The 112,209-nt window shown below is 66.5% G+C and carries 109 protein-coding genes and 2 pseudogenes (2 of these 111 cut by a window edge); 76 read left to right on the top strand and 35 right to left on the bottom strand.

From position 1 onward, the window contains the following. From ACV22Z_RS02005 to ACV22Z_RS01945, 13 genes are all read left to right on the top strand, one after another. A protein-coding gene (locus ACV22Z_RS02005; RefSeq protein ID WP_448074643.1) for an alpha/beta hydrolase crosses the window boundary here: on the top strand, positions 1-804 show its 3' portion. 156 nt of this gene lie to the left of the window's left edge; only the last 804 of its 960 coding nucleotides appear in the window; the start codon falls outside the window, past its left edge; the stop codon is at positions 802-804. A 10-nt stretch (positions 805-814) separates the two neighbouring features. Continuing rightward, positions 815-949, top strand: a complete 135-nt coding sequence (locus tag ACV22Z_RS02000; protein ID WP_448074642.1) for a hypothetical protein — start codon at positions 815-817, stop codon at positions 947-949. A gap of 87 nt (positions 950-1,036) precedes the next feature. After that, positions 1,037-1,825 (top strand): response regulator transcription factor, encoded by a 789-nt coding sequence (locus tag ACV22Z_RS01995; protein ID WP_448074641.1) that lies wholly within the window; start codon positions 1,037-1,039, stop codon positions 1,823-1,825. 142 nt (positions 1,826-1,967) lie between these two features. Then, complete coding sequence (locus ACV22Z_RS01990; protein WP_448074640.1) at positions 1,968-3,470, top strand: aldehyde dehydrogenase family protein; 1,503 nt, start codon at positions 1,968-1,970, stop codon at positions 3,468-3,470. Positions 3,471-3,509: 39 nt separating this feature from the next. After that, on the top strand, positions 3,510-4,850 hold the full coding sequence (locus tag ACV22Z_RS01985) for an aminotransferase class III-fold pyridoxal phosphate-dependent enzyme (protein ID WP_448074639.1): 1,341 nt from the start codon (positions 3,510-3,512) through the stop codon (positions 4,848-4,850). 159 nt (positions 4,851-5,009) lie between these two features. Further along, positions 5,010-6,512 carry an APC family permease gene (locus ACV22Z_RS01980; RefSeq protein ID WP_448074638.1) on the top strand — a complete coding sequence of 501 codons (1,503 nt, stop codon included), beginning with the start codon at positions 5,010-5,012 and terminating at the stop codon, positions 6,510-6,512. Continuing rightward, positions 6,509-7,099, top strand: coding sequence for a DUF3156 family protein (locus tag ACV22Z_RS01975; protein WP_448074637.1), 591 nt, complete (start codon positions 6,509-6,511; stop codon positions 7,097-7,099). Before ACV22Z_RS01980 ends, ACV22Z_RS01975 begins: the two co-directional genes overlap by 4 nt. Positions 7,100-7,202: 103 nt before the next feature. Beyond that, positions 7,203-8,156, top strand: a complete 954-nt coding sequence (locus ACV22Z_RS01970) for a helix-turn-helix domain-containing protein (RefSeq protein ID WP_448074636.1) — start codon at positions 7,203-7,205, stop codon at positions 8,154-8,156. After that, the gene (locus ACV22Z_RS01965; RefSeq protein ID WP_448074635.1) at positions 8,153-8,434 is read left to right on the top strand and encodes a hypothetical protein; all 282 of its coding nucleotides are present in this window, start codon (positions 8,153-8,155) and stop codon (positions 8,432-8,434) included. The genes ACV22Z_RS01970 and ACV22Z_RS01965 overlap by 4 nt, the downstream gene beginning before the upstream one ends. Before the next feature lie 93 nt (positions 8,435-8,527). After that, positions 8,528-9,736 carry a porin gene (locus tag ACV22Z_RS01960; RefSeq protein WP_448074634.1) on the top strand — a complete coding sequence of 403 codons (1,209 nt, stop codon included), beginning with the start codon at positions 8,528-8,530 and terminating at the stop codon, positions 9,734-9,736. 184 nt (positions 9,737-9,920) lie between these two features. Beyond that, complete coding sequence (locus ACV22Z_RS01955) at positions 9,921-11,159, top strand: ABC transporter substrate-binding protein (RefSeq protein WP_448074633.1); 1,239 nt, start codon at positions 9,921-9,923, stop codon at positions 11,157-11,159. A gap of 34 nt (positions 11,160-11,193) precedes the next feature. After that, on the top strand, positions 11,194-12,063 hold the full coding sequence (locus tag ACV22Z_RS01950; protein WP_448075142.1) for a carbohydrate ABC transporter permease: 870 nt from the start codon (positions 11,194-11,196) through the stop codon (positions 12,061-12,063). Beyond that, entirely contained in the window at positions 12,033-12,950 is a 918-nt protein-coding gene (locus tag ACV22Z_RS01945; protein WP_448074632.1) for a carbohydrate ABC transporter permease, read from the top strand. The genes ACV22Z_RS01950 and ACV22Z_RS01945 overlap by 31 nt, the downstream gene beginning before the upstream one ends. Positions 12,951-13,077: 127 nt before the next feature. On the opposite strand, the gene ACV22Z_RS01940 is transcribed toward ACV22Z_RS01945, so the two are convergent. Next, entirely contained in the window at positions 13,078-14,115 is a 1,038-nt protein-coding gene (locus ACV22Z_RS01940) for a LacI family DNA-binding transcriptional regulator (RefSeq protein WP_448074631.1), read from the bottom strand. A gap of 6 nt (positions 14,116-14,121) precedes the next feature. On the opposite strand from ACV22Z_RS01940, the gene ACV22Z_RS01935 reads away from it, so the two are divergent. The 3 genes from ACV22Z_RS01935 to ACV22Z_RS01925 all read left to right on the top strand — a co-directional run bounded on the left by ACV22Z_RS01935 (position 14,122) and on the right by ACV22Z_RS01925 (position 16,764). Then, the gene (locus ACV22Z_RS01935) at positions 14,122-15,000 is read left to right on the top strand and encodes a phosphatidylinositol-specific phospholipase C (protein ID WP_448074630.1); all 879 of its coding nucleotides are present in this window, start codon (positions 14,122-14,124) and stop codon (positions 14,998-15,000) included. Positions 15,001-15,045: 45 nt separating this feature from the next. After that, entirely contained in the window at positions 15,046-15,756 is a 711-nt protein-coding gene (locus ACV22Z_RS01930) for a 2,4'-dihydroxyacetophenone dioxygenase family protein (RefSeq protein ID WP_448074629.1), read from the top strand. A gap of 93 nt (positions 15,757-15,849) precedes the next feature. Next, positions 15,850-16,764 (top strand): 3-hydroxyacyl-CoA dehydrogenase, encoded by a 915-nt coding sequence (locus tag ACV22Z_RS01925; RefSeq protein ID WP_448074628.1) that lies wholly within the window; start codon positions 15,850-15,852, stop codon positions 16,762-16,764. A 19-nt stretch (positions 16,765-16,783) separates the two neighbouring features. Here the strand turns inward: ACV22Z_RS01925 and ACV22Z_RS01920 are convergent, their stop codons facing one another. The 3 genes from ACV22Z_RS01920 to ACV22Z_RS01910 all read right to left on the bottom strand — a co-directional run bounded on the left by ACV22Z_RS01920 (position 16,784) and on the right by ACV22Z_RS01910 (position 20,154). Further along, on the bottom strand, positions 16,784-17,809 hold the full coding sequence (locus tag ACV22Z_RS01920; RefSeq protein WP_448074627.1) for an AraC family transcriptional regulator: 1,026 nt from the start codon (positions 17,807-17,809) through the stop codon (positions 16,784-16,786). A gap of 129 nt (positions 17,810-17,938) precedes the next feature. Then, a complete protein-coding gene (locus ACV22Z_RS01915; RefSeq protein ID WP_448075141.1) occupies positions 17,939-19,033 on the bottom strand; it encodes a porin in 1,095 nt (364 codons plus the stop codon). A 371-nt stretch (positions 19,034-19,404) separates the two neighbouring features. Beyond that, positions 19,405-20,154, bottom strand: a complete 750-nt coding sequence (locus ACV22Z_RS01910) for an NUDIX hydrolase (protein WP_448074626.1) — start codon at positions 20,152-20,154, stop codon at positions 19,405-19,407. 91 nt (positions 20,155-20,245) lie between these two features. Here ACV22Z_RS01910 and ACV22Z_RS01905 point away from each other — a divergent pair, with 91 nt between their 5' ends. After that, positions 20,246-21,274 carry an SPFH domain-containing protein gene (locus ACV22Z_RS01905; protein WP_448074625.1) on the top strand — a complete coding sequence of 343 codons (1,029 nt, stop codon included), beginning with the start codon at positions 20,246-20,248 and terminating at the stop codon, positions 21,272-21,274. Further along, complete coding sequence (locus ACV22Z_RS01900; RefSeq protein ID WP_448074624.1) at positions 21,271-22,203, top strand: sugar kinase; 933 nt, start codon at positions 21,271-21,273, stop codon at positions 22,201-22,203. The genes ACV22Z_RS01905 and ACV22Z_RS01900 overlap by 4 nt, the downstream gene beginning before the upstream one ends. Before the next feature lie 58 nt (positions 22,204-22,261). Here the strand turns inward: ACV22Z_RS01900 and ACV22Z_RS01895 are convergent, their stop codons facing one another. Together ACV22Z_RS01895 and ACV22Z_RS01890 are read right to left on the bottom strand one after the other, a co-directional pair. Then, on the bottom strand, positions 22,262-24,187 hold the full coding sequence (locus ACV22Z_RS01895) for a potassium transporter Kup (RefSeq protein ID WP_448074623.1): 1,926 nt from the start codon (positions 24,185-24,187) through the stop codon (positions 22,262-22,264). Between the two features lie 242 nt (positions 24,188-24,429). Next, on the bottom strand, positions 24,430-25,227 hold the full coding sequence (locus tag ACV22Z_RS01890) for a DNA-binding transcriptional regulator (protein WP_448074622.1): 798 nt from the start codon (positions 25,225-25,227) through the stop codon (positions 24,430-24,432). A gap of 263 nt (positions 25,228-25,490) precedes the next feature. On the opposite strand from ACV22Z_RS01890, the gene ACV22Z_RS01885 reads away from it, so the two are divergent. From ACV22Z_RS01885 to ACV22Z_RS01855, 7 genes are all read left to right on the top strand, one after another. After that, positions 25,491-27,332, top strand: a complete 1,842-nt coding sequence (locus ACV22Z_RS01885; RefSeq protein WP_448074621.1) for a bifunctional 3-(3-hydroxy-phenyl)propionate/3-hydroxycinnamic acid hydroxylase — start codon at positions 25,491-25,493, stop codon at positions 27,330-27,332. A gap of 1 nt (position 27,333) precedes the next feature. Next, complete coding sequence (locus ACV22Z_RS01880; RefSeq protein ID WP_448074620.1) at positions 27,334-28,314, top strand: 3-carboxyethylcatechol 2,3-dioxygenase; 981 nt, start codon at positions 27,334-27,336, stop codon at positions 28,312-28,314. A gap of 4 nt (positions 28,315-28,318) precedes the next feature. After that, positions 28,319-29,098, top strand: a complete 780-nt coding sequence (locus ACV22Z_RS01875; protein WP_448074619.1) for a 2-keto-4-pentenoate hydratase — start codon at positions 28,319-28,321, stop codon at positions 29,096-29,098. An 8-nt stretch (positions 29,099-29,106) separates the two neighbouring features. Beyond that, on the top strand, positions 29,107-30,054 hold the full coding sequence (locus tag ACV22Z_RS01870; RefSeq protein WP_448074618.1) for an acetaldehyde dehydrogenase (acetylating): 948 nt from the start codon (positions 29,107-29,109) through the stop codon (positions 30,052-30,054). Positions 30,055-30,066: 12 nt separating this feature from the next. Continuing rightward, positions 30,067-31,080 (top strand): 4-hydroxy-2-oxovalerate aldolase, encoded by a 1,014-nt coding sequence (dmpG, locus tag ACV22Z_RS01865; protein WP_448074617.1) that lies wholly within the window; start codon positions 30,067-30,069, stop codon positions 31,078-31,080. A gap of 108 nt (positions 31,081-31,188) precedes the next feature. Beyond that, positions 31,189-32,418, top strand: coding sequence for a 3-(3-hydroxy-phenyl)propionate transporter MhpT (mhpT, locus tag ACV22Z_RS01860; protein ID WP_448074616.1), 1,230 nt, complete (start codon positions 31,189-31,191; stop codon positions 32,416-32,418). Positions 32,419-32,523: 105 nt separating this feature from the next. Next, positions 32,524-33,393, top strand: coding sequence for an alpha/beta fold hydrolase (locus ACV22Z_RS01855; protein WP_448074615.1), 870 nt, complete (start codon positions 32,524-32,526; stop codon positions 33,391-33,393). A gap of 102 nt (positions 33,394-33,495) precedes the next feature. Here the strand turns inward: ACV22Z_RS01855 and hcaR are convergent, their stop codons facing one another. Continuing rightward, positions 33,496-34,389: a DNA-binding transcriptional regulator HcaR gene (hcaR, locus tag ACV22Z_RS01850; protein WP_448074614.1), complete on the bottom strand. Its 894-nt coding sequence runs from the start codon at positions 34,387-34,389 to the stop codon at positions 33,496-33,498. A 124-nt stretch (positions 34,390-34,513) separates the two neighbouring features. On the opposite strand from hcaR, the gene hcaE reads away from it, so the two are divergent. The 5 genes from hcaE to hcaD are packed head-to-tail and all read left to right on the top strand — an operon-like array spanning position 34,514 to position 38,800. Beyond that, positions 34,514-35,869, top strand: a complete 1,356-nt coding sequence (gene hcaE / locus ACV22Z_RS01845; protein WP_448074613.1) for a 3-phenylpropionate/cinnamic acid dioxygenase subunit alpha — start codon at positions 34,514-34,516, stop codon at positions 35,867-35,869. Continuing rightward, positions 35,866-36,408: a 3-phenylpropionate/cinnamic acid dioxygenase subunit beta gene (hcaF, locus tag ACV22Z_RS01840; protein WP_448074612.1), complete on the top strand. Its 543-nt coding sequence runs from the start codon at positions 35,866-35,868 to the stop codon at positions 36,406-36,408. The genes hcaE and hcaF overlap by 4 nt, the downstream gene beginning before the upstream one ends. A gap of 2 nt (positions 36,409-36,410) precedes the next feature. Further along, on the top strand, positions 36,411-36,731 hold the full coding sequence (hcaC, locus tag ACV22Z_RS01835) for a 3-phenylpropionate/cinnamic acid dioxygenase ferredoxin subunit (protein WP_448074611.1): 321 nt from the start codon (positions 36,411-36,413) through the stop codon (positions 36,729-36,731). Beyond that, complete coding sequence (hcaB, locus tag ACV22Z_RS01830) at positions 36,728-37,540, top strand: 3-phenylpropionate-dihydrodiol/cinnamic acid-dihydrodiol dehydrogenase (protein ID WP_448074610.1); 813 nt, start codon at positions 36,728-36,730, stop codon at positions 37,538-37,540. The genes hcaC and hcaB overlap by 4 nt, the downstream gene beginning before the upstream one ends. Positions 37,541-37,579: 39 nt before the next feature. After that, positions 37,580-38,800 carry a 3-phenylpropionate/cinnamic acid dioxygenase ferredoxin--NAD(+) reductase subunit gene (gene hcaD, locus ACV22Z_RS01825; protein WP_448074609.1) on the top strand — a complete coding sequence of 407 codons (1,221 nt, stop codon included), beginning with the start codon at positions 37,580-37,582 and terminating at the stop codon, positions 38,798-38,800. 10 nt (positions 38,801-38,810) lie between these two features. Here hcaD and ACV22Z_RS01820 read toward each other — a convergent pair whose 3' ends face one another. Beyond that, a complete protein-coding gene (locus ACV22Z_RS01820) occupies positions 38,811-39,422 on the bottom strand; it encodes a LysE family translocator (RefSeq protein WP_448074608.1) in 612 nt (203 codons plus the stop codon). 265 nt (positions 39,423-39,687) lie between these two features. Between ACV22Z_RS01820 and ACV22Z_RS01815 the strand changes: the two genes are divergently transcribed. Next, a complete protein-coding gene (locus ACV22Z_RS01815; RefSeq protein WP_448074607.1) occupies positions 39,688-40,215 on the top strand; it encodes a GNAT family N-acetyltransferase in 528 nt (175 codons plus the stop codon). Positions 40,216-40,233: 18 nt separating this feature from the next. On the opposite strand, the gene ACV22Z_RS01810 is transcribed toward ACV22Z_RS01815, so the two are convergent. Both ACV22Z_RS01810 and ACV22Z_RS01805 read right to left on the bottom strand, forming a co-directional pair. Next, positions 40,234-41,295: an alkene reductase gene (locus ACV22Z_RS01810; protein WP_448074606.1), complete on the bottom strand. Its 1,062-nt coding sequence runs from the start codon at positions 41,293-41,295 to the stop codon at positions 40,234-40,236. A gap of 56 nt (positions 41,296-41,351) precedes the next feature. Next, positions 41,352-41,660 (bottom strand): ArsR/SmtB family transcription factor, encoded by a 309-nt coding sequence (locus ACV22Z_RS01805; protein WP_448074605.1) that lies wholly within the window; start codon positions 41,658-41,660, stop codon positions 41,352-41,354. A 538-nt stretch (positions 41,661-42,198) separates the two neighbouring features. On the opposite strand from ACV22Z_RS01805, the gene ACV22Z_RS01800 reads away from it, so the two are divergent. The 18 genes from ACV22Z_RS01800 (at position 42,199) to ACV22Z_RS01715 (ending at position 64,743) form a co-directional block, all read left to right on the top strand. After that, on the top strand, positions 42,199-43,683 hold the full coding sequence (locus ACV22Z_RS01800) for a flavin monoamine oxidase family protein (protein WP_448074604.1): 1,485 nt from the start codon (positions 42,199-42,201) through the stop codon (positions 43,681-43,683). A 10-nt stretch (positions 43,684-43,693) separates the two neighbouring features. Then, complete coding sequence (locus ACV22Z_RS01795) at positions 43,694-44,350, top strand: c-type cytochrome (protein ID WP_448074603.1); 657 nt, start codon at positions 43,694-43,696, stop codon at positions 44,348-44,350. A 34-nt stretch (positions 44,351-44,384) separates the two neighbouring features. After that, a complete protein-coding gene (locus ACV22Z_RS01790) occupies positions 44,385-45,017 on the top strand; it encodes a hypothetical protein (protein WP_448074602.1) in 633 nt (210 codons plus the stop codon). 139 nt (positions 45,018-45,156) lie between these two features. Beyond that, positions 45,157-45,789 (top strand): TetR/AcrR family transcriptional regulator, encoded by a 633-nt coding sequence (locus ACV22Z_RS01785; protein ID WP_448074601.1) that lies wholly within the window; start codon positions 45,157-45,159, stop codon positions 45,787-45,789. 309 nt (positions 45,790-46,098) lie between these two features. After that, a complete protein-coding gene (locus tag ACV22Z_RS01780) occupies positions 46,099-46,932 on the top strand; it encodes a phytanoyl-CoA dioxygenase family protein (RefSeq protein ID WP_448074600.1) in 834 nt (277 codons plus the stop codon). 17 nt (positions 46,933-46,949) lie between these two features. Beyond that, complete coding sequence (locus ACV22Z_RS01775; protein WP_448074599.1) at positions 46,950-47,363, top strand: RidA family protein; 414 nt, start codon at positions 46,950-46,952, stop codon at positions 47,361-47,363. A gap of 379 nt (positions 47,364-47,742) precedes the next feature. After that, positions 47,743-49,107, top strand: coding sequence for a DUF1329 domain-containing protein (locus tag ACV22Z_RS01770; protein ID WP_448074598.1), 1,365 nt, complete (start codon positions 47,743-47,745; stop codon positions 49,105-49,107). A gap of 76 nt (positions 49,108-49,183) precedes the next feature. After that, a complete protein-coding gene (locus ACV22Z_RS01765) occupies positions 49,184-51,025 on the top strand; it encodes a DUF1302 domain-containing protein (RefSeq protein WP_448074597.1) in 1,842 nt (613 codons plus the stop codon). 62 nt (positions 51,026-51,087) lie between these two features. Continuing rightward, positions 51,088-53,448, top strand: coding sequence for an efflux RND transporter permease subunit (locus ACV22Z_RS01760; RefSeq protein WP_448074596.1), 2,361 nt, complete (start codon positions 51,088-51,090; stop codon positions 53,446-53,448). 31 nt (positions 53,449-53,479) lie between these two features. Next, complete coding sequence (locus tag ACV22Z_RS01755; RefSeq protein ID WP_448074595.1) at positions 53,480-54,445, top strand: WD40/YVTN/BNR-like repeat-containing protein; 966 nt, start codon at positions 53,480-53,482, stop codon at positions 54,443-54,445. An 87-nt stretch (positions 54,446-54,532) separates the two neighbouring features. Then, entirely contained in the window at positions 54,533-56,011 is a 1,479-nt protein-coding gene (locus ACV22Z_RS01750) for a flavin monoamine oxidase family protein (RefSeq protein ID WP_448074594.1), read from the top strand. After that, positions 56,012-56,689: a c-type cytochrome gene (locus ACV22Z_RS01745; protein WP_448074593.1), complete on the top strand. Its 678-nt coding sequence runs from the start codon at positions 56,012-56,014 to the stop codon at positions 56,687-56,689. A gap of 278 nt (positions 56,690-56,967) precedes the next feature. After that, positions 56,968-58,098 (top strand): saccharopine dehydrogenase family protein, encoded by a 1,131-nt coding sequence (locus ACV22Z_RS01740; RefSeq protein WP_448074592.1) that lies wholly within the window; start codon positions 56,968-56,970, stop codon positions 58,096-58,098. A 42-nt stretch (positions 58,099-58,140) separates the two neighbouring features. Beyond that, the gene (locus ACV22Z_RS01735) at positions 58,141-59,694 is read left to right on the top strand and encodes a class I adenylate-forming enzyme family protein (RefSeq protein ID WP_448074591.1); all 1,554 of its coding nucleotides are present in this window, start codon (positions 58,141-58,143) and stop codon (positions 59,692-59,694) included. 33 nt (positions 59,695-59,727) lie between these two features. After that, positions 59,728-60,969: a thiolase family protein gene (locus tag ACV22Z_RS01730; RefSeq protein WP_448074590.1), complete on the top strand. Its 1,242-nt coding sequence runs from the start codon at positions 59,728-59,730 to the stop codon at positions 60,967-60,969. Positions 60,970-61,038: 69 nt separating this feature from the next. Continuing rightward, the gene (locus ACV22Z_RS01725; RefSeq protein ID WP_448074589.1) at positions 61,039-62,382 is read left to right on the top strand and encodes an NAD(P)/FAD-dependent oxidoreductase; all 1,344 of its coding nucleotides are present in this window, start codon (positions 61,039-61,041) and stop codon (positions 62,380-62,382) included. Positions 62,383-62,609: 227 nt separating this feature from the next. Beyond that, on the top strand, positions 62,610-63,284 hold the full coding sequence (locus tag ACV22Z_RS01720; protein WP_448074588.1) for a TetR/AcrR family transcriptional regulator: 675 nt from the start codon (positions 62,610-62,612) through the stop codon (positions 63,282-63,284). Between the two features lie 169 nt (positions 63,285-63,453). Continuing rightward, on the top strand, positions 63,454-64,743 hold the full coding sequence (locus ACV22Z_RS01715) for an acyl-CoA dehydrogenase family protein (RefSeq protein ID WP_448074587.1): 1,290 nt from the start codon (positions 63,454-63,456) through the stop codon (positions 64,741-64,743). A 261-nt stretch (positions 64,744-65,004) separates the two neighbouring features. Here the strand turns inward: ACV22Z_RS01715 and ACV22Z_RS01710 are convergent, their stop codons facing one another. Further along, positions 65,005-65,286: a DUF4148 domain-containing protein gene (locus tag ACV22Z_RS01710; RefSeq protein ID WP_448074586.1), complete on the bottom strand. Its 282-nt coding sequence runs from the start codon at positions 65,284-65,286 to the stop codon at positions 65,005-65,007. A gap of 59 nt (positions 65,287-65,345) precedes the next feature. Further along, positions 65,346-65,690, bottom strand: coding sequence for a DUF4148 domain-containing protein (locus tag ACV22Z_RS01705; RefSeq protein WP_448074585.1), 345 nt, complete (start codon positions 65,688-65,690; stop codon positions 65,346-65,348). A gap of 203 nt (positions 65,691-65,893) precedes the next feature. On the opposite strand from ACV22Z_RS01705, the gene ACV22Z_RS01700 reads away from it, so the two are divergent. Next, positions 65,894-66,430 (top strand): sigma-70 family RNA polymerase sigma factor, encoded by a 537-nt coding sequence (locus ACV22Z_RS01700; protein WP_448074584.1) that lies wholly within the window; start codon positions 65,894-65,896, stop codon positions 66,428-66,430. After that, positions 66,430-67,215, top strand: coding sequence for an anti-sigma factor family protein (locus tag ACV22Z_RS01695; protein WP_448074583.1), 786 nt, complete (start codon positions 66,430-66,432; stop codon positions 67,213-67,215). Before ACV22Z_RS01700 ends, ACV22Z_RS01695 begins: the two co-directional genes overlap by 1 nt. Before the next feature lie 141 nt (positions 67,216-67,356). Here the strand turns inward: ACV22Z_RS01695 and ACV22Z_RS01690 are convergent, their stop codons facing one another. From ACV22Z_RS01690 to ACV22Z_RS01675, 4 genes are all read right to left on the bottom strand, one after another. After that, positions 67,357-67,698: a cupredoxin domain-containing protein gene (locus tag ACV22Z_RS01690; protein ID WP_448074582.1), complete on the bottom strand. Its 342-nt coding sequence runs from the start codon at positions 67,696-67,698 to the stop codon at positions 67,357-67,359. Between the two features lie 16 nt (positions 67,699-67,714). Beyond that, a complete protein-coding gene (locus tag ACV22Z_RS01685) occupies positions 67,715-68,659 on the bottom strand; it encodes a metallophosphoesterase family protein (protein WP_448074581.1) in 945 nt (314 codons plus the stop codon). Positions 68,660-68,887: 228 nt separating this feature from the next. Next, positions 68,888-69,277 (bottom strand): DUF3331 domain-containing protein, encoded by a 390-nt coding sequence (locus ACV22Z_RS01680; RefSeq protein ID WP_448074580.1) that lies wholly within the window; start codon positions 69,275-69,277, stop codon positions 68,888-68,890. Between the two features lie 46 nt (positions 69,278-69,323). Next, the gene (locus ACV22Z_RS01675; RefSeq protein ID WP_448074579.1) at positions 69,324-70,616 is read right to left on the bottom strand and encodes an NAD(P)/FAD-dependent oxidoreductase; all 1,293 of its coding nucleotides are present in this window, start codon (positions 70,614-70,616) and stop codon (positions 69,324-69,326) included. 153 nt (positions 70,617-70,769) lie between these two features. Here ACV22Z_RS01675 and ACV22Z_RS01670 point away from each other — a divergent pair, with 153 nt between their 5' ends. Both ACV22Z_RS01670 and ACV22Z_RS01665 read left to right on the top strand, forming a co-directional pair. After that, positions 70,770-71,423 (top strand): TetR/AcrR family transcriptional regulator, encoded by a 654-nt coding sequence (locus tag ACV22Z_RS01670; protein ID WP_448074578.1) that lies wholly within the window; start codon positions 70,770-70,772, stop codon positions 71,421-71,423. A 169-nt stretch (positions 71,424-71,592) separates the two neighbouring features. Further along, a pseudogene (locus ACV22Z_RS01665) lies at positions 71,593-71,853 on the top strand (TolC family protein); the annotation flags it as partial. 146 nt (positions 71,854-71,999) lie between these two features. Here ACV22Z_RS01665 and surE read toward each other — a convergent pair. Beyond that, positions 72,000-72,779, bottom strand: a complete 780-nt coding sequence (gene surE, locus ACV22Z_RS01660; RefSeq protein WP_448074577.1) for a 5'/3'-nucleotidase SurE — start codon at positions 72,777-72,779, stop codon at positions 72,000-72,002. 109 nt (positions 72,780-72,888) lie between these two features. Between surE and ACV22Z_RS01655 the strand changes: the two genes are divergently transcribed. Further along, positions 72,889-73,326: a MarR family transcriptional regulator gene (locus ACV22Z_RS01655; protein ID WP_448074576.1), complete on the top strand. Its 438-nt coding sequence runs from the start codon at positions 72,889-72,891 to the stop codon at positions 73,324-73,326. Between the two features lie 96 nt (positions 73,327-73,422). Here the strand turns inward: ACV22Z_RS01655 and ACV22Z_RS01650 are convergent, their stop codons facing one another. Next, the gene (locus tag ACV22Z_RS01650; RefSeq protein ID WP_448074575.1) at positions 73,423-74,340 is read right to left on the bottom strand and encodes a LysR family transcriptional regulator; all 918 of its coding nucleotides are present in this window, start codon (positions 74,338-74,340) and stop codon (positions 73,423-73,425) included. A 361-nt stretch (positions 74,341-74,701) separates the two neighbouring features. Between ACV22Z_RS01650 and ACV22Z_RS01645 the strand changes: the two genes are divergently transcribed. Continuing rightward, positions 74,702-76,024 carry a citrate-proton symporter gene (locus ACV22Z_RS01645; protein ID WP_448074574.1) on the top strand — a complete coding sequence of 441 codons (1,323 nt, stop codon included), beginning with the start codon at positions 74,702-74,704 and terminating at the stop codon, positions 76,022-76,024. 363 nt (positions 76,025-76,387) lie between these two features. On the opposite strand, the gene ACV22Z_RS01640 is transcribed toward ACV22Z_RS01645, so the two are convergent. From ACV22Z_RS01640 to ACV22Z_RS01630, 3 genes are all read right to left on the bottom strand, one after another. Next, on the bottom strand, positions 76,388-78,013 hold the full coding sequence (locus tag ACV22Z_RS01640) for an amidohydrolase (protein WP_448074573.1): 1,626 nt from the start codon (positions 78,011-78,013) through the stop codon (positions 76,388-76,390). A gap of 548 nt (positions 78,014-78,561) precedes the next feature. Further along, positions 78,562-79,383, bottom strand: coding sequence for a helix-turn-helix transcriptional regulator (locus ACV22Z_RS01635; RefSeq protein WP_448074572.1), 822 nt, complete (start codon positions 79,381-79,383; stop codon positions 78,562-78,564). 337 nt (positions 79,384-79,720) lie between these two features. Next, positions 79,721-80,095 (bottom strand): hypothetical protein, encoded by a 375-nt coding sequence (locus ACV22Z_RS01630; protein ID WP_448074571.1) that lies wholly within the window; start codon positions 80,093-80,095, stop codon positions 79,721-79,723. Between the two features lie 608 nt (positions 80,096-80,703). Between ACV22Z_RS01630 and ACV22Z_RS01625 the strand changes: the two genes are divergently transcribed. After that, the gene (locus tag ACV22Z_RS01625) at positions 80,704-81,825 is read left to right on the top strand and encodes a porin (RefSeq protein WP_448074570.1); all 1,122 of its coding nucleotides are present in this window, start codon (positions 80,704-80,706) and stop codon (positions 81,823-81,825) included. 207 nt (positions 81,826-82,032) lie between these two features. Here ACV22Z_RS01625 and ACV22Z_RS01620 read toward each other — a convergent pair whose 3' ends face one another. Beyond that, positions 82,033-82,431, bottom strand: coding sequence for a GreA/GreB family elongation factor (locus tag ACV22Z_RS01620; RefSeq protein ID WP_448074569.1), 399 nt, complete (start codon positions 82,429-82,431; stop codon positions 82,033-82,035). A gap of 523 nt (positions 82,432-82,954) precedes the next feature. Here ACV22Z_RS01620 and ACV22Z_RS01615 point away from each other — a divergent pair. Further along, a complete protein-coding gene (locus tag ACV22Z_RS01615) occupies positions 82,955-83,284 on the top strand; it encodes a DUF4148 domain-containing protein (RefSeq protein WP_448074568.1) in 330 nt (109 codons plus the stop codon). A 149-nt stretch (positions 83,285-83,433) separates the two neighbouring features. On the opposite strand, the gene ACV22Z_RS01610 is transcribed toward ACV22Z_RS01615, so the two are convergent. Beyond that, positions 83,434-83,895 carry a CBS domain-containing protein gene (locus ACV22Z_RS01610; RefSeq protein ID WP_448074567.1) on the bottom strand — a complete coding sequence of 154 codons (462 nt, stop codon included), beginning with the start codon at positions 83,893-83,895 and terminating at the stop codon, positions 83,434-83,436. Positions 83,896-84,071: 176 nt separating this feature from the next. On the opposite strand from ACV22Z_RS01610, the gene ribA reads away from it, so the two are divergent. The 5 genes from ribA to ACV22Z_RS01585 all read left to right on the top strand — a co-directional run bounded on the left by ribA (position 84,072) and on the right by ACV22Z_RS01585 (position 87,525). Next, positions 84,072-84,722, top strand: a complete 651-nt coding sequence (gene ribA, locus ACV22Z_RS01605; protein WP_448074566.1) for a GTP cyclohydrolase II — start codon at positions 84,072-84,074, stop codon at positions 84,720-84,722. Between the two features lie 509 nt (positions 84,723-85,231). After that, the gene (locus tag ACV22Z_RS01600) at positions 85,232-85,552 is read left to right on the top strand and encodes a hypothetical protein (RefSeq protein WP_448075174.1); all 321 of its coding nucleotides are present in this window, start codon (positions 85,232-85,234) and stop codon (positions 85,550-85,552) included. Further along, complete coding sequence (locus ACV22Z_RS01595; protein ID WP_448074565.1) at positions 85,464-85,739, top strand: Wadjet anti-phage system protein JetD domain-containing protein; 276 nt, start codon at positions 85,464-85,466, stop codon at positions 85,737-85,739. Before ACV22Z_RS01600 ends, ACV22Z_RS01595 begins: the two co-directional genes overlap by 89 nt. Positions 85,740-86,135: 396 nt before the next feature. Beyond that, positions 86,136-86,840 carry a hypothetical protein gene (locus ACV22Z_RS01590; RefSeq protein WP_448074564.1) on the top strand — a complete coding sequence of 235 codons (705 nt, stop codon included), beginning with the start codon at positions 86,136-86,138 and terminating at the stop codon, positions 86,838-86,840. Beyond that, positions 86,794-87,525, top strand: coding sequence for a Fic/DOC family protein (locus tag ACV22Z_RS01585; protein ID WP_448074563.1), 732 nt, complete (start codon positions 86,794-86,796; stop codon positions 87,523-87,525). Before ACV22Z_RS01590 ends, ACV22Z_RS01585 begins: the two co-directional genes overlap by 47 nt. 510 nt (positions 87,526-88,035) lie before the next feature. On the opposite strand, the gene ACV22Z_RS01580 is transcribed toward ACV22Z_RS01585, so the two are convergent. Together ACV22Z_RS01580 and shc are read right to left on the bottom strand one after the other, a co-directional pair. Continuing rightward, entirely contained in the window at positions 88,036-88,299 is a 264-nt protein-coding gene (locus tag ACV22Z_RS01580; protein WP_448075140.1) for a hypothetical protein, read from the bottom strand. Positions 88,300-88,309: 10 nt separating this feature from the next. Beyond that, the gene (gene shc, locus ACV22Z_RS01575; protein ID WP_448075139.1) at positions 88,310-90,358 is read right to left on the bottom strand and encodes a squalene--hopene cyclase; all 2,049 of its coding nucleotides are present in this window, start codon (positions 90,356-90,358) and stop codon (positions 88,310-88,312) included. Between the two features lie 53 nt (positions 90,359-90,411). Here shc and ACV22Z_RS01570 point away from each other — a divergent pair, with 53 nt between their 5' ends. Further along, on the top strand, positions 90,412-91,134 hold the full coding sequence (locus tag ACV22Z_RS01570) for a TetR/AcrR family transcriptional regulator (RefSeq protein WP_448074562.1): 723 nt from the start codon (positions 90,412-90,414) through the stop codon (positions 91,132-91,134). Between the two features lie 236 nt (positions 91,135-91,370). On the opposite strand, the gene ACV22Z_RS01565 is transcribed toward ACV22Z_RS01570, so the two are convergent. From ACV22Z_RS01565 to ACV22Z_RS01555, 3 genes are all read right to left on the bottom strand, one after another. Then, positions 91,371-92,165: a hypothetical protein gene (locus tag ACV22Z_RS01565; RefSeq protein WP_448074561.1), complete on the bottom strand. Its 795-nt coding sequence runs from the start codon at positions 92,163-92,165 to the stop codon at positions 91,371-91,373. Positions 92,166-92,209: 44 nt separating this feature from the next. Beyond that, positions 92,210-92,812, bottom strand: coding sequence for an acyl-homoserine-lactone synthase (locus tag ACV22Z_RS01560; protein WP_448074560.1), 603 nt, complete (start codon positions 92,810-92,812; stop codon positions 92,210-92,212). A gap of 210 nt (positions 92,813-93,022) precedes the next feature. Further along, a complete protein-coding gene (locus ACV22Z_RS01555) occupies positions 93,023-93,466 on the bottom strand; it encodes a DUF4902 domain-containing protein (RefSeq protein ID WP_448074559.1) in 444 nt (147 codons plus the stop codon). A 72-nt stretch (positions 93,467-93,538) separates the two neighbouring features. Here ACV22Z_RS01555 and ACV22Z_RS01550 point away from each other — a divergent pair, with 72 nt between their 5' ends. Beyond that, the gene (locus ACV22Z_RS01550) at positions 93,539-94,258 is read left to right on the top strand and encodes an autoinducer binding domain-containing protein (protein ID WP_448074558.1); all 720 of its coding nucleotides are present in this window, start codon (positions 93,539-93,541) and stop codon (positions 94,256-94,258) included. 52 nt (positions 94,259-94,310) lie between these two features. Here ACV22Z_RS01550 and ACV22Z_RS01545 read toward each other — a convergent pair whose 3' ends face one another. The 5 genes from ACV22Z_RS01545 to ACV22Z_RS01525 all read right to left on the bottom strand — a co-directional run bounded on the left by ACV22Z_RS01545 (position 94,311) and on the right by ACV22Z_RS01525 (position 100,471). Beyond that, positions 94,311-95,018, bottom strand: a complete 708-nt coding sequence (locus tag ACV22Z_RS01545) for an MgtC/SapB family protein (protein WP_448074557.1) — start codon at positions 95,016-95,018, stop codon at positions 94,311-94,313. 328 nt (positions 95,019-95,346) lie between these two features. After that, entirely contained in the window at positions 95,347-96,900 is a 1,554-nt protein-coding gene (locus ACV22Z_RS01540; RefSeq protein WP_448074556.1) for a TolC family protein, read from the bottom strand. Beyond that, a complete protein-coding gene (locus ACV22Z_RS01535) occupies positions 96,887-99,151 on the bottom strand; it encodes an FUSC family protein (protein ID WP_448074555.1) in 2,265 nt (754 codons plus the stop codon). The genes ACV22Z_RS01540 and ACV22Z_RS01535 overlap by 14 nt, the downstream gene beginning before the upstream one ends. Continuing rightward, positions 99,132-100,181 carry a multidrug transporter subunit MdtN gene (gene mdtN / locus ACV22Z_RS01530; RefSeq protein ID WP_448074554.1) on the bottom strand — a complete coding sequence of 350 codons (1,050 nt, stop codon included), beginning with the start codon at positions 100,179-100,181 and terminating at the stop codon, positions 99,132-99,134. The genes ACV22Z_RS01535 and mdtN overlap by 20 nt, the downstream gene beginning before the upstream one ends. Next, complete coding sequence (locus ACV22Z_RS01525; protein WP_448074553.1) at positions 100,178-100,471, bottom strand: hypothetical protein; 294 nt, start codon at positions 100,469-100,471, stop codon at positions 100,178-100,180. Before ACV22Z_RS01525 ends, mdtN begins: the two co-directional genes overlap by 4 nt. A 469-nt stretch (positions 100,472-100,940) precedes the next feature. On the opposite strand from ACV22Z_RS01525, the gene ACV22Z_RS01520 reads away from it, so the two are divergent. Further along, positions 100,941-102,089 carry a metallophosphoesterase gene (locus ACV22Z_RS01520; RefSeq protein ID WP_448074552.1) on the top strand — a complete coding sequence of 383 codons (1,149 nt, stop codon included), beginning with the start codon at positions 100,941-100,943 and terminating at the stop codon, positions 102,087-102,089. 55 nt (positions 102,090-102,144) lie between these two features. Here ACV22Z_RS01520 and ACV22Z_RS01515 read toward each other — a convergent pair. Further along, positions 102,145-102,288, bottom strand: a pseudogene (locus tag ACV22Z_RS01515) (malonic semialdehyde reductase); the annotation flags it as partial. 255 nt (positions 102,289-102,543) lie between these two features. Between ACV22Z_RS01515 and ACV22Z_RS01510 the strand changes: the two are divergent. The 3 genes from ACV22Z_RS01510 (at position 102,544) to ACV22Z_RS01500 (ending at position 104,978) form a co-directional block, all read left to right on the top strand. After that, complete coding sequence (locus tag ACV22Z_RS01510) at positions 102,544-103,134, top strand: alpha-ketoglutarate-dependent dioxygenase AlkB family protein (RefSeq protein WP_448075138.1); 591 nt, start codon at positions 102,544-102,546, stop codon at positions 103,132-103,134. A gap of 333 nt (positions 103,135-103,467) precedes the next feature. Next, positions 103,468-103,674: a hypothetical protein gene (locus tag ACV22Z_RS01505; protein WP_448074551.1), complete on the top strand. Its 207-nt coding sequence runs from the start codon at positions 103,468-103,470 to the stop codon at positions 103,672-103,674. Between the two features lie 350 nt (positions 103,675-104,024). Next, positions 104,025-104,978, top strand: a complete 954-nt coding sequence (locus ACV22Z_RS01500) for an IclR family transcriptional regulator (protein ID WP_448074550.1) — start codon at positions 104,025-104,027, stop codon at positions 104,976-104,978. Between the two features lie 196 nt (positions 104,979-105,174). Here ACV22Z_RS01500 and ACV22Z_RS01495 read toward each other — a convergent pair whose 3' ends face one another. Next, positions 105,175-106,254 (bottom strand): porin, encoded by a 1,080-nt coding sequence (locus ACV22Z_RS01495; RefSeq protein WP_448074549.1) that lies wholly within the window; start codon positions 106,252-106,254, stop codon positions 105,175-105,177. Positions 106,255-106,696: 442 nt separating this feature from the next. On the opposite strand from ACV22Z_RS01495, the gene ACV22Z_RS01490 reads away from it, so the two are divergent. The 8 genes in view from ACV22Z_RS01490 to ACV22Z_RS01455 are tightly spaced (at most 44 nt apart) and all read left to right on the top strand, a layout consistent with a single transcriptional unit that may run on beyond the window. Continuing rightward, positions 106,697-107,014, top strand: coding sequence for a non-heme iron oxygenase ferredoxin subunit (locus tag ACV22Z_RS01490; RefSeq protein ID WP_448074548.1), 318 nt, complete (start codon positions 106,697-106,699; stop codon positions 107,012-107,014). Position 107,015: 1 nt separating this feature from the next. Beyond that, positions 107,016-107,327, top strand: a complete 312-nt coding sequence (locus ACV22Z_RS01485; protein WP_448074547.1) for a recombinase-like helix-turn-helix domain-containing protein — start codon at positions 107,016-107,018, stop codon at positions 107,325-107,327. Between the two features lie 44 nt (positions 107,328-107,371). Next, entirely contained in the window at positions 107,372-108,445 is a 1,074-nt protein-coding gene (locus ACV22Z_RS01480) for an aromatic ring-hydroxylating dioxygenase subunit alpha (RefSeq protein ID WP_448074546.1), read from the top strand. After that, entirely contained in the window at positions 108,438-109,205 is a 768-nt protein-coding gene (locus ACV22Z_RS01475) for an SDR family oxidoreductase (RefSeq protein ID WP_448074545.1), read from the top strand. The genes ACV22Z_RS01480 and ACV22Z_RS01475 overlap by 8 nt, the downstream gene beginning before the upstream one ends. 23 nt (positions 109,206-109,228) lie before the next feature. Further along, the gene (locus ACV22Z_RS01470; RefSeq protein ID WP_448074544.1) at positions 109,229-109,756 is read left to right on the top strand and encodes a cupin domain-containing protein; all 528 of its coding nucleotides are present in this window, start codon (positions 109,229-109,231) and stop codon (positions 109,754-109,756) included. A gap of 18 nt (positions 109,757-109,774) precedes the next feature. Then, complete coding sequence (locus tag ACV22Z_RS01465; RefSeq protein ID WP_448074543.1) at positions 109,775-110,671, top strand: alpha/beta fold hydrolase; 897 nt, start codon at positions 109,775-109,777, stop codon at positions 110,669-110,671. After that, on the top strand, positions 110,668-111,522 hold the full coding sequence (locus ACV22Z_RS01460) for an IclR family transcriptional regulator (RefSeq protein ID WP_448074542.1): 855 nt from the start codon (positions 110,668-110,670) through the stop codon (positions 111,520-111,522). Before ACV22Z_RS01465 ends, ACV22Z_RS01460 begins: the two co-directional genes overlap by 4 nt. Next, positions 111,519-112,209 carry the 5' portion of an SDR family oxidoreductase gene (locus ACV22Z_RS01455; protein ID WP_448074541.1) on the top strand. The gene runs 107 nt beyond the window's last position, so only the first 691 of its 798 coding nucleotides appear in the window; it begins with the start codon at positions 111,519-111,521; its stop codon lies off the right edge, out of view. Before ACV22Z_RS01460 ends, ACV22Z_RS01455 begins: the two co-directional genes overlap by 4 nt.

Below are 112,209 nucleotides of genomic sequence, written 5' to 3'. Positions count from 1 at the left end.
ATCGCGCAGGGGTACGCGGTATACCTGTTCGACTATCGCAATTTCGGCGACAGCGACGGAACGCCCCGGCACTGGGTCAGCCCGCGCCGGCACCTCGCAGATTGGGCCGCGGCCGTCGCGCATGTGCGCACGCTGTCCGGCATCGATCCGGAACGCATCGTGCTGTGGGGTACGTCGTTTTCCGGCGGGCACGTGATCGAAACGGCCGCGAACGATCGCCGGATTCATGCGGTGATCGCCCAGGTGCCGCATGTAAGCGGCATCGCCAGCACGCGACAGATGCCGATGCACGTGCTGCCGCGATTGGCGCTGGCGGCGCTGCTCGACCACGGCGGCAGGCTGTTCGGCTATCCGTACTATCGGCCGATCGTCGGGCGTCCCGGCGACGTCGCGGCGCTGACGAGCGCCGAATGCCGGGAAGGCTACGCCCGATTGCTTCCGGCGGGAGCCAACTGGGAAAACAAGGTGCTTGCCCGGGTTTTCCTGGAAGTGCCGTTCTACAGCCCGATTCGCTCGGCCCGTCGCGTGACGGCGCCGACGCTGATCGTCGCCGGCCGGCGCGACACGGTCACGCCCGCGTCGGCGGCCTGGCGTGCGGCGATGCGCATCCCGCAATGCGAATTTCATCTGCTGGATGGCAACCACTTCGAGCTTCATCTCGAAGACGAGGCGGTCTGTCTGCAGAATATCGCGCTGCAGCTCGACTTCCTGAACAGGCACGTCTGCCTCGACCGGCCTGTCCTGACAACGGGCGCCCGGCAGGGCCGGCAAGTGCGGCCCGTGGACGCCCTTGCATCCGAGTGAACGGTTTCTGATGCAAATCGATCGCGTTCCGCTGAATCCCGTGATGCTGGAAGATGCCGGGCACCATCCGCTGGAGCAGGCGGGGCCCGGCCGGATGATTCAGCCGGTGTACGCGTTCTGCGTCGATGCGGCGCGGGAGGCGTGACGCCGACGCGTTGCCGATTCGTGCTCACGCGCTGCCCGCCGCCGCCTGTAGTCTGCCCCGACATCCGATGCGTCCGCCCGCCTGCCGATGCCCATCACGCCGACCTCATCCGTTCCTTCCGACGCCGACGCCGCCGCCGTTGCCGCAGCCGACTGGCAGCACGCGTTGCGTGCGTGCGCGGACGCGTTCGACGCGTTCGCCAGCCCGTCCGCGATCGTGTTCTACCGGCTTGACGACAGCGGCGAACCGGCCGATTTCGAGCTGTTCGGGATGCCGGAATCGATGCACCGCACCTACGTTGCCCGCTACCGGATGCTCGATCCGCTGCATCCGTCCCGCTGCGCGACGGGCGCCGGCGCGGTCGTCACGCTCGCGTCGCAACTGCCCGACGAGCGTCGCGATGCATCCGCGTACTGGACCCGCTTCCTGCGTCGTCACGATGTTGCCGATGTCGTCGAAATCTGGCTGCGCGATGCGGGGCGGACGGTTGGCGCGTTCTCGCTGCTGCGCTTTGGCGCGGCCGGCCAAGGCGCGACCGGCGAACGAACGGTGGGGCGGCGTGGAGATGCGAGTCACGCGGCCAGCCGGTTCATGCCGGGGGAAATCGATGCACTCGTGCGCCTGCAGCCCGTCGCGGAAGCTGCATTGAGTCCGCTGCTGCGCGCCCGGCGCGGGATACACCGGATCGGCTGCGAGGAACGCCTGACCTATCGCGAGGAGCAGATCGCGCGCCTCGTGCGCGACGGCCGCTCGAACAAGGAGATCGCGCGCGATCTCGCGCTCGGCCCGCCGACCGTCAAGACCCACCTGATGCGCATGTACCGCAAGCTCAGCGTGTCGAACCGGACCGAGCTGGTTGGGGCGCTGTTCCTGTAATTGAGCGGACAAGCGCACACATCCGCGTCTACCCGCCACGCGCTGCCAATTTGCGCTAACCGCGCGCCAACCCCGCTCGATACAGTGATGCGACGCCCGCGTGCGTCGCACGCGGCCCAGCCACGACACTCTCGAGACGCCCATGACCTCAACGAATTTCGTCGCCGTCAGCGACACCGTGCGCAGTTTTGTCGCGCGCGATTTCGGCCTTTTCATCGACGGCGCGATGCAGCCCGCGCACTCGGCCGCGCGGCTCGACGTGCACGACCCGGCGACGGGCGAGCGGCTCGCGTCGGTTGCGGATGCCGACGAACACGACGTCGAGCGCGCCGTTGCAAGCGCGAAGCGCGCCTTCGATACGCGCGTGTGGAGCGGCCTGCGCCCGGCGGACCGCGAACGCATCCTGCTGAAGCTCGCCGACCTGATCGAGCGCGACGCCGAAACCCTCGCGCAGCTCGAAACGCTGAACCAGGGCAAGTCGATCCACATCGCGCGCGCGATCGAGGTCGGCGCGAGCGTCGAATACGTGCGCTACATGGCCGGCTGGGCGACCAAGATCACCGGCCAGACGCTCGACGTGTCGATCCCGTTCCCGCCCGGCGCGCGCTATACGGCCTATACGCGCAAGGAGCCGGTCGGCGTCGTCGCCGCGATCGTGCCGTGGAATTTCCCGCTGATGATCGCCGTGTGGAAGCTCGTGCCCGCGCTCGCGGCGGGCTGCACGATCGTGCTGAAGCCGTCGCCGGAGACGCCGCTCACCGCGCTGCGTCTCGCCGAACTGGCGCGGGAAGCGGGCGTGCCGCCGGGCGTGTTCAACGTCGTCACCGGCGGCCGCACGTGCGGCGCGGCGCTCGCGAGCCATCCGTCGATCGCGAAGATCTCGTTCACGGGCTCGACCGCGACCGGCAAGCTGGTCGGCGCGGCGGCCGTGCAGAACATGACGCGCTTCTCGCTCGAGCTCGGCGGCAAGAACCCGATCGTGATGCTCGACGACGTCGACGTGTCGCAAGCGCTCGAAGGCGTCGCGGCCGGTGCGTTTTTCAACCAGGGGCAGGTGTGCGCGGCCGCGTCGCGGATCTACGTGCACCGCAGCAAGTTCGCGCAGCTCGCGGACGGTCTCGCGGGCGTCGCGCAGTCGATGAAGCTCGGCGCGGGGCTCGACACGACCGCGCAGATCAACCCGCTGGTGTCCGCGCACCATCGCGACAAGGTGGTCGCGCACATCGAGCAGGCACGCCGCGACGGCCTCACGTTCCTCGCCGGCGGCACGCCGGCCGACGATCTGCCCGGCTATTTCGTGAAGCCGGCGGTGATCGCCGATCCGCGCCCCGACAGCGCGATCGTGCGCGACGAGGTGTTCGGCCCCGTGGTGGTCGTGCTGCCGTTCGACGACGCGGCGGACGCCGTGCGCCTTGCGAACGCGTCGCCGTATGGCCTCGCCGCGAGCATCTGGAGCAACGACCTGAAGCGCGTGATGAACCTCGTGCCGCAAATCGAGGCCGGCACCGTGTGGGTGAACTGCCATATCCCGCTCGACCCGTCGATGCCGTTCGGCGGCTACAAGCAGTCGGGCATCGGCCGCGAGTTCGGCCAGTACGCAATCGAAGGCTTTACCGAAACCAAATCCGTCTGCATCGCGCACTGACGCGCGGCGCGGCATACCTGTCCGAAACTGGAGACTGCAATGAGCTACAACGAAGCGAAGTTCTGGCACCCGATGCTGCACCCGAACGAAATGAAGCGGCGCAAGCCGATCCGCATCGTCCGCGGCGACGGCTGCTACGTGTTCGACGAAACCGGCCGGCAGCTCGTCGACGGCGTCGCGGGCCTGTGGAACGTGAACGTCGGGCACAACCGCAAGGAAGTGAAGGACGCGATCGTGCGCCAGCTCGACGAGCTCGAATACTTCCAGCTGTTCGACGGGATCTCGCATCCGCGCGCGGAAGAGCTGTCGAAGATGCTGATCGACATGCTCGAACCGGAAGGGATGCGCCGCGTGCTGTACAGCTCGGGCGGCTCCGACTCGATCGAGACCGCGCTGAAGATCGCGCGCCAGTACTGGAAGGTGCGCGGCCAGGCCGACCGCACGAAGTTCATCTCGCTGAAGCAGGGCTATCACGGCACGCATTTCGGCGGCGCGTCGGTGAACGGCAACACGGTGTTCCGCCGCAACTACGAGCCGAACCTGCCGGGCTGCTTCCACGTCGAGACGCCGTGGCTGTACCGCAACCCGTTCACGCAGGACCCCGAAGAACTCGGCCGCATCTGCGCGGAGCTGCTCGAGCGCGAGATCCTGTTCCAGAGCCCCGACACGGTCGCCGCGTTCATCGCGGAGCCGATCCAGGGTGCGGGCGGCGTGATCGTCCCGCCGGCCAATTACTGGCCGCTCGTGCGCGAGGTGTGCGACCGCTACGGCGTGCTGCTGATCGCCGACGAAGTCGTGACGGGCTTCGGCCGTAGCGGCAGCCTGTTCGGCAGCCGCGGCTGGGGCGTGCGTCCGGACATCATGTGCCTCGCGAAGGGCATCTCGTCCGGCTACGTGCCGCTCGGTGCGACGGCCGTCAATGCGCGGATCGAGGACGCGTTCGCGGCGAACGCCGATTTCGGCGGCGCGATCATGCACGGCTACACGTACGCGGGCCACCCGGTCGCGTGCGCGGCCGCGATCGCGAGCCTCGACATCGTGCTGAAAGAGGATCTGCCGGCGAACGCGGCGAAGCAGGGCGCGTACCTGCTGGAAGCGCTCAAGCCGTTCGCCGGGCGGTTCGCGGCGGTCGGCGAGGTGCGCGGCAAGGGGCTGATGCTCGCGCTCGACCTCGTCGCGGACAAGCAGACGCGCGAGCCGATCGATCCGCTGTCCGGCTACGCGAACGCTGTCGCCGAAGTCGCGCGCGAGCACGGCGTGCTGGTGCGCCCGGTCGGCACGAAGATCATCCTGTCGCCGCCGCTCGTGATCCAGCGCGAGCAGCTCGACCGGATCGTCGACGCGCTCGTGGCCGGCTTCGAGGCGGTGCCGTTCGCGTAAGCGCGACCGGCCCCGGGGCGGGCGGTGCGTGCGCCGCCCGCCGGTTTGCCGATTTGCGCTATGTCATGGTTTTTTTGCCTGCGTATTTTTTCGACATCGATTCGCATGGGAACGGAGCGAGCGCCAAAGCGCCGGCTCCGGTCGACAAAGGAGACAAGCATGTCGGGTACGTCAGGGTTTACCAGCGCAGCAGCAGAAACATCCGCCGGCGCGCCGGCCGAAGCGGGCGGCGGCACCGCGCTGAAAGCAGGCGCGGTCGGGTTCCCGACCGCATTGGCGAGCGCCGTCGGCCTCATCATGGCGAGCCCGGTGATCCTCACCGCGACGTCGGGCTTCGGAATGGGCGGCTGGGCGTTCGCGGTCGCGATGATCATCGCGTTCGTGATGATGCAGGCGCAAGCGACGACGTTCTCCGAGGCGGCTGCGATGCTGCCGACGGCGGGCTCGGTTTACGATTACCTGTCATGCGGGCTCGGCCGCTTCTGGGCGATCACCGGCACGATTTCCGCGTATTTTCTCGTCCACGTGTTCGCCGGCACGGCGGAGACGATCCTGAGCGGCATCATGGCGCTCGTCAACTTCGAATCGCTGAACGCCGCGTTCGAGAAGCACAACAGCTCGTGGCTCGTCGGCGTCGGCCTCGTGATCACGTTCGCGATCACCAACATCATCGGCATCAAGGTATTCAGCAAGCTCGAGATCGTGCTGACGGCCGGCATGTGGCTGTCGCTGATGATCTTCGGAATCCTCGGCATCGCGGCCGCGCCCGCCGTGCATCTCGACGGCTGGTTCGGCCGCTCGGAAGTCGGCACGACGGTGCCGGCCGTGCTGTCGCTCGTCGGGATGGCGATGTTCATGTTCGTCGGCTGCGAGTTCGTCACGCCGCTCGCGCCGGAAATGAAGGCGCCGGGCCGCACGATCCCGCGCGCGATGGCGATCGGCCTCGTCGGCGTCGCGATCTGCATGTTCCTGTACGGCGCGGCGATCCGCCGCCAGGTGCCGAACGTGCCGGTCAGCCCGGACGGCCTCACGCACCTGCTCGACACGCCCGGCGCGATTCCCGCGTTCGCGCTGCAGGTGCTCGGGCCGCTCGGCCGCATCTGGTTCGGCATCGCGTTCCTGTGCGCGGGCGCCGCGACGATCAACACGCTGATGGCCGGCCTGCCGCGCATCCTGTACGGGATGGCGATCGACGGCGCGCTGCCGCGTTGCTTCGCGTACCTGCATCCGCGCTTCAAGACGCCGGTGGTCGGCATCGTCGCGGCGGCGGTCGTGCCGATCTTCCACGCGTGGCTGATCAACGGCAACCTCGACAGCATCCTGCACCTCGTGCTTGCCGCGACCTGCGCATGGGGCACCGCGTACCTGCTCGTCACCGCGTCGGTCGTGATGCTGCGGATCCGCCGCCCGGACCTGCCGCGCCCGTACCGCTCGCCGTGGTTCCCGCTGCCGCAGATCGTGTCGAGCGTCGGCATCGTGCTCGCGATCTGGTACATCACGCCGCCCGGGATGAACCCGCGCGACATCTATGTGCCGTTCGGCGCGATGCTCGGGCTCACCGCGCTGTATGCGCTGTTCTGGACGATCGTGGTGCAGCGCCGGCATCCGTTCAAGCCGGTGCCGGTCGAGGAAGTGCTGCGCAACGAGCGCGTCGCGGGATGAAGGCCGCGCTCGCACGGCGGCGCGTCGCGCCGAACGCATCGGCGGACGCGCCGCCGCCCGGCTACCGGCCCGGTGCGATCGCGGCTCGCGTGCTGGCCGACCTGCACGCGGCGCGGGACGGCGAGAACGGGGCAGCGCGGCTTCCGAACGGCGTGCGGGTGAACATCGCCGAGCAAGTCGCGCGGCAGTTCCTGATGCACACGGTCAGCGTGCGGATCGCAGTGACTGCACCCGGACCGGCCATGCACGGCAGCGCGCGCGTGACGCAGACCGGCTGGCTGCGGCCGACCGGCGTGCGTGCAGTGCCGCAGCCGGGATGCGACGCCGATTTCGCGCGTACTGTCGCGGCGCTGGTTGCGGAACCGTCGCTGGCTGGCGCGCTGCGGCCGCTGCATCTCACCGAGTGTGTAATCGACGCGCATGGCAACGGATGGACGCTGACCGTCGTGCCGTACGGCGGCAGCGAGGTCGTGAACCGGATGCCGTCGTTTCGCCGCTATGTGCGGCTGACGGACGAGCAGGGCGCCGCGCTGTCGGCGGCGTGCCACGCGTTCGAAACCGCACTGCGACGATTATTGCGAGGGTAAGCTGTCGCGTTGCGTCCCGCCGCGTGCCGCCGGCGGACGCGCGCCGGGGCCTGTTCCCGCTGATGGCAGGCCCCGATGGATCAGGGTTTTACCGGAGACGCCGATGCTGTTCCAGTCACGCTCACACGAAGACGTGCACGACCACGGGCTTGCGATCGCCGGCTGGCATCAGGTCTACCGCCAGATGACGCCGGGTCCGTTCAAGGGCACGGTCACGCAGGTGCTGTACGACGATTTCCATTTCTTTCGCGAGACGACCAACCGGCGCGTCGCGCAGACGGGCCTCGCGCCCGCCGGGCGCACGTCGCTCGCGGTACCGCTGTCGATGCCGCTCGCGGGCACGTTCCAGGGGCAGCCGGTCGACGGCTATGCGCTGCTCGCGCTGCGCGCGGGCGAGGATTTCGAGTTCCATACGCCCGAAGGGATGGGGCTCGTCGGCATCAGCGCCGCGTCGGACATGATCGACGAGCTGTGCGAGGCCGAGTTCGGTGCGACCGGCGAAGGCGCGGCCGGCGTGCGCAAGTTGCGGCACGTGACGCGGCTGTCCGATGCGCAGGGCGTTGCGCTCGGCGCGCGGCTGTCGGCGCTGATCGACGACGCGCAGCGCAACCCCGGCTGCCTCGAATACGCGGCGACGCGCAAGATGTTCCGCGACGCGATGCTCGGCATGTTCCTCGATGCGCTCGACCAGGCGGCCGGCGCCGAGCGCCGCGACATCACGCATGCAACCTACAGCGACATCGTGCGCCGCTGCGAGAAACACCTGCGCGAGCGGCCCGAGGAACCCGTCACCGTGCTCGAGCTGTGCCGCGCGCTGCGCTGCAGCCGCCGCACGCTGCAGACGGGCTTCCAGCGCGTCGCCGACGTGACGCCCGTCGCGTACCTGCGCACGATCCGCCTGAACGCGGTGCGGCGCCTGCTGCGCACGACGTCCGCGCAGCAGCTCGGCGTCGGCGAGGCGGCCGCGAGCTGGGGCTTCACGCATCTCGGCTATTTCGCGCGCGAGTACCGCGACCTGTTCGGCGAGCTGCCGTCGCAGACGTTACGGCCCGCGTGACGCTTGTCGAGCAAGCCGAGCAAGCCAAGCAAGCCGAGCAAGCCGAGCAAGCCGAGCAAGCCGAGCAAGCCGAGCAAGCCGAGCAAGCCGAGCAAGCCGAGCAAGCCGAGCAAGCCGAGCAAGCCAAGCAAGCCAAGCAAGCCAAGCAAGCCAAGCAAGCCAAGCAAGCCAAGCAAGCCAAGCAAGCCAATCGCGGCGTGATCCGGCGCGTGACTGCACACGCCGCTCGCCACTCACCATTCATCTTTCGCCATTCACCGTTTGCCGATTTGAGATAGAGGTCCGGAATTTTCGCCGGATAGAGTCCCGTCACCCACATCATCAACAAAGTCGATTCGCACTGCGAATGGAATGACACAGAGGGACGGGACATGACGAACGGACGACGACTGGCCGCGGCGGCGGCAGCGGTTTCCTGCATGCACGCGCACGCGCAGACCCCAGGCAGCGTGACGCTCTACGGCACCGTGGACACCGGCATCATCTACTCGACGAACCAGCAGTTCACGCGCGCGGACGGCAGCGTCGGCGGCGGCCATGCATGGCAGATGGGCGGCGGCAACCTCGTGCCGTCGCGCTTCGGGTTCCAGGGCGCGGAGCCGCTCGGCGGCGGGCTCGACGCGGTGTTCACGCTCGAGCAGCAGTTCCTGTCCGCGAACGGGCAGGCGTTGCAGGGCGGCACGGCGTTCAGCCGGCAGGCGTGGGTCGGACTGCGCAAGGACACGATCGGCACGTTCGGCCTCGGCCGGCAATACGATTCGTACACCGACATGCTGGGCGCCTACGTGTCGAGCAACAACTGGGCGACGCCGTACGGTTCGCATCTCGGCGACGTCGACAACCTGAACGCCGCGTTCAACTTCAACAACGCGGTGAAGTTCACGAGCACCGACCTCAACGGGCTCACGTTCGGCGGCACGTTCAGCTTCGGCGGGCAGGCGGGCGACTTCTCCGCGAAGCGCGGCTATGCGCTCGCCGTGTCGTACAACCGCGCGCCGGTGTCGCTCGCGGTCGGCTACCTGAACCTGCGCCAGCCGCTCGACGCGGCGCTCGGCGGCCAGAGCGGCTACATCGGCGATTTCGCATGCAGCAACCCGGGCGCGATGTATTGCCTGCTGCAGGACGCGCGCTCGATGCGTGCGTTCGGCGCTGGCGGCTCGGTGACGTTCGGCGCGGCAACGGTCGCGCTGACCTACACGCACACGCGTCTCGACGACAGCACCTATTTCTCGACGAGCACGCAGCCGCGGCCGCAAGCGTTCACGTTCGACATCTGCGAGCTGAACGTAACGTACCAGTTCACGCCCGAGCTGCAGGGTGGCGTCGCGTACCTCTTCAACGCCGCGCATACCGACGGACGCGGCACGACGCGCTTCCACCAGGTAAACGTCGGCACGAACTACGCGCTATCGAAGCGCACCGCGCTGTATGCGGTCGCGATCGGCCAGCTTGCGAGCGGCACGGGGCTCGGCACCGACGCGAACGGCAACGCGGTCGACTACGCGCAGATTCCGATGCTTGCCAACAGCAACTCGAACCGGCAGCTGGCGGTGATGGCGGGGATTCGCGTGAATTTCTGATCGGTCGCGAAGGCGGCGGGCAGGTGACGGCGCGATTCCCGCCGCCACCTGCCACAAATCCTTAACGATCGGCGTGAACAATGGCGTTCGCTTCGGGCGGTCCGATTCGTTGAACCTGCCGCTCGCGTTGCACACGTGTGCAACGCATGGCCGCCCCGCCAACATGCCGATCGAGAGAGACCACATGACCCTGCTGAGCCGCCTGCGCGTGCTGTCCGCCGCCGTTGCGCTTTCCGTCTTCGCGTCGCATGCTGCCGCCGCGGACCTCGTCATTGCCGGCCGCGACGACATCTACGGCAAGGGGCTGGCCGACGCCGTCGCCGGCTTCACGAAGCTGCACCCGGGCACCGACATCGAACTGCTGAAGCTGCCGAACGCGAACCTCTACCAGAAGCTCAAGCTGTCGATGCGCGAGGGCACCGGCGCCTACGACCTCGTGATGATGGACGACACGTGGTCGCCGGAATTCATCGGCAACGGCTGGCTGAAGCCGCTGCCGGCGACGCTCGCCGACGCCGACCTGGTCGCGTCGACCGTCGCGCTCGGCCGTAACGCGGCGGGCGGGTTGTACGCGCTGCCGGTTGTCGGCAACGTCGAGATGTTCGCGTACCGGAAGGACCTGCTCGCGAAGTACAAGCTGCAGCCGCCGCGCAACTGGGACGACGTGCTGAAGATCGCGCAGACGGTCGGCGGCGCGGACCGGAGCGTGTCGGGCGTCGTGTTCCGCGGCACCAAGGGCAATCCGGTCGTCACGGGTTTCCTGCCGATCCTGTGGGCGTACGGCGGCGACGTGCTCGACCGCGCGGGCAACGTGACGATCGATTCGCGCGAGGCGCAGGCCGCGCTCAAGACCTTCCTCGCGCTGAAGGCATCGGCGCCGAAGGACGTCGACGTGTACGGCGCCGCGGAAGTGCGCGACACGCTGCAGCGCGGCAGCGCCGCCCAGGCGATCGAAGTATGGCCCGCGTGGATTCCGGCGCTCGACGATCCGAAGCAGTCGCGCGTCGCCGGCCAGATCGCGCTGCAGGCGCCGCCGGGACAGACCGCCGGCCCCGCGCCGATGCTCGGCATCTGGCAGATGGCGATTCCGAAGGACGCGCCGCACGCGAAGCTCGCGCAGGATTTTCTCGCTTACCTGACGTCGCGCGATACGCAGGCGCGCCTCGCCGCGCTCGGTATTCCGCCGACCCGCAAGAGCGTGTTCGAGGATGCGGCGCTGGTCCGTCAATACCGGTGGTATCCCGATCAGCTGAAGGCGCTCGAAGCGGGCCGCGCACGGCCGCGCGTGAAGGACTGGCAGCAGATCGAGAGCATTCTCGGCGATCAGCTGCAACTCGCGCTGACGGGGCAGGCCGCGCCCGATGCGGCGCTGCGCCAGGCGCAGCAGAAGATCGCGCAGGCGATGGCCGCGGCGGGCAAGTGACGGCGTGCGCCGCATGAGCGAAAGACTGCCGCGCATGAAGGCCTTCGGCCGCAGCCTGCCGTTCGTCGCGTTGCTCGGACCCGCGCTGCTGGTGCTCGCCGCGCTCGCGCTGTATCCGGTCGTGCAGGTGCTGATCGATTCGTTCTGCCACGTCGACTACGCGGCGGGGCGCCGCACGTTTGCCGGCCTCGCGAACTATCGCGCGGTGCTTGGCGACGACGCGTTCACGGCCGGCTTCGGCAACACGCTGCGCTTCACGATCGCGGCGTCGCTCGTCGAGGTGGCGCTCGGCTTCGGCCTCGCGCTGCTGTTCGTGCGCGCGTTCCCCGGGCGCCGCATCGCACTGCCGCTCGCGATCCTGCCGATGATGCTGTCGACGCTCGTGTGCTCGGCGATCTGGCGCAACTGGCTCAATTTCGACGGCTTCCTGAATGCGCTGCTCGCGGTGTTCGGCGTGGATGGCGTGCGCTGGCTGTCGGATCCGCACCTCGCGCTGTGGTCGCTGATGCTGGTCGACGTGTGGCAGTGGACACCGATGGCGTTCCTGATCGTGCTCGCCGGGCTGCAATCGATTCCGCACGAGCTGTACGAGGCCGCGCGCACCGACGGCGCGAGCGATTGGCAGTGCCTGCGCGATATCACGCTGCCGCTCGCCGCGCCGCAGATCGGGCTGGCGTTGCTGCTGCGCTCGATCGACACGTTCAAGCTATTCGACAAGGTCTATGCGCTGACGGGCGGCGGCCCCGGCAACGCGACGCAGACGCTGTCGACCTACATCTACGACACGGGGTTCCGCTTCTTCAACGTCGGGCCGGCGAGCGCCGCGTCGGTGCTGATGCTCGCGGCGTCCGCGCTGCTCGTCTCGGGGTACGTATGGCAAACGGTTCGCAAGCGGCGCGCGTAGCGCAGGGGGCGGCCCGTGCGCCGCAACGGCCAGCAGTCGGCCGCGTTGTGTTTTTGGGTGCGCTTTTGCATGCGATCGCGCGCGCGTTCCCGTGGGCGCTGCGGAGCGTCGCGCTCGCGCTGCTGTTGCTGCCGTGCCTGTGGATGGCGGGCGGGGCGTTCATGCCGACGCTCGAGCGGCTCGACCACCCGCTGCGGTTCTGGCCGGCCGCGCCGACCGTCGAGCATTTCGCGTCGGTGTGGGCGAGCGGCCTTGCCGGCCCGCTGCTGAACTCGCTGCTCGTCGGGTTCGGCACGACGCTCGTTGCGCTGTCGCTCGCGTTTCCGGCCGCATATGCGCTCGTCCGTCTGCGGTTTCCTGCGCGTCTCGACCTGCTGTTTCTCGTGCTGGTGCTCGCACTGAAGCTGATGCCGCCGATCACGATCGCGGTGCCGCTGTTCGCGCTCGCGAAACGGCTGCACCTGCTCGATTCGTCGGTCGGACTGATGCTCGCGTACCAGATCTACGCGTTGCCGATGGCGATCTGGATGCTGCTCGCGTTCGTGCGCGACGTGCCCGTCGAGTACGAGGAAGCCGCGTGCCTCGACGGCGCGGGGCTCGCGCGGCGGCTCGTGCAGATCGTGCTGCCGCTCTGTGCGCCGGGCCTGGTCGCGACCGCGATCTTCGTATTCATCGCCGCATGGAACGAGTTCCTGCTCGCGCTGCTGTTCGTGTCGACGCCGAGCCGTTTCACGCTGCCGCTCGCGATCGCCGGCTACGTGACCGAGAACGGCATCGACTGGGGCGACCTGATGAGCGCGGGGCTGATTGCGTCGCTGCCGACGCTGGCGGTTGCGGGGTATGTGCAGCGCTATCTGCTGCGCGGCTTCGCGGGCGGGTTGAAGTGATGCCGATGCCGGGCGGCGGTGCGTCGCGCGATACGGGACGCGGCGCGCCGCACGATGCGAGCGGCCACGCGCTCGTGCCCGTCATCGATCGCGCTGTCGCGCGCGCCGGTGCGGCATGGCCACGTCGCTACGCCGGAGGCCCGCCGCAACTGTGACGAACGACGCACGTGACCGGCACGACCCGCGTGCGCGATGCGCCGGCGAACGCCTGCATCCGTTCGGCGAGCATGTCGACGGCCGCGTTCGCGAGGCCTTGCGTGTCCTGCCGGAGCGTCGTCAGCGCATAGCCGTCGAAAGCGGCGGCGGGAATGTCGTCGAATCCGATCACGCGCAGATCTTCAGGCACGCGCAGCCCGAACTGCCGGCGCGCGGTGTCGATCACGCCCAGCGCAAGCAGGTCGGACGAGCAGAACATGCCGTCCGGAACAGCGTCGCCGGACAGCAGATGCCGTGCCGCTTCGACACCGCATGCGTATGTATCGGATGGCGTGTCGTGAATCTGTACGCTCGCAGCGCCGCCGGTATCGCCGTGTCGACGGATCGCTTCGGCGAACGCATCGGCACGCGCATTCGCGCTGTAGCTTGCATGGCGCGGCCCGACGAACGCGACCCGGCGCGCGCCCGCCTGCGCGAGCAGCCGCGCGGCATGCGCGGCGCCGTCCGCGTTGTCGCTGACGACGACATCCGCGCCCGGCAGGTTCGCCGCGCGGTTGATCATCACGACGGGAATCCGGTGCGCGAGGTATTGGCGCGCGACCGACAACGGCGGCGACGCGGACGTCATCACGAGGCCGGCCACCCGGTAGCTGAGCAGCCGCTCCAGCGACTGGTGGATCTGGCGCGGGTCTTCCGCGTTGGTCACGAGCGGCGTGAGCGTGTGATGCCCGAGCGCGGCCATCAGGTCCGACAGCAGCCGTGCACGGAACGGATTCTCGAATCCGGCGGTGACGACGCCGATCATGCTGCTGCGCTGCGTGATCATGTCGCGCGCGATCAGGTTGACCTGGTAGCCGAGCGCGCGCGCCGCGGCCATCACGCGCTCGCGCGTGGCGGGCGCGATGCTGGCGGTCGGCGAGAATGCCCGCGACACCGCCGAGCGCGACACGCCGGCCCGCGCCGCGACATCGGACGCGGTCACCCATGGTTTCTTCTCTTGGTTTGTCATCGACTCATGATCCTTCCACGCCACGATTCGCGCCTGCCGCTCGCCGACTGGATGTCGGCGCTCGACGACGGGCAACCGCTGCATACGCTGACCGTACCGGGCAGTCATGACACCTGTGCGTATACCGTCGACGATGCGCTCGTCCGTACGCAGCATGCGTCGCTCGACGCGCAACTGATGCACGGCGTGCGGATGCTCGACATTCGCTGCCGGCACGTGCGCGACGGGTTCGAGATTCATCACGGCGGGATCGCGCTCGGCATGACGTTCGACGACGTGCTCGCGCGCTGTGCGCGTTTTCTTGCCGCGCATCCGCGCGAGTGCATCGTGATGTCGGTGAAGGACGAATGGCCGGCGCAGGCGTGCCGGCGCGGTTTCGATGCGACGTTCGATGCGCATCGCGCGCGGCATCCGGGGTTGCGCTGGCATTCGGGCGGCGCCATTCCAGCGCTGGGCGACGTACGCAGTTCGGTGGTGCTGCTGCGGCGCTTCCGCAGCAGCCGTCCGCTCGGCATCGACCTGACCGCGTGGCCGGACAACCAGACGTTCACGATCGATCATCCCGATGCGGCGTTCGTGATCCAGGACGAATACCGGGTGCCGGTCGTGGCGTCGATCGAACACAAATGGCAGGCGATCGATGCGCTGCTCACGCACATGCCGTCTGCCGAAAGCGGGCGCTGGGCGATCAATTTCTGCAGTGGCACGGGGATGGGCGCGAATCCTTTGCTGGTTGCACGCGGCGACGGCCTGAAAAAAGGGATTCAGGCGCGGCTCGCGCAACGGCTTCGCACGCAGCTCGGGCCATGCGGGATCGTGCTGCTCGACTTCTGCGATGACGACGATTGGGCGCTCGTGCGCGAATTGGTGGCGCGGAACGGATAGCGATGCCGGCGTGGCTGTCGAGTGTCGGCGGGCTGACGAGCGGGCGTGCCGTCGGCGGCCGTGCGAACGCCGGCATTCGGCGCGTGGCGCCGCATGTCCGTCAAGCGGGGAGATGACTGGCGCACAAAGTACAAATATCGGCGGCGCGGGTGCAGTTCCGAAACGGGGTTTGCGATTGAATGGGAACCGGAAATCGCGCACTGGCAGACCGGTGTGCGTCACTTTCTCAACCCAACGGAGACGCTTTCCATGAACGATCGAGCCATGCAAACCCTCAACGATGTGTCCGCGATCGACACGGTCCACATCGGCGGCAAGTCCACGCCGTGGCTTCCCTTTGCGCCCATCAATGACAAGATCCACCTGAAATACTTCAGGATCAACCCCGTCACGGGCGAGGTGGTCCTGCTGATGAAGGCGGCCAAAGGCGAGGGCGCGCATATCCACCGTCACACCGGCACGGTCATGGTCTACACCCTCAGCGGTCGCTGGAAGTACGATCAGCACGACTGGATTGCCGAAGCGGGCGATTTCGTTTTTGAACCGTCGGAGTCGTCGCACTCTTTCACGAATCTCTCCGATGACGACAACGGCATGGCACTCGTCGTATCGACCGGAGAACTCCACTTCCTCGACGAAGACGGCAAGGTCACGCACGTCGAGACGTGGCGGACGGCATTGAACCGCTATCGGGAATACTGCCATCGCAATCAGGTGCCCGAGATCGACCTGATCGGCTGCAACGGTAGCCGCTAAGCGGCTTTGACGCCGCCGCACGCGCGTCGTGAATCCTCGGGTCGGCAACAGCCCGACCCATTCAGCCTACGAGCCATGACCAACCCCTCATCCATGCGTTCCGCTTTCGATGCCGACCATCGCCCGATTACCCGCGTGATGGTGGCGGGCACCGGCGTGCTGGGCGCGCAGATTGCCTTTCAGTGCGCGTTTTCCGGTGTCGACGTGACGACCTATGACGTAGACGCCCGCGCCAACGCGCGGTTCGAGGCGCTCGGGCGTGCGTACGCGGCGGACCTCGGCGCGTCTCGCGAGCAGATCGATGCTGCGCTGGCTCGCATCGACGGGCATACCGACCTCCGTTCGGCCGTCGCCGACGCGGATCTCGTGATCGAAGCCATTCCCGAGGATCTGGCGATCAAGCAATCGTTCTACCGAGCGCTGTCGGGTGTGGCGCCGGCCGGCACCGTCTTCGCGAGCAATTCGTCGACGCTGGTGCCGAGCCAGTTCGCCACCTTGACCGACCGGCCGGCGCGCGTGCTGAGCCTGCATTTCGCGCACGACGTGTGGAAACACAATATCGCGGAAATCATGGGGCATCCGGGCACCGATCCCGCGGTATTCGAACGCGTGATTCAGTTCGCACACCGTATCGGCATGGTGCCGCTGCCGCTGCGCAAGGAGCAGCCCGGCTACCTGCTGAATACGATGCTCGTCCCGATGCTGATCGCCGCGCTGGGCCTGCTGGTCAACGAGGTGGCCGACGTGCCGACGATCGACAAGGCATGGATGATCGCAAAGGGGGACCGCATCGGCCCGTTCGGCATTCTCGACGGCATCGGCATGACGACCGTCTACAACGTGACCCGCGCGCTCGCGGAACGGTCGGGTGATTCGACGCATCGTCGCATCGCGGAATACGTGAAGACGCATTTCATCGACACCGGCCATCTCGGCGAAGCGGTGGGGCACGGCTTCTATCGCTATCCCGATCCGGACTTCCGGAATCCGGCGTTCGTCGCCGCGTGATGCCGGGCCAGCGCCGCGGCTACCGCGAGGTTCGCCCGGGCTCCGCGTCCTGACGCGCTGCCCGAAATTGCCGGGGCGTGACGCCCCGCAGTCGCTTGAACGCACGGCTGAACGCGCTTTGCTGCGAATAGCCGAGCATCTCGGAGATTTCCGACAGGCGAAGGTTCGATTGCTGCACGTACTTGACGGCGAGATCTTCGCGCACGCGTTCCCGCAATGCGTCGAATGTGGTGCCGGCCTCGAACAGGCGGCGCTGCAACGACCGCGGAGAGGTGGCGAGCGCGCGTGCGATCGCGTTCAACGAGCTGTCCGAGAACGGGAGTAGCGCGCGAATCATCGTCTGCGTGCGCACGACCCAAAGGGCCTCCATCTGGGCTCTTTCCCTGCGCAGATGCGCCTCGAGAATGCGATGCGCGTCGCGGCGAAGCTGCGCGACGGGACGCATCACCGTGTCGCGGTCCAGGACGATCGCGTTCCTGTCCTGATCGAAGCTCAGCGATGGTCCGAACATGCGCCGGTGCAGCGAGATGTCCGCGGGTGCGGCATGACGGAATTGCACGACGGCCGGGTGCCAGCCGGTGCCGCAGACGGAGCGCAAATACTGCATGCCGTTCGCGAGACCGAGTTCGACCGCCTGGATTTCCCCGGGGCCCGACGCATTCTCCAGATCGTAGGTCAGGACCATCTCCGAGCCTTCCCGCATGGCCCGCACGGAAGACATCGACGTATGCAGCACATAGAAGTCGGCAAGCGTCTCCATGGCCTCGCCGATCGTGCGCGCGCCGTTCATCATGACGAGAATGGGCCCCAGTACGGCCAGGCCCTGATATTCGGCAAGTCTCAGCCCGAAATTCCGGCATTGCGTGACTTCGGCGGCGAGCGTCAGGAACCGGAGCACTTGCCGGCCCCGGACCGGCACGTCGGCGGAACGGAGCGCCAGCTCCGGCAGGTCGGCTCCGGCAGCGACCCGCTCGGGGCTGGCGCCGAGTGCGTCGAGCAGGGCAGCCGCGCCGGTCAGCACAACACTGGGCATGAAGTCTTGCATGCTGGATGCGGGTCGTTACTTGAGCAGGTTCGCTGCGTGCGAGGGTTCGCGTGCAGTCTCCGGGACGCCGCACGAAATGACAACAGGTGCCAACCCGCGGTCAAACCGCGTCGGATGGATATCCGGCACTCAGAACGCGTGGCGGATGCCGACGTCGGCAGCGAACTGCGCGCCGGCGACGCCGAAGGGGGCGCCGTTGATTGCCAGGCCGGTGTTCATGCGCCCGTGGTTGTCGACGAAGGCGACCTGCGTATAGAGCGTGGTGCGCTTGGACAGCAAGTAGTCGATGCCGAGCGAGCCGAGGATCGAATGGTTGTTCGAATCGTTGCCGTCGCGGGTGTACCAGGCGCCGCCGTCGACGGAGAGGGCCGGCGTGACCGAGTACGCGAAGCCGCCCGAAATCACGCGGTTGTCGAACGCGCCGGCGACCTTGTAGAGGGTGTACGCGGCTTTGATGGTCAGACGGTCGAAACGATAGCTGGCGCCGATGTTGCGGCCGGCAAATGCGACGGTGCTGGGGAACGGGAGCGTGGCCGCGGAGCCGCCGGCGTTGCCGCTGTACATCGCGGCGCTGAACAGCAAGCCCTTGTAGTGGTAAGAGAGCCCGGCCGAGTATTGCTGCCCGGCCTTGAAGCTGCCGGGCGATCCGCCGAACGCGTACATCACGCGCCCCTGTATGCCCGCGATCTCGGGCGACACGTACATGACGGAATTGGGGTTGAACAGGCCCGTGACGATCACGTTGTCGACGTAGGTGATGAGTCCGCTGCCGAACTGCTTGAGGTCGCGGGAATCGGTCGCGAAGACGGACATCAGGAATGGCGAGAATTGCAGGCCGGCGGTCAGCGTGCCGAAACCGCCGGTGAGGCCGACCCAGGCCTGGCGGCCGAAGAACTCACCATTGGAGTTCGCGAATCCGCCGCTGGCGATGTCGATGCCGCTTTCGAGGTCGAAGATGGCGGCGAGTCCGCCGCCGAGATTCTCGGTGCCGTGCAGGCCGAAGCGGGACGCGTTCTGGCCGGCGGATTCGAACGAGAACTGGTGTCCTGCGTTGGCGCCGGTGGCGAGGTTGAGCGTCTTGCTGGTATAGAGGATCGACGCGTCGGTTACGCCGTAGAGGGTGACGCTGCTCTGCGCATGGGCGCCGGGGCCGAAAGCCAGCATGCAGGCGCCGCCGACGGCGGCGTATCGAATGGCTCGAGCGGCAGAATGTCTGTTCGTCATGGCGGGCGTCTCCTTTGCCTTGTCGGATATGAATGGCGTGAAGCCTGAGCGAATGGCACCGATATGCTTCGGTGTCCTTCGCATGTGATGGAAAGTCGGGTAGGGACGCGATCAGGTCGACACGCGCAAGCGAGTGGTTTGCCGATGTCCTTGCATCGTGCACCGCCGATTCGCCGGTCCTTGCGCCGGATCGGCAGTGCACAATCTCCGATGTCTATTTACGCGCGATTCCCGAGCGGGAACTTGACCGACGCCGCCGCTATTTGTACTTTGCGCGCCAATGCGCTGAAGGCGGTCGCACAGGCCTTTCGCCGACAGCGGGCGCTGGGCGATCGATTTCTGCGATCAACGGGAAGGGGGAGTGCGATGCGTCAGTCGCCACCGCGCGGACTGAACGTTCGCGGAAACACCACGACAGTATCGCGATCCACGAGACGATACCCGAGCGCCGGCCGGTTCGATTCCCCGGCGACATAGCCGTCTTCCTTCAGGAACCCCGCCGCGAGCATCCGCGTGCGGAACCCGCTTTTATCCACCGGACGGCCGAGCACGACCTCGTACATGCGCTGCAGTTGCGGCAGCGTAAACGGCTCCGGCAGCAGGAAAGCAGGCAGGGACGTGTACTCGACCTTGCTGCGCAGCCGTTCGACCGCCGCCTGGAAAATGTCGTCGTGATCGAACGCGAGTGCGTGCGTCTGCGTCACCGTATCGACCGCGAACCATGCGACCTCGGCGGCATTGGCCCCCTTCGCGAGCGTCACGTCCCGGGCAGGGATCAGCGCGAACCACACGTGCGTGGCCGACCAGCCGCGCGGGTCGCGCGTCGCGCTGCCCCAGCTGCCGAGCTGCTCCAGATACGGACTCTTCACGCCGGTTTTCTCGAGCAGCTTGCGGCGCGCGCAATCCTCGAGCGTCGCGTCGACGGCCACGTCGACGAAGCCGCCCGGCAGCGCCCAGCGCCCGGGAAACGGCTCGCCGGCATCGCCCGGCCGCTGCACGAGCAGGGCCTGCAGCGTGTTGTCGAGCACCGTGAAGATCACGACATCGACGGTCGTGTAGGGCAGCGGAAACGCAAGCCGTGGCCCGGCGCGGCGTCCGGACGGGGATTTCTTCTGTGTCATGGCATACCGGCAGGAACTTGACGGCCCCCATTCTAGGTTGTATTGTGCAACTCATGCAAGTTGTACTGTACAACTCAAAGAGGAGCCCACCATGTTCGGGATTCGCTTCATCAAGTCGCAGCCGACCGTTCACCTGATGCAGTTTCGTGCGGGCAAGGTGGTGCGCGAGGGCGCGGGGCTGTCGTTCTTCTACTACGCGCCGGCGACGACGCTGGTGTCCGTGCCGGTAGCGAGCCAGGACCGGCCGTTCATCCTCGAGCTCGTCACCGCGGATTTCCAGAGCGTGACGGTGCAGGGGCAGGTGACCTATCGCATCAGCGACCCGCATCGCACGGCGGCGATGATGGATTTCTCGCTCGGCAAGGACGGCAGGTCGTACGTGTCGGAGGATCCGAAGCGGCTCGGCGATCGCGTCGCGATGCAGGTCGAGGTGATCGTGCAGCAGGCCGTGCAGGCGCTGGGTCTGAAGGAAGCGTTGCGCGCGTCGGCGGCCATCGCGCACACGGTGCAGACGGGGCTCGCGAGCCAGCCCGAAATCGACGCGCTGGGCCTGGAAATACTGGGCGCGTCCGTGATGGCCGTGAAGCCCACGCCGGACATTGCCCGCGCGCTCGAAGCCGAAGCGCGCGAATCCAACCTGAAGGCAGCCGACGATGCGATCTATCTGCGGCGCATGTCGGCCGTCGAGAACGAGCGCGCGATCCGGCAGAACGAACTGGACACCGACATCGCGGTCGAGCAGAAGAAGCGGCAGATCCGCGAGACGCAGATGGACGCGAAGGCCACGCTGATGCGCCGGGAAAACGCGCTGCGCGACGAGCAGATGGCGGCCGACATCGCGCTCGAGGACAAGCGCAAGGCGTTCGTGGCGGGCCAGGCGCACAACAGCCGGACGCTGGCGGAAGCCGAAGCGCACCGGGTGGGGGCCGTCATGCAGGCGCTGGAGAAGGCCGATCCGCGCATCGTCAACGCGCTCGCGGCGGCCGGGATGCAGCCGGGCCAGCTGATCGCGCAGGCATTCGGCGGCATCGCCGAGCGGGCGGAGCGCATCGGGCAGCTCAATGTGTCGCCCGACCTGCTGCAGGGCCTGATGGGCGCCGGCGCGCGCGCAACGTCATGAGCGCCGACGCTCGCAAGGTCGTGCTGGTGACGCGCCGCACGCGGCTCGACGAACTGATCGCGCGGCATCACACGCTCGCGCAGGCGAAGTTCTATATCGAGCACCTCGGTGCGGATTTCTCCGACTACGTGGCCGAGCATGCCGCGTACGCAAGCAGCATGGCGCTCACCGTGCGCGCGCTCGAAGGCTGGGGGCGCTACCAGATCGTCGATCGCAGCTATCTGCCGAACTTCGTCTTCGCGGCCGACGATATCGTCGTGTCGCTCGGGCAGGACGGTCTGGTCGCGAACACGATGAAGTACCTGGGCGGACAGCCGCTGATCGGCCTGAATCCGGAACCGGGGCGGTGGGACGGCCTGCTGCTGCCGTTCGAGCCGTCGGCGCTCGGGACGGTGCTTGCCGATGTCGCGCGCGGACGCCGCCCGACGAAGGCGGTCACGATGGCGGAAGCGCGGCTGTCGGACGGGCAGGTGCTGCGTGCCGTCAACGACCTGTTCATCGGCCCGCGCACGCATGCGTCGGCGCTTTACGAAATCGAGCTGGGCGAGCGGCGCGAGTCGCAATCGTCGTCCGGCATCATCGTGTCGACGGGGCTCGGTTCGACCGCATGGCTGAAGAGCGTCGTGACGGGTTCGCTCGGCGTCGCGCACGCATTGCAGGAATCGGCGGGCGATGTCGAGTACCGGCCGCAACCGTGGGACAGCCCTCGACTGACCTTCGCCGTGCGCGAACCGTTTCCGAGCCGGGCATCGAAGGCTGAGCTCGTGTTCGGCCATGTGAGCGCAGGGCAGCCGCTGCGATTGCGTTCGCGGATGCCGGAAAACGGCGTGATTTTCTCCGACGGGATGGAGGCCGACTATCTGCGGTTTACGGCGGGAATGGCGGCAACGGTGACCGTCGCGGCGACGCAAGGGTGCCTGGTCGTGTAGCGCGTTCGCGCCGGAAGCGGACGCGATGCGCGACATCCGCATTCCGGTGCGCGCCGTGCTAGATCTCGACCCGCGCGCCGACCTCGATCACGCGGTTGGCCGGCAACTTGAAGAACGCGGCGATATTGCCGACGTTGTGCAGCATCACCGCGAACAGGCGTTCGCGCCATAGCGCCATCCCGTGGCCGGGCGTCGGCACGACCGACGCGCGGCTGAGGAACCACGATGTTTCCGCCGGCTCGAACGTGAGCCCGGCCGCCTTGCGCTCGCTGAGCGTCTTCGGCAGATCGACTTCGTCCTTGAACCCGTACGTGATCGTCACCTGATGACAGCCGGGGCAGAGCTGCTGCACCCGCATGCGCTCACTGTCGGGCACCCATGGCACCTCCGCGGTGATCACCGTCACGAACATCACGCGTTCATGCAACACCCGGTTATGGATCAGGTTGTTGACCAGCGCATGCGGCACCGCCTCAGGGGTCGGCGTCAGGAAAATCGCGGTGCCGCCCACACGCGCCGGCGAGCGCGCAAGCAGCGACGCCAGGTAGGGCTTGAGCGGCGTCGTGCCGGCGCGCACGCGCGCTTCGGCAAGCAACATTTCCCAGCCGCGCCCCCAGGTCGCCATGATCGTGAACACCACCGTGCCGATCGCGAGCGGGAACCAGCCGCCCTCGACGATCTTCAGCAGGTTCGCGGAGAAGAACATCGCGTCGATCACGAAGAAGAACGCGGTCGCGAACACGCATAGCGCCCAGTTGTAATGCCATGCGTAGCGAACGACGAAGAACGTCAGGAACGTCGTGATCAGCATCGTGCCGGTGACGGCAATGCCGTACGCGGAGCCAAGCGCGGTGGACGAGCCGAAGCCGAGCACCGCCGCGACCACTGCGGCGAGCAGTGTCCAGTTGATGCCGGGCACGTAGATCTGGCCCATTTCCTCACCCGACGTGTAGACGATGTTCATCCGCGGCAGGAAGCCGAGCTGCATCGCCTGTTTCGTCATCGAGTAGGTGCCGGAGATCACGGCCTGCGATGCGATGACCGTCGAGATGGTTGCAAGCACGATCATCGGGAGGATCGCCCATTGCGGAAAGAGTAGATAGAACGGGTTCTTCAGCGCACCGGGATGGGCGAGCAGCAGCGCACCCTGGCCGAGGTAATTGAGCGCGAGTGCGGGGAACACGATGCCGAACCAGGTGACGCGAATCGGCCGCTTGCCGAAATGGCCCATGTCCGCATACAGCGCTTCGGCCCCCGTCAGCGATAGCACGACGGCGCCGAGCGCGACGAACGCGAGCCAGCGGTGATGCAGGCAAAAGCCGAGGCCGCGCAGCGGATCGAGCGCGTACAGAATGGCCGGCGCGTCGTGGATATTGACGAGGCCCGCGATGCCGATCACGACGAACCATGCGACCATCACCGGTCCGAACACGGCGCCGATCCCGCTCGTGCCGCGCTTCTGCATGATGAAGAGCGCGATGAGCGCCGCCAGTGTGACCGGAATCACATAGGTTTTCAGCATCGGCGCGACGACTTCGAGGCCTTCGACGGCGCTCAGCACCGAGATGGCCGGCGTGATCACGCTGTCGCCGAAAAAGAGCGACGCACCCATCACCCCGACGACGAGCAGCGTGCGGCGCAGCCGCGGACGCGTCGCGACCGACGACGCGGCGAGTGCGAGCAGCGCCATGATGCCGCCTTCGCCATGGTTGTTCGCGCGCAGGATCAGCACCACGTACTTGAGCGAGACGACCACCATCAGCGACCAGAAGATCAGCGACACGATCCCGACGATATTGAATGCGTTGAGCGCCAGCCCGTTGACGGGATCGAACACGGTCGACAGCGTGTAGAGCGGGCTCGTGCCGATGTCGCCGTAGACGACGCCGAGTGCGGCAAGCGCGAGTGCCGGGAGGGCCGGCTTGTGCGGGCCGGGCATGCCGAGCCGCTCGGCCTCGGACGTGGCGGATGCAGAATGTCCCATCTGTCCCTCCGGATGCTGTCGCACGGCGGCGAAGCGGCCACACGGGCCGATATGCTCCGTCGCGCGCTTCTTTCTTTATCAGGGTGCGATCCGAATGCCGGCAACGTCGTTGGGCTCGGCGTTGGGCGCTGCGGTAAGAGAAAGTATAGGAACAGCGGGCAAAACAGTGGCAAAGGGGCGCAATGCGGTGGGGAGGGCATCGGCCGCAACGCATGCCGTTCCGGTTTCACGGCCGGCGGCAGTCATGCCGGCCCGGTTCCGCCTTCGAGCCCCGCGACGATTTCCTGTGCGGCCCGCTGCAACTCGGGCACGAACCGCCGGATCGCTTCGGCCGACGTGATCGCCTTCGACAGGTAGATCACGTTCAGGCTGCCAAGCACGTGTCCGTGCGCGGCGATCGCCACCGCGACCGCGCCGATCTTCTTCTGCGCGCCCCAGTCGCTCGCGTTGAGCCCGAAGCCATCTGCACGCGTCTGACGGATCAGGTTCGCGACGTAGGTGTCGTCGAGCGCGAGGCGGCGCTGTTCGTCGTCATCGGTATTCGCGCGCAACAGCGCGAGGATGTCGTCGCGTTCGGCATCGGGGCAGGCGGCAAAGTATGCCCGGCCGGCCGCCGTTTGCAGCATCGGCAGCCGGCGACCGACCATCGACCGGTGAAACGACAGTGGGCTGAAACGGTGCGTGGTCTCGCGGATGATCATCGCATCGCCGTCGGGTGTCGTCAGGTCCGACGGCCACACGACACGCTGCGTGAGCTGCGCCATCACCGGCGGCGCGACCGTCGAAATCCATTCGTCATCCGTAAAGCCTTCGCTCAGCGCGCGCACGCCGAGCGTCAGCCGGAAGCTGTCGTCGGACGGGCTGCGCCGCACGCAGCCCTCGTCGACGAGCGTCTCCAGCAGCCGCCGCACGGTGGTGCGGTGCAGCCCGGTGGCCTCGCTGATCTGCTGGCTCGTCGCCCGGCCGTTCTCCATCGCGTTGAGCGCGCGCAGCACCTGCAGGCCGCGTGCGAGCCCGCGCACGCTGGTGTACTTCGACACAATAAAGTCCTTATTAATCAATGATGTGCATCAGATGCACGTTCCGCTCAAATTGTTGAGGCGCGATGTTGCGCTCCTTAGACTTTGTTCGAAACCGGATGCCCGGGCGGCGAGGAAGGCCCGGTGGATGGCGTCGGCGAAGACCCGTTCATCGTAGCAGAGGCTGATTTGCCGAGGCGCCGGCGGCGCGTGCGCCGCTGCGCAAGGGCACCGGCCGGAAGGTGGAGACGCGCGGCGCAAGCCGCGCCGCAAAGGAGACAGACATGCCTGCCCAACACGAGGCTGTGCCCGTATCGGCCAGCCCCCACGTCATCGCGACCGACGTCGCGATCATCGGCGCCGGCCCGGTCGGCCTGATGATCGCGAACCTGCTGGGCCAGCAGGGCGTCGGCACGGTCATCATCGAGAAACTCGAGCAGATCATCGACTACCCGCGCGCGATCGGCCTCGACGACGAGGCGCTGCGCGTATTCCAGACCGTCGGCCTCGCCGATGCGCTGCTGCCGCATACGACCCCCGATCACTGGATGCGCTTCGTTACCGGCAGCGGCCATTGCTTCGCGTCGATCGAGCCGCGCACCGACGAGTTCGGCTGGTCGCGCCGTAATGCATTCATCCAGCCGCTTGCGGACCGCGTGCTGTACGACGGCCTGAAGCGCTTCGCGCACGTCGACGTGCTGTTCGGGCACAGCGTCGACACGTTCGCGCAGGACCGCGACGGCGTGACGATCGACATCGTCGACGCGCACGGCGCGAAGAAGACCGTGCGCGCCGCGTACCTGGTTGGCGCCGACGGCGGCAACAGCTTCGTGCGCCGCGCGCTGGACGTGCCGTTCGAAGGCCGCACGAAGCCGAACCAGTGGATCGTCGTCGACGTGCGCAACGACCCGCTCGGCTCGCCGCACGTGTACCTGCACTGCGACGCGGAGCGGCCTTACGTGTCGGCCGCGCTGCCGCACGGGATCCGCCGCTTCGAGTTCATGGTGATGCCCGGCGAGACCGAGGAGCAACTGTCGCGCCCGGAAAACCTCGCCGCGCTGATCCGCAAGGTGGTCGCCGATCCGGACAAGGTCGACTACATCCGCAAGCGCGTGTACACGCACAACGCGCGGCTCGCGCGCCGCTTCGACATCGGCCGCGTGCTGCTCGCGGGCGACGCCGCGCACATCATGCCGGTCTGGCAGGGGCAGGGCTACAACAGCGGGATTCGCGACGCGAGCAATCTCGGCTGGAAGCTCGCAATGGTCGCGAAGGGGCTGGCACGGCCCGAGCTGCTCGCGAGCTATACGCTCGAACGGCGCGACCATGCGCGTTCGATGATTCACCTGTCGGAAGTGGCCGGCGACATCTTCGCGCCCACGACGCGGTTTGGCCGCTTCGTGCGCGACGGCTTCGTGCGTGCGCTCGGCGCGGTGCCGGCCGCGAAGCGCTACTTCGTCGAGATGCGCTTCAAGCCGATGCCGCGCTACGAGGCCGGCGTCGTGATGCTGCCGCAACGCACGCGCGACGGCGGCGTGCTTGCGCGGCTGCTCGAACGCGCGGGCGGCAGCGCGCCGGGGCGGCTGCTCGGCCTGATGAGCCAGAAGCGCGGTTCGTGGTTCGGGCAGCTCGTCTACGGCCGCGACGCGTTCGGCCAGTCGCCGGTCGGCCGGATGTTCATCCAGCCGCGCGTGCGCACGGCCGACGGCCGCACGGTGCGGCTCGACGACGCGATCGGCAACCGCTTCGCGGTGATCGGCTGGGGCAGCGACCCGACCTTCGGCCTCACCGACGCGGCGCGCGCGGTGTGGGAGCGGCTCGGCGCGTGCTTCGTGCTCGCGAAGCCGGACGTGCAGCTCGACTATGCGGCCGACGTGCCCGACGGCGTGATCGCGATCGGCGATACGACGGGCCGCCTGAAGGACTGGTTCAGCCGGATCCCGCAGTCGGTCGTGCTGCTGCGGCCGGACCGTTTCGTCGCGGGCGTCTGCGCGCCGCAGGAGGTGTCGGATGCGATCGTCGAACTGGCGTCGCTGCTGCACCTGACGGACAGCGTGCCGGCCGTGTGGCCGGCGCAGGCCGACGCGGTCGCGCATGCAGCGGCCGCCCAGCCGGCGGGAGCGTGACATGCCGATCCAGCTCGAATGCCTGTCCCATACGCCGCTGCACGGCTATTTCGATCCGGCGCCGGACGTGGTCGCCGAAGTCGAACGTGTGCAGGCCGCGGCCCGCGCGCGCGTCGAAGCGTTCGATCCCGAATGCATCGTGCTGTTCGCGCCCGATCATTACAACGGCTTCTTCTACGACCTGATGCCGCCGTTCTGCATCGGCGTCGCCGCGGAATCGGTCGGCGACTACCGGAGCCTCGCGGGGCCGCTGAACGTGCCGGCCGCGCTCGCCCGCGAGCTGGCCGAGGCCGTGCTCGACAGCGACGTCGACGTGTCGGTGTCCTACCGGATGCAGATCGATCACGGTTTCGCGCAGGCGCTCGAAGTGCTGACGGGCGGCCTCGACCGCTACCCGGTGATTCCCGTGTTCGTGAACTCGGTCGCGGCGCCGATGGCGACGCTGCGCCGCGCACGGCTGCTCGGCGACGCGATCGGCCGCTTCATCGCGCGCACCGGCAAGCGCGTGCTCGTGGTCGGTTCGGGCGGCATCTCGCACGAGCCGCCGGTGCCGGAACTCGCAACCGCGAGCCCCGAGATGGCCGAGCGGCTGATCGCCGGCCGCAATCCGGACGCCGACGCGCGTGCCGCGCGCCAGGCGCGCACGGTCGCCGCCGCGCGCGCGTTCGCGGCCGGCGACAGCCCGCTGCACGCGCTCAATCCCGAATGGGACCAGGCGTTTCTCGACGTGCTCGAGCGCGGCGAACTGAAGGCCGTCGACGGAATGACCAACGACGCGATCACGCGCGACGGCGGCAAGTCCGCGCACGAGATCCGCGCGTGGGTTGCCGCGTTCGCCGCGCTGGCGGCCGCGGGCCCGTATCACGCGGTGCGGGATTTCTACCGCCCGATTCCCGAATGGATCGCGGGCTTCGCCGCGATGCACGGCTGGTCCGCGGGTGACTCCGCGCCGCGATCGAATCGATCAAATGAAAAGGAGTGACGACATGCTGACCCGACAACAGATCGATGCGCTGGCCGCCCGCCTGCGCGACGCCGAACGCGAACGCACCCCGATCGATCCGCTGCGCGCGGAGATCGGCGAGCAGAACGCCGACGACGCGTATGCGATCCAGCAGGCGAACGCCGCGCTGCGGCGCGAACGGGTGGTCGGCCGCAAGATCGGCCTGACCTCGCTCGCGGTGCAGAAACAGCTCGGCGTCGACCAGCCCGATTTCGGCACGCTGTTCGCATCGATGGCCTACGGCGATGCCGAACCGATGAGCCTGTCGCAACTGATCCAGCCGAAGGTCGAAGCGGAAATCGCGCTCGTGCTCGAACACGATCTCGTGCACGAGAAGCACACGTTCGCCGACCTGCAGCGCGCGACCGCGTATGCGCTCGCGGCGATCGAAGTGGTCGACAGCCGGATCAAGGACTGGAACATCCGCTTCGTCGACACCGTCGCGGACAACGCGTCGAGCGCGCTGTTCGTGCTCGGCAGCCGGCCCGTGCCACTGAAGGACGTCGATCTCTGGGGCTGCGAGATGACGCTCGCGTCGGACGGCGAAGTGCTGTCGCGCGGCAGCGGCGCCGCGTGCCTCGGCAACCCGCTGAACGCGGCCGCGTGGCTCGCCGACCGGATGGTGCGGCACGGCACGCCGCTGCGCGCGGGCGACGTGATCCTGACCGGCGCGCTCGGCCCGATGGTCGCGGTCAAGCAGCCCGGCACGTTCACCGCGCAGATCGCCGGCCTCGGCAGCGTGCGCGCCACCTTCATCGATTGAGGATTTCCATGAGCGTTCAGAAACTCAAGGCCGCGATCATCGGTTCGGGCAATATCGGCACCGACCTGATGATCAAGATCATGCGGCATGCGAAGCATCTCGAAGTTGCCGCGATGGTCGGCATCGATCCGGCATCGGACGGCCTCGCGCGCGCGGCGCGCCTCGGCGTCGCAACGACGCACGAAGGCGTCGAAGGCCTCGCACGGCTGCCGGTGTTCGACGATATCGACTTCGTGTTCGATGCGACGTCGGCCGGCGCGCACGTGAAGAACGATGCGTACCTGCGCGCGCTGAAGCCCGGCATCCACTGCATCGACCTGACGCCCGCGGCGATCGGCCCGTACTGCGTGCCGGTCGTCAATCTCGACGCGCATCTCGACGCGCCGAACGTGAACATGGTCACCTGCGGCGGGCAGGCGACGATTCCGATGGTCGCAGCCGTGTCGCGCGTCGCGAAGGCCCACTACGCGGAGATCGTCGCGTCGATCAGCAGCAAGTCGGCCGGGCCCGGCACGCGCGCGAACATCGACGAATTCACCGAGACGACGTCGAAGGCGATCGAGGCGGTCGGCGGCGCCGCGCACGGCAAGGCGATCATCATCCTGAACCCGGCCGAGCCGCCGGTGATGATGCGCGACACCGTGTACGTGCTGTCCGAGCCGGCCGATCAGGCGAAGATCGCCGCGTCGGTCGAAGAAATGGCGCGCGCGGTGCAGGCCTACGTGCCCGGCTACCGGCTGAAGCAGGCCGTGCAGTTCGACGAGATTCCGGCATCCGCGCCGCTGAACATTCCGGGCCTCGGCCGCGTGAGCGGGCTGAAGACGTCGATCTTCATCGAGGTCGAAGGCGCCGCGCATTACTTGCCCGCGTATGCCGGCAACCTCGACATCATGACGTCCGCCGCGCTCGCGACCGCCGAGCGCATGGCGCAGTCGCTGCAACGCGTGAGCGCGTAAGGAAGCTTCCCGATGAGCAAGAAACTCTACATCTCCGACGTCACGCTGCGCGACGGCAGTCATGCGATCCGGCATCAGTACTCGATCGATAACGTGCAGGCGATCGCGCGAGCGCTTGACCGCGCGAAGGTCGACAGCATCGAAGTCGCGCACGGCGACGGCCTGCAAGGGTCGAGCTTCAACTACGGATTCGGCGCGCACAGCGATCTCGAATGGATCGAGGCGGTGGCCGACGTGGTCGAGCACGCGAAGATCGCGACGCTGCTGCTGCCGGGCATCGGCACGATCCACGACCTGAAGGCCGCCTACGACGCCGGCGCGTGCGTCGTGCGTGTCGCGACGCATTGCACGGAAGCGGACATCTCGAAGCAGCACATCGAATACGCGCGCGAGCTCGGCATGGACACGGTCGGCTTCCTGATGATGAGCCACATGACGACGCCGGAGAACCTGGCCGTCGAGGCGAAGAAGATGGAAAGCTACGGCGCGACCTGCATCTATGTCGTCGATTCGGGCGGCGCGCTGAACATGAACGACGTGCGCGACCGCTTCCGCGCGATCAAGGCCGTGCTGAAGCCGGACACGCAGACGGGCATCCATGCGCACCACAACCTGAGCCTCGGCGTCGCGAACTCGATCGTCGCGGTCGAGGAAGGCTGCGACCGCATCGACGCGAGCCTGGCCGGCATGGGTGCCGGCGCCGGCAATGCGCCGCTCGAGGTCTTCATCGCGGCGGCCGAGCGCATGGGCTGGAACCACGGCACGGATCTCTACACGCTGATGGACGCGGCCGACGACATCGTGCGGCCGCTGCAGGATCGCCCCGTGCGCGTGGACCGCGAGACGCTCGCGCTCGGCTATGCGGGCGTGTATTCGAGCTTCCTGCGCCACTCGGAGGCGGCCGCGAAGAAGTACGACCTGAAGACGGTCGACATCCTCGTCGAGCTTGGCAAGCGCCGGATGGTCGGCGGGCAGGAGGACATGATCGTCGACGTCGCGCTCGACCTGAAGCGCGCGCACGGCTGACGCCGCGAGGGGCCGCGGCGGCGCGGCCCTTCGTTTCGCTTTCGGAGACCGCCGCACCTTCATCGACATCGCCGCCAAGAGCGATGCACATCACATTGGAGACTATTCGTGAACACGTCGGAACACGGCCGCACTGGCGGCGCACGCACGATCGGCTTATGCCTGCTCGTTGCATTGCTTGAAGGACTGGACCTGCAATCGGCCGGCATCGCCGCGCCGCGGATGGCGCATGAATTCGCGCTCGGCGCCGCGCAGATGGGCTGGGCGTTCGGGATCGGCGCGCTCGGCCTGCTGCCCGGTGCGGCGCTCGGCGGGCGGCTTGCCGACCGGCTCGGCCGCAAGCGCGTGCTGATGCTGTCGGTCGCGCTGTTCGGCGTGTTCTCGCTGGCGACCACCCATGTGTGGAACTTCGAGAGCCTGCTCGCCGCGCGCTTCCTGACCGGCCTCGGCCTCGGTGCGGCGATGCCGAACCTGATCGCGCTGTGCTCGGAAGCAGCGCGGCCGCAACAGCGCAGCACGGCGGTCGGCGCGATGTACTGCGGGATGCCGTTCGGTGCGGCGCTCGGCGCCGCGATCGGCGTCGTCAGCACCGATCCGGCCGGCTGGCGGCACGTGTTCTACGTCGGCGGTTTCGGGCCGCTGCTGGTATTGCCACTGCTTGCATGGTGGCTGAACGAGTCGGCGCAGTTCGTCGCGACGCGCACGGATACGGCGCAACCGGCCGGCGCGAGCGTTGCGGACGCGTTGTGGGGCGAGGGCCGCGCGGCGACGACGGCCGCGCTGTGGTTGAGCTATCTCGGCACGCTCGTCGTGCTGTATTTCCTGATGAATTGGCTGCCGTCGATGGTGATGACGCGCGGCCTCACGCATGCGCAGTCGAGCTTCGTGCAGGTGATGTTCAACGTCGGCGGCGGGCTCGGCGCGATCGGTATCGCGAGCCTGATGGACCGTATCGGCCGGCGCCGCACGGTGGTCGGCATGTATGTCGGCATCGCGTGCGCGCTCGCACTGATGACCGGCGCGCGGGACGCTGCGTGGCTCGCGGGCGGCGCGCTGCTGTGCGGGATGTTCCTGGTCGGCGGGCAGTCGGTGCTGTATGCGCTGGCAAGCGCGATCTATCCGACGCGCATGCGGGGCACGGGCGTCGGCGCGGCGGTTGCGGTCGGCCGGCTCGGCTCGATCCTGGGGCCGTTCGTCGCGGGACAACTGCTCGCGCTCGGCGAGAGCACGACGATGCTGATGGCGTCGAGCATTCCGCTCGTCGTTGTCGCGGCGCTGTCCGCGTTGACGGTGGTCGCGCGCGATCGCGCGGGCGCGCCGGTGCTGGCGGCCGAGTAGGGATTGTCTTTCAGGGGACGAGGCGGCCAGCACGCCGCTTCACGTTTTTCAGTGGCGGATGCGCGTGCATCCGCGTGATCGATGCATGAACGAACGAGGTTCAACATGACGCAGCAGGGACACACATTGACGGAAGAAGGCACGAGCCGGTTCGTGCAGGTGAAGGTCGGCGAGCATGACCTGAAGCTGCACTACAACGACGCGGGGCAGGGCCGCGAAACAGTCGTGATGCTGCACGGGTCCGGGCCCGGCGCGAGCGGCTGGGCGAATTTCCACCGCAACGTCGGCGCGTTCGTCGAGGCCGGCTATCGCGTCGTGCTGCTCGACTGCCCGGGCTGGAGCAAGAGCGACACGATCGTGAACACGGGCTCGCGCTCCGAGCTGAACGCGCGCGCGCTGAAGGCGCTGCTCGATGCGCTGGACATCGAACGCGTGCATATCGTCGGCAACTCGATGGGCGGCCATAGCGCGGTCGCGTTCGCGCTGCTGTATCCGCAGCAGGTCGGCAAGCTCGTGCTGATGGGCGGCGGCACCGGCGGCCCGAGCCAGTTCGTGCCGATGCCGACCGAGGGCATCAAGCTGCTGCAGAAGGTGTATCGCGAGCCGACGCTCGACAACCTGAAGCAGATGCTGAACATCTTCGTGTACGACACGAGCAGCCTGACCGACGAGCTGATGCAGGCACGCCTCGCGAACATCCTCGCGCGCCGCGACCATCTCGACAATTTCGTGAAGAGCCTCGCCGCGAATCCGAAGCAGTTCACCGACTACGGCCCGCGCCTCGGCGAGATTTCGGCGCCCGCGCTCGTGATCTGGGGCCGCGACGACCGCTTCGTGCCGCTCGATATCGGCCTGCGTCTCGTGTGGGGGATGCAGAACGCCGAGCTGCACGTGTTCAGCCGCTGCGGCCACTGGGCGCAGTGGGAGCATGCGGAGAAGTTCAACCGGATGGTGCTCGAGTTTCTCGGCGGCTGACGCGCCCGCACGAGGTGTGACGGTCGCGCATGACCGTCGGGCCGCGCCGCGTGCTGCAACGTGCAGTATGCGGCGCGGCTTTCGCGCGTCTGTATGCCGCGTTCAGCCGTGACGCCGGAACGGCGCGCGGCGCATCAGCTCGATCAGCGCGTCGAGTTCCGGTGAATGCGGTTCGGTACGCGTGACCATCAGCAGGTCGATGTCGGGCGTGGGCGGCGCAAGCGGACGGCAGCACATCGATTCGCCCGCAAGGGCCTCGACATACGCCGGTAGCAACGCGACGCCAAGCCCCATGCCGACGAGGTTCAGGTTCAGCAGGATGTTGGTCGCGACCTGCACGACGTCAGGCTGGATCCGATGGTCGGCGAAATACCGCCCGACGATGTCGTGGAGCTGGCCCGCGTACGCCGGGTTGGTCTGGATGAACGGCTGGCCGTCGAGCATCGGCGGTTCGATCTGCGCATGCGCGGCAAGCGGGTGGCCGGCGGGCATCAGCACGACGAGCGGTTCGGTGAGCACGACTTCGGCGTGCAACTCCGGCGCGTGCACGGGCCGGCGCATGAACGCGATGTCGATGTCGCCGCGCAGCAGCGCGTCTTCCTGTTCCATCGTCGGCAGGCTGCGAAGCTCGACATGCACGCCCGGAAACTGCATCCGCAGCTTGGGCAGGATCGCCGGAAAGATCGCGACCTCCGCCGCGGGCACGAACCCGATCTTTACCGTCAGCGCCTGCTGGCGGCCCGCCTGCCGTGCGCGTTCGATCGCGCGATCCGCTTGCGCGAGCACGAGCCGCGCTTCTGCGAGAAACACGCGGCCCGCCTCCGTCAGTTCTACCTTGCGCTTCGAGCGTTCGAGCAGCTGCGTGCCGATCTCGTCTTCGAGATCGCGGATCTGCTGGCTCAGCGACGGCTGCGCGGTATGCAGCCGCTGCGCGGCACGCGTGAAGTTCAGCTCGTCGGCAACGGCCACGAAATAGCGCAGGTGTCGGAGTTCCATTCGGCAGTCATCGTCAAAACGTCTAACGGCAAACAAACAAACTATTTCACAACGAACGCGCGGCCGACGATCATCGTCGCGTGCCTGTCCGTATGGAACGGATGGTGCCACGGAGGAGACGCAAATGACAGAGAAGCTTGATATCGACGCGCTCGTCGACGCGAAGAACGGCCGCGTGACGTCGTCGATCTATACGGACCCGGCGATCTATGCGCTGGAGCTCGAACGTGTTTTCGGCCGTTGCTGGCTGTTCCTCGCGCACGTCAGCCAGATCCCGAACGCCGGCGATTTCTTCAACACGTACATGGGCGAGGATCCGGTCGTCGTCGTGCGGCAGAAGGACGGCTCGGTGAAGGCGTTCCTCAATCAATGCCGGCATCGGTCGATGCGCGTGAGCTTCGCCGATTCCGGCAACACGCGCTCGTTCACGTGCCCGTATCACGGCTGGTCGTACGGCACCGACGGCGCGCTGATCGACGTGCCGCTCGAGGAACGCGCGTTTCCGCACGGGCTCTGCAAGCAGCATCTGGGGCTGCAGGAAGTGACGCGCATCGCGATCTACAAGGGGCTGATCTTCGGCAACTGGGATGCGGACGCTCCCGATCTCGACACCTACATGGGCGACATCGCGTGGTATCTCGACGGCGTGCTCGATCGCCGCGCGGGTGGCACCGAGATCATCGGCGGCGTGCACAAGTGGGTGATCGACTGCAACTGGAAATTCCCGGCCGAGCAATTCGCAAGCGACCAGTATCACGCGCTGTTTTCGCATGCATCGGCGGTCGAGGTGCTCGGCGCGAAGGCGGGCGGCGGCGACAAGGCGCTCGGCGCGGGACAGACCGCGCGCCCCGTGTGGGAGACCGCGAAGGATGCACTGCAGTACGGCCAGGCCGGCCACGGCAGCGGCTTCTTCTTCACCGAGCAGCCGGACGCGAACGTGTGGGTCGACGGCGAAGTATCGCAATACTTCCGCGATACGTACGACGAAGCGAAGGCACGCGTTGGCGAAGTGCGCGCGCGGCGGCTCGCGGGCCACAACAACCTGTTTCCGACGATGTCCTGGCTGAACGGCACCGCGACGCTGCGCGTGTGGCATCCGCGCGGCCCGAACCAGGTCGAGGTGTGGGCGTTCTGCATTGCCGACAAGGATGCGTCCGACGACGTGAAGGCCGCGTTCGAGCGCAGCGCGACGCGCGCGTTCGGGCCGGCCGGCTTCCTCGAGCAGGACGATTCGGAGAACTGGGTCGAGGTGCAGAAGGTGCTGCGCGGCAGCCGTGCGCGCAAGACGCAGCTCTGCGTGGAAATGGGACTCGGCGGCGAGCGCGTGCGCGGCGACGGGATTCCCGGCATCACGAACTACATCTTCTCGGAGACGGCCGCGCGCGGAATGTACCGCCGCTGGGCGGACCTGCTGCTGTCGGAGACCTGGGACGAGGTCGAGCGGCGCACCCGCGAATACGAGCAGGAGCTGCTGAAATGAGCGACATCGAAACGATCGAACGCGCGCCGGTGACGCTCGCGCTGCATCACGACATCACGCAATTCCTGTATCGCGAGGCCGAATGCCTGGACGCGTGGCGCTTCCGCGACTGGCTCGCACTGCTGAGCGACGACGTGTGGTACACGATGCGCACGACCGTCAATGCGCAGACGCGCGACCGCCGCAAGGGCGTGCAGCCGCCGACGACGTGGATCTTCAACGACACGAAGGCGCAGCTCGAGCGCCGGATCGCGCGGCTCGAGACGGGCATGGCGTGGGCCGAGGAACCGCCGTCGCGCACGCGGCACCTGATCGCGAACGTGCGGATCGAGCCTGCCGATGTGCCGGGCGAATACGACGTGCAGGTCAACTATCTGCTGTACCGCTCGCAGAAGGAGCGCGACGAGACGTTCTACGTCGGCGCGCGGCGCGACCGCGTGCGCCGTGCGGACAACGTCGCCGGCTGGCAAGTGTGCTGCCGCGAGATCGTGCTCGACCAGGCGGTGCTGTCTTCCCATAACCTGAGTGTGCTTTTCTGATCATGGCTCGAATTCTCGTAGGCCCCGTCGATGCGCTTGCCGACGGCGAGGCGACCAAGGTGACCGGCGCGCACGGCGCGATCGCGGTGTTTCATGTGGAGGGCGCGTACTACGCGCTGTCGGACCGATGCAGCCACGGCAACGCGTCGATGTCGGACGGCTACGTCGAGGACGACGCGACCGTCGAATGTCCGCTGCATGCCGCGCGCTTTTGCCTGAAGACCGGCGCGGCGCTGTGCCAGCCCGCGACGGAGGCGCTGCGTACATTCCCGGTCTTCATCGACGCGGGCGCGCTTTACGTTGACGAACCGGAGGTGGCATGACCTGGCTCCAAGGCGAAGTCGCACTGATTACCGGCGGCGGTTCGGGCCTCGGGCTCGCGCTCGTCGAGCGTTTTCTCGCGGAAGGCGCACATGTCGGTGTGCTCGAACGCTCGGCGGAGAAGGTCGAAGCGTTGCGAACGCGATTCGGTTCGGACGTCGAGGTCGTGCAAGGCGACGTGCGCGCCTATGACGACAACCGGCGTGCGGTCGAGTCGACCGTCGCGCGCTTCGGCAAGCTCGATACGTTCGTCGGCAACGCGGCGCTGTGGGATCACGGCGCGAGCCTGCTCGACCTGCCGCCCGAGCGGCTCGACGCAGGCTTCGACGAGCTGTTCGCCGTCAACGTGAAGGGCTATCTGCTCGGCGCGAAGGCGGCGGCCGACGCGCTCGTCGCATCGCAGGGCAGCATGATCTTCACGCTGTCGAACGCGGCGTTCTATCCGGGCGGCGGCGGCCCGCTGTACACGGCGAGCAAGCATGCGGCGGCCGGCCTGATCCGCGAGCTCGCGTACGAACTCGCGCCGCGCGTGCGCGTGAACGGTGTCGCGCCGTGCGGAATGGCGAGCGACCTGCGCGGCCCGGAGGCGCTCGGCCAGTCGCAGCAGCGCATCATGGATTCGCGCACGCCCGACGCGATCGCGAGCATCCTGCCGCTGCAGTTCTTTCCGGCGCCGGCCGATTTCACCGGGCCGTTCGTGCTGCTCGCGTCGCGTGCGAACAACCGGACGCTGTCGGGCGTGATGATCCAGGCTGACGCGGGTCTTGGTATTCGAGGGATTCGTCATGTCGCGGGAGGCTTGCATGGATGACGCACGCAACAATGGCGACGCGTCGGCCGGAGTCGAGCGATGACAACCGGCGATTGCGTGATCGTGGGCGCCGGGCAGGCCGGCGCGACTGCGGCGGCCGAGTTGCGGCGCCGCGGTTTCGAAGGGCGCATCGTGCTGATCGGCGACGAGCCGCACCTGCCGTACGAACGTCCGCCGTTGTCGAAGGACGTGCTGCTGAAGCCTGACGACGTGCGTGCGACGCTGTTTCCCGCCTCGTTCTACGATGCGCAGCGGATCGAGCTGCGGCTCGGCACGCGTGTCGTGGCAATCGATCCGGCGCAGCACCGGCTGACGCTCGCCGACGGCACGTCGCTCGGTTTCGGCAAGCTGCTGCTCGCGACCGGCGCGCGGGTACGCCGGTTGCCGATGCTCGACCGTCTCGGTGACGGCGTGCATACGCTGCGTACGCTCGACGATGCGCATGCGCTCGGCCGTGCGCTGCGGGCGGGCACGCATGTGCTGATCGTCGGCGGCGGCGTGATCGGCATGGAGCTGGCGTCGAGCGCGGTCGAACTCGGCGCGCGTGTGACCGTGATCGAGCAGGCACATGACGTGATGGCGCGCTGCGCACCGCCGCTGGTTCGTGCGCATCTGCGCGCGCTGCATCGCGCGCGCGGCGTCGACGTTTTGACGGGTCGGCGGCTCGTCGACGCGTCGCGCGTCGGCGATGCGTTCGTGGTGACGCTGGCCGACGCAACGGTACTGCGCGGCGATGCGATCGTCTACGGAATTGGCGTCGAACCTGACGATGTGCTCGCGCGGGATGCGGGTTTGCGCACGAACGGCGCGATCCTGGTCGATAGCGCGTGCAGGACCTCACATCCGGACATCTACGCCGCCGGCGACAACGCGGCCGAACTGGATGTGCAAACCGGCGGGCACGTGCGCCGCGAGAGCTGGGACAACGCGAACCGGCAGGCGGCGCGGGCCGCTGCCGCGATGGTTGGCGTGCCGGACGATACGGAGTACGTGCCGTGGTTCTGGAGCGACCAGTGCGGCGTGAACGTGCAGTTCGCCGGGGACATGGCCACCGACGAATGGATCGTGCGCGGTGATCTGTCGGCGTCCGCATGCGCGCTGTTCGGGTTGCGCGACGGTGTGGTGACGGCGGGCGTCACGCTCAATCGCGGACAGGACATGCGCAGCATCCGCACGCTGATCGAGCGGCGGGCGGCGATCGCGCCGGACCTGCTGAGCGATCCCGCGCAAAACCTGCGTACGCTGGCGAAAGGCGCATAGCGGCGCCTGCTCAGCGCGTCGCGATCGCGACGGCCGCGCCGGCCATGGCAGCCGCGCTCGTGCGGTTTGCGATTTTCATCGCACGCCGCGTCATGATGAACTTGCGGACGCGCGTGGCGACGAACGCCCATGCGCAATCCGAGACGATCAGCACTGCAAGCATCGTCACGACGAGCTCGGCCCAGCCGGTTACGCTGACGTGCGACAGGTCGATGATGGTCGGCAGCAGCGCCAGGTAGAAGAGCACGATTTTCGGGTTGCCAAGCGTCACCAGCAGGCCGGCGGCGAACATGCGCGCGGCCGATCGGCCGCGGGGGATGTCGTCCGTTGCCGGGTCGGTCGGCGCGGTCCACATCTTCCATGCGAGGAAGAGCAGATAGCCGACGCCGGCGAGCTTCAGCACGTAGAAACCAGCCGCGAACGTGTGCGCCACGACGGCGAGGCCGCCCACCGCACAGGTCAGCCAGACGGCTTCGCCGAGCCACATCGCGACGAGGAACGGCAGCACGTCTCGGAAGCCGTTCGTGAGCACGCGCGCGACGAGTGCGGCAACGCTCGGGCCGGGCGTGCCGGCCAACACGAACAGGGCGATCGCGAATGCGACGAGGCTGGAGGCGCTCATGGGTCTGTGCTCCGGAAAATGCTCAATGGATGATCAGGCGGCCGGCGCGCGAGACGCCGCGCGTCACGCGGGGCGCGACGATGCACATTCGCCACGTCGGTCGCGCGCAGCGGCATTCCGGCCGGGCGTGCCGGCGAAGACGGGAAGGGCGGCGGCGGATACGGCGAGCGCGGGGAGCGTCATGGAGACCTCGCGGGAGGGCGTTCGAAACGTATGAAGTTTGGATTATAGTGACGGCCGTTCCAGCCGCCTACCCCCCGACGCCATGACCGCTCCTGTCACGATCCGCCTGGCCACCCCGCACGACGCCGCCGCGATGGCCGCCGTGGAAGTCGCCGCCGCCGAGCGCTTTCGCGCGATCGGCATGCCGGATATCGCCGACGGCGAGCCGACCGATGCGGCGGCCGTGCGCATGCGCATCGATGCGGGGCGTGCGTATGTTGCGTTCGATGCGCACGGCACGTGCGTCGGCTTCGCGTTCTACCAGCTGCTCGACGCGCGGCGGCTGTATCTCGAGGAACTGGACGTCGCGCCGTCGCATGCGGGGCAGCGGATCGGCGCGCGCCTCGTCGAAACCGTGGCTGCACGTGCGGCGGCGGACGGGGTCGACGAGGTCGTGCTGTCGACGTTCGTCGCACCGCCGTGGAACGCGTCGTATTACCGGCGCCTCGGTTTCTACGATATCGACGACGCGGCGCTCGACGAAGCGCTGCGCGAGATCCGCGCGCATCACGTCGCGCGCGGCCTCGACGAAACGCAGCGCGTGTTCATGCGCCGCGACGTGCGCGCATGAACACGCGGCGGTCGGCCATCAGGCCGCGTTGCTGAGCGCCGGGTAGTCGGTGTAGCCCGTTTCGCCTTCCGCGTAGTAGGTCTCGGGCACCGGCTTGTTGAGCGGTGCGTCGAGTTCGAAACGGCGCGGCAGGTCGGGGTTCGCGATGAACAGCTGGCCCCATGCGATCGCATCGGCTTCGCCGCTGTCGAGCACCTTCTGCGCGCCGTCGAGCGAGAATTTCTCGTTCGCGATCAGCGGGCCGCCGAACGCTTTCTTCAGTTGCGGGCTCAGGTGATCGCCCGTGTACGACTCGCGCGTGAAGATGAACGCGATCTTGCGGCGGCCGAGTTCACGCGCGACATAACCGAAGGTCGCGGCCGGATCGGAGTCGCCCATCGTGTGTGCGTCGCCGCGCGGCGCCAGATGCACGCCGACGCGTCCCGCGCCCCACACGTCGATCGCCGCGTCGACTACTTCGAGCAGCAGGCGCGCGCGGTTTTCGACCGGGCCGCCGTATGCGTCGGTCCGGCGGTTGGTGCTGTCCTGCAGGAACTGGTCGAGCAGATAGCCGTTCGCGCCGTGGATCTCGACGCCGTCGAAGCCTGCCGCCTTTGCGTTTTCTGCGCCCTTGCGGTACGCGGCGACGATCCCCGGGATCTCGTCGAGGTCGAGCGCGCGCGGCGTCACGTACGCACGCTGCGGACGCACGAGGCTCACGTGGCCGCTTGCGGCGATCGCGCTCGGCGCGACCGGCAGCTCGCCGTCGAGGAAGATCGGATCGGAGATCCGGCCGACGTGCCAGAGCTGCAGCACGATGCGGCCGCCCGCGTCGTGCACCGCACGCGTGACGCGCTTCCAGCCTTCGACCTGCTCGTCGGACCAGATGCCGGGCGTGCCGGCATAGCCGACACCATGCGGCGTTACGGCGGTTGCTTCGCTGATGATCAGGCCGGCCGATGCGCGTTCCGCGTAGTAGCGGGCCATCAGGTCGTTGGGGACGCGCGTGTCGCCCGCACGGGAGCGGGTGAGCGGCGCCATCACGATACGGTTCGGCAGGGTCAGGTCGCCGAGGACGACGGGGTCGAACAACGTAGGCATGCTAAATACCTCTTCAGGATTGGCGGGGTGAAGTCCCGCTGGCCGGTCCGGCCGGGTTAGAGTTCGCGGCGCAGCGCGTCGAGAAATGCGTCGATGACGGCTTCGTTGCGCTTGAAGAACGCCCACTGGCCGACGCGGGTCGATGTCACGAGTCCCGCACGCTGCAGTGTCGCGAGATGCGCGGATACCGTCGATTGCGACAGCCCGCAGCGCGCGTCGATCTGTCCCGCGCAGACGCCGTGGTCGAACGACAGCGTCTGTTCCGGGAAATGCGCGCCGGGCGTGCGCAGCCACTCGAGGATGTCCCGGCGGACAGGGTTCGCGAGCGCCTTGAGGATCGCGTCGATGTCGAGGTCGGTCGGCATTGGGAGGATTTCTTCAGGCAAAAGAGCATCGTCAATGTGCGAATCTTATATCGGATTTTGACGATATACACGAAGACACTGTTCGCAATGGGGGTGATAGCTGTCGACGTACAAAAAAGGCCCGCACTTTTCGGGAGGGCGCACATATGCAAAAAAGTGTCCGCACTAATACGGGCACGAATGGTGATATGGAATGTCCCTCTCGAAGATGGAGCCGCCGGTACGTGACCCGACACCGCCGGGCGCGCTCGCGCCCGGGAAGCGCGCGAGCCCGGCTTCGGAGGACCGGCCCGCAGCGTAGAGCGTGGCGGCGGCCGCTCGTGAAGAAAGGCAATCGTCAGGCGTCTGAAGACAGGGGAATACCCTGTCTTTTTTTTCGTCTCCTTATTTGGGTATCATGACCTATGTTTTGTATCATGTACTAGTTTAGGTTGTCGAGAAAGCCAGCGTGACGCCCCGACCCTGAGCAACCGTCTGTCGCGTACCGCCCCGATCGGTCGCTGACAGCATTTTCTTTTATAGTCCTAACGAAGAAGCTATGGCAAAGAAGTCTTCCCCAGACATCACGGCCGACATGCAGCGCAGGCAGTGGCTCAAGTACGCCGGCGCGTCGGCTGCCGTGGGCGGTCTTGCGCTGGCCGCCCGGCCGGCAAACGCGAGCGTCGCTGGCGCGGCGGGCATCCCGGGCGATGTGCTCGACGTGGTGATCATCGGAGCGGGGCTGGCCGGATTGACCGCCGCGCGAGACCTGCGTCTGGCCGGCTGCGAATCCTTTGTCGTCCTCGAAGCGCGAGACCGTGTCGGCGGCCGGACGCTCAATTACAGCGTGGGGGGCGGCTATGTCACGGAAGTCGGCGGGCAGTGGATCGGCCCCGGGCAGACGGCCGTGGCGGATCTCGCTCGCGAACTCGATGTCGGCACGTTCCCGAGCTACTACGACGGGAAGACGGTCATTCTCGGCGGCGATGGCCGAACGGAGGTCGACCTGAAGGGGACCTTCGGCACCGACGAGGCGATCGGGGCGAAGCTCAGCGCGCTGTCGCGGAACGTGCCGTCGGGCGCGCCGTGGACCTCGCCGCAGGTCGGCGAACTCGACAGGCTTTCGATGGGCGACTGGTTCGCGAAACAGGACATCAAGGCCGAAGACCGCATGGGCTGGAACACGTCGAGCCTGCTCTCCGGCGGGACCCTGCCGGCCAAAATGGGCCTCCTGCATTTTCTGTCGATGATCAATTCGGCCGATTGCGACTTTGCGCAACTCGATTCCATCAAGCACAGCGCGCAGGAAACCCGGTTCATCGGCGGCTCGCAAATCCTCAGCATCAAGCTGGCGCAGCAACTCGGCGACAAGGTGCGCCTGTCGACTCCGGTCCGCCGGATCACGGACTGGGATCGCGACGTCGTCACGCTGCTTACCGATCGTGCGGAGATCCGCGCCCGGAAGGTCATCGTGGCCATCCATCCGGCCTTGTGTCATCAGGTGCAGTTCAGCCCGTCGCTGCCGGACAAACGTGCGGCGCTGCAGCGCGCGTGGCCCGCGCATTCGCCGGCGCGGAAGACGGCGATGGTGTACCGCCGTCCGTTCTGGCGTGACAAGGGGCTGAACGGGCACATCTTCCAGTTCAACGGACCGATTCTCTGGGCCTACGACAACTCTCCGCCAGGTGGCGAGATCGGGATCATCAACGCGTTCATCGAGAACGCGATGGTCCCGTCGGAGCCGGATGCCGCGACGCGCATGCTGACGGAGCTTTACGCACAGGCGTGGGGCCGCGACGCATTGGCCCCGGTGTCTTACCACGATCACGACTGGGGCCGCGTCGACCCGTGGACGATCACGTGCGTGTCGGCGATCCCGCCGGGCTTCTGGAGCGCGCATGGCGACGCGCTGCGCCCGCCGTGCGGCAACCTGATCTGGTCGGGTACCGAGACCGCGACCATCTGGGCCGGTTACATGGATGGCGCCGTACGTTCGGGCCATCAGGGTGCGCTTCAGGCGCTCAATGCACTGCGTCGCGCATAGGAGAGCAATGATGAAAAAACTCGCAGTGCTCTCCGTCGCGGGCATCGCCATTGCGCTGCTCGTCAGCTTCGGCCCCAGCCTCGTCGATCTCTATCGCCTTCAGCGGTACGCGACGACATCGGCCGAGGCCTACGAGGCCGACGGCGGCGCGTGGCCGCACCTGACCGACGTGTGCATGGGCTGTCACGGCGTGAAGGGTACGTCGCTCCATCAAGGCTATCCGAGCCTGGCCGGGCAGCCGGCCCAATACGTGGCGGCTCAGCTCCATGGCTTTGCGAGCGGACAACGGGCGAATCCGAACATGGCCCCGCTTGCGATGACGTTGAGCGACGCCGACATCAAGGCCCTGTCCGATTACTACGCGAGGCAGCCGGCCACCGGGAACCGCTTCTTCAAGCCGGATCCCCGATTGCAGGCACGTGGTGAGGGACTGGTGAAGGGCGGCACCTGCGCCGCGTGTCACGGCGCGCAGCTGATGGGTCAGGGCCAGTTCCCGCGGCTCGCCGGGCAGGGGTACGACTACCTCGTGAAGCAGCTCGACGCGTTTGCCGCCGGCACGCGCAGCGAGGCCACCGGCGCAATGAAGAACCTCGCTTCGGCGATGTCGCCGGAAGACCGCAAGGCGATCGCCAGCTATCTGGCGAGTGTCAATCCGGCGAAAGAATGATGAATCGTACGCAACCGGTTTCAGGAGTCTAGTCATGGATCTCAGATCAGCCAGTCTTTGTTGTTCCGCCGCCTTGTTGGCATTGACCACGGGCATCTATGGTTTGAAGTTCGTCAGGAAGCGAAACTACCTGCTTGGGTTCGAGTGGTGGATCGTGACGTTTTCGGCCTCGAATGCGTTGGTATTCTTTGTGACCGGCTCGCCGTTTTCCTACGGTATCTCGCATTTCCTGGACGCATTTTCCAGAGGGTTCGGCATGCCGGTTGTCGCCGTTGCCGGCCTGATGGCAGTGACGCACCACTACAAGCCCTCGGTTCGTCAGGACGTGATCCTGTTCGGGATCGCCACCATCGGCACGATCGTCCTCGTGACCACCGATTTCCTGGACGGGATCCTGCCGTACTTCTACGTTGCGATGTGGACGGCACTGGCGATCTATCTCGCGTACTTTGTCAGACGGCTGCTCCGCGCGGGCGAGACGTTCCATGCGCTGACCACGATCGTCGCTTTGGTAGGTTCGCTGGCCATTGCCTGCATCTACGACTTCTACAGGATACCGGGCGAGGCGACCAACATCGTGTTCAACTTCTACGTGCTTGCGCTGGTCACGTGGTCGTACTTCTGTGCGTCGATCTACTACGCCTATTGCGCGCTGGAGCGCGCGTAAGCCAGATGGAGCGTGTCGAAGAGGGGCGAACGTTGCGAAAACCGCCATCGTCGTATCGTGAAAGAATAGCGGTCCTGATCATGGTGGGAGGCGATCGATGCACGGCGGATCGCCGCTGGCGGCAACGGGGTTCGCGCCCATGAGGCCGGCACGCCTGACGAGGGCGCAGCGCAGGAACCAGACGCGCGAGCGTCTGCTGAGTGCCGCGCAGCTGGTCTTCTCGAAGAAGGGATGCGTCGCGGCGAGCGTCGAGGATATCGCTGCGGCGGCCGGCTATACGCGCGGCGCGTTCTACTCGAATTTCGGCGACAAGGCGGAGCTGTTGCTCGAACTGCTCAAGCGCGATCACGACGAGGTCGAGACGGCGCTGCGGCGGATCGTCGACGCGGGCGGCACGCGCGACGAGATGGAGAGGGCGATGCTCGCGTACTACCGGCAACGCTATCGCCGCCACGAGCCGTTCCTGCTGTGGATGGACGCGAAGCTGCTGGCGGTGCGCGATTCGCAGTTCCGCGCGCATTTCGACGCGCTCCTGCAGGAAAGGCACGACCCGATGACGGCCTGTCGCCGCGCGTTCGCGGCACGCGCCGGCGTGCCGCTGTCGCTGCCCGCCGAGGCGCTGGCGCTCGGCCTGATGGGGCTGTGCGACGGTGCGCAGTCCTGTCGTGCGGACGATCGTGCGGCAGATTCTCGGTGCGTGGCCGACGAGTTGATCGACGCGGTCCTGGCCGGCTTCCTCGCAAATGCGGTGTTCAAGCGTGCGCCCGATTGACGGGGCGCGGTGTCGTGAATTCGGCTCGGCGGATGGCAGGAGCGTTGGGACGCAAGTGAACGGTTGAAGCCGTGTCCGTGTGTCAATCGTCCGACTTGAACGGATGCTTCCGGTCGTCTGCATGAGCCGGCGTCGATGGTGTGCCCCTCCTGTGTGGAGATCCGGGGCAGGACAGGGAAGGGAATACCCTGTTCATTTTTCTGTTTTTGTTTTTGTCATCATGACCTAACATTTGCAACATGTTCTACTAAAGACTCGGCCGGAAGCGTCCCCGACCCGGTTGCCATTTGACGAATCAGGAGATCTGCAATGGATGAATCCAAACGCAAGGCTTTTGCCGAGGATGGTGCTGTTCTCATCGAAGGCCTTCTCAATGAAGAACAACTGGCCCAGTGCCGGGAGGCATTCGACTGGGGCATCGAAAACCCCGGACCGATGGCCGCCAGTCTCCTCGACGGCACCGAGTACAAATCGCACAACGACAACGCGAACCCGTACGCGAAGGAGCGGCTCGACGCGCTGGTCGGAATGCTGCCGTTCGGCCAGCTGTTTGCCGACCTGTGGGGTTCGAAGCACATCTGGTATTTCGCCGAGGAGCTGTTCCTCAAGAACGGCGGCAAGAGCGCGCGTTCGCCGTGGCACCAGGACACGTCGTACCTGCCGTGGGAGGGGATGCACTTCGGCAACGCGTGGATCAGCTTCGAGGCCGTCCCGAAGCGCAATGCGCTCGAGATCGTCCGCGGCTCGCACCGCGGCATCCGCCACGACGGCACCACGTTCCAGAACGCCGAGGACCCCACCGATCCGCTGCACGGCGGCGACGTCTGGCCGCGGCTGCCGGACATCGAAGCCGAGCGCCGCGCCGATCCGGACGCTTACGACATCGTTTCGTGGGCGACGAAGCCGGGCGACGTGCTGCTGCTGCACCCTGGCGTGCTGCATGGCGGCGGCGTGGTCGATGCCGAATTCCCGGATCGCCACACGCTCGTGTTGCGCTTCTTCGGCGACGACGCGGTTTTCAGCCCGCTGCCCGAGCAGAGCATGTCGGGCTTCACGCCGGCGGGCGTCCTGTTCGTCGAGGAACTGGCGTCGCTGAAGGCCGGCGATCCGTTCCGCGCACCCTGTTTCCGTCAACTCGTCTGATCAAAGAGGTTCCTGACATGGCATCCACCAACAAACGGCAATCGATCGTCCCGCCCCCGTTCCAGGCGTGGTACGACGCATATCATTTCTCGCCGGCGACCCGCGTGGGCGACACGATCTGGGTATCCGGCCAGGTCGGCATCGGCGCGGACATGCAGCCCGCCAATGGCGTGCAGGCGCAGGCCCGGATCGCGTTCGAGTGCCTGAAGGGCATTCTCGAAGCGGCTGGGGCGAGCCTTGCCGACGTCGTCGAACTGACGACCTTCCACACGAATCTGCAGGGCGACACCGAGGCGTTTGCGGCGGTCAAGGACGCGTACTTTCCGGACCGCTACCCGTCGTGGACTGCGGTCGGGGTGACGCAGCTTGCGCTGCCCGGCCTGTGCGTCGAGATTCGGGCGGTGGCGGTGGCCGGGTCCGGCAGCGCCTGAGCCTGCCGCGCACTGCCGCTTTTGAGGCAGCGCGGCTGGCGCGGCATCCGCGGAGGAGACGCATCGAGGCTGCCGCAGCCAGTCGGCCATTACCCGTTGCACGAACGCCGTTGCACACCGTCGCGATCTCGTGCTGACAGACGGAGCGCCTATGAAGTGAAACCCGTTTTCGGACAGAGTGCAGTACTCGTCGACAAATATCGTAGTCCTGAGCATGTCGATCGAAGTGCAGCGAGGGCCGCGGTCACTCGCGTCGCGATCCGCCGGGATACGGAAGCACGCAGTCGGCCAGTGGCGTAGTCGGGTAGCCAGCAATCGAAATGAAATGAACGCGTTTCGTCCGTTACCGGCGATTGAACGCGGAATCGGAAGGAGAACCATGATGAGGAAGCACACAATCGGAGCCATGTCCGCGATCGCGGCGGCGTTGTTGGTCGTGGCTGGAGGCGCTGTCGCAGACGACCTCACGCCGGCAGGCGCGGAACGCGGGGCGAGCAAGGATGGCGCCGTGCCGGCCTTTGCCGGGCGGCAGGCGCCGCAGTCCGGCTGGGAGTACGGCAAGTTTCGCGGCGACTTCTGGAAGCACAGGAACGAGAAGCCGCTGTACTCGATCGACGCCGCCAATGTCGACAAGTACGCGAACATGCTGTCGGCGGGGCAGATCGCGCTGATCAAGCAACAGAAGGGCTACCGGATGGACGTCTACCCGTCGCACCGCGAATGCCAGTTGCCGGACGCCGTCGAACAGAACTCGAAGGCGAACCTGACCGCGGCGAAGCTTGCGTCGAACGGTGAAACGGTGCAGTCGGCGGTTCTGCCGGGTGTGGCGTTTCCGCAGCCTAAGAACGGCGCCGAAGCGATCCTGAACTACGAAGACCGTTATCGGGGAGAAGGCATCGAATGGCCGCTGGATGTCACGACCATCTCGCCGCGCCCGGGCAGCAGCGAGTGGATCGACGCGATCGGCCCGCAAGTCTTCTTTTTCCCGTCGGGCAAGCAGGGCAAGAGCTCGCCGCAGGATGTCGACCAGCTCAGCCTCGCCGCGTACTTCACGGCCAATTCGCCGGCCGCGCTGGCGGGCCAGGCGTTCGTGCAGCGCCAGTATTTCGACAAGATATCGGAAACGTACTACTACTTCCCCGGGCAGCGGCGCGTAAGACGCATGCCGGCCTACACGCACGACGCACCGCTGATCGGCTTCGAGAACCAGTACCTGATCGACGAAGCCAACATGTTCAACGGCTCGATCGACCGGTTCAACTGGAAGCTGGCGGGCAAGAAGGACATGATCGTGCCGTACAACGCGTTCGGCATGTACGACTTCGACGCGAAGCTGCACGACGTGGCGACGCCGAACGGCATTGCTGCCAAGCATCGCCGTTACGAAGTGCATCGCGTGTGGATCGTCGAGGCGACGGTCAAGCCGTCTGCACGCCACGTCGCGTCGAAGAAGGTGTTCTATCTGGACGAGGACAGCTGGCTCGCGCTCGTCGGCGAGGACTATGACGCTCAGGGCAAGCTGTGGAAGATGCGCGAGAGCTACCCGATCCCGGTGTATGAGCTGGGCGGCACCTGCGACAACGAGCCGTTCGTGCAGTACGACCTGCTCAACGGGCGTTACGTGCTCGATTCGTCGCCGATCGGTCAAGGCAAGGACATTCGCTGGTACGAGAAGGTCGACGATCCGCGCTTCAAGTCCGACTTCTTCACGGCGGAATCGCTGCGGTCGGTCAGCGAACGCTGAATGTCGCTGGATAAATAGAAAAGAGCCGGCGCGCGCGAACGCGCCGTCGGCATCCGGGTTTGGATGAGGTGGGGCAATGAAGGCGAAGACGATAGTTAGACATACTACGGTTTCGATTGCCGTGCTGGGTGCGGCGACCTCGACCGCGTACGGCTACGAGTTCACGATGGGAGACGGCGCTGTCCAGGGTTCGTGGGTGACCAACCTGACGGCCGGCGCCGGGATCCGGACCAAGAGCCCGAGCTGCTCGCTCACCGGCGATCCGAACGCATACGGCTGCGGCGCGGCGGCCAACACGAACCAATGGGGCTTTGCCGACAACGGCGACCTGAACTACCGCAAGGGGCAGGCGTTCAGCACTTACATCGGCGCGACCAGCGAGCTGCTGCTGAAGATGCCGGGCGAGGGGCTCAAGTTCATGGTTCGCGGCACGGGGATGTACGACTTCCTCGCGAAGGACACGGCGAGAACGCCGCTGTCGAGCACCGCGGCCGCGCAGGTCGTCTATAACGCGCAACTGCTCGACCTGTGGGGCGAGAAGGATTTCACGATCGGCGGACGCAACGCGCACGTGCGGCTCGGCAACCAGGTGATCAACTGGGGCGAGAGCATGTTCGCGCAGGGCGGCATCAACGCGACCAACTCGCTCGATGTCCAGAAGCTGCTGATTCCCGGTTCGCAGCTCAAGCAGGCGCTGCTGCCGGCGCCGATGCTGAGCTTTGCCGCGGACCTGTCGCACGGGTTCAGCACCGAGGCCTACTACCAGTTCCAGTGGAACGGCAACCGCTACCCGCCGGTCGGCACGTTCTGGTCGACCACGAACAGCCTCGGCCGCGGCGCGGAGCCGCTGACGATCAACACGAACAACCTCAACGTGGCGGGCCCGAGCGCGGGGACGATTGCGAACGCGATCGGGCCCGGCGCAGCCGGCAATCAGGATACGCTCAACGCGATCAGGAACGGGCTCGTGAACGGCGCATTCGCGGGGCCGCCGTTCAACGACATCGGACTGCCGGTCACGACGACCCTGCCCGCGAAGTACCGGCCGCAGTTCGGCGTGAAGTTCAACTACTCGCCGCGTTCGTTCGATGCGAACTTCGCGTTCTACTACGAGAACTATACGGACAAGTCCCCGGTGCTGGCGTCGCTGGCCAACGGCACCGAGCAGTGGTCGTATCTCGGCAGCCGCCAGCTGTTCGGCGTCAGCGCGAACTTCGGGCTCGGGCCCTGGGCGATCGGCACCGAACTGTCGTACCGGCCGCGCGACGCGGTCGCGCTGTCGAGCTGCTATGGCGCGGGCGGCCCGCTGGACCTGAACACGAACGGCGTCGCGGGGATCAACTGTCAGCAATGGGTCGACAAGAAGAAATTCCAGTACGACATCAACGGCCTGCTGGCGCTGACGCGCAGCGAGTATCCGTTCCTGAGGCTGCTCGGCGCGGATTCGGCAGCGCTCACGTGGGAACTGACGTGGATCTACTACCCGGGCCTGAGCTCGAGCGGCGTCACGCGCACGATCAACGGGCAGACGGTCACGCAGGTGCCGCAGGCCGGCTACTTCCCGTGGCTGAACAACAACTCGGGGCTCGGCTATCCGATCGGGAAGGCGCAGGGCACGTCGAGTTCGGTGGGCGCGACGATCGATTTCAACTGGACCTATGACGGCACGCTGATTCACGGCTGGCAAGTGACGCCCGGCATCACGTTCTCCGACGGCCTCTACGGCTACACGCCGACGCTGACGGCGAACTACCTGCAGGGCGCGAAGTCGGTGAACCTCTACGTGCTGTTCAACCAGAATCCGCCGAAGTGGCAGGCGGGCATCAACTTCACGACGTTCTTCGGCGGGCACAACTCGGTCGGGCAGCCGTATGCCGATCGAAATTTCGTCGGGGTGTTCGTCACCCGGAACTTCTGACGGGTGACCCGGGGATAGACGGCGCACACCGTGCGCCACAGAAAACTTGAAGAGGTAGTGTCGTGCTCAATCGTCTAGTCAGCCGTCTGGAAAGACTTTTCTTCGGTCATCGCGCGATCGTGCTCGCCGTGATCGGCCTGTTCACTGCAGCGATGGCGGTGTTCGCGGTGCAGCTGCGCATGGACGCGGGCTTCGAGAAGCAGATGCCGATCGGCCATGAATACATCCGGACGTTCCAGACATACCGGAACGATCTGCTCGGTGCGAACCGGATCACCGTTGTCGTGCGGGCTCGCAAGGGTTCGATCTGGACGCCGGAAGGACTGACGCGGTTGTACAAGGTGACCCAGGCCGTGACGTACCTGCCGAACGTCGACCGGATCGGGGTGCGTTCGCTGTGGACGCCGAACGCATTCGTCAACGAAATCACCGACGAGGGATTTCGTGCGGAGCCGGTCATCGCGGGCACGATCACGCCCGACCAGCTGACGCCGCAGATCGTCGAGCAGATTCGCCGGTCGACGACGCTCGGCGGTTATGTCGGCACGCTCGTGTCGCACGACGAAGACAGCGCGATGATCACGGCCGAACTGAACGAGCGGGATCGCGCGGGCAAGGTGCTCGACTATGTCGCGTTCAACCATCTGCTCGAACAGCAGATCCGCAAACCGTTCGAGGATGCCGGCTACGATATCCAGATCATCGGCTTCGCGAAGCAGATCGGCGACATCGCCGACGGCGCGACCGCCGTGCTCGGCTTCTGCGGAGTGGCGCTGCTGCTCACCGCGCTCGCCGTCTACTGGTATTGCCATTCGCTGCGCTTCACGGTGCTGCTGATTTTCTGCTCGCTGACGTCGCTGGTCTGGCAGTTCGGCACGCTGAAGCTGCTGGGCTTCGGTCTCGATCCGCTCGCGGTGCTGGTGCCGTTCCTGGTGTTCGCGATCGGCGTGTCGCACGGCGTGCAGCAGGTCAATTTCATCGTGCGCGAGATTGCGCACGGGCATAGCTCGTACGACGCGGCGCGCCATAGTTTCAGCGGTCTGCTGATTCCCGGCGTGCTGGCGCTGATCACCGCATTCGTGTCGTTCATCACGCTGCTGCTGATTCCGATTCCGATGGTGCGCGAGCTCGCGATCACGGCGTCGCTGGGCGTTGCGTACAAGATCGTGACGAATCTCGTGCTGCTGCCGGTCGCCGCTTCCTGCTTCAACTTCGGGAAGACCTACGCGGACAGCGCGCTGAAGCGCGGCGAACGGCGCGCGGCGTGGCTGCGCGGGCTGGCGCGGGTCGCGCAGCCGAAGTATGCAGGCGCAACCGTCGCGCTGACCTTGGCAGTGTTTGCGCTCGCGGCATGGCAAAGCCGCGACCGCGTGATCGGCACGCTGCAGCCGGGCGCGCCGGAACTGCGTGCGGATGCGCGCTTCAATCGCGACGCGACGTCGATCGCCGGCAACTACGACATGGGCCTCGACTGGCTGACGGTCGCGATCGAGTCGAGCGGCAAGGCGTGCGACAACCCGGCGGTCGGCCTCTATGAAGACGACTTCGCGGCCGCGATGCGGACGGAGCCGGGCGTCGTGTCGGTGCAGTCGTACTCGGGGATGCTGCGCACTTACGGCCAGGGCTACAACGAGGACTATCCGAAGATGAACGTCGTGCCGATCGACCCTGAGAACTACGGGGCAGTGTCGGTGGACGTCGGCCGCGTGAAGGGCTTCATGAACCACGATTGCGGGATGACGGCCGTCCACCTGTTCCTGACCGACCACAAGGCGACGACGATCAACCGGATTCTCGACGACGTGAAGCAGTACCGTGCAGCGCACGTGTTCCCGGGCATCAGCGTTCGTCTTGCGGCAGGCAATGCGGGCGTGCTTGCGGCCACCAACGAAGAGGTCGCGCGCAGCGAACTGCCGATGATGCTGTACGTGTACGCCGCGATCCTGATTCTCGTGTTCCTCGCGTACCGCGACTGGCGCGCAATGCTCGCGTGCTGCGTGCCGTTGTCGGTCGCGACCTTCATTGGCTACTGGTTCATGAAGGAATTGCAGATCGGGCTGACGGTGGCGACGCTGCCGGTGATGGTGCTGGCCGTTGGCATCGGCGTCGATTACGCGTTCTACATCTACAACCGGCTGCAGGTTCATCTCGCGGGCGGCCAGCATATCGTGAAGGCGGTGCAGCACGCGATGCTCGAAGTGGGCGTGGCGACGATCTTCACGGCGATCACGCTGGCGATCGGCGTGGCGACATGGAGCTTTTCGGCGCTGAAATTCCAGGCCGACATGGGCAAGCTGCTGGCGTTCATGTTCCTCGTCAATCTGTTGATGGCGATGACGGCCTTGCCGGCGCTGGCGTCCGTGCTGGAGCGCTGGTTCCCGCGCCGCACGCCGGCGCGCGCACCGGGCCTGTTCAGCCACTGACGCTCACGCACATCCTGAAAGAGACTCAGCCATGATCAAGACTCTTGTTGCCTGTACCGCACTCTGTGCTGCCGCAGCAGCGTTTGCGCAATCCCAGGGAACGGTCGCGGACTGGGCCGCGATGCCGGCTCACGTGTGGGCCGCGCCGACCCGTTTGATGCTGACCGACGCGACGCGCGCGGCCAAGCGCATCGTCGCCGTCGGCGAGCACGGCGTGATCCTGCTGTCGGACGACGATGGAAAGACCTGGCGTCAGGCCCGTAGCGTGCCGGTCTCCGCGACGCTGTCGGCCGTCACGTTTGCCGATGCCGAGCGTGGCTGGGCGGTCGGCCAGTGGGGCGTGATTCTCGCGACTCACGACGGCGGCGAAACGTGGGTGAAGCAGCGCATCGACACCTCGGTCGATCAGCCGCTGTTCTCCGTGAACTTCACGAACGAGCGGGACGGGATCGCGGTTGGGCTGTGGTCGTTGCTGCTGCAGACCCATGACGGCGGCAAGACGTGGGCCAGGACGACCTTGCCGAAGCCGCCAGGCGGCGGCAAGGCGGACCGCAACCTGTACCACGTGTTCGACGATCGCCACGGCGCGCTCTACATCGCCGCGGAGCAGGGGACGGTGCTCAAGTCGACCGACGGCGGCGCGAACTGGAGCTATCTGCAGACGGGTGGCAAAGGCTCGTTGTGGGCGGGTGTGGCGATGCCCGACGGCAGGATCGTGGTCGGCGGCCTGCTCGGCAGCCTGTTCCAGAGCAGCGACGGCGGGGCCAGTTGGTCGCCGCTGAACACCGAAACGAAGAGTTCGATCACCGATCTCGTCGCGACCGGGAGCGGGTTACTCGGCGTCGGGCTCGATGGTCTGGTGATGAAGCAGCGCGCAGGCGGTACGTCGTTCGAGGTCGCGCAGCGTCCGGACCGCGCGACGCTGACCGCGGCACTGGTCGATGCGACCGGCAAGCCGCTGCTGTTTTCACAGGATGGCGTGCTGGATGCTCACTGATCGCGGTCGTTTCTGCGACGATCATTCAATCATCCTGAAAAGTGAAGAGAAAGAGAAGAACCGAAGAAAGTTACTGGAGTGGCAAAGATGGATCGGAAACTCAAACCGGATGCACCGACCCGGCGTCAGCTCCTTCGCCTCGCGGCGGTGGGTGCCGTGTCGCTGGCCGCGGGAGAGGTCTCGCTGGCGGAGGGGGCCGTCACGGCAACCGCGGACCGCGACGTGCTGGATGTCGCGATCATCGGGGCCGGCTTGGCGGGACTGACCGCCGCGCGCGACCTGAGCCGAGCCGGCTGCGATTCGTTCGTCGTGCTGGAGGCGCGCAACCGTGTCGGCGGGCGTACGTACAACCACGATCTTGGGCATGGCGTCGTGTCGGAAGCAGGCGGCCAGTGGATCGGCCCCGGCCAGACCGCCATCGCCGACCTCGCGCGCGAGCTCGAGGTCGATACCTTCCCGACCTGGTACACCGGGAGGACCATCATTCTGGCGGGGGACAGCCGGGTCGCCCAGGATCTTCACGGCGGCACCGGTGGCGACGAAGCGATCGGCGCGAAGCTCGGCGAACTGGCGCGCGGCGTACCGTCCGCCGCACCGTGGAAAGCGCAACGGGCGGCGGAACTCGACAAGCTCACGTACGGCGAATGGCTGGCGCAGCAGGGCGTGAAATACGAGGACGGGTATTTTCTCGGCCTGGCCGCGAAGCTGTCGCTCGGCGGGGCGCCGGCGCAGCTCGGTCTGCTGCATTACCTGTCGGTGATCAACAGCGCCGGCTGCCGATACGACCAGCTCGAGTCGATCAAGGGCGGCGCGCAGGAAACGCGCTTCGTCGGCGGCTCGCAAATCCTGTCGATCAGGATGGCAAAGCAGCTAGGCGACAAGGTGCGCCGGTCCTGCCCGGTACGCAAGATTTCCGGATGGGATCGCGACGTCGTCGAGCTGCGGACCGATTGCGGTGTCGTGCGTGCGCGCCGCGTGATCCTCGCGCTGAATCCGGCCCTGTGCAACCAGATCGTCTTCGACCCGCCGCTGCCCGAAGGGCGCGCGCAGCTGCAGCGGCGCTGGCCCGCGAATGCGCCGATGCGCAAGACGGTGCACGTCTATGAGCGGCCGTTCTGGCGTGATGACGGCTACTGCGGCCAGATTTTCCAGGTCGGCGGCCCCGTGTTCCTCGCGTATGACAACTCGCCGCCGGACGGTTCGGTCGGCGTGCTGAGCGCGTTCGTCGCGCCGGGCGCGCTGCCCGCCGAGCCCAGGGCAGCCGAGCGGACGCTATCGGCCACCTACGCGAAGGCGTTCGGCGACAAGGCGCTGCATCCGAAGCAGTTCCACGACTTCGACTGGGGCCGCGTCGATCCGTGGACGCTGCAGTGCATCCATCCGTTGCCGGCTGGTTTCTGGACGAAATGGGGCAAGTTCTTGCAGCCCGAGGTGGGCCGGCTGATCTGGTCGGGAACCGAGACCGCCGACATCTGGGCCGGCTCGATGGACGGCGCCGTGCGCTCGGGGCACCGGGCCTCGTTACAGGCGCTGGGCAATCTGGCACAACGCAGCGTGGAGGGGTGAATGAGGCGCGCAATGATCATCGGTGCTGTCGCGGCGATCGCGGGATTGGCCGGCGCAGGCGTGCTCTACGGGCAGGACATCCTGGACGGCATGCGTTTCGAGAGGGCGATGAGCCGGATCGGCGCGGCAGGCAACGCGAATGCCGGCCCGTGGCCGCAGCCGCAGGAGACCTGCTTCTTCTGTCACGGTGCGCGCGGCCAGTCGCTCAATTCATGGTACCCGGCGCTTTCCGGCCAGCCTGAACCCTATCTCGCGGCGCAATTGCGCGCGTTCGCGTCGGAGCAGCGCCACAACCCGTACATGGGGCCGCTTGCCCGGGACCTCGACGACGGGCAGATCAACGGGTTGGCCGCCTATTTCGCGCAGCAGACGCCGACCCGGAACGAGGACGTCGCCGTCGACGCTGCGCTCGCAAAACGCGGAATGGCGGTGATCAAGGCGCGCAGCTGCCAGGCCTGCCACGGCGAGACGCTGCTGGGCAAGGATCAGGTGCCGCGTCTCGCGGGCCAGGGCGAGGCCTATCTGGCGAACCAGCTTGCCGCGTTCAAGACCGGCGAGCGCCATGACCCGACCGGCGCGATGAATGCCATGGCCGCCACGCTGTCGGACGACGATGTCCGGGCAGCGGCCCACTACCTCGCCAGTGTCTCGCCCGGGCGCACGGATAACGGCGGTTAGAGGGCAGTTGGAAGGCGGTCGCGGAGACGTCGCAGAACAGGGAATACCCTGTCTTTTTCTTCGCTTCTATTTTTGTCACTATGACCTATGTTTTGTAATGTGTTCTAGTAAATGACGTGAGCCGGAAGGCACACCTGTCGCAAGTGAATTTGACGACGTTGTTCAGGTTCGCGAAGCGCATCCGGTCGGCACGGGCCGACCGGCGTGCGACGCGATGCCGACATCGACTCATGTTTGATGACCCGATTTGCAACCACTCGAGTTTCAGGAGACACACCATGGCTAAGCACCCCGTCGTCGTCTATGGCGCAAGCGGCTACACCGGCATGTTGATCATGGATTGGCTGATCGACCAGAACATTCCGTTCACGGCCGTCGCGCGCAACGCTGGCCGCGCGAAGGACATGATGGCGCAGCGCGTCGTGCGCCTCGAATCGGCAGACTACGAAATCATCGAAGCGGAACACGACGTCGATTCGCTCGTCGAGGCATTCCGTGGCGCGAAGGTGGTGTGCAACACCGTCGGACCGTTCTCCAATTTCGGGCTCGTCGCCGTCGAAGCGGCGCTCAAGGCCGGCTGCCATTATCTCGACACCACCGGCGAGCAGTCCTACATCCGCAACGTGCGCGACCAGTTCGGCGAACTGTATCGGCAGGCCGGTCTGCTGGTGTCGTCGTCGAATGCGTACATGTACACGTTCGCCGAAATCGCCGCCGAGCTGGCGCTCGAGACGCCCGGCGTCGATGCGCTGGAAACCGCGACGCTGACGCGCGGCCCGCGCGGTGCGGCGGGAGTGAGCGTGGGCTCGACGGCGACGATCTTCGACGGCTCCCGCCACGAATCCTGCTACCTGTGGGAGAAGAAGCTCACTCCGCACGCGCCGGATGCGTCGTTCACCGTCGCCGCGCCCGAGTTCATGCAGCCGGTGTTCTGCCTGCCGTGGGGCGGCACGTCGCTGCCCGTCTACTTCGAGCGCGATCCGCGCGTGCGCAGCTGCATCTCGTGCGTGGGCTTCTACGACAACAACGTGATGCAGCTCGTGCACCAGTTCGGGCAGAAATGGGAAGCCGAATACAAGCACCTGCCGCGCGAGCACCAGGACGCGATCCTGAAGCAAGTCGTCGATTCGACCACGCCGACGATGCCGCCGCGCGAACGCACGACGATCCAGCGCAGCGTCGATTTCGCGATCGGCCGCGGCCAGCTCGCGTCGGTGCGCGCGACCGTGCACGGGATCACGCCGTACATCTCGACCGGCGCCATCCATGCGGCCGGCGCGATCAAGCTCCTCGACGGCGAAACCGCGAAGGTCGGCTTCGCATCCGGATCGAAGGCATTCGGACATCGCTACCTGCTCGGGTTCCTCGAGCAGCGCGGGCTCGCGCGCGCGACCGTGACTCAGCTGTGATGCACGTCGCCGATCCGGTACAGACTCAAAGGACAACGACACATGGCAATCATTGATTTCTTCGACCGCGGGTGGCGCATCAACCCGCATGGCGCTGCCTATATCCAGGACGAGCGCAGCTTCTCGTTCCAGGAGATCGGCGAGCTGTCCTGCCGCGTCGCCAACGCGTTGCTGGCCGGGGGATTCGCAAAGGAAGCGAAGGCCGCCGTCTGGTCGGACAACGACGTCACGGGCTGGGGCTGCGCGCTGGGGCTATGGCGTGCCGGGTTGGCATACATCCCGATCAACGGGCGCAGCACACCCGCCGAGAACCAGTACGTGCTCGATGCGTTCGACTGCGAGGCGCTGTTCTTCCAGCAAGCGTTCGCGCCCGCGATCGACGCACTGCGCGCCAGCCTGCCGAAGGTGAAGCTGTGGGTGTGCATCGACGCCGACCTGCCGTGGGCGCCGTCGCTGGCGACCTGGAGCGCGGGCCAGCCTTCGACGATCCCGCGTGTCGCTTGCGACATGGACGACGTCGTGACGCTTTCGGCGACGGGCGGGACGACCGGTTTGCCGAAAGGCGTGATGAACACGCACCGCTCGTTCCAGACGTACTTCGCGCAATTCATGATGGCGTGCCCGTACGGCGCGCAGCGCCCGGTGAACCTTGCCGCCGCGCCGATGACGCATACCGCGGGGATGATGTCGCTGCCGTGCACCGCGCGTGGCGGCACGGTGGTCGTGCTGCCGAAGCCCGATCCCGCGCTGCTGCTCCGCGCGATCGCGACGCACCGGGTCACCGAGTTGTTCCTGCCGCCGACGGTCATCTACCGGCTGCTCGACATCCCCGGCATCGAGAAGCAGGATTTCTCGTCGCTCAAGTATTTCCTGTACGGCGCCGCGCCGATGTCGGTGGAAAAGCTCAAGCGCGCAATCGAGGTATTCGGCCCGGTGATGGCCGGCGGCTACGGGCAGACGGAAGCGCCGGCGTCGATCGCCAACCTGACGCCGGCGGAGCATTTCGTCGGCGGCAAGCTGGCGTCCGACGAGCGGCTGTCGTCGGTCGGCCGTCCGAATCCGCTGATTCGTGTCGAGATCCTGAACGACCGCGGCGACGTGTTGCCGCAGGGTGAGACCGGTGAAATCTGCGTGCGTGGCGACCTCGTGATGAAGGGCTATTACAACGCGCCGGACAAGACTGCCGACACGATCGTCGACGGCTGGCTGCATACCGGCGACATCGGCCATCTCGATGCCGAAGGCTATCTGCACATCACCGACCGCAAGAAGGACATGATCATCAGCGGCGGCTTCAACGTGTACCCGAGCGAGGTCGAGCAGGTGATCTGGGCGCACCCGGCGGTTCAGGACTGCGCGGTGATCGGCGTGCCCGACGACAAGTGGGGCGAGGCGGTGAAGGCGGTCGTCGAGCTCAATGCCGGCCAGAGCGTGAGCGCCGACGAACTTGTCGCGCTGTGCAAGGAGAAGCTCGGCTCGGTCAAGACGCCGAAGAGCGTGGACTTCGTCGCCGCGCTGCCGCGCAGCACGGTCGGCAAGGTGTTGAAGAAGGACCTGCGCGAGCAGTACTGGCAGGGTCAGCAACGCAGGATCTGAGTCCCGTTACCCGTTACCTACGAACGACACACCATGAGCAACATCTATATCGCCGGCATCGCCATGACGGTGTTCGGCCGGCACGTCGAGCGCAGCCTCGACGATCTCGCGGGCGAAGCGCTGCGCGGCGCGTTGCAGGATGCCGGCTGCGGCGCCGACGCGATCGGCGCGGCGTTCTACGCAGGCATCACCAACGGACAGCTTCAGGGCCAGTTGTCGATCCCGGGGCAGGTCGTGTTCAGCAAGATCGGGATCGACGGCATTCCGGTGTTCAACGTCGAGAACGCGTGCGCGTCCGGCAGCACGGCCGTGCATCTGGCGATCCAGCATCTCCGGGCGGGTGCCGGCGACGTCGCGCTGGCGCTCGGCGCGGAAAAGATGAACGTCGAGGACAAGGCGAGATCGCTCGCGTTGTTCGAGTCGGGATGGGACGTGTCCCGCGTCGACGAGAACTTCGCGACGCTCGCGAAGATGGGCGAAGGCATCGAGCCGCCTCCCGGATCGGAATCCGACAGGCCGTACAGCCGGTTCATGGCGATCTATGCGGCGATGTGCCGATATCACATGAAGACGTACGGCACCACGCAGCGCCAGATCGCCGCAGTATCGTCGAAGAACCATCTGCATTCGGTATACAACCCGCATTCGCAGTTCCGCAAGGCTTTCACGATCGACGAAGTGCTCGCCGCGCCGCCGATCACCTATCCGATCACGCTGCCGATGTGCGCGCCCGTGACGGACGGTGCGGCCGCCGCGATCCTTTGCACCGACGAAGGACTGCGGCGCATCGGCGCCGATCGCAGCCGCTGCATCCGGATCGCGGCGAGCGTGGTCCGCAGCTTCACGCATCGGCGCATCGACGAGCCGGAGAAGAACATCAGCCGCCTGGCCGCGCGGCAGGCTTACGAACAGGCTTCACTGGAGCCGAAGGACATGGACGTCGCCGAGGTGCACGATGCGTCGGCGATGGGCGAGATCATCCAGGCCGAAAACCTCGGGCTGGTGCCGCACGGCCAGGGCGGCCCGGCTGCGGAGCGCGGCGAGTTCACGCTCGGCGGGCGCATCCCGATCAACACGTCCGGCGGCCTCGAATCCAAGGGGCACCCGCTCGGCGCGACGGGCATCGGTCAGCTATACGAACTGGTGACGCAGCTGCGCGGGGAGGCCGGCGCGCGGCAGGTGCCCCGCGCACGTCATGCGATCCAGGAGAACGGCGGCGGATTGCAGGGCGTCGAAGAGGCGGCGCTTGCGATCCATATCCTGAGCAAGGACTGACGGAGGCCAGCATGGTCGAGGGGCCGGACGTGAAGCAGGACCCTTGCCCGCTGGGCGGAGGAATTCAAAATGAATGCAGCGCTGGAAAAGTACCGCTCTCTGGGCGGCTGGATCGAAAAGCCGGATGATCCGCAACCGCCGCTCGACGGCGACATCGACGCGGACGTCGTGGTCGTCGGCGCCGGCTTCGCCGGCTTGTCTACCGCGCTCGAACTCGCGGCGCGCGGCGCGAACGTGGTGATCCTCGAACGCGAATTCGCGGGCTTCGGCGCAAGCGGGCGCAACGCGGGCTATCTCGCTGGCGGCCAGGGGCTCGAATTCGACCTGTTCGTCAAGCGCGTGGGCCGCGAGCAGGCGAAACAGATCGTCGGCTTCTACGACGAGGGCGTCGCCTACGTCGAGCGCAAGCTCGCCGAATACGGCATCGACTGCGACTACACCGCGTCGGGGATCATTCGCGCGGGCGTGCATCTGTCCCACGAGGAGAAGCTGCGCGAGAGCATGCGGATCGGCGTCGAGCTCGGCTCTCCCGCGCAGTTCCTGGACCACGCCGCAATGCGCGCGCGCGGCATTCCGCCGGCGTTCCTGTTCGGTTGCTACAGTCCGGCGGGCGGCACGCTGGACCCCGGCAAGTACGTGACGGGATTGCGGCGCGCGGCGCTCCGGGCGGGCGTGAAGATCTACGAGAGCACGGCGGTACGGTCCTGGGCGGACGGGCCGGTCGTCAGCGTGCAAACCGGGCGTGGTTGCGCACGCGCACCGTTCGTCGTGCTCGCCACCAATGCGTATACGCCGCAGCTCGGACTGCTCGACGACAAGGTGATGCCGCTGCGCGTGTCGGCGATCGAGACCGAACCGCTGTCCGCGGCGCAACTGGCGTCTCTCGGCTGGCCGCGGCGCGAAGGCATCGTGACCTCGCACTTCACGATGGAAAGCCATCGCCTGACGGCGCGCAACACGCTCGTGCTGACGACGAAGCGGCTGCACTACGTGTATGGCGCGCAGACGCCGAACGTGCGGGACGACGCGGCGTATCGAGCGCTGATGAACGCGCTGTGCGACCGCTTCCCGACGTTGGGCGGGCTCGCGATCCGGTCGTGCTGGAGCGGCTATATCTCGTTCGCGGGCGACGCACTGCCGGTTGTCGGCGAGACCGGAACCCACCGGAACATTCTCTACACCGCCGGGTGTTCGGGGCACGGCGTCGGCACCCAGTCGCTGATGGGCCACCTGCTCGCGGAACGGATTCGTGGCGCCGAGCACCCGCTGCTTTCGGCGCTGCGCCACAAGACGCCGTCGACACTGCCCGAGCCGTTGCGATGGTGTGCGATCAATTCGCTGCTGGGCATCGCGAACCTGCTCGACGACCGCGTGAACCGCAAGGCGCGCGCGGTCGCCGTGCGAACGGAATGACGGTGGGCACACCTAAGGCATCGTCGATCGACGCACTCGAGCGGGACCCTGCGGCGGACCGGATCCCGCTTCGTCGCAAAGGAGGAATCCGCGCCCGGACGGACCGGCCGCGCATAAGCCGGTTGATGGAAAATGAGACTGGCATCGGGTATAGTCATCTGCGCCCGGCGAAATGCGGGCGCGATTACTTCGACGAGGCCGTAACGCCCAACTGATGACGGAAAGCGATGACAGTGCCTATTGAGCAGCGCAGCAGCAGGAAACGGCGCACATCGAGCGCAGCACCCGCAGCAAACGGTACGGACGGCTTGCGGGCCCAGGGCTTGCGTACACGCAACACCATCGTTCGCGTGGCGAGAAAACTGCTGCTCGAAGGCGGCCCGCTGGATTTCTCGCAGCGCGCGGTCGCGCAGGCGGCGGGCATCAGCGTCAGCAACCTCCAGTATTACTTCCCGACACGGCTGGCCGTATTGCGGGCGGTCATCGAGCCCGTCATCGACGCGTACCTGGACGACCTGAAGCGCGCGGTCGACGGCAGCACGTCGCCCGGCGACACGCTCGAGCTGCTGATGGAGCGGGCGGTCCGCGACGCGAAGGATGCCAAGGGCACCGCGCTGTGGTCGCACTTCGTATCGTTCGCGTCGGCCGATGCCGAGTGCGGCCGGTTGCTCGACGACTGGTACGACACGCTGACGCGCGAGCTCGCGCAGCTCGTGCGTGCCGCCAATCCGGAGTGCAGCGCGGCCGACAGCCGGCACGTCGCCACGCTGCTGATCGCGATGGCCGACGGGCTCGCGCTTCAGTTCGGCACGGGGCGCCATACGCAGGCGCTCGATGCGCGATTCATGGAAACTGCGCATTACCTCGTGTACGGGAAGGCGCCGAACGCCAGAAGCAAGTAGCAGCGAAATACCGCGGCGGCATCCGGAACAGACAGGGGAATACCCTGTCTTTTTTTTCCTTTATGTGTTTGTCATCATGACCTATGTTTGGTATGTATTACTATGTGTGGGATGACCGGATGCACCCGCTGTCCGGTCGGCATGCTTCCAGGAGAGGAGGAGAACCGAAATGATTCGTCTGCATAAATCTGCCGCGTTGCCGTCGGTCGGGCTGACCGGTTTCGAGACGCCATTGAGCGAGGAGGAAAGTGCGATCCAGAGCACCGTCCATCGCTTTGCGCGTGACGTGCTGCGCCCGATCGGCCGGGAACTCGACCGCATGTCGCCGGAGGACGTGATTGCCCCCGGCTCTCCGTACTGGGCGGCCGTTGTCGAGAGCGCGAAGCTCGGGCTCGATCCGCAGCTGATCGCGCAGTTTCCGCCGGAGGTCGCGGTGCGCATTGAATCGCTGATCGGCGAGGAGCTCGGCTGGGGCGATTCGGGCCTGGCTGTGTCGATCGGCGCCGCGACGATGCCGCTGATGATGGCTCAGTCGGTCGGCAACCAGGAACTGATCGACATGTGTGCGGGCAAGGTCGGCTGCTGGATGAACACGCAGCCCGACCGCGGCTCCGATGCCGCGATCCTGTATCGGCAGGAACTCAGCGCGGGCGGCAAGCAGCCGACGGGCAATGTCACCGCAAAGGTCGGCGCCGACGAGATCGTCATCAACGGCCAGAGTTCGGCGTGGGTGTCGAACGGCTCGGTCGCACAGGTTGCGCTCGCCTACATGGCGGCGGACTACGGCGACGGATTCTATGGCGACGGGGAGCACGGGGCGTTCACGAACGGCATCGGGATGATCGTTCCGCTCGACCTGCCGGGCATCTCGCGCGGCAAGCCGCTCGACAAGATCGGCCAGCGCGCGCTGCCTCAAGGCGAGATCTATTTCGACAACGTCAAGGTGCCGAAGCGCTTTGCCATCGCGTTGAAGGACGACTATCTCGGCAACCTCGCGTCGACCTGGTCGACTGCCGGCACGCACATGTGCCAGGTGTTCGTCGGCGCGGCCCGTGCCGCATTCGAACTCGCGCTGGCCTATTGCCACGAGCGCAAGCAGGGCGGCACGCTGCTGATCGACCAGCAGATGACGCATCTGCGCGTGGGCGAGATGCTGCGCCGGCTGGAGATGGCGCGCGCGATCGCGCGCCGCAGCCTCGCGTTCTCGCGGATGTCGCCGCGCAGTCACCCGTACGCGACCGCGCAGGCCAAGGTGAGCGTGACCGAAGAAGCGATGAAGATCACGCACGAGGCGTTTCAGCTGTTCGGCGGCAACGGCACCACTCGCGAATTTCCGATCGAGAAGCTCTTCCGCGACGTGCGTTCCGCATTGATCGAAGACGGCGAGAACTACATCCTCACGTCGCGTCTCGGCGTGCTGGCAGGAAAGCTGTACCAGGAAGGCTGGGCGCGGGATTGAGCGCGCGCTAGCCGCGGCAGGGCTCCGGCGCGGCGTGAATCCGGAGTCCCCGGCCGGTTTCGCGGCGGCGAGTCAAGTTCGATGCCGCGGCAGAGTGCTTTGGTGATTGAAATGGCGGGATCGTATCGATGTCCGGCACTGCGTCGGTGCAATGGGGCACTCGAATCCGGCGCGCACGCGCGCGGACAGCCGGGGCGGCACGTCCGCGCGTCGCGTCATAAGTGACCGGGCAGTCGCCGCTGCGCCGTTCGGGTACCGCGCCTACTGGCGGGTCTGCGTGGAAATGCCCGACTGCGGGGCGGCAGCCGCAGCGGCCGCCGCCGCCGCTTGCGCTGCCTGCTGCGCGGCAACCTTGGCTTCTGCGGCCTGAATGTCGGCGGGATAGTCGCCCTCGTCGCCAGCGGAAGGGTTGTACCCGGCGGCTTCCAGTCGATACAGTTCTTCCATCACTTGCGCGCGGGTGAGCGGCGCGGGCGACTGGGCCATGGCTGCGCGACTCGCGAGCAGCGCGACAAAAATAAGAAATGCGAAGCGATATTTCATGATGATGCTCCTGTAACGGTGCGTGCGTCGGCGCGACGGTGCCGAATCAATCCGCCGAGTCAACTGCCGAAATACGGCGTGCAAAAGCTCACGGGGCCTACGCACGGCGCCGTGTTCTGCATCGCCGGTTCGGCCTCACGCCTGCCTGCATCCGACGAACCGGCCGCCTGGTTGCCCGATCCGCTCTGGTCGGGCTGGTCGCCCATGCGCTCCGCCTGCTGCTGGAACAGCGGACTCACATCGGGATAGGACGTATCGGTCACGAATTGCATCCCGTGTTTTTGTGCATCGATCAACTCCTGACGGACGTCGGCGCGCGTCCTGACTTGCGCCGACGCATGCGTGGCGAATCCAGTCGCGGAAAGGACGGCAATGGAAAGACCGATCATCAGATGCTTGCTCATGTCACGCTCCTTCTAAAAACGAACGATGGGTGCTACATCCGTTTCAACTTCGCGTGACGTGCGTTTATTCCGCTCGTGCGGAGTCCTGCGAGCATTCGGCGAATGCGGGCGGAAAACGGGCGGAAAACGGGAATAGAAAGCGTGTTCCGGCGGTTATCACTTGTGCGGGTGCAGTTTCGATCAAGTGACGATCCGGGTTCGGAATGGACGAGCAATCTTCAGCCAGGCGCTTCGAGGTACTGCTGCTGCCTCACATGAATTCCGCGTACAACGTCGCGCGATGGCTGGCCCGCAACGACCACGATGCGCAGGACATCGTTCAGGAGGCGTATATCCGGGCGTTCCGGTTCATCGACCGGTTCGACGGCGACGATGCGCGCGCATGGCTGCTGCGCATCGTTCGCAACGTGTTCTGTACGTGGTATCGGCAAAACCGGCGGCACACGGCCGAGTCGCTGTCGCTCGACGACGACGAGGGTGTGACGGACATCAGCGACGAAGGCGCGTGCAGCCCGGAGACGCTGCTGATGCGCGATCAGGATCGCGAGCGCGTGACGAAGGCGCTCGGGCGCCTGAGCGTCGAGCACCGCGAGGTCATCGTGCTGAGGGAGATCGAGGGATTGTCGTACAAGGAAATCGCAAGCGTCGTCGGCGTGCCGATCGGGACCGTGATGTCCCGTCTCGGGCGTGGTCGCCAGCAGCTCGCCGCAATTCTGACGAACGTGGGCCAGGAGGCATGATGGATCATCAACAGGCAGTCGACGTGCTGTCGGCGTACCTCGACAACGAGCTGAGTCTCACCGAGAGTGCTGCGTTCGAGCGCCATCTGGCCAGCTGCGGCACATGCCGGCAGGCGTTCGAGATGCAGCGGCGTGTCGCCGCGCTGATGAAAGCGTCCGACCTCCGGTTTCGCGCGCCTGACGCGCTGCGCGCACGGATCGTGTCCGATCTGCGCGCGCGCAAGACTGTCCTGCAGCGCATGGCGGGTTGGCTGGCGCCGCGCGGCACGATCGGCGTGCCGGTCTGGGCCCCGGCCGGTGCAATGGCCGTCAGTGCGCTCGTGCTCGCGTGGAGCGGCGCGCTTTACCTGTCCGCGCCGAGTGCCGACGTCAGACTCAGATCGGAACTCGTCGACAACCATGTGCGTTCGCTTCAGGCGAGCCACCTGATCGATGTCGTGTCGACCGATCGGCACACGGTAAAGCCGTGGTTCGACGGCAAGATCGATTTCGCGCCGCCGGTGGTCGATCTCGCGAGCGACGGCTATCCGCTCGTCGGCGGGCGGCTCGACTACATGAACGGCCGCGCGGTCGCGGTGCTTGTGTATCGCTACAAGCTGCATCCGATCAACGTGTATGTGTGGCCGGCAGACGATGCCGGAGAGCCGCCGCGGGTCTATGCGCAGCACGGCTACCACCTTGCGCACTGGGCGGCCGCGCACATGAACTACTGGGTCGTCACGGACGCGGACGCCCACGAACTGGGGGGATTCGTCGAGCGCCTGCGCACGAGGGGCGGTTCGTAGAAGTACTAGGGGCACCAGAACAGAAAGCATCGCGTCGCGCGCCGTGATCGTTGCGCGGCGCCCGATACAGCCGAACGCCGCCCGGCGACGCATCCCGATGAGGATTGCGTCGCCGGACGGTACGGACTGCGAAGGGAGGCGTCACTGAACCGTGATCGTCTCCTTCATGAACGGATGGATGCCGCAGAACACCTTGTAGACCCCCGGCTTGTCGAACTTGAATGAGTACGTCTCGTCCTGGTCGAGCGCTTTCGAATGAAAGATGCCGGCGTCGTTGACGATGGTGTGCGGCTCCGCGTCGAGATTCTTCCACGTGAGCGTCGTGCCGGCCTTGATCGTGGTGGACATCGGCGAAAACATGAAATTCTTGATCGTGACGAGCGTGTCGTCGGTGTTCTGCGCGAATGCCGGGATGGCGGCGGCTGACGCGGCGAAGCAGAACGCGACGGCGATGACGGAACGGAATAGCGATCTGTTGTTCACGATGCACTCCTTGCGCCTAGGCGATCGTCGTGTCACGAAGCGCCGACGCCACCGGACGGCCGGCGAACTCGACGGTGGTCACCCCAAGCATCTTCGCGAGCTGGTCGCGCGGCACGGTGAGCGGCACCGGGCCGGGGCCGTTTCCGGCGGTGGGCTGCGGGAACGCGGTGGAACGCGCGGTGTGGAACGTGATGTTGCCTTCCACTTTCGACACGATCTGATGGATGTGCCCGTTCAGCACGGTGACCGAACCGAAGCGCTTCAGGTTGTCGATCACCTGCGGCGCGTCACCCGTTCCCCAGCCCCACGGCTCGTAGATCGTCCACATCGGCATGTGCGAGAACACGACGATCGGCGTGCTCGACGAGCGGCCCTTGAGGTCCTGTTCGAGCCACGCGAGCTGATCGGCGCCGAAGCTGCCGAGCCCGTTCGGCTTGAAATGCATCACGTTGACGAGCGCGACGAAGTGCACGCCGTCATGGTCGAAGCTGTAATAGCCGCGGTTGTCCGATGCCTTGCCGAAGCGGCTGAAATACTCGGCGCCATTGCCGTCGGTGACGTCGTGCTCGCCCGGAACCGTATGAAGTTCGGGGATCGCCAGTCCGGACAGGAGCTGCGACGCGAGATCGAATTCCGCCGGTTTCGACAGATGGGTGATGTCGCCGGTATGAATCGCGAGCGCCGGCTTCGCAGGCATCCCGTTGACGAGGTCGATCGTCCGCTTGAGCGTACTGGCGACGTCGGGGTTGGCTTCCTTGTTGAAGCCGATGTGCGTGTCGCTGATCTGCAGGAACAACGGCTTGCCGAGGTTGGCCGGCGGCGCATTGCCTTCCTGCGCCAACGCCAGGTCGAACGGCGCGAGGACGCCGCCCGACAGCGTGAAGAGTGTCCCGAGTCCGCCGAAAGCCATGCACTGCAGGGCCCTCCGGCGAGACGGACTGGATGGATTCTGTGAAGACATGAGAGCCTCGCGAGCGATCGATAACGGCGGACGGCCGGCACGTCCGGGAAGAAACCGGCGCCTTCAGACGGATATACCGATGAGGTCGTCGATTTATTCCCGCTGCGCGAACTCAACGAACGCAAGTCTCGGCGAATACTCGAGGGATTCCCGGACGGGTGCGAGGGTGGCCGGTGTCGGCCGTTTGAAAGCTTGAGGCGATGTCGTCGCAAAGCTTGTGTGACGCGCTCAGGCCGCCTCGGCCGCGTCCACGCAGTCCGCCAGGATCATCGCGCCGGCATTCCCGGGCGTCGACCCGAGCAGTTGCGGAGCATAGACGCTGTCGCCGATCTCGATCGGTCGTCCGGACAGCACGCACTCGCCGCGGCGGCGCGTGACGAACAGCCGCCATTTCTGGTAGCCGTAGCGCCCGGTGCACGCGTCGCACCATGAAATCATCACGCTATCGGGTGCCGGCCGTTCGAGCACGCCGATCGTCGGCCGGCTCGACGGGTTCCATGCCGGCAGCTTGTCGCGCGTCGTGCCGCGTCGCCGGCCCGCCGCCGACGCGACCGGCGGCATGCCGACGCTGCCGATCGCCGCGACGGTTCGAAGCCAGGGGGCTGCGCTGTCATCCATGATGTCTGTCCTTTCGAATCGATACGCGATGCGGAGCAACGTGGCGCTACGACAGCCGGATCCGCGGTTGCACGCAGCCGCTGATGCGCTCGGCGACCCACAGCATCGTCGCCTTCGGGAAGCCGTGCAGCGCATGCTGGTGGCGGCGGTACAGCATCAGGTGGCTGAATTGCGCGAAGCGCCCGCGGATGAAGCCGCCGCGAAAGAAGCCGAACTGCCCGAGCGTGCCGAACGCGTCGTAGTCGCTGAGCGACACGAGTGCGCCGAAATCGCGGAACGCGAACGCCGGCATCGCACGGCCGTCGATCCATGACGGCAGGTGGTCGGCGAGATAGGCCGCCTGTTGCGTGGCAACCTGGGCGGTTGGCGGCAGCGGCCGCTCCTGGCCGTCCGGCAGCAGGCTTGCGCAGTCGCCGATCGCGAACACGCGTTCGTCGCCGACTGCCTGCAGCGTGGGGCCGACGACGACCTGGTTCGCACGGTTCGTATCGAGCCCGCCGAGGTCCTTCATGAAATCGGGCGCTTTTACGCCGGCCGCCCAGACCATCAGGTCGGCTTCCGCGAACGCGCCTTCGCCGTAATGAAAGCCGCGTGCGTCGGCGGCAGTGACGCGTGTCGACGTCAGCACGCGAAAGCCGATGTGTTCGAGCCGCCGCTGGGCCGACGCGGAAATCTTCGGCGGGAACGCAGCGAGAATCCGCGGCCCGCTTTCGAGCAGCGTGAGCTGCAGGCGGTCGCGCACCGACACGTCGCCGTATGCCTCCGCGATTTCCAGCAGACGGCTCAGTTCCGCGGCGAGCTCGACGCCCGTCGCGCCCGCGCCGACGATCGCGACGCGAAACGGCTCGTCGTTGGCGACGCTGCGAAACACGCGCATGCGCAGCGCCTCGTTGAACGTTTCGGCCTGCCGCTGACTGTCGATGAAATAACAATGCTCGCGCACGCCGGGCACGCCGAAATCGTTCGCCTCGCTGCCGAGCGCGAGCACGAGCACGTCGTAGCCGACCGAGCGCGCGTCCAGGATCAGCTGGCCGTCCTGCGAGCGGATTTCGCCGACGTGCACTTGCCGGCGGACGCGATCGAGCCCCTGCATGTCGCCGGGCTCGAACGTGAAGCCATGTTCGCGGGCGTGTGCGAGAAAGATCACCTGTTGCTGCTGTACGTCCCGCGTGCCGGCGGCGATCGTGTGCAGCATCGGCTTCCACACGTGCGTCGGGCTGCGGTCGATCAGCGTGATTTCGGCGCGGCCTGGGCGGCCGAGCCGTTCGCCGAGGCGAGTTGCGAGCTGCAAACCGGCGATGCCGCCGCCGACGATGACAATGCGTACAGGTTCGGTCATGGACAAATCATCACGTGATGAATAATGTATGATCCTAGCGTTTCGATGCTTGACGTGTCAATCGAAGGGGGAGACCGCAGGTTCCGGAATTCGGGTCGGACGGGCGGTCAAGGCAGGTGAATAAAGGAAAATCCAGGAAGGGAGCGGGACAACGTGGGTGATGTTTCTGAACGGTCGCCGTCGAAGCGGCGCACGCGCGGACGGCCGCTGCCGGGCGCGTCCGTCGGTCCGGACGTGATCTTGCGGGCGGCGCGCCAAATGTTTGCGAAATGTGGCTACGACGCGACGAGCGTGCGCGAGATCGCGCGCGAACTGGGCGTGGATGCTGCGCTCATCGCGCACCACTTCGGGACCAAGGAGACGCTGTGGCGCGCGGTCGTCGAACAGATCGCGGAGCTCGCGGCGCCGCTGTTCGACGCGCTGCGCGCATTGCGAACGTCGTCGCTGTCACTCCGTGCTCGCGTCGAGCGCGCGCTGGAGCTGGGCATCGACATGGTGTTCGCCGAGCCGGACATCGGCATGTTCTTTTCCACTGCGACGACGGAAGAGGGCGAGCGGCTCAATCGGCTGCTGGAGCGGCTGGTGCGCCCGTACCATGCGGCTATCGTGCCGTTGCTGACCGATGCCGCCGAAGCCGGCGAGATCGCGATGACGGATCCCGACGTGATGTTCTTCATGCTCGAGAACGCGATCGGCACGACGGTGGCCTACAGTCACGTGATGCACGAATTCACGACGCTGCCGGCGCGCCCGGAGCAGTTCAAGGCAGCCGTGCTCGCGACGGCGATCAATCTGCTGGGGCGGTGAGCGAGGCGGGCGGCGCAGGAATCGGCCGCCAGCCACGGGCAGTCGATCGCCGAAGCATCAGGAGATGCCCCCGGCGTACGTTCCAATGAACAGGATTCCGCATCGTTCGCGCCCGCCCGATCGTCAAACCGGCGGCGGATCCCCCGGCCACCGCCGCGCCCCCGGCCCGCGCCGGCGTCCGGACGTCGCGGCCGCCGAGGCGCGGCTGCATGCGGCGACGGCGCGGGTCGGCGTCGCGACGGCCGACCTGTTCCCGCGCTTCACGCTGTCGGGGCTGCTCGGCAGCGCGACGAGCAGCTACGGGTTCTTCCGCACGGGCAGCGACACGAACCTGATCGCGCTCGGCATCGACTGGTCGTTCCTCGACGTCGGCCGCGTGCGAATCGCGGCGAGCGACGCGGAGGCGGCCGGCCAGCTCGCGCATGTGCGTTTCGCAGCGGGGGGCGATCGACTACAACGAGGTGCTCGACGTTCCGGAATCCGCCGGCCGTAGCCGGCTCAACCCAGCGACTTGACCCAGCGACTCGACCCAGCGACTCAACCCAGCGACTCAACCCAGCGACTCGACCCAGCGACTCAACCCAGGTCGGCGCGCAACCGTGCGAGGGCCGCCTCGTGCGTTCGTTCGAACTTCAACGGGGTCACGGTGATATGGCCGGAACCGAGCGCCACCGTCTCCGAGTCGGGCGCGTCGTCCGTCGGGCCGCGGCTCAACTTCAGCCAGTGATAGTCGACGTTGCGCGGATCGGTGAGCGAGACCACTTCGACGCCCCGCAGCAAGCCGGCACCCTGACTGGTCACTTTGAGCGACCCGACATCTTTCGCCGGGATGGCAGGGAAATTCACGTTGAGGCACGCGTCCTTGTCCCAGCCCTGCGCAACGAGCCGGCGGATAACATCGGGCGCGTGCTCCAGGGCCGTGTTCCATGGCACCGCGTCGCGATCGACGAAGGCCTGACTCAGCGCGATCGCAGGAACGCCAATGAGCATGCTGGTCATCGCAGCGCCGACGGTGCCGGAAAACACCGTCTCCGTGCCGAGATTCGCGCCGCGATTCACCCCTGACAGCACCAGTTCGGGCGGGTAGTCCGCCATCAGGCGGCCGATGGCGACGGCCACGCAATCGCCCGGCGTGCCGCGAACCGCGAAACGCCTTTCCGCTTTGCGATGAATCCTGAGCGGCTCGTGCAGGCTGATCGAATGCGAGGTGCCGCTCTGGTCCTCCATGGGCGCGACGATCCAGACTTCGCGCGCCAGCGTCATCGCGACTTGTTCGAGCACCTGCAGGCCGGGCGCATCGAACCCGTCGTCGTTCGTGAGCAGGATGCGGTCGAAAATCGGGCTGGTTCCTTGCATGGGAAGAATCCTCTCGAAGGTGAACAAAAAGGGGAGGCAAACATTGCGACACGTGATGACGATGCTATCATCACATAGCTATGTTTTTGTAGATAAATACGAGGCCGACGTGGACATCTCGTTGTTTCGCATGCGGTTGAGCCGGTTGGGCAGACGCCTGCGTCAGGAGGCGCGCAACACGCCTGATACCTGGACGCGAATGCTGGTGCTGAGCGCGGTCGACCGGCTGGGCGCAGAAGCGACGCCGTCCGCAATTGGTGCCGCCGAGAGTCTGCGGTCGTCGAATCTGGCCGCGTTGTTGCGGGATCTGGAGGCGGACGGCCTGGTGACGCGCACGCGCGACACGATCGATCGGCGCAAGATCCGGGTTCAGCTTTCTGCCGCGGGCAGGGAAAGCCTGCAGCTCAGCCGGCAGCGGCGCGACGAATGGCTCGAGCGGGCGATCGGCGCATGCCTGAACGAAGACGAGCGCCAGCGGCTCGTCGCCATCGGTCCGATCCTGGAGAAGCTCAGCGCGTACAGCGAGCCGCCGGAGCAGGATCAGTGATCTTTGTTGCAAGTGGGAGCGGCACGCCCTCGTTGAATCCATGCGCACGACGGCGCCCGCGATCGCCTGCAACCGGCGTCGGCGCGACGCCGCCCGTCACGTCGCCTGGCGGGCCTTGACCGTCATCCGGCAGACGGTCGCGAGCGCGAGCAGGTTCGGGTCGCGCTCGCGGCGATGCAGGAAGCTCAGGCCGATGGTCTGCCGCATCGGCTGTCCGGCAAGCGGCACCAGCGCGATCTTGTGCGCGAACAGGTCGCGCACGCGGCCCGGCAGCAGCGTATAGCCGACGCCCCCGCCGACCAGGTTGATCAGCGAGAAGATGTCGCCGACACGCATCATGACGTTCGGCGTGAAGTCGGCGGCGCGAAACGCTTCGACGAAACCCTGGTGAGTCGCGAAGCCTTCGCTGAGCGACACGAACGGCGCGTCGCGGCATGTGGCCAGATCGATCGTGTCGAGCTGCGCATACGGCGAACCGACGGGCGCGGCGAAAAACATTTCATCGTCGAACAGCGCGATCGATTCGATCTCGGCGTCCTGCCCGGGCACGGCCATCAGCGCCGCATCGATCGCACCTTGCCTGAGCTTGTCCAGCAGGTCCGCGTTCGAGCCGAGCACGAGTTCCGCCTGCAGCTCGGGCCGCCGTTCCTTCAGTGCGATCACCACTTCGGGTACGGTGCGGATCGTCAGCGAATAGAGCGAGCCGATCTTCAATTGCCCGGCGCCGTAGCCGGCGGCCTCGCGCGTCGCGCGAATGCCGTCGGTCATCGTCTTGATCACTTCGCCCGCGACTTCGGCGAGCACCTGCGCGGCTTCCGTCGGAATCAGGTTGCGCCCTTCGTGGCGGAACAGCGCGCAATGCATGCCTTCTTCGAGCGTGTGCAGCGCGCGGTGCACGCTGACCGTGCTGACGTTCAGCGCGTCGGCGGCCTTCGCGAGGCTGCCCGTTTCCATGAAGGCGAGGAGCACCTCGAGCTTGCGGAAGGTGATCTCTTCGTTGATGCGATTGCGCATGGTCGGAGTGCCGGGAGGATGTCGACCGCAAATTCTGCCCCGGATTCGCGGCGACGCACAATGCGGGCATTGCACGACTCCGCGCACTGCGTGACGAGTCGGATGACGACACCGTGCTCGACGGCCACGGCGACATCGCATGCGACCGATCGCAACGGTTTCGCGCCACGGCAGAACATTTAGTCTGCGGCTAATGCTTTGCCTTCCGGATTAATTGATGCGGGTTTTCGGCGTGCCTATTATCGGTCGACGCCGGGCGTGTGCCGGCAAGCGGGCATGTCCGCCGCGTGTTTCCCGGTGCGGTATCGGGGGGCGCGCGGTCCGTGCCGCTTCCATCGGATCTCAGGAAAGGAGGGCAGACATGCGCGCTGATTCGCATCGGAACGCACGGCATCGGCAGGTGGTCGCCGCCGTCGTCGGCAATACGCTCGAGTGGTACGACTTCATCGTCTACGGATTCTTTTCCGGCATCATTGCGCGCCTGTTCTTTCCCGCCGAAAGCCAGTATGCGTCGCTGATGATGTCGCTCGCGACGTTCGGCGTCGGGTTCTTCATGCGCCCGGTCGGCGGCGTGCTGCTCGGGCTCTATGCGGACCGCAAGGGCCGCAAGGCGGCGATGCAGTTGATCATCTTCCTGATGACGCTGGCGATCGCGCTGATCGCGTTCGCGCCCACCTACGCGACAATCGGCCCGGCAGCGCCGGTGCTGATCGTCGTCGCCCGGATGCTGCAGGGGTTTGCAACCGGCGGCGAATATGCGAGCTCCACCGCGTTCCTCGTCGAGAGCGCGCCCGCACATCGGCGCGGCCTGTACGGCTCGTGGCAACTGATCGGCCAATGTCTCGCGGTGTTCGCCGGCGCGGCGATGGGGGCGTGGGCGACCCGCAACCTGTCGGCTGACGCGCTCGATAGCTGGGGCTGGCGCGTGCCGTTCGCGATCGGGCTGCTGATCGGGCCGGTCGGGTTGTGGATCCGCCGTCACATGGAAGAGACGGACGCATTTCTCGATGCGAGCAAGGAGGCCGGACGGGAGGCGACCAGCGTGTCCGGCGTGCTGCGCGACAACCTGCGCGGCGTGCTGGTGTCGATCGGGCAGACCGTGACGGGGACGGCCGTGTTCTACGTGATGCTCGTGAACTTGCCGACGTTCGCGCACAAGACGTTCGGGCTGCCGCTCGACCAGGTCTTCAAGGTGCAGATGCTGGCGGTCGCCCTGTTGACCGTGACGATTCCGGTTGCCGCGTCGCTGTCGGACCGCATCGGCCGGCGGCCGGTGCTGCTTGCCGGCATGCTGGCGCTGCTGATGGTGACCTATCCGCTGTTCTCCTGGCTCGCCGCGGCGCCGAGCATCGGGCGCCTGCTGGTCATGCAGCTCGTCATCTGCGTGAACATCGGCGTCATCTACGGCCCGGCGCCCACGACGCTCGCGGAGCAGTTCACTACGCGCGTGCGTTCGACCGGCGTCGCGCTCGCGTACAACATCGCGGTGATGCTGTTCGGCGGCTTCGCGCCGTTCATCGTCACGTGGCTGACGCGCGCGAGCGGCTCGCCGGTCGCGCCCGCGTGGTATGTGCTGTTCGCGACGCTGTTCGGGCTGGCGGCGAGCGTGTTCATGCATGAAGGCGCGCCCGCTGTCATCGAGCGCCGGCGTTATCGCGGCGATACGGTCGTGCGTGCCGAATAGCGCGGCTGGTTTCCGGCGGACCAGCGGTCGGCCGGCGCCGGTCTGCTGCCGGCGTTCAATCGGTCGATGGGTGGTATGGGGGTGATATGGGGCGTGCGTGCCGCCTTTCCGCTGACGTGCACGTCGTTCCTTTGGCCCGATCCTTTCTGATGTTGTCCCGCAGAACGCTGTCGCGCATTCCCGTGTCGCCCGACACTGGCGCTCGCCCGTCGCTACGAACGGCGTGCGCCTGCGACATGCCTGCCGACGCGGGTGGGCATCTCGCGCGGGACCGGCGTGGCGACATGCGCGCCGACCCGTCCGGCCTGCCGCGCTTGGCCGGACGAGGGCCGCCGCCGGGCCTTGCGCCGCGGGCCCGGTCGATCAGTCCGCCCAGCCCGGCGCGGCGAAGACCACTTCGCCGCGGAAGCACGTCTCGATCACGCGTGCCTCGGCAAATGTTTCGACCGGATGCCGGAACGGGTTGCGATCGAGGATCGCGAAGCTCGCATCCTTGCCGGCTTCGAGCGAACCCGTGCGATCGTCGAAGCGTAGCGCGTAAGCGGCGTTCACCGTGTACGCCTCGAGCATCGTGAGCAGGTCGAGCCGTTCGTGCGGGTTCCACGGCGGGCAGTCAGGCTGTTCGACCAGCACATGCGTGACGCCGGTCTGGATGATCGGCAGCGGATTCATCGTGCTCACCGACCAGTCGGAGCCGGCCGCCAGCATCGCGCCGGCATTGCGCAGGCTGCGGAACGGATAGTTGCGCGCGGTGCGCTCCGGCCCGAGCAGGTCGCAGTAGAGCTGCTGCTGTTCGGGGCGGGCGGCGGTCCACAGCGCCTGCATGCTCGCGATCGCGCCCAATTGGTTGAAGCGGCCCATGTCGGCCGGATCGACGATCTGCAGATGCGCGAGCTGCGCACGCCGGTCGCGCACGCCGTTGCGGCGCTGCACGTAGTCGAGCGCGTCGAGCGTCATGCGCACCGCGCGGTCGGCGAGCGTGTGGAAGTGCAGGTCGAAGCCGGCCGAATCGGCGAGCAGGCAGATCTCGTTGAGCGCGTCCTGGCTCCACAGCGTGAGGCCGCAGTCGTCGGTGCCCGCGTACGGTTCGAGCAGCGCGGCCGTCTTCGATTCGGGCACGCCGTCGACGAAGATCTTCACCGTGTGCAGGCGCAGGTTGTCGCACGCGTATTCGCGTCGCCATGCGACGAAACGTTCGATCTGCTCGCGCGGATCGCGGCGCGGGTTCGCATACAGGCCCGCGCTCATGTACGCCTTCAATGTGCCGGCGCGCTGCGCGGTGGCGTAGGCGTTGAGCTCGGCTTCCTCGACGCGCGCATCGAACCACCCGGTGATGCCGAAGCCGTGCGCCATCGCATGCGCCTTCGCGAGCGATTTCGGGTAGCCGGCCGGGCTCAGTTGCGGAATGATCGAGCAGATGCGATAGAACGCCGCCTCGTGCACGACGCCGGTGGGCGCGCCGGACGCGTCGCGCTCGTGCACGCCGCCTGTCGGATCGGGCGTGTCCGCCGTGATGCCCGCGGCTTCGAGCCCCTTCGTGTTGAGGCAGCCGCTGTGCACGTCGAAGCCGACCACGAGAAGCGGACGGTCGGGCACGCTCCGGTCGAGCAGCTCGCGGGTCGGGTAGGCGCCGAACGCGGCGAGATTGGCGCCGCCGAGATACACCCACGGCTCGTTCGGCGTCGCATCCGCGCATGCGCGGATGCGCTGCAGGATCGCGTCGGGTTCGTTGATGCCGGACAGGTCGAAGTCGCCGAGGATCTGATGGCCTTCGAGCGGATGCACGTGGCCGTCGATGAAGCCCGGCAGCATCAGCCTGCCGGCGAGATCGACGATGCGCGTGGCGGGGCCGGCCAGCGGGCGGATGTCGTCGTCGTGGCCAACCGCCAGGATCTTGCCGTCGCGGGTCGCGAGCGCTTGCGCGAAGCGGCGCTGCGCATCGCCGGTATAGAGGATGCCGTTCAGATAGACGGTATCGGCGTGTTGCATGGTGTCTCCTCCGGATTGAGGTCGGTTTGCCGGGCGCACGCATCCGGCGGGCGGGCCGTCGGGCTCGTCCGGTCGCGTGGGTCCGGGAGGGTTGGAAATGCGTTGCGCGTCGTGATGACCGCGCTGGCCGTCGGGGCGCGGCGCGTTACGTTCTCGGCGGCGCGTGAGTCGCGAGATTGCGCCGGCCTGAACAGGCACGGCCGGATTGCATGCATTGCCGGTCGTGGCATGTCGGCTGGCGGCCGACGCTGGCGTCCGCGTCCCCGTGGGCCCGTATCGATCCGGTGATCGGCATCTGTGTCTCCGCTGTATGCGACGTGTTCAGGTCGTCGGGTGAGTCAGATACTAGGGGCGGGGAGTTGGACTGTCTGTCCTCGATTTGAGGACAAGGTGCGACAAAGCGGATGGCGCGTTGGGCAGAAGGCAGAAGGCAGAAGGCAGAAGGCAGAAGGCAGAAGGCAGAAGGCAGAAGGCAGAAGGCAGAAGGCAGAAGGCAGAAGGCAGAAGGCAGAAGGCGGGCCGACGCCATCCCGCATCGGCCCCGGCGCTCAATCGCGATTCACGACGCGCGCAAACGCGTCGCCGTCGGCCACGCACCAGGCGAACAGGCCGGCCCGGTTCGCGACGCCGAGCTTCGCGAGCGCGCGATCGAGGTAGGTGCGCACGCTGGACGGCTTGACTTCGAGCGTGCCGGCGATCCGCGGGACCGGCTGGCCCTGCAGCACGGCGCGGCACACGAGCCGCTCGCGCTGCGACAGCGCCGCGCCGCTCGCCGACAGGCGCTGTTCGAAGCGCTGCAGCAGCGCTTCGTCATCGGAGCGCGGCGTCACGCTGGCGAGCCGCGCATGCTGGACCACCAGCGGCAACAGGAAATCGCCGAGCTGCCGCAGCAGGCTCAGTTCGGCGAGCGTGAACGAAGCGTGGCCGCGTCGACGGAACAGCGAGAACGCATAGACGTAGTCGCGCTCGCTGCCGAGCAGCGTGCAGTCTTCGCCGAGGTCGCCGAGCACGAAGCAGCGGCCGTACTCGGTGGCCGTGTCGATGTCCTCGTTGCACGAGAACACCAGTTGCGAATCGGTCAGGCGTTCGATATGGGGAAGGATCGTGTCGGAGCGCCAGTCGCCGCGCATGTACAGGTCGAGCGCATGGCGCGTGCCGTCGGGATCGTCGCCGCCTGCGAAGAACAGCACGTCGACGCCGTCGACCGGACCCGACGGCGCGCCGCGCCGGTAGCGGGTGGCGACGCTGTAATACGAATACGGATCGACAGTCTCGCGCAGCCATGCCCACAGCCGGGTGGGAAACCGGGTACTGCCGAGACTGGCGACCAGGTCGCCGGCGCTGCTCAGGGAAATGTTGGCGGGGCTCATCGGTAACACCATCTTCACGAACGACGGCCGCCTGCGTCCAGCGTGGCGGTTTCCCCGGCGTGCACGGAGCGGCGGGCCGGGGACGAAGCCGCGGCGGCGGTGTTGGCGGCGGGTTCGATTGTAGGAAACTTCGACGATCTCGAACACTTCCGCGCACGTCGCCGTCGGCCGCGTGCAATTGCCGGATCGCCGCGTCCTGACACAGCGCGCGCATGCGGACCGTCGGGACGGTGCCGGATGACCGGCCGCGCCGGCCGCCCGGTCGTGTCGTACCTCCGATGCGGGCCGGACCGTGGGCCCGCATACTCCGGCGGCATGCGATGCCGAACGCGCGGTATCAGCGCCAATACCCGTTGACGTATACCCAGACCTGCCCCTGGCGCCGCCAGGAGCCGGGAATCCAGCGATGGCCGGGGTGACGCGCGATCCAGCGACCGGGCACCCATACATATTGTCCGCGCTGCCACTGCCAGTAGCCGTCAGTCCAGACGAAGCCGCCCGGCCGCGGCGGCGGCGGGCGCCGTTCGTGCCGCATCGGCGGCGGGGCGACGCGCGGACGATCGTCATACGGCGGGCCGCCCGGATTGCGGTACGGGCCGGATGGTCTGTATACAGGGGGCGCGGGCTGGGCCGAGGCGGCGCGCAGCCAGCTCGCGGTGCCGACGAACGCGGCAGTCAATCCGATAGCGCGCAACAACGAGCGTCGATTCATGGCGTGTCCTGTCCTGTTGTGCTGTCGTGTTTGACGTACCTTAGCGCGCCCGGCGGCAGACCGGGTTACGCACCCCGTTAGGGCTGTAACGGCGTGTGACGGGCGCTACGGTGATGGGCGCTGCCGGTCCGAACGGGCGGCCGGCGTATCACGGCCCGGCCCCCCGATCTCCAGCCATTCCTCGGACGTTTTGCGGCCGAAGCATCCGTTGCGGAAGCGCAAAGCCCAATATTTGAGGCAAAAACAGGTAAAAAGTGCCGATTTTGCGGGGGTTGCACGATTCCGCTTGTTGTTTCTATGCAACCGTCAAGACGATGACATGTAAGAATGGTGGGATGAGGGAGACCAAAAAACAACCGTCAAGAAGCCAAAAAGAAACGTCAAAACAAATACTTATAAGGTGGACCCATTTCTATTATTTCTAGATCTGGAAAAGCTTATTTCTTTATTTGCGGATCGCTCCCCTAGGGTACACCCCTAAACTCACGGTTCCCAAACGGGCAACTATCCGGACGCAGCCAGCAGGACCGATGGCGTTTCCGGGCGGTTGCAGACCGTTTATGAACAAGGTCGCGAGACCTGCCTCTTTTTAGAAGGGAGCTCCACGAATGAACAAGACTCTGATCGTTGCAGCAGCTGCAGCATCGTTCGCAACCGTCGCTCACGCGCAAAGCAGCGTCACGCTGTACGGCGTGCTGGACGCAGGCATCACCTACACGAGCAACGTCCAGCCGGCACTGGGCCAAGCTGGCAAGTCGCGGTGGTCGATGGGTTCGGGCATTGACCAGAGCCGTTTCGGCCTGCGTGGCTCGGAAGACCTGGGTGGCGGCCTGAAGGCAATCTTCACGTTGGAAAGCGGCTTCAACATCGGTAACGGCAAGTTCGCGAACGGCAACGGCGGCATGTTCAACCGTCAAGCTTTCGTCGGCCTGTCGAGCCAGTACGGCACGGTCACGCTGGGTAAGCAGTACGACGCAACGCAAGACTACCTGGCGCCGCTGACGGCAACGGGCTCGTGGGGCGGCACGTACTTCGCGCACCCGCTGAACCTTGACCGTCTGAGCACGAACGGCGATGTCGCAGCGAACAACACGATCAAGTTCACGAGCGCGAACTACGCTGGCCTGCAATTCGGCGGCACGTACTCGTTCTCGAACAACACGAACTTCGGCAACAACCGTGCGTACAGCGCGGGTGCTGCATACCAGTTCCAAGGTCTGAAGCTCGCTGCTGCATACTCGCAAGCGAACCTGGGTGACGGTACGAACGCAAACGGCGCGACGTCGTCGGCGATCGGTGGCATCGCTAGCCAAGGCCGCGTCCGCACGTACGGTGCTGCTGCTGGTTATGCATTCGGTCCGGCACAAGTCGGCGCTGCATGGACGCAAGCGCGTCTCGACAACAATGCAGTCGCTCTGGGCACGCTGCGCACTGACAACTATGAAGTCAACGCAAAGTACAACCTGACGCCGGCTCTCGGCCTGGGCGCTGCTTACACGTACACGAACGCGAAGATCAACAACGGCAGCACGCACTGGAACCAGTTCGGCCTGCAAGCTGACTACGCACTGTCGAAGCGCACGGACGTCTACGCACAAGCTGTGTACCAGCGTGCAGCGAAGAACGGCATTGGCGCATCGATCTACAACGGCGACAGCTTCAACAACAACCTGCCGAGCTCGTCGATCAACCAAACCGCAGCAACGGTTGGTCTGCGTCACCGCTTCTAAGCGTGACTGCTGGGTAACCAGCTCTGAAAAAGGCGCCTTCGGGCGCCTTTTTTTTCGCCTGCGCGATGCGCAGGCAGCGAAGGGGCTTGGCAAGCACAGGCCAAGCGTTGTCCGGATACAAAAAAGCGAGGCATCCGATCCGGATGCCTCGCTGGCTTCTTGTGCGGCGCGTTGCGAATCCGGCGGCAGCCGGCCACGGCGGCGACGTCAGCGCGTGTATTCGCCGTTGGCCTCGGGCTGGAACACGATCGCGGCGACCTTCATCAGCTTCTCGGCGCCGCTCGGCTGCATCACCTTCACCAGCTGGCCGCGCTGCGTGCCCAGCAGCGCCATGCCGACCGGCGTGAAGACGTTCAGGCGCCCTTGTTCGAGATTGGCGTCGTCCGGATAAACAATCGTCCAGGTGGTCTGCTCGTTGGTCGTTTCGTCGAGCAGCGTGATCTGCGAGTTCATCGTCACGATGTTTGCCTTGATGGCGTCGGACTGGACGATGTCGGCCCGCTCCAGCAGGGCGTCGAGCATCGCCTGGAAGCGCGGGTTGTGCTCGGCGTGCTTTTCGAGCCGTGCGACATCGAGTTCGGTCAACTGATACAGGCGTTGTTTCATGGCAATTCTCCAAATGATCGGCAGGGACAGGCGTGGCAAACCTACGTGGATCGCCCGGAGCCTGTCTGACGGGCTCCGGGTGGAGACTGGGCCGTCAGATCAAGCGCCGGGCAGGGGTGAGCGGAGCCTGGGCCGTGCGTCGAGCGAGGGGGTGCGCCGGGTGACCGGCGAGCGCGCGCATGCCGGCCGGGCCGGAAGGCGAAACAACGGGAAGCATGGAGGCGCGCATCGTGTGAAAGGGATCGTCAGACGGATAAAACCTTACGATTCTACAACGAAATCGCTAGCCGCCGCTGATCCGTGTGTCGGCCATTCGTCAGGGATTGTTGTCGAAATGGCTTAAGTGGCGGGCGCGCTGCTGCGCAGTCGTTCGCGATAGTTGCCAAAAACGCAACGCAGTATGTTCAAACCAAGGGTTTCCCCTTGGTGATGCGGCGACTAGACTGGTTTCAATCGCTTCAGACAGACCTGCCGGAAGCGACGAGAACACAGAACATCGCAGAACATATATCGGAGGTAAGTCATGAAGTCGATCATCTACGCAGCGATTGCCGCATCCGTCCTCGCCACCCCGATCGCGTCGTTCGCGCAGTCGGATCAGGGGCTTACCCGCGACCAGGTCAAGGCGGATCTCGTGCAGCTCGAACAGAATGGCTACAAGCCGCAGGCCAGCGACTCGCAATATCCGGCCAACATCCAGGCCGCCGAGCAACGCATCCAGCCGAGCCAGCAATTGCTGACGCGCGCAGATACGAGTGGATACGGTGCCGCAGCCACCGGCGCGGTACAGTCGGGTGGCCGCCGCATGACGGAAGCGCCGAATCCCGTCAATTCGGTCTACTTCGGCAACTGATATCCCGGGTCTGCCCGCGCGCACCAATACTGACGGGCGGTGAGCGATATGTGCACCGCCCGCAAACAGGCGCAGAACCTCCGTCGCCGCATTCCGGCGGCTTTCCGCCCAGACGCTCGCGCGTTTGGGCCTTTTTTGCTGGGGCGCGGTCAGACGGACGTGACGGCGGGGGTCCCGTGGATATAGTGCTCGAGCTGGCTGATCGTGAATTGCTGGTCGGCAATCACGCTCTTGACGAGGTCGCCGATCGACACGAGGCCGATCAGCTTGCCGTCGTCGAGGACGGGCAGGTGGCGCATCCGGTGTTCGGTCATCAGCGCCATGCATTCTTCGCTCGACTGCGACGGCTCGACGTAGCGCACCTTGGAGGTCATGATTTCCTCGACGCGCGTGGCTTTCGACGAGCGATCCTGCAGCACGACCTTGCGCGCGTAATCGCGCTCGGTGACGATGCCGGCGATGTCGTCGCCGTCGACGACCAGCAATGCGCCGATGCCTTTTTCGGCCATCAGCTTGATGGCGTCGTAGACGAGATCGGTCTTCCTGACGGTGTAGATCGTGCGGCCGGAATCCGGCTTGGCCTTGAGAATCTGCGCGACAGTCGTGCTCATTCGCTTTCTCCGTGTGCAGGGCAATCCAGGGAAGGCAGGGCGTAATGCGCGTCACCCGATGGATCGAGTATAAACGGGCCTCAGTAGCAGCCGCGTGACTAATTCCAGATTAGCGGTAAACTTCCGTCACGTGCCATCCAGAAAATTCCTACATTCCTGATCGTTCGATTGAATTCATGATGTCTTCGCGTCCCCAATCGCCCGCCCCGGGCAACGGCCAGACCGACGAGTGCGTGACGCTCGTGGCCACCGCCTCGCTGCCCACGCGCTACGGCACGTTCACGTCATATGCATTTCGTGTGTCGGGCAGTGATGCCGAACATCTCGCGCTCGTGATGGGCGACGTTTCCGGCGAACAGTCCGTGCTGACGCGGCTGCATTCCGAATGCCTGACGGGCGACGTGTTCGGCTCGTATCGCTGCGACTGCGGCGAGCAGCTGGATCTCGCACTGCGCTACATTGCCGCTGAAGACCGCGGGGTGCTGCTGTATCTGCGCGGTCACGAAGGTCGCGGCATCGGCCTGAGCAACAAGATCCGCGCGTATGCGCTGCAGGAGCAGGGGCGCGATACCGTCGAGGCGAATCTCGACCTCGGCCTGCCCGACGACGCCCGCGAATACGATTCCGCGGCGGCGATCCTGCGCATCCTCGGCGTCACGTCGGTGCGCCTGATGAGCAACAATCCGAAGAAATTCGATACGCTCGTGAAGCACGGCATCCCCGTGTGTGAACGGGTGGCGCTGGCAGTGCCGGTGCGCGAGGAAAACGAACGCTACATCCGAACCAAGCAGGTGAAGTTTGGGCATTACTTCGAGGAAAACGAGTAGTTCGGTGTACATTCGGCTGAATGCCGGTGTCTTTGCTTACGTCATTGAAAAATAAGGGTTTCTTGAAATTTTGTAGTGCGATGACGCCTGCTTCGTCGCATATTTGGAAAATAACGAACGAATGAAAGAAGCGCCGTATCCGGTTTGATGAGAAACGGTTATGGTGTTCTGGTTTTCAATGTAAGTGCATGATTTTAAATGACTTTATGTGGATGTCGGCGCTGGTTCGATTAGTTTCCGTTCACCTTCCTCTGTTTGAGCCGGCTACCCTGGCGTAGGTTTTGTTCCTTTCGGGAGAGAGCCTACGCCATGTGTCTCTTTCCGCAAGAACCTACGCCGGGAATCGACAACCTTTCTCGCATCGCTGCGATGCCAGGGCAGCCATCGCAGCAAGTTCACTTGCCCGCAAAACGGGAAAACGCCCGAGAGGGGCGCCGCCAGTTGATGGTCGACCTGCTGGCGGAGGAAGACCACTCTAGACTAAGTGGGGCGGAGACTCGGCAGGAGTCATGTCTTCACCTAATGTGCATTCAGCAGCTGGCTCGGCTCTGGGCTATCAAGTTGTATATGCCTTGCGACTTCTTTTACTCGACTACGAGGACGCCAGCGTCAGTATCGAGTCGTGGGACGATGTCTATCTTGAAAAAAGCGATAGGCGCGAGCTTTATCAGCAAAAAATAATCTCGATACGAACAAAACCAATGGAATCAAGAGTCGCGGCGTTTAGCGTATTGGGGGGATATGGACACCTGGGGCCTGAAAATGCTGGGGAAAGTGCGCCAGGCTATTCCGTCCGTGAGCCCGCTGCTGATGAATCGGGACTGCTTTGAACAGTACGCGGCGGATTTGGCCGTGCGTGAACTCATTCCCGTCGATGGGCGGCGGCCTGATGGGCTAACCGAGGACGAAGGTGCCCTCTTCGAGTATCTATTGGCGCAGGAGCGGGGCCGTCTGGAACAAGAATTCTTGCCGAAAGATATTGTTAGAGCAGCCATGCACGCGTGGTATAGAGCGTAAGGCAACGATTGCTGAGCAACTGCCCACGGTATAAGCCCTTGCTGCACGCGCGGATTGTGTCCGGGTGATCGCGTCCGCCCAGCCGTGGGCGTCCGCCTACGGCTTCGATATCCGCGCCTTGCTCCAGCGATCACTGAACGAGCCACACGGACCGAACGGCAGTACGAACAGCGGGCGCAGTCGCGTCTTGCGGTGCGCCTTTCGGGAGCTGGATTCTCCATCTGCGGCCCAGACTAATTGGCGATTTTTGCATCGACGTCTGAAGCACCTCCAGAGGCATCCGCCCAGTAAGCTATGCTGTCAGATCGGCAAGTATTGCATCGGTAACTCATTGGTAGATAAGGAATTTTTTGTGGTCTATAATGGAACCTTGTGCGCCGGATCTGGAGGTGACGGATGAATCTGGACAGTAAGCTTTTGATGTCGTTGAAGAAGCGGTCGGGTAACGTCGTGCTTCGACGTGAACTGGCTGGCCTCGGGAGTGCGTCACACCTGAGCGCTGCGCTTCGGCATTTGGTTGCCGACGGACGCCTCATTCGACTTGGCGCGGGTGTTTATGCCAAGACTGGTCTGAATTTGGAAGGCAACGCGCTATTTGCCGTTGGTAGTGAGGTACTGTTGCGTGAGGCACTCGGGAAGCTGGGCGTCGAGGTGCTCGATGTGACAATTCAGCAAGAAAACGGTCGCTTCGTTTGCCTGGTTAACACCGGCACGAGCCGGATTTCTCGCAAGCTCGGGTGGGACAACATCACGGTGCGCTATGTCGGTCAACACGAAAGACCGCGAACGGGCGCAGCGCCCAGGCTGCCAGCAGATGTCGACGAGCTGCCAACCCGAAATGTCGGCAAGTTTGTTGAGCGTCTCGCGCAAGCCTACGGCATTCAGTACCGGCGCTCGGGCCTCGATGATTTCGCGGAAGCAGTGACGCGAGCCGCGGGTGACGATGTTGAACTCGATCTCACGGGGAAATTGCTGGTTGCACTCAAGAAGCGGGATCGGATTAACGGCCGGCAGTTTGCCCGATTGATGGCGAACCATATAAGGGAGATCAAGCGTGTTCGACCCGTTCGGGGACTACGAAACCAGGGGCTACCTGCGTAACGTTGATGGCATCAAGGATCTGGACGAACTCAAGTACATCGAACACGGGTTCTTCGAGTCGAACCTCGAGGCGGCATTGGCGTACCTTCACGCAGTCAAAGGTTCAATTGCTTACGTGCACTTCCTTGAAGTTCATCGGATCCTGTTCAGTGAGTTCTACCCTTGGGCGGGCCAGGATCGCCATAGTCTCGGTGTTGGACGACTGGTCGGGAAGGGGCAGCGAATACAGTTCGAAGCTTCGGAGTTGTGTCAGCGGGCCGTCGAATGGGGACTGTCGTCAGGCAACAATCCAAAGGCGATGCGCGAAAAACCGGGCATGGTCATGGGCGCTTTCGCCTGGGGGCATCCTTTTCTCGATGGGAACGGTCGCACCATGCTTCTCATCCATGCAGAGCTTTGCCACCGCGCAGGCTTCGCCATCAACTGGAATGCGTCCCGGAAAGATGATTACCTGGAAGCGCTTACCCGGGAACTGGAAAATCCCCAAGGCAAGCACCTGGACTCGTATCTCCTGCCATTGGCGGTCGCTCCCATTGCCGGGGGCGATCTCTGCGACCATCTCATGTCATTGCCCGGCCTCAATGGAAAGGATGGAAGCGGTGCTCCGAATGTTGTGTACCGGGCGGACGATCCTGTAGCAAACCAGAACTATCTCGAGCTGAAGCGTGCACGTGGAGAGGATTAAGCGGCGTGCCGCGCTAGCGGCGAATTCCACGGCATATGTGGCGTAGGTTTTGGCGTAAGTTTCATCAAGCATGCTTGCTGGGCAAGGCCAATTCACTACTTCGAAGAAAACGAGTAACCCCGTTCGAGACGGCGTCGTCTGTGTGCTGATTCGCGGATGCGGCGTTCTCGAACGTAGCGAAGCCGGTGCGTCCGGCTTTTCTTTTGCGCGCGTCACCGCTCAAGATCGACCGGTGTCCGGTTCAGCAGCCTCGCGTGTTCCCGGCTGGCGCCTCACTCGGTGCCGGCTCGCGGGCCCGTGCATTGCCGTATCGGCGCATCGGCCAGACAGACAGTCGCGCGCGCAACGTTCCGCTGCGGCAACCCGGCTCGCGACAGATGGCGGGTAGTGTGTGGACGCTTCAATGAAGATCGATACGGAACGCCTGACGCTATGCCGCTGGCCCGCTGGCGGCTGGAAGATGCCGAGCCCTTTGCGGCGATGCACGCCGTTGCCGAAGTGACGGCCTGATCATCCCGCATTTACGGAGGGGCATCGGCTGCGCCGGCATGTCGTATTCGTCGCGCGGACGCACGCGCCTTCCCCTCTGTCTTGATCGGGCAGGCAGAAAACGATCAGGTCCTCGGGCGCCGGAGTCGGCGCAATCGGATGCGTGCGGCAGTGCGTGAACTCGAAGTCGCAACCCATGCCTGCGTACCCGAGCACGATGCCGCCAAAGCCATCATGGTTGCTGAACCGTGCCAGCACCGTGAGGCCTGACGCATCGCAATACAGGCGCTCGGTGTCAAGCGATGGCCGCGTCCGCTGTCTCCACCGTACGCGGATCGCTCTCGCCGGATGACAGTTGCGCGCCTGCGAGGCGCCGATAACGTGCCAGCGCCCACAGCGGGAAGTACGCGGTGTAACCGTGATACTTGAGATAGAAAATGCGCGGAAAGCCGGGCGCATTGTGCGAGCGGTGCCACCAGAATCCGTCGTCCTGCTGGACCGACAGCAGGTATGCGATCCCGCGCCGCACGGAATCGGATTCGCAGTCGCCGAACGCCATCTGGGCAAGCAGCGCCCACGCGGTGCAGTTCGACGTGCTCTCGCCATAGTTGGACGCGGCGAGTTGCGGGTCGGGATAGCTGTCGTTCGTCTCGCCCCAGCCGCCGTCCGCGTGCTGCCGTGCGCGGAGCCATTCGAGCGCGCGGGCGATGTAGGGCTGCGACCTGTCTTCGCCTGCAAGCGCGAGGCCGGCAAGCACGCTCCAGGTGCCGTACAGGTAGTTCGTGCCCCAGCGGCCCCACCAGCTGCCGTCGGGCTGCTGCGTGCGCTTCACGTAGTCGATGCAGCGCGTGAGCGACGCCCGGTCTTCTGCGCGCTTCGTGACGCCGAAGCACAGCAGCACGCGGCCCGACACGTCTTCGGTCGGCGGATCGAGCAACGCGCCGTGATCGGCGAACGGAATCGCGTTGAGGTAGAGGCGGTCGCAGTCGGCATCGAACGCGGCAAAGCCGCCGTTGCGCGATTGCAGCCCGCGCATCCAGTCGAGTGCGCGCGACACGCGTTGCGCGTACGGATGCGTGCCGTCCGCATGCCGATGCGTGCGGCCGCGGCGGTCGAGCATCGCGGTGACGACCGCGCTGTCGTCGATGTCCGGATAGTACGGATTCGCATACTGGAATGCCCATCCGCCCGGTTGCGTGTCGGGGGGCGCGTTTTCGATCCAGTCGCCGCGCAAGTCGTTCACCTGGCGCGTCACCAGCCAGTCGTACGCGTGCGCGATGCGTTCGTCGAGTTCGCGCTCGGCGTCCGGGCCGGCGCCCGGTTCCGGCGCCGTCGCGCCGCGCGCCTGTTCGAGCGCCATCGTGCTCCACGCCGTATCCCACACCGGCGACAGGCAAGGCTGGCAATACACGCTGCCGTCCGCCCGCGTGACCAGCAGCTTCTCCAGTGCGTCTTCACAGTCGCGCCGCAGTGGATGATCGTCCGGATAGCCGAGTACGGCCATCATCTGATAGCTGTAGACGATCGGCGGAAAGATGCCGCCCAGCCCGTCTTCGCCGTTCATGCGCTCGGCACACCATGCTTCGGCATGCCGGATCGCACGCTGCCGCAGCCGCTTCGGCAGCAGCGGTTCGATATGGCGCACCGTGCGGTCGAGCGCCAGAAAGAGCCTGCGCATGCCGCGTGCGGGCGGGAAGTAGTGGCGTTCCTCGTCGGGCGGCGTGACGAACAGTTCGGCGATCGACACGTCGCGCGGATTGCGGGCGCGCGCCTTCAGCGAACACAGCACGAGCAGCGGCACCATCGTCGTGCGGGCCCAGTAGGCGACCTTGTACATCGAGATCGGCACCCACTTCGGGAACAGCACGAACTCGACGGGCATGAACGGTGCCGCGCGCCACGGCACCTGGCCGAACGTCGCGAGCAGGATGCGCGTAAAGACGTTGGACCGGGCCGCGCCGCCGAGCTTCAGGATCGCCTCCCGGGCACGTACCATGTGCGGCGCGTGCTCGGCGTCGCCGGCCGCCTTGAGCGCGAAATATGCCTTCACGCTGCACGACACGTCCGGCTGGCCGTCGACGTACAGGTCCCACGCGCCATGCGTGTCGAGCCGCTGGATCGCGCGCAGGTAACGGGCCATCTTCTCCTGGCGCGCGTCGTCGATCCTGTCCATGAAATGCGTCATCAGGATGTATTCCGCAGTGATCGTCGCGTCGGATTCGAGTTCGAAACACCAGCTGCCGTCGGATTGCTGAAGGCGCACGAGCGCGTCGCGCCCGCGGGTGATGGCGGCATCGAGCGCGGACCAGGGGGATGGAGTGGGCTTGTTCATGCCGCGGATAATACCATCCGGATGGAATGTTTTTATCGAGGGCCGCGGATGCTAAGATCCGCGCTATGAAAAAACGCCTCGACCCAGCGCCGCGCAATGTCTCCGCGACACGCGAACCGGCCGGAACCGCCGGCGCGCAAGCGGCCGAACGACCTTCGACACCCGCGCCGGCTGGCGCCGGCGTGCGGCGCAAGAAAGCGCCGGAGCAGGTGCGGGCACAGCTGCTCGTCGCGGCTTCGGACATTGCCACGCATCAGGGCGTGCAGGCGCTGACGCTCGACGCGGTGGCCGAGCGTGCCGGCGTGACGAAGGGGGCGCTGCAGTATCACTTCGCGAACAAGCAAGGTTTGCTCGATGCGCTGTTCGAGCAGACGATCGAGCGATTCGGGCGGCAGATGGCAACGCGTATCGCCGCGGATCCGCAGCCGGCGGGTGCGGCGGCGCGCGCGTACGTGCACACGACACTCGACACGGCGAACCCGGCAGCCAGTACCGACGTGCTGCGCGTTCTGGTGGCGTCGATGGTGACTGAACCGGAGACGCGCGAACGCTGGGCGGTGCCGATACGCGAATGGAGCCGCCCCGACCCGGTGCCGCTGGAGCAGGCGGCGATGCTGATGATCTGCCGGCTCGCAGCCGACGGCTTGTGGATTTCCGAGTTGCTCGGCAGTCAGGAGATGCCGGCCGACCTGCGCGATGAAGTCGTTCGTCAACTGGATCGCATGACCGCCGGCAAACCTCCGGTGGGCCCGCATGAACCGGGCGCCATCGCCCAGGGCGGGCATTGACGTTGATCGCGATTTTCGCAGCGATGCGCTATTTCACGAGCACGAGCACGGCGTGTGCCGCAGGCCGATAGCCGAATCGACAGCGAACCGGACGTATGCCAAGTGGCGAAGGCAATAAAAAAGCCCGCTGCTTGAGCGGGCCGAATCCATGTTTGGAGACATGGAGGAGACAGACGTAAATTTAAGGGAAAACCCTAGAGAGTGCAACCCCCTGTTGCATTCCTGCGACAGAGGCGTCATGCCGGCACTCGGGCATCCGCCCGCCGCGCCCGATGTCCGCCGAACCGCTCCTGCGCGACCGGCAACGCATACTTGTCGCGCATTTCCGTCTCGATCCATGCGCATGCCTCGCGCGCGCAGTCGTTGAGTTCGTGCCGGGTCGCATGGCCGTCGACGTCGTAGACGAAGCGCACGCCGACTTCGTCGTCCGCGAGCTGCCGTTCGAGCTGATTCAACTGCAATTGCGGCGCATGCTGCTGCGCGAGCACGCGCAACTCGTCGAAGTGATACTCGAGCCAGTCCGCAAAAAACAGTGCGTCACTGTGGCACGGCAGCCGGAATGCCGCGCTGCGCGACGGGCGCAGCGTGCCGTCCCCGCCGCCCGCCGGCCGCGCGACGGATGCGTGCGACGCACGGTCGTTGCCGGCCGTCGCGTCGACGACAGGCGCAAGCGGCTGCCGGATATGCCGATACGGCTCGCGGTCGCGCAGCGCGTGCCACAGCAGTTCGTCGCTCGCGGCGCACGAAGGCTGCATCGTCAGGTCGTGGCGGCCGCCGCCGGCCGCGGCGATCTCGCGAATCACGAGGCGCAGCGAACAGAGCGGCTCGTCACCGGCCAGCAGCGTCGCCGCGCGGGGCAGCCCGCAGACGAGCGGCGCCGGGCCGGAAGCCCGGAACACGAGCCCGCGGCGGTCGAGCCCGACGAGCGGCAGCGGTTCCGCAAACGACGGATAGGCGACGGCGATGCGTGTGCCGCTGTCGGCGGCCGTCAGTCCCGGCAACATCGCGTGAAAGACCGGTGCATGGTCCACGTTGATTCTCCTTCGAGTACGATGCCGCCCGAGAGACTGCGCGCTCAGGCGGCGATGGCTTGCCGGACACCCGATTCCGGATCGATTCCGAGTGCCGCAAACGTTTGCGGGTCAATGTCAATCCAGCACGCGACCACCATGCGGCCGTCGACCACCTTCGGCGGGCCTGCGCGGTGCGCATGCACGCCGATGCGTCGAAACAGGCGTTCCATGCTCGCGAACGTCACTCCGATCAGCTGTCGCGCGCCGAGCTGTGCTGCGCATTCGACCACCGCCGCCAGCATCGGCCGCACCGCCCACACGTCGCTGTCCGCCGCGTCACCCGTCGCCGCGAATCGCGACAGTTCCCATACCGACGCCGATTGCGGCAGCGGCATGTCCTCGGCGATCAGTTCCGCGAACAGCGTCTTCAACAGGTAAGGCCGGGTCGTCGGCAGCAGACGCGCGCATCCGCACATCTCGCCGCGGCCGTTGCGTGCGAACACATAGATGGTGTCGTCACGGTCGAACTGGTCGCGCTCGTCACCTTCGTTCGCCGACGGGAGCGCCCAACCGAGCTGTTCGACGAACACACGGCGCCGATAGCGCCCGAGATCCGCTGCAAGTTGGTGTGGCAACCGTCCTTCCTCGTGAACGAAGGTTCGCATGGTGTCCTCGGATCTGTGCTTGGTATGCGTGCATTACAGCGTGCGTCCCGAGGAGGTCGTAACTGGTAACTCTTACAGGGGGGGGCGGGTCGAAATGGCCGATTCGGACGTGGGAACGGTTTCTTGATCTGCGGGATTGAAAATCGGCCGGGTTTTGCTTATAAAGAGCGCCAACGCGGCGCAAACGTCAGATGAATGCGCGGCCGGTTGTCACTGGAGCGTCGGCCCGGCATGATAGGCGTCGTTGTGCGCGAGCACGGCGGCCGCCACGGCGGCGGGCCAGTCGACGTCGGCGAGGCGCGCCGCGAGCGCGGCGGTGGTGCGGGTCATGCCGATGTCGGCGCCGGCGGCGTCGATGGCCATCACGTTGCTGCGAACGTCGCCGCCCGCGATCACGAATGCGCCGGACGCGCGTTCGAGGTACCAGTCCCAGCCGACCGTCACGTAAGCGACGCCGGTGCGGGCGGGGCGATGCCATTCGGTATAGCCGGCGAGGCGCGCGTCGATCGCGCTGCCGTGCAGTTCCGCCAGCAGCGATGCGTCGAGGCCGCTCGTGACATGGTCGAGCGCGAGCTCGGCCAGCGCGCGTTCGGACAGGCGCACGTAGCCGTCCGGAGACGGGCCGCGGAAGGGATGCAGCAAAGGTGAAGTCATGCGCGGAATGTATCAGCCCGGATCGGTGCTGAAACCTGACAAGTATGACAGCGTGACGTTGTCGGAGAACGAATGGAACTGCGCTGGCAGGACGCCTACCATCAATTCAGCGCCGCGGAAGACGAGCAGCAGCTCTTCCAGCGGATCGCCGCCTATGCGAAGCGCCTCGGCTTCGAATACTGCTGTTACGGGATCCGGGTGCCGCTGCCGGTGTCGAAGCCCACGGTCGCGATCTTCGACACCTATCCGGACGGCTGGATGGCGCATTACCAGGCGCAGAACTATATCGACATCGATTCGACCGTCCGCGATGGCGCGCTCAGCCCCAACATGATCGTCTGGCCGGACGTCGACAAGATCGCGCCAAGCCCGCTGTGGGAGGATGCGCGCGATCATGGGCTGTCGGTCGGCGTTGCTCAGTCGAGCTGGGCTGCGCGCGGCGCATTCGGCCTGTTGAGCATCGCGCGTCACGCCGACCGCCTCACTCCGGCCGAAATCAACATGCTCACGCTGCAGACCAACTGGCTGGCGAACGTGTCGCATTCGTTGATGAGCAACTTCATGGTGCCGAAACTGGCGCCGGAGGCGAGCGTGTCGCTGACCGCGCGCGAGCGCGAGGTGCTGTGCTGGACCGCCGAGGGCAAGACAGCGTGCGAGATCGGCCAGATCCTCAGCATCTCCGAGCGAACCGTGAACTTCCACGTGAACAACATCCTCGAGAAACTCGGCGCGACCAACAAGGTGCAGGCGGTCGTCAAGGCGATTTCGGCCGGGCTAATCGATACGCCGTGAACGGCCGGGCGGCGCGTCGGCAGGTACCGCTGCCGCGCCGCGGGAAACCCGCTTACTCCATCAGCGGTTCCGCTTCCTTCGCCGTCCAGCTGACGCTGGAAATGCTCTTCTCCATGCTGATGCGGCTCGCGATCTGCTCGAGCTTCGGCTGATCCTTCGGATGCAGCTTCAGCGTCGCAGTGACCTTCAGCCGGTTCGGCTGGTCCGGCACGTCCTCGCTCGTCAGGCTCTGGAACGACAGCGGTTTCGCATACATCGAATTCGACAGCAGCGTGCGGATATGCACTTCGTCCGACTCGAGACAGATCACCGTGATCTGGTATTCGCGGACGAGGTCCGCATTCGACACGGGCGTCGCGTTGATCGCCTGGCTCACGCCGCGCAGCAGCGTGTTGGTGAGCAGCACGACGGCCGTGCCCGCGATCGCCGGCACGAAATGCCCGGAGCCGGACAGCACGCCGACGGCTGCTGCGCACCACAGCGTGGCCGCCGTGTTGATGCCCTGGATCGAGCCTTTGTCGCGCATGATCACGCCGCCGCCGAGAAAGCCGACGCCGGACACGACGTAGGCGGCGATCTGCGTGACACCAGCTACGCCGTTGCCGGTCAGCACGCCGAGCGTGACGAACAGGCAGGCACCGCTCGCGACCAGCGTGATCGTGCGCAGGCCGGCCGTGCGCTGCCGAATCTGGCGTTCGAGACCGATTGCGACGCCGCAGGCGAACGCGGTGAAAAGACGAATGGCGAAATCGAAAGTCATGAGTTGTCCTGCCGTGCAAGGGGCGCATGCGGGCGGCCATTGCTTCGGCGCCGTGCCGGGCGGCGAAGCAATGGACGTCATCGCGCGGAACTGTATCGCGCGAATGCGTGCTGCTGTGTGAAACGGAGCGGCGTGCCGGACTCGCTGGAACGCGAGCCGGGGCAGGAGAACTGCGGCGGGCAGGCGTTCAGGCGGCGAGAAGCGCACGCAATGTGCTGCAACTGTCCACGTTGATTCCTGAAGGATGAATGGGCGGCATTCTAGGCGGCGGCGCACGGGCGCGTCAACTCATGCGTGCCCCTTTTGACGTGGCCGCGAGTCGCGCACGTCATTGCGCGGCACTGATCGTCCCCGTGGCGAGCGCGAGCGCAGCGGCGGCCGACAATGCGCCGCAGTAGCTGTCGACGTCCGCGTTCTTCGCGACGAGCAGCTGGCTCTGCGCGAGCGTTGCGTCGGTTACCGACCCGACGCCGTTCCGGTACGCGGTCAGCGCGGCGTCGTAGCTCGTCTGCGCGGCGGCGACGAGCGCCGTCGCGGCCTCGTGCGACGCGAGGCTCGTCTGCAGCGCGTTCTGCGCGGCGACGACTTGCCGGACCGCTTCCTCCTTGGTGCGCGTGAGCCGCGCCGCGGCGCTTTCGGCGTCGTTGCGCGCCTGCATCAGCACGGCCGAGCGCAGGCCGGCGTCGTACAGCGGAATCGTGATGCCGACGAACACGCCACCGCCGTAGCGGTTGCCGTTCAGGTTGACGGTCGGCGCCTGCTGGCCGATCGCGGGCAGCGCGGTGATCGACGTGCCGCCACTGAGGTAGGACGCCGTCGCGGACATGAACACCTTTGGCATGAATTCCGTTTCCGCCGCCATCACCTTCGCGCGATCGGCCTTTTCGAGCGCATAGGCGCTCTGCAGGTCGGGGCGCCGCGCGATCGCGTCCGCCACGATGGCTTCCACCGACGCGCCGAGTGCGGGCGGCAGCGGCCGCGCCGGCAGCGGCGCGATCGTCAGCTTCGACAGCGGCGAGATGCCGAGCGCGGAGACGAGCCCCAGATAGCCGTCGCTTTCGGCGCCGCGTGCTTCGACGAGCGCGAGATTGGCCTGGGCGCGGTTCTGCGTTGCCTGCGCGACCTCGACGACGGTGCCGACACCCCGCTTGAGCCGGGCGCTCGCCGCGGCGACGATCGCATCTGCGTTCGCGAGGCTTTGCTGCGCGCTTTGCGTGCGCGAACGCGCGGCTTCGTAGCGGTAGTACGCGACGGTGACGTCGTGGATCACCTGCTGATGGACGGCCGTGAACGCGACGTTCGACACGATCGACGCCTGTTCGGCCGCTTCGACGCGCGCCTTGCGGCCACCGAAATCGAACAGCAGCCACTGCAGCGCCAGCACCGAGACCGTGCCGTGCACGCTCGTGTTCGTCGACGCTTCGCCGAGCAGCGTCGACGTCGAGCCGTGGCCGGCCTGGTAACCGCCCATCGCAGTCGCGGACAGCTGCGGCAGGTACGCGGCCTTCGCGACGCCGACCGCGAGCGCCGCATTGCGCGCATCGTTCCACGCGATGCGGGTCAGCGGATTCGTCGATTCGGCGAGATCGATCAGTTCGGGCAGCGTGTACGCATGTGCGGTATCGAGCGCGGCCGGCGGCGGCACGGCCGCGAGCGCCGTGTTGGCGGGCAGCGTGTAGTCGTGGCTGCGCGGATTGCCCTGAGGTTTCGGCGCGCCCGGCACGATTTCGCCCGAGGCCGTCGTCTGAGGCTGCCACGGGCGATCGGAGGCTTCCGGCGCGAGGTCGAGCGACGACGTCGCGCAGCCGGCCAGTACCACGGCCGCCGCAACGGTGACAGCGGCTGCGGCGAACAAGGCGGTCGGCGGTTCAGGAACGCGCATGGGGAAGAGACTCCTTCGGTGTGGCTTCACGGGCGGCGTCGGCGATGCGAGCGAGCCGCGCGTCGATCAGGTTCAGCAATGCGGTGCGCTCGGGGGCCGTGCCGTTTGCGGCAGCGGCGGGCCCGGACTGGCGTGCGGCGGGCGATGCTGCAGGCGGTGCGGCCGGGGGCACATCGACGTGCGCGGCGGCTGCGTGCGGCGCCGCAGCGGCGGGCTGCCCCGCGGTGGTTTGGTCCGCAAGATTCGCGCCCGCACCCGGGACGCCAGGGCCCGTTTCGGCGTCTTGCGCAAGATGCGTGAGTTGCGCGAGATGCGCATCGACCGCCGCATCGCCCGGCGCGCGTTCGGTGAGCAGGAACAGCGGTCCTTCGAGCGCGCCGAGTTCGGCGAGCGTGCGGCGGCGCGCGGCGACCCACGCGGGCGCGGGCCGCACCCACGACGGTTCGTAATGGATCAGGCCGAGGTCCTGCGCGATCGCCCCGTAGCGCGCGAACGCGTCCGCCGCCTTCGCGCGCCGTTCGGCCGGATGGGCGATCTGCGCGAGCCGGCGCCACTGTTCGAGCAGTGCGGCGAGCGCGGTGTCGACCTGCCTGCCGATGCTGACGGGCCAGATGCGCGTGAACACGAGGTAGACGACGACATTGCCGAGCAGGATGCCGATCGTGCGGTCGCGCGCGAGTGTCAGGTCGAAGCCGGGCCCCGCGCCCTGGATCACGCACAGGAACAGTGCGAACGCGATCTGGAAGCCGGCGTACGCGATGCGCGGCGACCCGAACGCAATCCACGCCGACAGCCACGCGCCGGCGAACACGACGGCCATCAGCTGGCCGATCGACGACAGCGCCGGCATCACGAACACGATCGCCGCGGTGCCGACGATCGCGCCGACGATGCAGCCGGCGATCCGCAGCGTGAGTTTCTCGACCGTCTCGGCGGTCGTGCCGAGCGACACCATGTAGCAGGTGATGAAGCACGTATGGATGCCGGACCAGTCGAGCTGCATGTACAGCAGGTAGCAGAACATCGCGGCGACGGTGGTCTTCAGCGCGTAGCGGACGTGGTCGGGGTTCGTGCGTGCGTCCGGCAGGAAGAAGCCGCCACCAGGCTTGGCGGGTGCTTCGGGTGCGGCTTCGGATGTAGCCTGGGAGGAAGCGGGCGAAGAGGGCGAAGAGGGCGAAGAGGGCGAAGAGGGCGAAGCATCGGGCGCGGCAGCCGGCTGCTGCTGCGTGCCGGTGGCCTCCGCGAACTGCGTGATCGCCGTTTGCAGATCGGTCGCGACCACGCGTGCGAGCGGCGCCAGCGTATCGGTCGGCGGCAGCGCGAGCGCGATGTCGACCGGATAGCCGCCTTGCGCGAGCATGCCGGCCATCTCGTCGAGGGTTGCCGCGATCGGCGCGGCGAACGCGTCGGGCAGCCGTGCGTCGGATTCGCGGCTCGCGAGCGCCACCGAGACGAGGATCGCGGTGCTCGACGCGATCGCCTGCCGCAGCGCGGCGACGTCGGCGGTGGTCGACGTGCCTTCCAGCTTCGACAGCTTGAGCCACGTCAGCAGCTGCGCATCGCCTTCGCGCAGCGCGGCGTCGAACGCGACGCGCGTGTCGTCGTCGCCACTGCCGCCGCTATTACCGCTATTACCGCTATTACCGCCGCCGCCGCACAATTGCCGGGCGGCGAGCCGCAGCCGTTTTGCGAGCGTGGCGCCGGCGAGGCGGCGCGGCGACGGCGCGATCAGCAGGTGGACGACGATCGCGATGCCGACCGGAATCGCGACCATCAGCCACGTATAGAGCAGCGCGCGCGTCGCCGATTCTCCGACCGGCGCGAGGCCGAGCTCGTCGAGCCCGAAGCCGACGATCATCGCGAGGATCGCGCCGACGGGGCGCAGCTTGCTCGCAGACGTCAGATAGAGCAGCCCGACCGACAGCACGGCCATGCACGCGACGCGCAATATCGGATAGTCGATGCTGAACATCGCGACGCCGAGCACGAGGCCAATCACGAGGGTGATGATCAGCAGCAACGCTGCGGCGAGCACGACGCTCGTCACGCGGTCCGGCCGGACCAGGAAGAACACGACGTACGCTGAGATCGCGGCTTCGGGCGTGCCGTACGCGCTCGTCACAAGCACGGTCAGCGCGCAGATCAGCGCGACGCGCGTGACGATCGCCGCACGGCCCGGAAACGGCGCAAGCAGCCGCAGGATCTCGCGCGGGCCGGGCGCGCGGACGTCGTCAGCGGCAGGCCGTGCCATGCCGGATCTCGACGATCGCGCTCGCACCGACGCGCACGAGCTTGCCGTCGGGTTCGTCGAGCTTCACGCGCACCGGGAAGCGCTGCGCGACATGCACCCAGTTCACCGAACGCTGGACGAGCGGCAGCGTGCGCGGGAGATTGATGCGGTCGGTATCCGCGATGCCCGCGCCGATGCCGACCACCTTGCCGGAGATCGGCCGGTTGCGGTCGATCATCGAATAGACGGTCGCGCAGTCGCCGACGTCGATATGTGTCAGCGACGTCTCGCGGAAGTTGCCGACGGCGAACCATTCGTTCGCGTCGATCAGCGTGAAGATCGACTGGTTCGGCGCGACCGTTTCGCCGGCGAGCACCGACAAGCCCGTCACGAGTCCGTCGTGCGGCGCGCGTACGACGGTGTCGTCGAGCGCATGCTGCGCGCGGGCGAGCGCGGCTTCGCGCGCATGCAGCGTCGCGATCGCATCGGCGTCGTCGCCGATCGTCTGCGCGGATGAGCGCTGCTGCTCCCGCGCCTGCTCGAGCGACACGGCCGCGTCGCGTTCGGCGACCTGCGCCTGGTCGAACTGCTGCGCGCTGACGTAGCCCTGCGCGGCGAGCGGCGCGAGCCGCTTCACGGTGCGCGTTGCGAGGTCGTAGTTGTGCGCCGCGCGGTTCACCTGCTCGGCGGCGACCGACGCGTTCGAGCGTTCGCCGATCAGCGTCTTGCGCCGCGTGTCCAGCGCGGCGCGCGCGAGCTCGACGTCGGCCTGCGCCTGCGCGACCGTCAGCCGGTACGGCACGGGATCGATCTCGAACAGCAGGTCGCCTTTCGCGACGCGCTGATTCTCGTGCACCGGGAGGTTGACGATGCGTCCGCCGACGGGCGATGCGACATGCACGACATCCGCGTCGATCGACGCGTCGTCGGTCGACGGATAGCCGGTCGTCCGGTAATACGCGTACCCGAGGGCCGCGACGCCGAGCGCGACGATCGCGAGCGCGATCAGGCGGCCTTTCAGAGCGGGGCGGGATTGGCCGGCGAGCTTCATGCGAACGGCCCCGTGCCGGCCAGCCAGACGATCACGGCGACCACGAGCCCGATCGCGGTGCAGACCGCGAGCTGGAACGGCACCGTATCGGCCCAGCCGGTCGCGACGAAGATGCGGTGCGCGACAATCGCACCGGCCACGCCGACCACTGCGCTGACGAGCCACAGCGGGAAGTACGCGCCGAACAGCACGTAGGCGGGCGCGCCGCGCGACGCGCAGCCCGCGAGCGGGACGGCTGGCGCAAGCGCCGCACAAAGGCGCGCGGGGGCGCACAGTGTCGTTTTATTCATCACGTGACGGACTCGACGGACAGGTTGGGTCGGACGGCGGCGCCGGACCGCGATGCCAGGATGGCCGGCCCCACGATACGCCGCGATATTAAATCAGTGCGGTGTCCTCGCCAACCCGACGGCGCGGCTGGCGCGCGCTTTGTTGTCTGGTGCCAGCCGCAAGTCTCGCCGGCCGGGCCCGCCTTCGATGCGCTTGCGCACGGGCAGCTGCAGCGCGTCGAGATCCGCGACGCAGTTCTGCAACCGGCGATCGGCTCGATCGTGGTCGACCCGTGATGCACGTGGCGCCCGCCGGCTTCGCCGCCGGGAAGCCGCAGTAACGGCGGGCACGGCTCCCGCCGGACCGGCGTCGTCGCGTGCGGGATATGTGTACCATCGAGCGTACGGTGCGGAACACGCGGCACAGGGCGCAACGAGCCTGTTCGACGCGTAATCCGCTGGGCTCTGTCGCAACGTGGGTGAGCGCTCCATGCGAAGTTTCCTTGTCCGGTTCATTGCAATCGGCTTGCTGTTCCATCTCTACGTCGGGCTGCGGATCGTGCCCGACGCGTTCGCATCGCCGGTCGCCCGCGGTGTTGCGGTGCTCGTGCTCGCAAGCTTCTGTGTGCTGATTCCGGTCGGGATGTTTTCGCGGCGTTTCGACGAAGGGTGGGCCGCGACCGTGTTCGGCTGGGTCGGGGCGATCGTGATGGGGTTCTTCTCGTCGCTGCTCGCGCTGACGTTGCTGCGCGAGTTCGTGCTGCTTGGTGTCGTCGTGTGGCGGCAACTCGGGCACGCCGGCGCGTGGAGCAATGCGGCGACGGACAGCGCGCTCGCCGTGTTGGCCGGCGCGGTGCTGGTCACGGTCATCGGCTTCGCGAATGCGCGGCGCACCGCATCGGTCAAGCGCGTGTCGATTCCGGTCGCGGGGCTGCCGGACGCACTCGACGGCCTGAAGATCGTGCAGCTCTCCGATATCCACGTGGGGCCGACCATCAAGCGCGGCTATGTCGAACGCATCGTCGGCGCGGTCAACGCGCTCGATGCCGATATCGTCGCTGTCACGGGCGACGTGGTCGACGGCTCGGTCGAACGGCTGCGCGAACATACGGCGCCGCTCGGGCGCATGAAATCCCGGCACGGCAGTTTCCTCGTGACGGGCAACCACGAGTATTACGCCGGGGCGCACGCATGGATTGCCGAGTTCCGGCGGATCGGCCTGAACGTGCTGCTCAACGAACATGTCGTGGTCGAGCACGACGGCGCGCGCGCGGTGGTCGCGGGCGTCACCGACTTCACGGCCGGCGGATTCGACCCCGCGCACCGCAGCGACCCGGCGCGGGCGCTGGCGGGCGCGCCCGGCGACGTCGGGACGAAGATCCTGCTCGCGCATCAGCCGCGGAGCGCGGAACAGGCGAACAAGGCCGGCTTTTCCGTGCAGATTTCGGGACATACGCACGGCGGGCAGTTCCTGCCATGGCCGCCATTCGTGCGGCTGCAGCAGCCGGTGATCGCCGGGCTGCGGAAGTTCGGCGATCTGTGGGTCTATACGAGCCGCGGAACCGGGTATTGGGGGCCGCCGAACCGCTTCGGCGTACCGTCGGAGATCACGCTGATCCGCCTGACTCGGGGCCGGTAGGCGAGCGCCCGCCAGGCCGCGGCACGCGCGCAACGACACGCGCGCCGCGCGAGTGTCATGCGATGCGGGCGATGTCGTCGAAATCGAAGCGCGGGCTGCGCGGGAACAGGCCCGCCGGATCGCCGTAGCCGAGGTTCACGAGGAAGTTGCTCTTCACCGTCGTGCCGGCGAAGAACGCCGCGTCGACTGCCGCGCCGTCTACGAAAGGGAGGCCGCGCCCCGAACGGGCGCGGTGCGACTTGCCGCGATGATAGCGCGACGGGCGGCGATGCACGCACCGGCGTCCGCCGCCGCCCACCACCCACGCCCACCACGGCCGTTCACCACGGCCGTCCACCACCGCCGTTCACCGGCCACCGCCCACGAATGAGCGAGCATGGCGGCCGCGTACGCGCTTCGCTACCATGCAGGCATGCATCGCTTGCCGATGCGCATTCCACGTATTCCGCCCGACATGTCGACGTTCGATCTCTTCGATGACACCCCCGTACCCGACGTGGACTGGTTTCCGGACTGGCTGCCGCCGGGGCAAGCCGATCGCGTACTGGCCGCGCTGACCGGCGAGGTCGCGTGGCGGCAGGACGCGATCCGCACGCCGCGCGGACGCATCCCGCTGCCGCGTCTCACCGCGTGGCAAGGCGATCCGGATGCGGTGTACGTGTATTCGGGCATCCGTAACGAGCCGGCGCCGTGGACACCGGCCGTGCTCGAGCTGAAGCGCGCGGCCGAGGCGGCGTGCGGCGTGCGCTTCAACAGCGTGCTGCTCAACCGCTACCGCAACGGCCAGGACGGCATGGGCTGGCATGCGGACAACGAGGCGGCGCTTGGCGACACGCCGGTGATCGCGTCGGTGAGCCTCGGCGCGATGCGCGTGTTCGACCTGCGGCATCGCGCGACCGGCGTCACGCACGCATACCGGCTGACGCACGGCAGCCTGCTCGTGATGCGCGGGCGGACCCAGGCCGAATGGCAGCATCGCGTGCCGAAGGCGCCGGCCGTGCAGGGCGAGCGGATCAACCTGACGTTCCGTTACGTCTACGCGTGACGGGTGACCCCGATATCCCGGTGCCTGGAAGAGCGCACGGGCGCGGAGTCTTCTGTCGAATGTCCGCGCGATGAACGAGGCGAGCAATCTGCATGCGTCTCCCGCCTCGTCGGCGTGGCGTGTCACCTGATCCAGCGCCGTAAATCGCAGCCGATGGCGACGATGCATCGGCATTGCCATTCCGATAGCCGAGTAGAACCACCGATGGTGCGTTGCAACATATATCGGGTAGACTGGCAATTGGGCCGGTGTCTGTCCACGGACGCCGGAATGATGGCATCGCGTGCCCGCGGAATCGGCAGACACCGACGGCGGGCAGCGGGAGAACTTTGCGTGACCGGACTGCATGAATCGCTCGAACCCTTGCTGCACGTCTTCGAACAAGACGGTGCATGGCAATGGGCGCTGACGGTGAAGCGCGCGGCGGGCGTCGGCGTGAAGGTCGTCGCGTTCAGCCATGACGGTTTCCATCGGCAAGCCGATGCCAGGGAAGCCGGCGAACGCGCGCTCGCGTCCTTCGGCGGCCCGGTGACCGTCTGAGGTTGCCGGCGGCGGCGCGCGCCCGCTCGCCCGCGGTTCGACCCGGGTCCGGTGCGGCGACATGCGAACCCATGCGACACGGCGTCGCAGCATGCCGGCCTCCATCCATTGCGGGCACGACCCGCGCTGTCCGGCGATGTACTCATGGCGCATCGCTGTCTATCGCTGATATCCTCTCAATTGTGTGTGGCTATTCGAAGTGTCGTGGCGGCACGCCGCTCGCCCCGGCCGTTTCCGGTTGACCGTGCCTGCGGTTGCGAACCGGCGTGCGGGGTGAGGTAGCATGAGTGAACGTCCACGACGAGCAATGGCCTGTCTTTGGTGATCGATTTCTTTCCGCCCATGTCCACATGGCCAAAACAACGATGAGCGGCGCGCCCTGGCCGCCCGCCGCGCCGGCGCGTCAAACGCGCGGTGCGGCAGGCGCGGGCGACGCGCCGGAACCTGCGCCCGCCGGCGACGACGAAGCCGCCGGCGGCGCTTCGTCCTATCTCGTGCCGGGCCTCGAGCGCGGTCTGCGGATCCTGGCCGAGTTCTCCGCGCGCGAGCCGGTGCTCGGCGCGCCCGAGCTGTCGAAGCGCATCGGCATTCCGCGCACGACCACTTTCCGCCTGCTGCAGACGCTCGAAGCGCTCGGCTTCCTCGAGCGCGTGAACGGCGACCGACATTTCCGGCTCGGCGTCGGCGTGTTGCGGCTCGGCTTCGAATACCTGAATTCGCTCGAGCTGACCGACCTTGGCACGCCCGTGCTCGAACGGCTGCGCGATGCGAGCGGCCTGTCGACGCACCTGCTGATCCGCGACCAGCGCGATGTCGTGTTCGTCGCGAAGGCGCAGAGCAATGCGTCGATGTTCGGCTCGGTGAAGGTGCATGTCGGCACGCGGCTGCCTGCGCACGCGACCGTGCACGGCCATGTGCTGATGGGCGACCTCACGCGCGATGCGCTGCGCCACCTGTATCCGGAAAAGCGTCTCGAGCAGTTCACCGAGCGCACGCCGGGCACGGTCGACGAACTGTACGAGCGCGTGCGTCATTACGCGCGGCTCGGCTATGCGGTCAGCGAGGCCGCGTTCGAAGCCGGCATCTCGGCCGTGACCGCGCCGGTGCGCGATCATTCGGGGTCGATCGTCGCGGCGATCACCGCGACGGTGCCGCGTTCGGAGATCGGCGAGGCCCGCGAGAAGGAGCGTCTCGTCGAGGCCGTGTGCGGCGCGGCGGTCGATCTGTCGCAGCGCCTCAACTATCGTCCGCTCGAAAGCGATCCGACGTTCGCGCACGCGCGCCACAAGGTTGCGATGTTCTGACGTGTGTTCGACGCGCCGCAAGCACGGCGATGCTTGAATGAAGAATGGGCGGCCCGCGGGCCGCCTATTTCGTTTCTGCGAGCGCGCCGGCGGCATGCATGAGCCGCCGGGCACAGACCTGTCCGCCCCCCGCGTACGGCGGAACTTGCTGCGCCAGCCGGCGTCATGCGCAATTGCACGACCTGCCGCAGCGTCGTCAGAACGAGTGATGAATCCCCGCCAGCACGACGACCTGGTTCGCGGTGCTCGACACGCCGGCCGTGAAGAACGACGCATGGGCGCCGCCCGACGCGTGCTCGACCAGCACGTTCGCGTAGAGCTGCGTGCGCTTCGACAGCGAATAGATGTCGCCGAGTTCGAACTGCGTCCAGCGCCGGCCCGACAGTGTCGACGTTGCCGCGCCGCCCGCAATCGTGTTGAACGGGCTGGTGCGGTAGTTCACGCCCGCGTCGTAGCTCTGGAACGTATCCGAGAAACCGTTCGACTGCATCTTCGTGCGCGTGTAGAGGCCGTGCACGAGGAAGTCGCCGAACTGGTACGACGCACCGGCGCCGATGTTCTCGACCTTGCTTGCCGTATAGCCGTTCGCGGTGTTCTGCCCCTGGAAGCTCGCGATCCCGGTCTGGCTGATCAGCACCGAGCGGTCGTGCTCGTTCGAATAGACGGCCGACGCCTTGAACGGGCCGTTCGCGTAGTTCAGCGCGACGCCCATCGACTTGCCGGTCGAGAAGTTCGTCGTGTTGCCGAGCGCCATCACCGCCGCGGCGGAGAAGCCCGCGAAACTCGGCGAGCGGTATTTGACCGCGTTGTTGTACGGCACGTTGCCGGTTGCCGCGAGGCCGTCGATGTTGCCCGGATGGAACGCGTACCAGCTCTGCGCGAGGTACGCGGTGCTCAGCGGGTCGAGGTAGTCGAACGACAGCGGCGTCTGGCGGCCGAGCGTCAGCGTGCCGTAGCGATCCGAGTTGAGGCCGACCCACGCGGCGCGGTTCCAGATCGTGTTGGCGGTCGCGAACTGGCCGTTGTTCGTATAGAAGCCGTCTTCGAGCTGGAAGATCGCCGACAGACCGCCGCCCAGGTCTTCCTTGCCCTTCAGGCCCCAGCGGTCGGGCTGCGTATTGCCCTGGATCATCGCCCACTTCGCGTGGCCGCCGACGTTGTTCACGTAGGCGACGCCCGTATCCAGGCTGCCATACAGCGTCACGCTGCTCTGCGCCCACGCGCCCGACACGGCGCCGATGCCGACGACTGCTGCTGCTACCGCATGCTTGACCATTAGATCTCCTTCCTGAGTCTCACTCGAATGAAAACGTGCGCCGTGCCGGTGCGCGACATGGACGACCTGCCGGCTGCGCGCATCTTCACTGCTGATCGGGCATTTGTTGTTCCATATAAGGAACAGTGTGCCTCTGGTGGAATGAAGTATAGGACGGTGACGAGGATGGAAAAAAATAAATTTTTCGGGTCGAAGTCGCATGCGTCCGGCATGCAGCATGTCGGAACGAATCCCCGGAAATTCGCATAACTGCCCGACATGCAAGAAAAAATCACGACGCTTCGGGTAGCTTCTGACGATTGTCGACCGAGCGGTCAGTGTTTTCCCTAGGACGTGCAGCTTTTTGTTTTTCTCTTGGAAAGTCGCTCCTATAATCACCATCCATAAACTGCTGTTCCGGGTATGGAACAAACCGAGAGTCGATCAGAAGGAAGGGTGTGAGATGTCTGAACAATGGATTTGCGCCGGGCACGCCGGCGCGCTGTCGGAAGACACGCCGATCGAGTTCAAGCGGACCGACGGCGTCGAGATCGGGATCTACCGCGTCGGCGACGAGGTGTACGCGCTCGAGAACGTGTGCCCGCATGCGTACGCGCTGCTGACGCAGGGCTTCATCGACGAAGGCACGGTCGAGTGCCCGTTGCATGAAGCGGTGTTCGACATCAAGACGGGCCAGTGTCTGAAAGGGCCGGGCGGCCGTGCGCTGAAGCAGTACGCGGTGCGCCTCGCCGGCGAAGAAATCCAGATCAAGGTGGAATGACATGAAAGAAGCGACCGTGAATTTCAATCCCTTCCTGAAGCCGTGGGTGGCGCCGCAGCCGAACAACGTCGCGGGCAAGGGGCAGATCGAGATCCCGGGCCAGGTCGAGAACCGGATCTGGCAGAACCGCAAGGCCGAGCCGACGCAATACGAGAACGATCTCGGCGACGCGCTCGAGCGCGTGTTCGAAACCGGCGCGACCGAGCTGGACGACGTCGTCGCGGGCCTGAACCGCATCGGCTTTCGCACGCCGGACGGTGCGCTCTGGACCGCCGAGCGCTTCTGCGCGGAAGTCGCCGCGCTCGCGGAATGACCGCCCGTCACGCCCAAGCAGACAACCGCATCCGGAGCACACTGATGACGTCCCCCGCACAACACGCAGCCCAACACGACCCGGTCCGTGACTACCTCGACCGAGGCATCAAGAACTACTGGTATCCCGTCGCGCCGAGCTGGCAGGTGTCGAACGCGCCCGTCGGCCTCACGCGCCTGTCCGAGCAGATCGTGCTGTGGCGCGACCAGGACGGCCAGGTCCACGCGCTCGAGGATCGCTGCCCGCACCGCGGCGCGCGCCTGTCGCTCGGCTGGAACCTCGGCGGCAACATCGCCTGCTGGTACCACGGCGTCGAAGTCGACGGCAGCGGCACGGTCAACCGCGTGCCGGCCGTCGCGAACTGTCCGCTCGAAGGCACGAAGTGCGTGAAGTCGTATCCGGTCCAGGAAAAGGCCGGCGCGATCTTCCTGTGGTTCGGCGACGAAGCGCATGGCGAGCCGGCGCCGCTGAACCTGCCCGAGGAACTGGTCGCCGACGAATACGCGCACTTCCTGTGCGTGTCGAACTGGAAGTGCAATTACCAGTACGCGATCGACAACGTGATGGACCCGATGCACGGCGCGTACCTGCACGCGACGTCGCACTCGATGGCCGAAGGCGACAAGCAGGCCGAGATGCGCGTGCGCAAGACGGAAACCGGCCTGATGTTCGAGAAGATCGGCCAGCGCGACGTGAACTTCGACTGGGTCGAGCTCGGCGACACGGGCTGCTTGTGGATGCGCCTCGCGATTCCGTACAAGCAGAAGTTCGGCCCGGGCGGCAACTTCGGGATCATCGGCTTCGCGACGCCGGTGGACGGCGACAACTGCCAGGTCTATTTCTGGCGCACCCGCAAGGTCAGTGGCTGGCAGCGCGACGTGTGGCGCTTCATGTACCGCAACCGCCTCGAAGGCCTGCACTGGGACGTGCTCGAGCAGGACCGCTACGTGCTCGAAAGCCTTGCGCCGAACGCGCGCGACCACGAATACCTGTATCAGCACGACGTCGGCATCACGCGCGTGCGCCGGATGCTGCGCCAGCGCGCGCAGGAGCACCTGTCCGCACTCGACGCGCATCGCGCGGCGCAAGCGGCCGCGTCGGAGTCCGCTCATGGCTGACGCTTCCGTGGTGTCGCTCGCCGGCCGGCGCGTGCTCGTCACGGGCGGCGCGCGCGGTCTCGGCGCGGCATTCGTGAAGGCACTCGTCGCGGCCGGCGCACAGGTTGCGTTCGGCGACGTGCTGGCCGACGAGGGCCGTGCGCTCGCCGCGCAGCTCGCGGAACAGGGCCACGCCGCGCATTTCTTCGCGCTCGACCTTGCCGATCCGGCGAGCGTCGATGCGTTCGTCGCGCAAGGCGCGGCGGCGCTCGGCGGTATTGACGGCCTGATCAACAACGCAGCGATCACGAACTCGGGCGGCCGGCTGTCGACGGAGCTCGACGTCGCGACCTGGGACGCGGTGATGAACGTCAACGTGCGCGGCCTGTGGCTCGTCAGCAATGCGGCGCTGCCACACCTCGTGGAGTCGGGGCGCGGCGCGATCGTGAACCTCGCGTCGGATACCGCGCTGTGGGGCGCGCCGAGGCTGCTCGCGTATGTCGCGAGCAAGGGCGCCGTGATCGCGATGACACATGCGCTGGCGCGCGAGTTCGGCGCACAAGGCGTGACGGTCAACGCGATCGCGCCGGGGCTGACCGAAGTCGAGGCGACGGCCTACGTGCCGGCCGAGCGCCACGCGTTCTACCTGCAGGGCCGCGCGCTGACGCGCGCGCAGGTGCCCGACGACGTGACGGGCCCCGTGCTGTTCCTGCTGTCGGACGCCGCGCGCTTCGTGACGGGTCAATTGCTGCCGGTCAACGGCGGCTTCGTAATGAACTGATTTTCACTCTGAAGGAGATGACGATGGCGGACGCCGATCTCGATCGCAAATCGTGGGACCAGCCGGAAGGCGCAACCTTTGGCGACTGGATGGAAGGGCGCGTCGCGCGTTACGCGACGCGGCGCTACGACTGGGACGCGCTGAAGTTCCAGGCCGACTACGACCCGCAGTACCGCCGCGCGCAGATGCGCTATGTCGGCACGGGCGGCACGGGTGTCGCGAAGGACGTCAACACGGTGCCGGCCGGCAACTTCACGTTCTCGACGATGGTGATCCCGGCCGGCAACATCGGCCCGAGCCACATCCACATCGACGTGGAAGAAATCTTCTTCGTGCTGCGCGGCAAGATGAAGGTGATCTGCGAGCGCGACGGCGAGACCTGGGAAGCGATCCTCGGCGAGCGCGACCTGATCTCGGTGCCGCCGGGCGTCTATCGCACGGAAATCAACATCGGTGAGGAAGACGCGCTGATGTGCGTGATGCTCGGCTCGCCGAAGCCCATCACGCCGACGTATCCGCCGGATTCGCCGCTCGCGAAGATCAAGCGTTGAGACGGAGCGGATGAAGCGATGAGTGTCATCGACAAACGTGAACGCGACCGCGTCGCCGCCTTCGCGACGCTGCTCGAGCGGTTTCCCGAGCAGCGCTGCGCGGCCGGCGCGGCGGGCACGATCGGCTACCGCGAGGCCGGCGCGCAGCATGCGGGCCGCGCGCACCCCGTCGTGCTGCTGCACGGGATCGGCTCGGGCGCCGCATCGTGGGTGCGTCAGCTCGATGCGCTCGGCGCTTCGCGGCGCGTGCTCGCGTGGGATGCGCCCGGCTACGGCGTGTCGACGCCCGTGCACGGCGCATCGCCGGCCGCCGCCGATTACGCGGCGTCGCTGAACGCGTGGCTCGAGGCGCTCGGCATCGAACGCTGCGTGCTGGTCGGCCATTCGCTCGGCGCGATCGTCGCGGGCGGCTTCGCCCGCGTGATGCCGGCGCGGATCGCCGGGCTGCTGCTGATCTCGCCCGCGGGCGGCTACGGCAGCGCGCCGGCCGAGACGCGCGAGTCGCGCCGCAACGCGCGGCTCGCGATGCTCGCCGAACTCGGCCCGGCCGGGCTCGCGCAACAGCGCAGCGCCAACATGCTGTCCGGGTTCGCGAGCGAGGACGCACGTGCATGGGTGCGCTGGAACATGGCGCGCATCGTGCCGGCCGGCTACGCGCAGGCGACGCATCTGCTTGCGAACGCCGATCTCGCGTCGGATCTCGCGGGCTTTCGCGGCCGCACGGCAGTCGCCGTCGGTGCGAACGACGCAATCACGCCGCCCGCCGCGTGCGAGCGGATCGCCGCGGCCGCGCAGGTCGGGCTGCAGGTGATTCCGCAGGCCGGGCATGCGGGCTACGTGGAAGCGCCGGCCGTCTATACGGCACTGATCGAGACGTTCTGCCGTCAGTGCGACCAGCAGCGGGGGATTGCATGAGCGAACCGCTGATGAACGAAACAGACGCCGCGAAAGGCGAAGCGAATTATGTGGTGCCGGGCCTCGAGCGCGGCTTGAGGATTCTCGCGGAGTTCTCGCCGCGCGAGCCGGTGCTCGGTGCGCCGGAGCTGTCGAAGCGGCTCGGCATTCCGCGCACGACGGTGTTCCGCCTGCTGCAGACGCTCGAATCGCTCGGCTTCCTCGAGCGCGCGGACAAGGACCGCAACTACAAGCTCGGTATCGCGGTGCTGCGGCTCGGCTTCGAATACCTGAGCTCGCTCGAGCTGACCGATCTCGGCCTGCCGGTGATCGAGAGCCTGCGCGACGCGACGGGTTTCACGACGCACATCGTGATCCGTGACGGCCGCGATGTCGTGTTCGTCGCGAAGGCGCAGAGCCAGTCGCCGGTGTTCAGCTCGATCCGGGTGAACGTCGGTACGCGGTTGCCTGCGCACGCGACGACGCACGGCCACGTGCTGATGGGCGACCTGTCGCTGAAGGAGTTGCGTGCGCTGTATCCGGAAGCCGCGCTCAACCGGATGACGAACGCGACGCCGGAAACGGTCGACGCGCTGTACGAAGTGATCCGCGAGGATGCGCTGCGCGGCTACGGTGTCAGCAACTCGTCGTTCGAGCGCGGGATCTCGGTCGTCACCGCGCCGGTGCGCAACGACACGCAGAAGATCGTCGCATGCATCACGGTGACGGTGCCGCGGCCGGAAATCGACGCGTCGCTGATCGCGGACGGGCTGATCGACAAGGTGCAGCGCGCGGCGGCCGAACTGTCGCGCCGGCTCAACTATCGCTCGGATGACGAGCACACGTTTTTGAAGGCATTAGGACTCCGATGATTCAGATCGATCTGACCGGACAGGTTGCGGTGGTGACGGGCGGTTCGTCCGGCATCGGCCTCGCAACGGCCGAACGGTTCCTGCAGGCGGGTGCGTCGGTCGCGATTTGCGGCCGCGACGACGAGCGTCTCGCGCGCGCCGAAGCGGGGCTGCACGCGAAGTACCCGGGTGCGCAGCTGCTCGCCGCGCGCTGCAACGTGCTCGACGAAGGCGACGTCGCCGGCTTTGCGCAGGCCGTGTCGGCGCGCTTCGGCCGCGCCGACATGCTGATCAACAACGCAGGCCAGGGCCGCGTGTCGACGTTCGCCGACACGGCCGACGACGCGTGGCGCGAAGAGCTCGAGCTGAAGTACTTCAGCATCATCCGCCCGACGCGCGCGTTCCTGCCGATGCTGCGCGACGCCGACGCACCGAGCATTACCTGCGTGAACTCGCTGCTCGCGCTGCAGCCGGAGCCGCACATGGTCGCGACGTCGTCGGCGCGCGCGGGCGTGCTGAGCCTCGTGAAGTCGCTCGCGACCGAACTGGCGCCGCAGCGCATCCGCGTCAACTCGATCCTGATCGGCATCGTCGAATCGGGGCAGTGGCGCCGCCGCTACGAAGCGCAGGCGCAGCCCGGCGAAAGCTGGGAAGCGTGGACGGGCGAACTCGCCCGCAAGAAGAACATTCCTCTGAACCGCTTCGGCC

Source organism: Burkholderia sp. PU8-34, from assembly GCF_053427725.1.
The sequence above is the reverse complement of the archived record's forward strand: the minus strand, read 5'-3'. Positions and strand labels throughout refer to the sequence as shown.

Excerpts from the sequence above, each read along its gene's own strand:
- ACV22Z_RS02000 (WP_448074642.1), top strand. The coding sequence starts at position 815 with ATGCAAATCGATCGCGTTCCGCTGAATCCCGTGATGCTGGAAGATGCC.
- ACV22Z_RS01995 (WP_448074641.1), top strand. The coding sequence starts at position 1,037 with ATGCCCATCACGCCGACCTCATCCGTTCCTTCCGACGCCGACGCCGCC.
- ACV22Z_RS01990 (WP_448074640.1), top strand. The coding sequence starts at position 1,968 with ATGACCTCAACGAATTTCGTCGCCGTCAGCGACACCGTGCGCAGTTTT.
- ACV22Z_RS01985 (WP_448074639.1), top strand. The coding sequence starts at position 3,510 with ATGAGCTACAACGAAGCGAAGTTCTGGCACCCGATGCTGCACCCGAAC.
- ACV22Z_RS01980 (WP_448074638.1), top strand. The coding sequence starts at position 5,010 with ATGTCGGGTACGTCAGGGTTTACCAGCGCAGCAGCAGAAACATCCGCC.
- ACV22Z_RS01975 (WP_448074637.1), top strand. The coding sequence starts at position 6,509 with ATGAAGGCCGCGCTCGCACGGCGGCGCGTCGCGCCGAACGCATCGGCG.
- ACV22Z_RS01970 (WP_448074636.1), top strand. The coding sequence starts at position 7,203 with ATGCTGTTCCAGTCACGCTCACACGAAGACGTGCACGACCACGGGCTT.
- ACV22Z_RS01960 (WP_448074634.1), top strand. The coding sequence starts at position 8,528 with ATGACGAACGGACGACGACTGGCCGCGGCGGCGGCAGCGGTTTCCTGC.
- ACV22Z_RS01955 (WP_448074633.1), top strand. The coding sequence starts at position 9,921 with ATGACCCTGCTGAGCCGCCTGCGCGTGCTGTCCGCCGCCGTTGCGCTT.
- ACV22Z_RS01950 (WP_448075142.1), top strand. The coding sequence starts at position 11,194 with ATGAAGGCCTTCGGCCGCAGCCTGCCGTTCGTCGCGTTGCTCGGACCC.
- ACV22Z_RS01945 (WP_448074632.1), top strand. The coding sequence starts at position 12,033 with ATGGCAAACGGTTCGCAAGCGGCGCGCGTAGCGCAGGGGGCGGCCCGT.
- ACV22Z_RS01940 (WP_448074631.1), bottom strand. The coding sequence starts at position 14,115 with ATGACAAACCAAGAGAAGAAACCATGGGTGACCGCGTCCGATGTCGCG.
- ACV22Z_RS01935 (WP_448074630.1), top strand. The coding sequence starts at position 14,122 with ATGATCCTTCCACGCCACGATTCGCGCCTGCCGCTCGCCGACTGGATG.
- ACV22Z_RS01925 (WP_448074628.1), top strand. The coding sequence starts at position 15,850 with ATGCGTTCCGCTTTCGATGCCGACCATCGCCCGATTACCCGCGTGATG.
- ACV22Z_RS01920 (WP_448074627.1), bottom strand. The coding sequence starts at position 17,809 with ATGCAAGACTTCATGCCCAGTGTTGTGCTGACCGGCGCGGCTGCCCTG.
- ACV22Z_RS01915 (WP_448075141.1), bottom strand. The coding sequence starts at position 19,033 with ATGACGAACAGACATTCTGCCGCTCGAGCCATTCGATACGCCGCCGTC.
- ACV22Z_RS01910 (WP_448074626.1), bottom strand. The coding sequence starts at position 20,154 with ATGACACAGAAGAAATCCCCGTCCGGACGCCGCGCCGGGCCACGGCTT.
- ACV22Z_RS01905 (WP_448074625.1), top strand. The coding sequence starts at position 20,246 with ATGTTCGGGATTCGCTTCATCAAGTCGCAGCCGACCGTTCACCTGATG.
- ACV22Z_RS01900 (WP_448074624.1), top strand. The coding sequence starts at position 21,271 with ATGAGCGCCGACGCTCGCAAGGTCGTGCTGGTGACGCGCCGCACGCGG.
- ACV22Z_RS01895 (WP_448074623.1), bottom strand. The coding sequence starts at position 24,187 with ATGGGACATTCTGCATCCGCCACGTCCGAGGCCGAGCGGCTCGGCATG.
- ACV22Z_RS01885 (WP_448074621.1), top strand. The coding sequence starts at position 25,491 with ATGCCTGCCCAACACGAGGCTGTGCCCGTATCGGCCAGCCCCCACGTC.
- ACV22Z_RS01880 (WP_448074620.1), top strand. The coding sequence starts at position 27,334 with ATGCCGATCCAGCTCGAATGCCTGTCCCATACGCCGCTGCACGGCTAT.
- ACV22Z_RS01875 (WP_448074619.1), top strand. The coding sequence starts at position 28,319 with ATGCTGACCCGACAACAGATCGATGCGCTGGCCGCCCGCCTGCGCGAC.
- ACV22Z_RS01870 (WP_448074618.1), top strand. The coding sequence starts at position 29,107 with ATGAGCGTTCAGAAACTCAAGGCCGCGATCATCGGTTCGGGCAATATC.
- dmpG (WP_448074617.1), top strand. The coding sequence starts at position 30,067 with ATGAGCAAGAAACTCTACATCTCCGACGTCACGCTGCGCGACGGCAGT.
- ACV22Z_RS01855 (WP_448074615.1), top strand. The coding sequence starts at position 32,524 with ATGACGCAGCAGGGACACACATTGACGGAAGAAGGCACGAGCCGGTTC.
- hcaR (WP_448074614.1), bottom strand. The coding sequence starts at position 34,389 with ATGGAACTCCGACACCTGCGCTATTTCGTGGCCGTTGCCGACGAGCTG.
- hcaE (WP_448074613.1), top strand. The coding sequence starts at position 34,514 with ATGACAGAGAAGCTTGATATCGACGCGCTCGTCGACGCGAAGAACGGC.
- hcaF (WP_448074612.1), top strand. The coding sequence starts at position 35,866 with ATGAGCGACATCGAAACGATCGAACGCGCGCCGGTGACGCTCGCGCTG.
- hcaC (WP_448074611.1), top strand. The coding sequence starts at position 36,411 with ATGGCTCGAATTCTCGTAGGCCCCGTCGATGCGCTTGCCGACGGCGAG.
- hcaB (WP_448074610.1), top strand. The coding sequence starts at position 36,728 with ATGACCTGGCTCCAAGGCGAAGTCGCACTGATTACCGGCGGCGGTTCG.
- hcaD (WP_448074609.1), top strand. The coding sequence starts at position 37,580 with ATGACAACCGGCGATTGCGTGATCGTGGGCGCCGGGCAGGCCGGCGCG.
- ACV22Z_RS01820 (WP_448074608.1), bottom strand. The coding sequence starts at position 39,422 with ATGAGCGCCTCCAGCCTCGTCGCATTCGCGATCGCCCTGTTCGTGTTG.
- ACV22Z_RS01815 (WP_448074607.1), top strand. The coding sequence starts at position 39,688 with ATGACCGCTCCTGTCACGATCCGCCTGGCCACCCCGCACGACGCCGCC.
- ACV22Z_RS01810 (WP_448074606.1), bottom strand. The coding sequence starts at position 41,295 with ATGCCTACGTTGTTCGACCCCGTCGTCCTCGGCGACCTGACCCTGCCG.
- ACV22Z_RS01805 (WP_448074605.1), bottom strand. The coding sequence starts at position 41,660 with ATGCCGACCGACCTCGACATCGACGCGATCCTCAAGGCGCTCGCGAAC.
- ACV22Z_RS01800 (WP_448074604.1), top strand. The coding sequence starts at position 42,199 with ATGGCAAAGAAGTCTTCCCCAGACATCACGGCCGACATGCAGCGCAGG.
- ACV22Z_RS01795 (WP_448074603.1), top strand. The coding sequence starts at position 43,694 with ATGAAAAAACTCGCAGTGCTCTCCGTCGCGGGCATCGCCATTGCGCTG.
- ACV22Z_RS01790 (WP_448074602.1), top strand. The coding sequence starts at position 44,385 with ATGGATCTCAGATCAGCCAGTCTTTGTTGTTCCGCCGCCTTGTTGGCA.
- ACV22Z_RS01785 (WP_448074601.1), top strand. The coding sequence starts at position 45,157 with ATGAGGCCGGCACGCCTGACGAGGGCGCAGCGCAGGAACCAGACGCGC.
- ACV22Z_RS01780 (WP_448074600.1), top strand. The coding sequence starts at position 46,099 with ATGGATGAATCCAAACGCAAGGCTTTTGCCGAGGATGGTGCTGTTCTC.
- ACV22Z_RS01775 (WP_448074599.1), top strand. The coding sequence starts at position 46,950 with ATGGCATCCACCAACAAACGGCAATCGATCGTCCCGCCCCCGTTCCAG.
- ACV22Z_RS01770 (WP_448074598.1), top strand. The coding sequence starts at position 47,743 with ATGATGAGGAAGCACACAATCGGAGCCATGTCCGCGATCGCGGCGGCG.
- ACV22Z_RS01765 (WP_448074597.1), top strand. The coding sequence starts at position 49,184 with ATGAAGGCGAAGACGATAGTTAGACATACTACGGTTTCGATTGCCGTG.
- ACV22Z_RS01755 (WP_448074595.1), top strand. The coding sequence starts at position 53,480 with ATGATCAAGACTCTTGTTGCCTGTACCGCACTCTGTGCTGCCGCAGCA.
- ACV22Z_RS01750 (WP_448074594.1), top strand. The coding sequence starts at position 54,533 with ATGGATCGGAAACTCAAACCGGATGCACCGACCCGGCGTCAGCTCCTT.
- ACV22Z_RS01745 (WP_448074593.1), top strand. The coding sequence starts at position 56,012 with ATGAGGCGCGCAATGATCATCGGTGCTGTCGCGGCGATCGCGGGATTG.
- ACV22Z_RS01740 (WP_448074592.1), top strand. The coding sequence starts at position 56,968 with ATGGCTAAGCACCCCGTCGTCGTCTATGGCGCAAGCGGCTACACCGGC.
- ACV22Z_RS01735 (WP_448074591.1), top strand. The coding sequence starts at position 58,141 with ATGGCAATCATTGATTTCTTCGACCGCGGGTGGCGCATCAACCCGCAT.
- ACV22Z_RS01730 (WP_448074590.1), top strand. The coding sequence starts at position 59,728 with ATGAGCAACATCTATATCGCCGGCATCGCCATGACGGTGTTCGGCCGG.
- ACV22Z_RS01725 (WP_448074589.1), top strand. The coding sequence starts at position 61,039 with ATGAATGCAGCGCTGGAAAAGTACCGCTCTCTGGGCGGCTGGATCGAA.
- ACV22Z_RS01720 (WP_448074588.1), top strand. The coding sequence starts at position 62,610 with ATGACAGTGCCTATTGAGCAGCGCAGCAGCAGGAAACGGCGCACATCG.
- ACV22Z_RS01715 (WP_448074587.1), top strand. The coding sequence starts at position 63,454 with ATGATTCGTCTGCATAAATCTGCCGCGTTGCCGTCGGTCGGGCTGACC.
- ACV22Z_RS01710 (WP_448074586.1), bottom strand. The coding sequence starts at position 65,286 with ATGAAATATCGCTTCGCATTTCTTATTTTTGTCGCGCTGCTCGCGAGT.
- ACV22Z_RS01705 (WP_448074585.1), bottom strand. The coding sequence starts at position 65,690 with ATGAGCAAGCATCTGATGATCGGTCTTTCCATTGCCGTCCTTTCCGCG.
- ACV22Z_RS01700 (WP_448074584.1), top strand. The coding sequence starts at position 65,894 with ATGGACGAGCAATCTTCAGCCAGGCGCTTCGAGGTACTGCTGCTGCCT.
- ACV22Z_RS01695 (WP_448074583.1), top strand. The coding sequence starts at position 66,430 with ATGGATCATCAACAGGCAGTCGACGTGCTGTCGGCGTACCTCGACAAC.
- ACV22Z_RS01685 (WP_448074581.1), bottom strand. The coding sequence starts at position 68,659 with ATGTCTTCACAGAATCCATCCAGTCCGTCTCGCCGGAGGGCCCTGCAG.
- ACV22Z_RS01680 (WP_448074580.1), bottom strand. The coding sequence starts at position 69,277 with ATGGATGACAGCGCAGCCCCCTGGCTTCGAACCGTCGCGGCGATCGGC.
- ACV22Z_RS01675 (WP_448074579.1), bottom strand. The coding sequence starts at position 70,616 with ATGACCGAACCTGTACGCATTGTCATCGTCGGCGGCGGCATCGCCGGT.
- surE (WP_448074577.1), bottom strand. The coding sequence starts at position 72,779 with ATGCAAGGAACCAGCCCGATTTTCGACCGCATCCTGCTCACGAACGAC.
- ACV22Z_RS01650 (WP_448074575.1), bottom strand. The coding sequence starts at position 74,340 with ATGCGCAATCGCATCAACGAAGAGATCACCTTCCGCAAGCTCGAGGTG.
- ACV22Z_RS01645 (WP_448074574.1), top strand. The coding sequence starts at position 74,702 with ATGCGCGCTGATTCGCATCGGAACGCACGGCATCGGCAGGTGGTCGCC.
- ACV22Z_RS01640 (WP_448074573.1), bottom strand. The coding sequence starts at position 78,013 with ATGCAACACGCCGATACCGTCTATCTGAACGGCATCCTCTATACCGGC.
- ACV22Z_RS01635 (WP_448074572.1), bottom strand. The coding sequence starts at position 79,383 with ATGAGCCCCGCCAACATTTCCCTGAGCAGCGCCGGCGACCTGGTCGCC.
- ACV22Z_RS01630 (WP_448074571.1), bottom strand. The coding sequence starts at position 80,095 with ATGAATCGACGCTCGTTGTTGCGCGCTATCGGATTGACTGCCGCGTTC.
- ACV22Z_RS01625 (WP_448074570.1), top strand. The coding sequence starts at position 80,704 with ATGAACAAGACTCTGATCGTTGCAGCAGCTGCAGCATCGTTCGCAACC.
- ACV22Z_RS01620 (WP_448074569.1), bottom strand. The coding sequence starts at position 82,431 with ATGAAACAACGCCTGTATCAGTTGACCGAACTCGATGTCGCACGGCTC.
- ACV22Z_RS01615 (WP_448074568.1), top strand. The coding sequence starts at position 82,955 with ATGAAGTCGATCATCTACGCAGCGATTGCCGCATCCGTCCTCGCCACC.
- ACV22Z_RS01610 (WP_448074567.1), bottom strand. The coding sequence starts at position 83,895 with ATGAGCACGACTGTCGCGCAGATTCTCAAGGCCAAGCCGGATTCCGGC.
- ribA (WP_448074566.1), top strand. The coding sequence starts at position 84,072 with ATGATGTCTTCGCGTCCCCAATCGCCCGCCCCGGGCAACGGCCAGACC.
- ACV22Z_RS01600 (WP_448075174.1), top strand. The coding sequence starts at position 85,232 with ATGTCTTCACCTAATGTGCATTCAGCAGCTGGCTCGGCTCTGGGCTAT.
- ACV22Z_RS01595 (WP_448074565.1), top strand. The coding sequence starts at position 85,464 with ATGGACACCTGGGGCCTGAAAATGCTGGGGAAAGTGCGCCAGGCTATT.
- ACV22Z_RS01590 (WP_448074564.1), top strand. The coding sequence starts at position 86,136 with ATGAATCTGGACAGTAAGCTTTTGATGTCGTTGAAGAAGCGGTCGGGT.
- ACV22Z_RS01570 (WP_448074562.1), top strand. The coding sequence starts at position 90,412 with ATGAAAAAACGCCTCGACCCAGCGCCGCGCAATGTCTCCGCGACACGC.
- ACV22Z_RS01560 (WP_448074560.1), bottom strand. The coding sequence starts at position 92,812 with ATGCGAACCTTCGTTCACGAGGAAGGACGGTTGCCACACCAACTTGCA.
- ACV22Z_RS01555 (WP_448074559.1), bottom strand. The coding sequence starts at position 93,466 with ATGACTTCACCTTTGCTGCATCCCTTCCGCGGCCCGTCTCCGGACGGC.
- ACV22Z_RS01550 (WP_448074558.1), top strand. The coding sequence starts at position 93,539 with ATGGAACTGCGCTGGCAGGACGCCTACCATCAATTCAGCGCCGCGGAA.
- ACV22Z_RS01545 (WP_448074557.1), bottom strand. The coding sequence starts at position 95,018 with ATGACTTTCGATTTCGCCATTCGTCTTTTCACCGCGTTCGCCTGCGGC.
- ACV22Z_RS01540 (WP_448074556.1), bottom strand. The coding sequence starts at position 96,900 with ATGCGCGTTCCTGAACCGCCGACCGCCTTGTTCGCCGCAGCCGCTGTC.
- ACV22Z_RS01535 (WP_448074555.1), bottom strand. The coding sequence starts at position 99,151 with ATGGCACGGCCTGCCGCTGACGACGTCCGCGCGCCCGGCCCGCGCGAG.
- mdtN (WP_448074554.1), bottom strand. The coding sequence starts at position 100,181 with ATGAAGCTCGCCGGCCAATCCCGCCCCGCTCTGAAAGGCCGCCTGATC.
- ACV22Z_RS01525 (WP_448074553.1), bottom strand. The coding sequence starts at position 100,471 with ATGAATAAAACGACACTGTGCGCCCCCGCGCGCCTTTGTGCGGCGCTT.
- ACV22Z_RS01520 (WP_448074552.1), top strand. The coding sequence starts at position 100,941 with ATGCGAAGTTTCCTTGTCCGGTTCATTGCAATCGGCTTGCTGTTCCAT.
- ACV22Z_RS01510 (WP_448075138.1), top strand. The coding sequence starts at position 102,544 with ATGTCGACGTTCGATCTCTTCGATGACACCCCCGTACCCGACGTGGAC.
- ACV22Z_RS01500 (WP_448074550.1), top strand. The coding sequence starts at position 104,025 with ATGGCCAAAACAACGATGAGCGGCGCGCCCTGGCCGCCCGCCGCGCCG.
- ACV22Z_RS01495 (WP_448074549.1), bottom strand. The coding sequence starts at position 106,254 with ATGGTCAAGCATGCGGTAGCAGCAGCAGTCGTCGGCATCGGCGCCGTG.
- ACV22Z_RS01490 (WP_448074548.1), top strand. The coding sequence starts at position 106,697 with ATGTCTGAACAATGGATTTGCGCCGGGCACGCCGGCGCGCTGTCGGAA.
- ACV22Z_RS01485 (WP_448074547.1), top strand. The coding sequence starts at position 107,016 with ATGAAAGAAGCGACCGTGAATTTCAATCCCTTCCTGAAGCCGTGGGTG.
- ACV22Z_RS01480 (WP_448074546.1), top strand. The coding sequence starts at position 107,372 with ATGACGTCCCCCGCACAACACGCAGCCCAACACGACCCGGTCCGTGAC.
- ACV22Z_RS01475 (WP_448074545.1), top strand. The coding sequence starts at position 108,438 with ATGGCTGACGCTTCCGTGGTGTCGCTCGCCGGCCGGCGCGTGCTCGTC.
- ACV22Z_RS01470 (WP_448074544.1), top strand. The coding sequence starts at position 109,229 with ATGGCGGACGCCGATCTCGATCGCAAATCGTGGGACCAGCCGGAAGGC.
- ACV22Z_RS01465 (WP_448074543.1), top strand. The coding sequence starts at position 109,775 with ATGAGTGTCATCGACAAACGTGAACGCGACCGCGTCGCCGCCTTCGCG.
- ACV22Z_RS01460 (WP_448074542.1), top strand. The coding sequence starts at position 110,668 with ATGAGCGAACCGCTGATGAACGAAACAGACGCCGCGAAAGGCGAAGCG.